At 59.6% G+C, this 112,397-nt stretch carries 112 protein-coding genes, 7 tRNA genes and 1 pseudogene (2 of these 120 only partly in view); 57 read left to right on the forward strand and 63 right to left on the reverse strand.

Annotation, left to right across the window (positions count from 1 at the left end):
- The 10 genes from HX868_RS06310 to HX868_RS06355 all read right to left on the reverse strand — a co-directional run.
- Positions 1-37 carry the beginning of a hypothetical protein gene (locus HX868_RS06310; protein WP_177002297.1) on the reverse strand. Its footprint begins 251 nt before the window's first position, so 37 of the gene's 288 nt are visible here — the first part of the coding sequence; the start codon lies at positions 35-37; its stop codon lies off the left edge, out of view.
- Between the two features lie 6 nt (positions 38-43).
- Positions 44-376 carry a hypothetical protein gene (locus tag HX868_RS06315; RefSeq protein WP_090367430.1) on the reverse strand — a complete coding sequence of 111 codons (333 nt, stop codon included), beginning with the start codon at positions 374-376 and terminating at the stop codon, positions 44-46.
- The gene (locus tag HX868_RS06320) at positions 373-636 is read right to left on the reverse strand and encodes a hypothetical protein (RefSeq protein WP_177002298.1); all 264 of its coding nucleotides are present in this window, start codon (positions 634-636) and stop codon (positions 373-375) included. Before HX868_RS06320 ends, HX868_RS06315 begins: the two co-directional genes overlap by 4 nt.
- Positions 637-1,108: 472 nt before the next feature.
- A complete protein-coding gene (locus HX868_RS06325; protein WP_177002299.1) occupies positions 1,109-1,582 on the reverse strand; it encodes a Rha family transcriptional regulator in 474 nt (157 codons plus the stop codon).
- Positions 1,579-1,878: a helix-turn-helix domain-containing protein gene (locus tag HX868_RS06330; RefSeq protein ID WP_169368164.1), complete on the reverse strand. Its 300-nt coding sequence runs from the start codon at positions 1,876-1,878 to the stop codon at positions 1,579-1,581. Before HX868_RS06330 ends, HX868_RS06325 begins: the two co-directional genes overlap by 4 nt.
- Positions 1,878-2,129 carry a helix-turn-helix transcriptional regulator gene (locus HX868_RS06335; RefSeq protein ID WP_169368165.1) on the reverse strand — a complete coding sequence of 84 codons (252 nt, stop codon included), beginning with the start codon at positions 2,127-2,129 and terminating at the stop codon, positions 1,878-1,880. Before HX868_RS06335 ends, HX868_RS06330 begins: the two co-directional genes overlap by 1 nt.
- Before the next feature lie 170 nt (positions 2,130-2,299).
- Positions 2,300-3,280 carry a DUF6387 family protein gene (locus tag HX868_RS06340; protein ID WP_177002300.1) on the reverse strand — a complete coding sequence of 327 codons (981 nt, stop codon included), beginning with the start codon at positions 3,278-3,280 and terminating at the stop codon, positions 2,300-2,302.
- A gap of 66 nt (positions 3,281-3,346) precedes the next feature.
- On the reverse strand, positions 3,347-4,588 hold the full coding sequence (locus tag HX868_RS06345; protein ID WP_177002301.1) for a tyrosine-type recombinase/integrase: 1,242 nt from the start codon (positions 4,586-4,588) through the stop codon (positions 3,347-3,349).
- 170 nt (positions 4,589-4,758) lie between these two features.
- Positions 4,759-4,835: transfer RNA gene (locus tag HX868_RS06350), tRNA-Met, on the reverse strand.
- Between the two features lie 191 nt (positions 4,836-5,026).
- Entirely contained in the window at positions 5,027-5,578 is a 552-nt protein-coding gene (locus tag HX868_RS06355) for an RNA polymerase sigma factor (RefSeq protein ID WP_095014606.1), read from the reverse strand.
- Between the two features lie 260 nt (positions 5,579-5,838).
- Here HX868_RS06355 and sctW point away from each other — a divergent pair, with 260 nt between their 5' ends.
- The 5 genes and pseudogenes from sctW to sctU all read left to right on the forward strand — a co-directional run bounded on the left by sctW (position 5,839) and on the right by sctU (position 10,069).
- On the forward strand, positions 5,839-6,903 hold the full coding sequence (gene sctW, locus HX868_RS06360) for a type III secretion system gatekeeper subunit SctW (RefSeq protein ID WP_177002302.1): 1,065 nt from the start codon (positions 5,839-5,841) through the stop codon (positions 6,901-6,903).
- Positions 6,900-7,883: pseudogene (locus HX868_RS06365) on the forward strand (FHIPEP family type III secretion protein); the annotation flags it as partial. The gene sctW and the pseudogene HX868_RS06365, both read left to right, overlap by 4 nt.
- A 29-nt stretch (positions 7,884-7,912) precedes the next feature.
- The gene (gene sctS / locus HX868_RS06370; protein ID WP_016977094.1) at positions 7,913-8,176 is read left to right on the forward strand and encodes a type III secretion system export apparatus subunit SctS; all 264 of its coding nucleotides are present in this window, start codon (positions 7,913-7,915) and stop codon (positions 8,174-8,176) included.
- 10 nt (positions 8,177-8,186) lie between these two features.
- A complete protein-coding gene (sctT, locus tag HX868_RS06375; RefSeq protein WP_016977093.1) occupies positions 8,187-8,975 on the forward strand; it encodes a type III secretion system export apparatus subunit SctT in 789 nt (262 codons plus the stop codon).
- Positions 8,972-10,069, forward strand: coding sequence for a type III secretion system export apparatus subunit SctU (gene sctU / locus HX868_RS06380; RefSeq protein WP_177002303.1), 1,098 nt, complete (start codon positions 8,972-8,974; stop codon positions 10,067-10,069). Before sctT ends, sctU begins: the two co-directional genes overlap by 4 nt.
- Here sctU and HX868_RS06385 read toward each other — a convergent pair whose 3' ends face one another.
- From HX868_RS06385 to HX868_RS06475, 19 genes are all read right to left on the reverse strand, one after another.
- Positions 10,070-10,420 carry a transcriptional regulator gene (locus HX868_RS06385; protein WP_177002304.1) on the reverse strand — a complete coding sequence of 117 codons (351 nt, stop codon included), beginning with the start codon at positions 10,418-10,420 and terminating at the stop codon, positions 10,070-10,072.
- Positions 10,421-10,431: 11 nt separating this feature from the next.
- On the reverse strand, positions 10,432-10,635 hold the full coding sequence (hrpT, locus tag HX868_RS06390) for an HrpT family type III secretion system protein (RefSeq protein WP_177002305.1): 204 nt from the start codon (positions 10,633-10,635) through the stop codon (positions 10,432-10,434).
- Positions 10,632-12,770, reverse strand: coding sequence for a type III secretion system outer membrane ring subunit SctC (gene sctC, locus HX868_RS06395; RefSeq protein ID WP_177002306.1), 2,139 nt, complete (start codon positions 12,768-12,770; stop codon positions 10,632-10,634). The genes hrpT and sctC overlap by 4 nt, the downstream gene beginning before the upstream one ends.
- 14 nt (positions 12,771-12,784) lie before the next feature.
- The gene (locus HX868_RS06400; RefSeq protein ID WP_343048025.1) at positions 12,785-13,180 is read right to left on the reverse strand and encodes a CesT family type III secretion system chaperone; all 396 of its coding nucleotides are present in this window, start codon (positions 13,178-13,180) and stop codon (positions 12,785-12,787) included.
- A complete protein-coding gene (locus tag HX868_RS06405) occupies positions 13,180-13,395 on the reverse strand; it encodes a hypothetical protein (protein WP_177002307.1) in 216 nt (71 codons plus the stop codon). Before HX868_RS06405 ends, HX868_RS06400 begins: the two co-directional genes overlap by 1 nt.
- Positions 13,396-13,473: 78 nt before the next feature.
- Entirely contained in the window at positions 13,474-14,067 is a 594-nt protein-coding gene (sctL, locus tag HX868_RS06410; protein ID WP_177002308.1) for a type III secretion system stator protein SctL, read from the reverse strand.
- 11 nt (positions 14,068-14,078) lie between these two features.
- On the reverse strand, positions 14,079-14,648 hold the full coding sequence (locus HX868_RS06415; RefSeq protein ID WP_246355496.1) for a type III secretion protein: 570 nt from the start codon (positions 14,646-14,648) through the stop codon (positions 14,079-14,081).
- Entirely contained in the window at positions 14,638-15,438 is an 801-nt protein-coding gene (gene sctJ, locus HX868_RS06420) for a type III secretion system inner membrane ring lipoprotein SctJ (RefSeq protein ID WP_177002309.1), read from the reverse strand. The genes HX868_RS06415 and sctJ overlap by 11 nt, the downstream gene beginning before the upstream one ends.
- Before the next feature lie 5 nt (positions 15,439-15,443).
- Positions 15,444-15,809, reverse strand: coding sequence for an EscI/YscI/HrpB family type III secretion system inner rod protein (locus tag HX868_RS06425; protein WP_177002310.1), 366 nt, complete (start codon positions 15,807-15,809; stop codon positions 15,444-15,446).
- Between the two features lie 114 nt (positions 15,810-15,923).
- Positions 15,924-16,124, reverse strand: coding sequence for a hypothetical protein (locus HX868_RS06430; protein WP_177002311.1), 201 nt, complete (start codon positions 16,122-16,124; stop codon positions 15,924-15,926).
- Between the two features lie 261 nt (positions 16,125-16,385).
- The gene (locus HX868_RS06435; protein WP_177002312.1) at positions 16,386-17,309 is read right to left on the reverse strand and encodes a sigma 54-interacting transcriptional regulator; all 924 of its coding nucleotides are present in this window, start codon (positions 17,307-17,309) and stop codon (positions 16,386-16,388) included.
- Positions 17,310-17,610: 301 nt separating this feature from the next.
- Positions 17,611-18,711 (reverse strand): redox-regulated ATPase YchF, encoded by a 1,101-nt coding sequence (gene ychF, locus HX868_RS06440; RefSeq protein ID WP_177002313.1) that lies wholly within the window; start codon positions 18,709-18,711, stop codon positions 17,611-17,613.
- Positions 18,712-18,732: 21 nt separating this feature from the next.
- Positions 18,733-19,317, reverse strand: a complete 585-nt coding sequence (pth, locus tag HX868_RS06445; protein ID WP_010213318.1) for an aminoacyl-tRNA hydrolase — start codon at positions 19,315-19,317, stop codon at positions 18,733-18,735.
- A gap of 167 nt (positions 19,318-19,484) precedes the next feature.
- Complete coding sequence (locus HX868_RS06450; RefSeq protein WP_177002314.1) at positions 19,485-20,081, reverse strand: 50S ribosomal protein L25/general stress protein Ctc; 597 nt, start codon at positions 20,079-20,081, stop codon at positions 19,485-19,487.
- A 137-nt stretch (positions 20,082-20,218) separates the two neighbouring features.
- A complete protein-coding gene (locus HX868_RS06455) occupies positions 20,219-21,160 on the reverse strand; it encodes a ribose-phosphate pyrophosphokinase (protein ID WP_003171603.1) in 942 nt (313 codons plus the stop codon).
- 45 nt (positions 21,161-21,205) lie between these two features.
- A tRNA-Gln gene (locus HX868_RS06460) sits at positions 21,206-21,280 on the reverse strand.
- A gap of 36 nt (positions 21,281-21,316) precedes the next feature.
- Positions 21,317-22,168, reverse strand: coding sequence for a 4-(cytidine 5'-diphospho)-2-C-methyl-D-erythritol kinase (gene ispE, locus HX868_RS06465; protein ID WP_177002315.1), 852 nt, complete (start codon positions 22,166-22,168; stop codon positions 21,317-21,319).
- Position 22,169: 1 nt separating this feature from the next.
- Positions 22,170-22,787, reverse strand: coding sequence for a lipoprotein insertase outer membrane protein LolB (gene lolB / locus HX868_RS06470; protein ID WP_177002316.1), 618 nt, complete (start codon positions 22,785-22,787; stop codon positions 22,170-22,172).
- 4 nt (positions 22,788-22,791) lie between these two features.
- Complete coding sequence (locus HX868_RS06475) at positions 22,792-24,516, reverse strand: tetratricopeptide repeat protein (protein ID WP_038842848.1); 1,725 nt, start codon at positions 24,514-24,516, stop codon at positions 22,792-22,794.
- Between the two features lie 182 nt (positions 24,517-24,698).
- Here HX868_RS06475 and hemA point away from each other — a divergent pair, with 182 nt between their 5' ends.
- The 6 genes from hemA to HX868_RS06505 all read left to right on the forward strand — a co-directional run bounded on the left by hemA (position 24,699) and on the right by HX868_RS06505 (position 30,065).
- Positions 24,699-25,988: a glutamyl-tRNA reductase gene (gene hemA / locus HX868_RS06480; RefSeq protein WP_135290802.1), complete on the forward strand. Its 1,290-nt coding sequence runs from the start codon at positions 24,699-24,701 to the stop codon at positions 25,986-25,988.
- Complete coding sequence (gene prfA / locus HX868_RS06485; protein ID WP_028618751.1) at positions 25,985-27,067, forward strand: peptide chain release factor 1; 1,083 nt, start codon at positions 25,985-25,987, stop codon at positions 27,065-27,067. The genes hemA and prfA overlap by 4 nt, the downstream gene beginning before the upstream one ends.
- Positions 27,068-27,898, forward strand: coding sequence for a peptide chain release factor N(5)-glutamine methyltransferase (gene prmC, locus HX868_RS06490; RefSeq protein WP_177002317.1), 831 nt, complete (start codon positions 27,068-27,070; stop codon positions 27,896-27,898). It abuts the gene before it with no gap.
- Positions 27,892-28,647, forward strand: coding sequence for a molybdopterin-synthase adenylyltransferase MoeB (locus HX868_RS06495; RefSeq protein WP_177002318.1), 756 nt, complete (start codon positions 27,892-27,894; stop codon positions 28,645-28,647). The genes prmC and HX868_RS06495 overlap by 7 nt, the downstream gene beginning before the upstream one ends.
- On the forward strand, positions 28,640-29,434 hold the full coding sequence (murI, locus tag HX868_RS06500; protein WP_177002319.1) for a glutamate racemase: 795 nt from the start codon (positions 28,640-28,642) through the stop codon (positions 29,432-29,434). The genes HX868_RS06495 and murI overlap by 8 nt, the downstream gene beginning before the upstream one ends.
- A gap of 112 nt (positions 29,435-29,546) precedes the next feature.
- Complete coding sequence (locus HX868_RS06505; protein ID WP_177002320.1) at positions 29,547-30,065, forward strand: acyloxyacyl hydrolase; 519 nt, start codon at positions 29,547-29,549, stop codon at positions 30,063-30,065.
- Positions 30,066-30,178: 113 nt separating this feature from the next.
- Here HX868_RS06505 and HX868_RS06510 read toward each other — a convergent pair whose 3' ends face one another.
- The 12 genes from HX868_RS06510 to HX868_RS06565 form a co-directional block, all read right to left on the reverse strand.
- Complete coding sequence (locus HX868_RS06510; RefSeq protein WP_028618756.1) at positions 30,179-30,484, reverse strand: YkgJ family cysteine cluster protein; 306 nt, start codon at positions 30,482-30,484, stop codon at positions 30,179-30,181.
- A 54-nt stretch (positions 30,485-30,538) separates the two neighbouring features.
- Positions 30,539-31,018 carry a DUF2878 family protein gene (locus HX868_RS06515; protein WP_177002321.1) on the reverse strand — a complete coding sequence of 160 codons (480 nt, stop codon included), beginning with the start codon at positions 31,016-31,018 and terminating at the stop codon, positions 30,539-30,541.
- Positions 31,011-32,282 (reverse strand): SAM-dependent methyltransferase, encoded by a 1,272-nt coding sequence (locus HX868_RS06520; RefSeq protein WP_177002322.1) that lies wholly within the window; start codon positions 32,280-32,282, stop codon positions 31,011-31,013. The genes HX868_RS06515 and HX868_RS06520 overlap by 8 nt, the downstream gene beginning before the upstream one ends.
- Entirely contained in the window at positions 32,269-33,078 is an 810-nt protein-coding gene (locus HX868_RS06525; RefSeq protein WP_177002323.1) for a DUF1365 family protein, read from the reverse strand. The genes HX868_RS06520 and HX868_RS06525 overlap by 14 nt, the downstream gene beginning before the upstream one ends.
- The gene (locus HX868_RS06530; protein ID WP_177002324.1) at positions 33,075-34,322 is read right to left on the reverse strand and encodes an FAD-dependent oxidoreductase; all 1,248 of its coding nucleotides are present in this window, start codon (positions 34,320-34,322) and stop codon (positions 33,075-33,077) included. The genes HX868_RS06525 and HX868_RS06530 overlap by 4 nt, the downstream gene beginning before the upstream one ends.
- Positions 34,319-35,101: an SDR family NAD(P)-dependent oxidoreductase gene (locus HX868_RS06535; protein WP_177002325.1), complete on the reverse strand. Its 783-nt coding sequence runs from the start codon at positions 35,099-35,101 to the stop codon at positions 34,319-34,321. Before HX868_RS06535 ends, HX868_RS06530 begins: the two co-directional genes overlap by 4 nt.
- Positions 35,098-35,520, reverse strand: a complete 423-nt coding sequence (locus HX868_RS06540; protein WP_177002326.1) for a nuclear transport factor 2 family protein — start codon at positions 35,518-35,520, stop codon at positions 35,098-35,100. Before HX868_RS06540 ends, HX868_RS06535 begins: the two co-directional genes overlap by 4 nt.
- A complete protein-coding gene (phrB, locus tag HX868_RS06545) occupies positions 35,513-36,958 on the reverse strand; it encodes a deoxyribodipyrimidine photo-lyase (protein ID WP_177002327.1) in 1,446 nt (481 codons plus the stop codon). The genes HX868_RS06540 and phrB overlap by 8 nt, the downstream gene beginning before the upstream one ends.
- On the reverse strand, positions 36,959-37,888 hold the full coding sequence (locus tag HX868_RS06550) for a MerR family transcriptional regulator (RefSeq protein WP_177002328.1): 930 nt from the start codon (positions 37,886-37,888) through the stop codon (positions 36,959-36,961).
- Between the two features lie 3 nt (positions 37,889-37,891).
- Entirely contained in the window at positions 37,892-38,851 is a 960-nt protein-coding gene (locus HX868_RS06555; protein WP_177002329.1) for a YbgA family protein, read from the reverse strand.
- Positions 38,852-38,964: 113 nt separating this feature from the next.
- Entirely contained in the window at positions 38,965-39,180 is a 216-nt protein-coding gene (locus HX868_RS06560; protein ID WP_177002330.1) for a TIGR02450 family Trp-rich protein, read from the reverse strand.
- Entirely contained in the window at positions 39,177-40,163 is a 987-nt protein-coding gene (locus HX868_RS06565) for an NAD(P)/FAD-dependent oxidoreductase (protein WP_177002331.1), read from the reverse strand. Before HX868_RS06565 ends, HX868_RS06560 begins: the two co-directional genes overlap by 4 nt.
- Positions 40,164-40,360: 197 nt before the next feature.
- Between HX868_RS06565 and HX868_RS06570 the strand changes: the two genes are divergently transcribed.
- Together HX868_RS06570 and hemH are read left to right on the forward strand one after the other, a co-directional pair.
- Positions 40,361-41,260 (forward strand): TIGR01777 family oxidoreductase, encoded by a 900-nt coding sequence (locus tag HX868_RS06570; RefSeq protein ID WP_177002332.1) that lies wholly within the window; start codon positions 40,361-40,363, stop codon positions 41,258-41,260.
- Positions 41,261-41,274: 14 nt separating this feature from the next.
- Positions 41,275-42,300, forward strand: coding sequence for a ferrochelatase (gene hemH, locus HX868_RS06575; RefSeq protein WP_177002333.1), 1,026 nt, complete (start codon positions 41,275-41,277; stop codon positions 42,298-42,300).
- 104 nt (positions 42,301-42,404) lie between these two features.
- Here hemH and HX868_RS06580 read toward each other — a convergent pair whose 3' ends face one another.
- Both HX868_RS06580 and algW read right to left on the reverse strand, forming a co-directional pair.
- On the reverse strand, positions 42,405-44,501 hold the full coding sequence (locus HX868_RS06580; protein ID WP_177002334.1) for a TonB-dependent siderophore receptor: 2,097 nt from the start codon (positions 44,499-44,501) through the stop codon (positions 42,405-42,407).
- Positions 44,502-44,613: 112 nt separating this feature from the next.
- Positions 44,614-45,768: a Do family serine endopeptidase AlgW gene (gene algW, locus HX868_RS06585; RefSeq protein ID WP_177002335.1), complete on the reverse strand. Its 1,155-nt coding sequence runs from the start codon at positions 45,766-45,768 to the stop codon at positions 44,614-44,616.
- A 101-nt stretch (positions 45,769-45,869) separates the two neighbouring features.
- Between algW and HX868_RS06590 the strand changes: the two genes are divergently transcribed.
- From HX868_RS06590 to cysN, 3 genes are all read left to right on the forward strand, one after another.
- Positions 45,870-46,628 (forward strand): Nif3-like dinuclear metal center hexameric protein, encoded by a 759-nt coding sequence (locus tag HX868_RS06590; protein ID WP_122723677.1) that lies wholly within the window; start codon positions 45,870-45,872, stop codon positions 46,626-46,628.
- A gap of 136 nt (positions 46,629-46,764) precedes the next feature.
- Positions 46,765-47,682 carry a sulfate adenylyltransferase subunit CysD gene (gene cysD / locus HX868_RS06595; RefSeq protein WP_033896984.1) on the forward strand — a complete coding sequence of 306 codons (918 nt, stop codon included), beginning with the start codon at positions 46,765-46,767 and terminating at the stop codon, positions 47,680-47,682.
- Positions 47,683-47,691: 9 nt separating this feature from the next.
- Positions 47,692-49,590: a sulfate adenylyltransferase subunit CysN gene (gene cysN, locus HX868_RS06600; RefSeq protein WP_177002336.1), complete on the forward strand. Its 1,899-nt coding sequence runs from the start codon at positions 47,692-47,694 to the stop codon at positions 49,588-49,590.
- A gap of 174 nt (positions 49,591-49,764) precedes the next feature.
- Here the strand turns inward: cysN and HX868_RS06605 are convergent, their stop codons facing one another.
- The 3 genes from HX868_RS06605 to HX868_RS06615 all read right to left on the reverse strand — a co-directional run bounded on the left by HX868_RS06605 (position 49,765) and on the right by HX868_RS06615 (position 53,134).
- Positions 49,765-50,664 carry an acyltransferase gene (locus HX868_RS06605; RefSeq protein ID WP_177002337.1) on the reverse strand — a complete coding sequence of 300 codons (900 nt, stop codon included), beginning with the start codon at positions 50,662-50,664 and terminating at the stop codon, positions 49,765-49,767.
- Positions 50,665-52,764 (reverse strand): phosphate acetyltransferase, encoded by a 2,100-nt coding sequence (gene pta / locus HX868_RS06610; protein WP_033896986.1) that lies wholly within the window; start codon positions 52,762-52,764, stop codon positions 50,665-50,667.
- 79 nt (positions 52,765-52,843) lie between these two features.
- Positions 52,844-53,134, reverse strand: a complete 291-nt coding sequence (locus tag HX868_RS06615) for a DUF3565 domain-containing protein (protein ID WP_177002530.1) — start codon at positions 53,132-53,134, stop codon at positions 52,844-52,846.
- On the opposite strand from HX868_RS06615, the gene HX868_RS06620 reads away from it, so the two are divergent.
- Positions 53,133-53,618 (forward strand): FKBP-type peptidyl-prolyl cis-trans isomerase, encoded by a 486-nt coding sequence (locus HX868_RS06620; RefSeq protein ID WP_016976314.1) that lies wholly within the window; start codon positions 53,133-53,135, stop codon positions 53,616-53,618. The two genes, HX868_RS06615 and HX868_RS06620, sit on opposite strands and share 2 nt — an antisense overlap.
- 265 nt (positions 53,619-53,883) lie before the next feature.
- On the opposite strand, the gene rpsT is transcribed toward HX868_RS06620, so the two are convergent.
- Complete coding sequence (gene rpsT, locus HX868_RS06625; protein ID WP_016976313.1) at positions 53,884-54,162, reverse strand: 30S ribosomal protein S20; 279 nt, start codon at positions 54,160-54,162, stop codon at positions 53,884-53,886.
- A gap of 253 nt (positions 54,163-54,415) precedes the next feature.
- Between rpsT and murJ the strand changes: the two genes are divergently transcribed.
- From murJ to ispH, 6 genes are all read left to right on the forward strand, one after another.
- Positions 54,416-55,954, forward strand: a complete 1,539-nt coding sequence (gene murJ, locus HX868_RS06630) for a murein biosynthesis integral membrane protein MurJ (RefSeq protein ID WP_177002338.1) — start codon at positions 54,416-54,418, stop codon at positions 55,952-55,954.
- 119 nt (positions 55,955-56,073) lie between these two features.
- Complete coding sequence (gene ribF / locus HX868_RS06635; RefSeq protein WP_010213269.1) at positions 56,074-57,012, forward strand: bifunctional riboflavin kinase/FAD synthetase; 939 nt, start codon at positions 56,074-56,076, stop codon at positions 57,010-57,012.
- Positions 57,013-57,026: 14 nt separating this feature from the next.
- Positions 57,027-59,858, forward strand: coding sequence for an isoleucine--tRNA ligase (gene ileS / locus HX868_RS06640; RefSeq protein ID WP_177002339.1), 2,832 nt, complete (start codon positions 57,027-57,029; stop codon positions 59,856-59,858).
- Positions 59,851-60,360 carry a signal peptidase II gene (gene lspA / locus HX868_RS06645; protein WP_177002340.1) on the forward strand — a complete coding sequence of 170 codons (510 nt, stop codon included), beginning with the start codon at positions 59,851-59,853 and terminating at the stop codon, positions 60,358-60,360. Before ileS ends, lspA begins: the two co-directional genes overlap by 8 nt.
- A 7-nt stretch (positions 60,361-60,367) precedes the next feature.
- Positions 60,368-60,805: an FKBP-type peptidyl-prolyl cis-trans isomerase gene (gene fkpB, locus HX868_RS06650; RefSeq protein ID WP_177002531.1), complete on the forward strand. Its 438-nt coding sequence runs from the start codon at positions 60,368-60,370 to the stop codon at positions 60,803-60,805.
- A gap of 185 nt (positions 60,806-60,990) precedes the next feature.
- Positions 60,991-61,938 (forward strand): 4-hydroxy-3-methylbut-2-enyl diphosphate reductase, encoded by a 948-nt coding sequence (gene ispH, locus HX868_RS06655; RefSeq protein WP_012722142.1) that lies wholly within the window; start codon positions 60,991-60,993, stop codon positions 61,936-61,938.
- Here ispH and HX868_RS06660 read toward each other — a convergent pair.
- Entirely contained in the window at positions 61,892-62,473 is a 582-nt protein-coding gene (locus HX868_RS06660; protein WP_177002341.1) for a GspH/FimT family pseudopilin, read from the reverse strand. The genes ispH and HX868_RS06660 overlap by 47 nt on opposite strands.
- Before the next feature lie 192 nt (positions 62,474-62,665).
- Between HX868_RS06660 and pilV the strand changes: the two genes are divergently transcribed.
- The 5 genes from pilV (at position 62,666) to thiO (ending at position 65,978) form a co-directional block, all read left to right on the forward strand.
- Complete coding sequence (gene pilV / locus HX868_RS06665; RefSeq protein ID WP_177002342.1) at positions 62,666-63,151, forward strand: type IV pilus modification protein PilV; 486 nt, start codon at positions 62,666-62,668, stop codon at positions 63,149-63,151.
- On the forward strand, positions 63,148-63,855 hold the full coding sequence (locus tag HX868_RS06670; protein ID WP_177002343.1) for a PilW family protein: 708 nt from the start codon (positions 63,148-63,150) through the stop codon (positions 63,853-63,855). The genes pilV and HX868_RS06670 overlap by 4 nt, the downstream gene beginning before the upstream one ends.
- Before the next feature lie 7 nt (positions 63,856-63,862).
- Entirely contained in the window at positions 63,863-64,393 is a 531-nt protein-coding gene (locus HX868_RS06675) for a PilX N-terminal domain-containing pilus assembly protein (RefSeq protein WP_177002344.1), read from the forward strand.
- An 11-nt stretch (positions 64,394-64,404) separates the two neighbouring features.
- Entirely contained in the window at positions 64,405-64,806 is a 402-nt protein-coding gene (locus HX868_RS06680) for a type IV pilin protein (RefSeq protein WP_177002345.1), read from the forward strand.
- Between the two features lie 62 nt (positions 64,807-64,868).
- The gene (gene thiO / locus HX868_RS06685; RefSeq protein ID WP_177002346.1) at positions 64,869-65,978 is read left to right on the forward strand and encodes a glycine oxidase ThiO; all 1,110 of its coding nucleotides are present in this window, start codon (positions 64,869-64,871) and stop codon (positions 65,976-65,978) included.
- Here thiO and HX868_RS06690 read toward each other — a convergent pair.
- Positions 65,965-66,198 carry a PP0621 family protein gene (locus tag HX868_RS06690; RefSeq protein WP_177002347.1) on the reverse strand — a complete coding sequence of 78 codons (234 nt, stop codon included), beginning with the start codon at positions 66,196-66,198 and terminating at the stop codon, positions 65,965-65,967. The two genes, thiO and HX868_RS06690, sit on opposite strands and share 14 nt — an antisense overlap.
- Before the next feature lie 125 nt (positions 66,199-66,323).
- Positions 66,324-67,349 carry an outer membrane protein assembly factor BamD gene (locus tag HX868_RS06695; protein ID WP_061435280.1) on the reverse strand — a complete coding sequence of 342 codons (1,026 nt, stop codon included), beginning with the start codon at positions 67,347-67,349 and terminating at the stop codon, positions 66,324-66,326.
- A gap of 149 nt (positions 67,350-67,498) precedes the next feature.
- Here HX868_RS06695 and rluD point away from each other — a divergent pair, with 149 nt between their 5' ends.
- The 7 genes from rluD to HX868_RS06730 all read left to right on the forward strand — a co-directional run bounded on the left by rluD (position 67,499) and on the right by HX868_RS06730 (position 72,595).
- On the forward strand, positions 67,499-68,461 hold the full coding sequence (gene rluD / locus HX868_RS06700) for a 23S rRNA pseudouridine(1911/1915/1917) synthase RluD (RefSeq protein ID WP_016976299.1): 963 nt from the start codon (positions 67,499-67,501) through the stop codon (positions 68,459-68,461).
- The gene (pgeF, locus tag HX868_RS06705) at positions 68,458-69,183 is read left to right on the forward strand and encodes a peptidoglycan editing factor PgeF (RefSeq protein WP_177002348.1); all 726 of its coding nucleotides are present in this window, start codon (positions 68,458-68,460) and stop codon (positions 69,181-69,183) included. The genes rluD and pgeF overlap by 4 nt, the downstream gene beginning before the upstream one ends.
- A 130-nt stretch (positions 69,184-69,313) precedes the next feature.
- Positions 69,314-71,878 carry an ATP-dependent chaperone ClpB gene (gene clpB, locus HX868_RS06710; protein ID WP_016976297.1) on the forward strand — a complete coding sequence of 855 codons (2,565 nt, stop codon included), beginning with the start codon at positions 69,314-69,316 and terminating at the stop codon, positions 71,876-71,878.
- 302 nt (positions 71,879-72,180) lie between these two features.
- Positions 72,181-72,256: transfer RNA gene (locus tag HX868_RS06715), tRNA-Asn, on the forward strand.
- A 10-nt stretch (positions 72,257-72,266) separates the two neighbouring features.
- A tRNA-Pro gene (locus HX868_RS06720) sits at positions 72,267-72,343 on the forward strand.
- Between the two features lie 5 nt (positions 72,344-72,348).
- Positions 72,349-72,424, forward strand: a tRNA-Lys gene (locus HX868_RS06725).
- A 94-nt stretch (positions 72,425-72,518) separates the two neighbouring features.
- Positions 72,519-72,595: transfer RNA gene (locus HX868_RS06730), tRNA-Pro, on the forward strand.
- Positions 72,596-72,762: 167 nt separating this feature from the next.
- Here the strand turns inward: HX868_RS06730 and HX868_RS06735 are convergent.
- From HX868_RS06735 to HX868_RS06745, 3 genes are read right to left on the reverse strand one after another with little or no spacing between them, the layout of a single operon-like run.
- Positions 72,763-74,061, reverse strand: a complete 1,299-nt coding sequence (locus HX868_RS06735; protein ID WP_016976296.1) for an NAD(P)/FAD-dependent oxidoreductase — start codon at positions 74,059-74,061, stop codon at positions 72,763-72,765.
- Between the two features lie 60 nt (positions 74,062-74,121).
- Positions 74,122-74,295: a DUF3094 family protein gene (locus HX868_RS06740; protein WP_016976295.1), complete on the reverse strand. Its 174-nt coding sequence runs from the start codon at positions 74,293-74,295 to the stop codon at positions 74,122-74,124.
- A 54-nt stretch (positions 74,296-74,349) separates the two neighbouring features.
- Positions 74,350-74,979 (reverse strand): DUF1780 domain-containing protein, encoded by a 630-nt coding sequence (locus HX868_RS06745; protein ID WP_010213242.1) that lies wholly within the window; start codon positions 74,977-74,979, stop codon positions 74,350-74,352.
- Positions 74,980-75,082: 103 nt separating this feature from the next.
- Between HX868_RS06745 and HX868_RS06750 the strand changes: the two genes are divergently transcribed.
- Together HX868_RS06750 and HX868_RS06755 are read left to right on the forward strand one after the other, a co-directional pair.
- Positions 75,083-75,772 carry an energy-coupling factor ABC transporter permease gene (locus tag HX868_RS06750; protein WP_177002349.1) on the forward strand — a complete coding sequence of 230 codons (690 nt, stop codon included), beginning with the start codon at positions 75,083-75,085 and terminating at the stop codon, positions 75,770-75,772.
- A gap of 66 nt (positions 75,773-75,838) precedes the next feature.
- On the forward strand, positions 75,839-76,054 hold the full coding sequence (locus HX868_RS06755; protein WP_003171680.1) for a hypothetical protein: 216 nt from the start codon (positions 75,839-75,841) through the stop codon (positions 76,052-76,054).
- Here HX868_RS06755 and yacG read toward each other — a convergent pair.
- From yacG to HX868_RS06775, 4 genes are read right to left on the reverse strand one after another with little or no spacing between them, the layout of a single operon-like run.
- Positions 76,051-76,251, reverse strand: coding sequence for a DNA gyrase inhibitor YacG (yacG, locus tag HX868_RS06760; protein WP_003188437.1), 201 nt, complete (start codon positions 76,249-76,251; stop codon positions 76,051-76,053). The two genes, HX868_RS06755 and yacG, sit on opposite strands and share 4 nt — an antisense overlap.
- Positions 76,248-76,871 carry a dephospho-CoA kinase gene (gene coaE, locus HX868_RS06765; RefSeq protein ID WP_177002350.1) on the reverse strand — a complete coding sequence of 208 codons (624 nt, stop codon included), beginning with the start codon at positions 76,869-76,871 and terminating at the stop codon, positions 76,248-76,250. The genes yacG and coaE overlap by 4 nt, the downstream gene beginning before the upstream one ends.
- A complete protein-coding gene (locus tag HX868_RS06770) occupies positions 76,868-77,734 on the reverse strand; it encodes a prepilin peptidase (protein WP_177002351.1) in 867 nt (288 codons plus the stop codon). The genes coaE and HX868_RS06770 overlap by 4 nt, the downstream gene beginning before the upstream one ends.
- Positions 77,731-78,939, reverse strand: a complete 1,209-nt coding sequence (locus HX868_RS06775; RefSeq protein WP_218168588.1) for a type II secretion system F family protein — start codon at positions 78,937-78,939, stop codon at positions 77,731-77,733. The genes HX868_RS06770 and HX868_RS06775 overlap by 4 nt, the downstream gene beginning before the upstream one ends.
- A gap of 202 nt (positions 78,940-79,141) precedes the next feature.
- Here HX868_RS06775 and HX868_RS06780 point away from each other — a divergent pair, with 202 nt between their 5' ends.
- From HX868_RS06780 to HX868_RS06795, 4 genes are all read left to right on the forward strand, one after another.
- Complete coding sequence (locus tag HX868_RS06780; RefSeq protein ID WP_177002533.1) at positions 79,142-79,555, forward strand: pilin; 414 nt, start codon at positions 79,142-79,144, stop codon at positions 79,553-79,555.
- A gap of 35 nt (positions 79,556-79,590) precedes the next feature.
- Positions 79,591-80,991, forward strand: coding sequence for an O-antigen ligase family protein (locus HX868_RS06785; RefSeq protein ID WP_177002352.1), 1,401 nt, complete (start codon positions 79,591-79,593; stop codon positions 80,989-80,991).
- Positions 80,992-81,039: 48 nt separating this feature from the next.
- Positions 81,040-81,112 (forward strand) — tRNA-Thr (locus HX868_RS06790).
- A gap of 145 nt (positions 81,113-81,257) precedes the next feature.
- Positions 81,258-81,563, forward strand: coding sequence for a DUF6388 family protein (locus HX868_RS06795; protein ID WP_095014668.1), 306 nt, complete (start codon positions 81,258-81,260; stop codon positions 81,561-81,563).
- Between the two features lie 119 nt (positions 81,564-81,682).
- Here the strand turns inward: HX868_RS06795 and nadC are convergent, their stop codons facing one another.
- A complete protein-coding gene (gene nadC / locus HX868_RS06800) occupies positions 81,683-82,531 on the reverse strand; it encodes a carboxylating nicotinate-nucleotide diphosphorylase (RefSeq protein WP_177002353.1) in 849 nt (282 codons plus the stop codon).
- A 191-nt stretch (positions 82,532-82,722) separates the two neighbouring features.
- Between nadC and HX868_RS06805 the strand changes: the two genes are divergently transcribed.
- From HX868_RS06805 to HX868_RS06825, 5 genes are all read left to right on the forward strand, one after another.
- Complete coding sequence (locus HX868_RS06805; protein ID WP_177002354.1) at positions 82,723-84,846, forward strand: DUF1631 domain-containing protein; 2,124 nt, start codon at positions 82,723-82,725, stop codon at positions 84,844-84,846.
- A gap of 61 nt (positions 84,847-84,907) precedes the next feature.
- Positions 84,908-85,471 carry a 1,6-anhydro-N-acetylmuramyl-L-alanine amidase AmpD gene (gene ampD / locus HX868_RS06810; protein ID WP_177002355.1) on the forward strand — a complete coding sequence of 188 codons (564 nt, stop codon included), beginning with the start codon at positions 84,908-84,910 and terminating at the stop codon, positions 85,469-85,471.
- Positions 85,468-86,304 carry a regulatory signaling modulator protein AmpE gene (gene ampE / locus HX868_RS06815; protein ID WP_095014672.1) on the forward strand — a complete coding sequence of 279 codons (837 nt, stop codon included), beginning with the start codon at positions 85,468-85,470 and terminating at the stop codon, positions 86,302-86,304. The genes ampD and ampE overlap by 4 nt, the downstream gene beginning before the upstream one ends.
- 1,439 nt (positions 86,305-87,743) lie before the next feature.
- The gene (locus HX868_RS31190) at positions 87,744-88,448 is read left to right on the forward strand and encodes a methyl-accepting chemotaxis protein (protein ID WP_425504218.1); all 705 of its coding nucleotides are present in this window, start codon (positions 87,744-87,746) and stop codon (positions 88,446-88,448) included.
- A gap of 126 nt (positions 88,449-88,574) precedes the next feature.
- Entirely contained in the window at positions 88,575-89,006 is a 432-nt protein-coding gene (locus tag HX868_RS06825; RefSeq protein WP_177002357.1) for a hypothetical protein, read from the forward strand.
- Here the strand turns inward: HX868_RS06825 and HX868_RS06830 are convergent.
- The gene (locus HX868_RS06830; protein WP_177002358.1) at positions 88,953-89,729 is read right to left on the reverse strand and encodes a TatD family hydrolase; all 777 of its coding nucleotides are present in this window, start codon (positions 89,727-89,729) and stop codon (positions 88,953-88,955) included. The genes HX868_RS06825 and HX868_RS06830 overlap by 54 nt on opposite strands.
- 2 nt (positions 89,730-89,731) lie before the next feature.
- A complete protein-coding gene (cra, locus tag HX868_RS06835; protein ID WP_177002359.1) occupies positions 89,732-90,727 on the reverse strand; it encodes a catabolite repressor/activator in 996 nt (331 codons plus the stop codon).
- Positions 90,728-91,020: 293 nt separating this feature from the next.
- On the opposite strand from cra, the gene ptsP reads away from it, so the two are divergent.
- From ptsP to HX868_RS06850, 3 genes are read left to right on the forward strand one after another with little or no spacing between them, the layout of a single operon-like run.
- On the forward strand, positions 91,021-93,879 hold the full coding sequence (gene ptsP, locus HX868_RS06840; protein WP_177002360.1) for a phosphoenolpyruvate--protein phosphotransferase: 2,859 nt from the start codon (positions 91,021-91,023) through the stop codon (positions 93,877-93,879).
- Entirely contained in the window at positions 93,880-94,800 is a 921-nt protein-coding gene (gene pfkB, locus HX868_RS06845; RefSeq protein ID WP_177002361.1) for a 1-phosphofructokinase, read from the forward strand.
- A gap of 11 nt (positions 94,801-94,811) precedes the next feature.
- A complete protein-coding gene (locus HX868_RS06850; RefSeq protein ID WP_177002362.1) occupies positions 94,812-96,518 on the forward strand; it encodes a PTS fructose-like transporter subunit IIB in 1,707 nt (568 codons plus the stop codon).
- A 108-nt stretch (positions 96,519-96,626) separates the two neighbouring features.
- Here the strand turns inward: HX868_RS06850 and HX868_RS06855 are convergent, their stop codons facing one another.
- On the reverse strand, positions 96,627-97,568 hold the full coding sequence (locus tag HX868_RS06855; protein WP_177002363.1) for a LysR family transcriptional regulator: 942 nt from the start codon (positions 97,566-97,568) through the stop codon (positions 96,627-96,629).
- Positions 97,569-98,024: 456 nt separating this feature from the next.
- On the opposite strand from HX868_RS06855, the gene HX868_RS06860 reads away from it, so the two are divergent.
- The 7 genes from HX868_RS06860 (at position 98,025) to HX868_RS06890 (ending at position 106,521) form a co-directional block, all read left to right on the forward strand.
- Positions 98,025-98,987: a proline dehydrogenase family protein gene (locus HX868_RS06860; RefSeq protein WP_177002364.1), complete on the forward strand. Its 963-nt coding sequence runs from the start codon at positions 98,025-98,027 to the stop codon at positions 98,985-98,987.
- A gap of 10 nt (positions 98,988-98,997) precedes the next feature.
- Positions 98,998-100,059 carry a threonine aldolase family protein gene (locus HX868_RS06865; protein ID WP_095014681.1) on the forward strand — a complete coding sequence of 354 codons (1,062 nt, stop codon included), beginning with the start codon at positions 98,998-99,000 and terminating at the stop codon, positions 100,057-100,059.
- Complete coding sequence (locus tag HX868_RS06870; protein WP_177002365.1) at positions 100,056-101,360, forward strand: hypothetical protein; 1,305 nt, start codon at positions 100,056-100,058, stop codon at positions 101,358-101,360. The genes HX868_RS06865 and HX868_RS06870 overlap by 4 nt, the downstream gene beginning before the upstream one ends.
- Positions 101,357-102,574 carry an MFS transporter gene (locus tag HX868_RS06875; RefSeq protein WP_177002366.1) on the forward strand — a complete coding sequence of 406 codons (1,218 nt, stop codon included), beginning with the start codon at positions 101,357-101,359 and terminating at the stop codon, positions 102,572-102,574. The genes HX868_RS06870 and HX868_RS06875 overlap by 4 nt, the downstream gene beginning before the upstream one ends.
- Entirely contained in the window at positions 102,574-103,689 is a 1,116-nt protein-coding gene (locus HX868_RS06880) for an aminotransferase class V-fold PLP-dependent enzyme (protein WP_177002367.1), read from the forward strand. Before HX868_RS06875 ends, HX868_RS06880 begins: the two co-directional genes overlap by 1 nt.
- Before the next feature lie 213 nt (positions 103,690-103,902).
- Positions 103,903-104,889, forward strand: coding sequence for a guanitoxin biosynthesis L-arginine gamma (S) hydroxylase (gene gntB, locus HX868_RS06885; protein ID WP_177002368.1), 987 nt, complete (start codon positions 103,903-103,905; stop codon positions 104,887-104,889).
- Between the two features lie 90 nt (positions 104,890-104,979).
- Positions 104,980-106,521, forward strand: coding sequence for an alkaline phosphatase D family protein (locus HX868_RS06890; protein ID WP_177002369.1), 1,542 nt, complete (start codon positions 104,980-104,982; stop codon positions 106,519-106,521).
- A gap of 109 nt (positions 106,522-106,630) precedes the next feature.
- On the opposite strand, the gene HX868_RS06895 is transcribed toward HX868_RS06890, so the two are convergent.
- Both HX868_RS06895 and HX868_RS06900 read right to left on the reverse strand, forming a co-directional pair.
- On the reverse strand, positions 106,631-109,156 hold the full coding sequence (locus tag HX868_RS06895; RefSeq protein WP_177002370.1) for a PepSY domain-containing protein: 2,526 nt from the start codon (positions 109,154-109,156) through the stop codon (positions 106,631-106,633).
- 135 nt (positions 109,157-109,291) lie between these two features.
- Complete coding sequence (locus HX868_RS06900; RefSeq protein ID WP_177002371.1) at positions 109,292-111,604, reverse strand: TonB-dependent receptor; 2,313 nt, start codon at positions 111,602-111,604, stop codon at positions 109,292-109,294.
- A gap of 204 nt (positions 111,605-111,808) precedes the next feature.
- Here HX868_RS06900 and HX868_RS06905 point away from each other — a divergent pair, with 204 nt between their 5' ends.
- Positions 111,809-112,397, forward strand: the 5' portion of a protein-coding gene (locus HX868_RS06905) for a Fe2+-dependent dioxygenase (protein WP_016976258.1). Its footprint extends 92 nt past the window's final position; only the first 589 of its 681 coding nucleotides appear in the window; it begins with the start codon at positions 111,809-111,811; its stop codon lies off the right edge, out of view.

Genomic DNA, 112,397 nt, shown 5'->3' on the forward strand with positions numbered 1-112,397 from the left:
TCGGCGTACCCGCGTTTTTGCAGGTTAGGTTGTTCATGATTTTTTAAGCCTCTACTGGGTCTTTCGGCTTGAACCGCTCGGAGCCATTTCGCATTGCGCGCAAGCCAATCACCGCAGCCCTGGCTACGCGATCTATAAAGCCGATTTCAAGGTTGGTATATCGCCCACCCATGCCGCACAAGGCGAACTGAATGGCGCCGAATGCTTCGGTTTCATCATGCGCGGCCAGCTCGGTGATCTCGTAATCGAAGCAAGCAAGGCCCTTTTCCCAATCGGCAGCTACGCCAGGGTTGTTCCGGGGCCAGTTGATGAGCCTGCCCATGTCGTCGCGCTTGGTGAAACTGAGGTCATCCCGCGTTTGGATTGCCGTTTTCATTCGTCACCCCCGGCGCCCAGGCCAGCGTACCCGGACAGAGCGGCGGAAATTGCCTCGCGGTTGCAGTCGGCGGTGTTGGCGCCGTCAGCGGCTAGGTTCCACGCGACATCTACCAGATTGCGGACGTGCTGACTCGTGCCCTTGTCTGCCAATGCGGCATAGAGAACGGCCTCAACCTTGCGCAGGGCGATCTGGGCGCTTTCGAGATCCTCAAGCGTGTCGTGGGCAATCTCTTGGATGGTGCGGGCGGGGGTATTCATTGCACACCCCCGGCAGACTCTAGGGAGCGGGCAATGCTCATGTGGTGCGAGTAACGCTTGAGGCGGGTTGCGAGGCTGGAGTTTGCGCGGAGGGCGCTCAGGGCCATGCGGCGGTGAGCAAATGCGCGAATCGCAGACGGATTTAGGGCGGGCATACGTGGAGCTCCTAACGTAAAGAGGGAGCTGCCACGTTCGTTACCAAGCGAATGGGTGGCAGCTGTGCGCAGGTTGGTAAACCGGGACGTTAGGAACCCGGCAGGCACGAATGCCTCCCACGCACAGCCACCATAAAACGTAACTGCGGGCACAAAAAAAGCGCCTGCAATCGTAATGGGGGCGCTGTTGCGCCTAACGTTCAGCGGGTTACCAAGCCCGGTCGCTGAATTTGCAGCGACGGGCAAACCATACCGACGAGCACGATTGCTTGCAACAAAAGTTATCGACCGTTTATCGCTGATCATGAGCATAGCTGTCATGGGCGGAAGTCCTCAGAATCGACTGGCAGCTTCAGTTGCTCCCTCAAATGAGCGACGTACGCGTATACGCTTGGCTTGTCATAGCGCCAGTGGGCCAGGCGCCGACCACTGGTGCTGGCTTCCATCTTGCGGGCCTCCAATGTGCGGCAGGCGCGCCCATACCGTGCTTCGCGGAACGCCATGATCAGGCTCGCTTTCAGTTCCACAACGCGGTCGGTATTGCGGGACAGCGACAGCAGGAAGAACGCTTGATCTTCGTTCAGCAGGGCGAAGCGCTCCGGCCTACCACCAGCAGTTCCGGCCAAGGGTTTCTCCGTTTGAAACGGAACAACCCCGAACTCTTCAAACATCGCCAGGTAGCGCTCGATCAGCGCCATTGGGTTTTTGTGCTTGGTTCCCAGTTGCTTCGCGAGCTGGCGGCTATCCACGCGCGATTCGTTCTCGGTGTGGGTCAGCGTGATTGCATTCATGCTGTCACCTGCGCCGGCGGGTTGGTGCTGAGGTAGTAGAGCGCCATGCCCTGGTGAGTGCGCCCTTGATCGTCGGTCAGGGTGAGGCGGTGGGTCAGGATCTTGTGGCCTAAGCCGCGCAGTTCATTGATGCGGGCACCAGGGCGGACGATATTCAGTTCGCGGATGGCAGTGAAGGTATCAATGGGGCCAGCCTGTAGGCGCTCCAAAAGGCGAGCACGTTGTGCGGTTCCGCTCGTATTCTCGACGCGAGTGTTTTCGTGTCTGGCCTGTGGGGCGGCCTTTTTTTGGTTCATTAGGCGGCCACCTCGCGTAGAGCGATCCGCTGGCGCACCCAGGCTTGCGCCTCTGCCAGAATCCAACCGACAGGTGCCCCACGCGATTTGCTATCGCTCAGCGGGACGGGGCGAGGGAAAGTCGGGTCGTCTTTGAGGCGCTTGTAGATTGTGGGGCGGGCGTAACCAGTGATTTTCGATAGTTCACTGATGCGAATAATGACGGTAGCTGGATCAAACTGGTGGGTGGTAGTGGCTGGTATTGATTGCATGATGCTGTATCCCGAGTGATAGAGACTGATGTGTCCTCGGGAACAGATTTAAAGGTGTTGCGCCTAGCAACAGAAGTCATCGGAAAGCGCGTATCTCGTTCCGGACAGGCTTCTGCTAAAAGCTATTCCGGCACCCGGAAGGCGTCGGATAATTCCGGAATGATTTTTTCTCATTTTGATTCCGCTACGGCTGCTTTCCTTTCTTCCTTTTCTTTTTCCACTACTTGACCCAAGTACGTTTCAAGCCTGGTTGTTGCCTTGATAAGACGGACAGTCTCAGAGGTAATGCTCTGCTCCATCAATGGTTTGACCACTTTCCTAATCCGCTCTCCCATATCGACGTCTCTGTCCTCAAAGGCGATGGAGCTGGGTGGAAACAGCGCATTCGCTATTTGGTTATTCGTGAAGCGTACGCCTTTGATTTCTGCCCACTGGTACAGATCAAAAGCTGCGAGAATTCTGTACTTGTGCCACTTCTGAAAGTCGTCTTCGCTGATCGGCTTTTTGAATCGCTCATTCATATCGCTCCTAATTCCGGCGAGCCATACGCTGAAAGCAAGCTTGAGCGTTTCATCGTCGCTATCTAGGTCTACGGTTATAGGGACACCATGACAAAACTCTGGTGCAAGCCAACCAACCTTCTCCAGCGCCTCTTTTTTTAGCGAGCTTCCACTCTCGTAGATATCGACCACCTCATCCAGTAAATCCGAGGGGGCCTGCTTTCCTACAACGGAGCACACTTTTTTATAAAGCATTTGCCAAGAAGGATCTTCAGACCAAGACGCAGAAATTACGGCCAGGTCCGCTGCAATCATCGATCTCACTGGGAAAGGATCGGTGTGCCTTTCAGTCAGTCCATAATCGCCAGGGATGCGGCTGGCAAAAGTTTTAAAAAAGCTCTCTTGCTTAGCTTTGTCTAAATGATTTTTCGACTTAATAAACAAGGCGCGCATTTCTATGCACACCCCCCATTGCTCATGGGAGAGGGGGGCTTGATAGGCTTTGTAGTCAAACCACTCTGGAATTTCAGCTCTTGCCATTATTGCCCCCCCTTGACGGGTGTCCTTGAGATTGTTTGGTACCTGGATGGCCAAAAGTCCGCCATTCGGCCCGTAGAACTGGGCCAACCGGAAACTTTGCCTTGCTTGCATACTGTCTATCTAAACAGTGTTGGCGCTCAGTCTATAGCTGTCTATGCGGACAAAGGAAGGCCCGCATCAGGCCCTCTTGCCGAATCCACCTTGAACAACAACGCCTCCTGCGAGACCGTCGAGGTAGTTTGCATACCATTGCATCATCGTCGTGCGCTGCGGCAGGTACTGTGCCTTGTTGTAGACGCCAGCCACGCCCGGCTTTTTGTGGGATAGCTGGGCCTCGACGTGGTTTTCGTCGAAGCCGTTCTCGTTGAGTACCGTCGATGCGATGTGCCGGAAGCCGTGACCGGTTTGCCGGCCTTCATATCCCATACGGCGCAGCGCCATCAGAAACACAGTGTCACTGCGTGGTTTGGTGTGGTCGCTGCGGCCGGGGAACAGAAGGGCATAGCTGCCGGTGTACTGGCGTAGTTCCTCCAGCGCCTCGATTGCCTGAGACGAAAGCGGCACCAGGTGCTCAAGTCCCTTTTTACGGCCTTTGCGTTCGACTGGGATTGTCCAGAGCTTCTTGGTGAAATCGAACTCCGACCACCGGGCCTCGCGCAACTCGCTAGGGCGCACAGCGAATAGGCTCAGCAGGCGCAGACCGAGGCGCACATCGTGGGCGTGCGGATAGGCAGCAATTGCGCGGATCAGGCCAGGAAGCTCGTCGGGTGAGACGTGGGCATAGTTCTCCGCCTTGCCTGACTGGAGGTATTTTTGAAGCCCCTCAAGCGGGTTGTGGGTTGCCCGACCGGTTACTCTGGCCAAGTCGTAGGCGTCTCGGCAGTACGAGCGCACTCGGCTCATTTGCTCAAGGATTCCCTGTTGCTCCATGCCGCGCAGAAACTCCATCCACTCAAGCGGAGTGATGTCGGCATATGGGCGCTTGCCGAACACCGGGAAAACGTGACGTTCCAGGGCGCCGATGATTCGCTTGGCGGTGCCCGCGTCCCAGTTGGTGAGACGAGAGGCGTACCACTCTCGCGCCAGTGGCTCGAATGTCTCCCCAGCAATATCCCTCTCTGCTTTCTTGCGGGCTTGCTTGGTAACGATCGGGTTTTTGCCGTCGGCGGCGTCGGCGCGCAATTCGGCAGCTTTCTGCCTGGCGACTGATCCACTCACTTCGGGATAACCGCCAAGCCCAAGCCAGGACCACTTGCCGTCGGGCTTCTTGTATCGAAGCTGCCAGGACTTTTGGCCATCAGGCTTCACGCGGAAATAAAGGCCGCTCCCGTCCAGCTCGCGATACTCGTTGGCATCAGGCTCCAGGCCGGCCAATGCGGTATCGGAAAGGGGGCGGCGTTTTATCTCGGATCGCTTCATTTGGGCTTGTATCCCCTCGGTTCAATTATTTGTCGAGGATACACAGGGGGATACACGGAGGGAAGGTATAGGGGGATACAAGGAGAGATAGCCAGAAACAAGAAAGCCCGCACTAGGCGGGCTTCTTGAGGTTGTTTATAGACTCATTGAGACATCTGTAAACAGGTACTTGGTGGCTACACAGGGACTTGAACCCCGGACCCCAGCATTATGAATGCTATGCTCTAACCAACTGAGCTATGTAGCCAAGTGGCGCGCATTATTCGCGCAGAACGAGATTGCGTCAAGCATTTATTTTGAATTTTTATCTACGCTTTCAACTGTTTAAGCGAAACCGCCGGCTCGGGCGACGAGTGGCTCGCGATTCACCTTGTCGCGCATGAGAAAAGTCTGATCGAGTTGGGCAGATATCCCTGCCGCCCAACGCGTAGTGTGACGTTATTGGCGCTGGGGGTTGTGAGTGGCGCGCTTGAGGTGCTCACGTGCCCGTGACAAGCGTGAGCGAACAGTGCCAATAGGAATGTCCAGAACGTCGGCCGTGTCTTGGTAACTGCCGTCGGTTTCCAGCGACGCGTACAGCGTCTTGCGCATCTCCATCGGCAGGTGGTCGATGGCACTCAAGGTTTTTTCCAGGCGCTGGTTGATTTCAAATTCCCAATCCAGGTCGTGATTGTTTTCCTGACCATGCCACAACGACTCATCGAATTCGCAATGTACTGGCTTGGCATACAGGCGTCTGAAATGGTTGCGTATAAGGTTTTGCGCGATACCGCACATCCAGGTGCTGAGCGTGGCATTGCCGCTGAAGCGATCGCGGTTGCGCCAGGCTTCCAGGTATGTCAATTGAAGAAGATCATCCGCATCTTCCGGGTTGAGCACGCGCTTGTGTATGAAGCGGCGTAGTTTTTTTTGCTGGTCATCGGTCAGGTGGAGCATGAATTGAGGCGAGCTGCCAACAAGGTGCGCTAAAGCTTCAATAGGGATATTCATGATTTTTTCCTTAGGGTAGACGCAGTCGACGAATCTCGTCGGGAACCCCATAGCACTGCCTGTGCCAATCGGAAAAAACACATAACCTACTGATTTTTATCAATTAGTTTTTTTCGTTCATCTTTTTTTGAGCAACTGTTTGCGCTGCGCAAAGATTGCGCATGCAAGTCTTTTCAAATTGAACTTGGATCGGCGTTTGATGGAACCGAATGGGCAGCTTGTTCCACATAGGGAAACACTCTTCCTGTGCGGGCCTGTCCATGAAAGTCGAATCCAGCAACGATGTACAAAGGGTCCAGCGCCTGGACCAACCCGTTGTCAATACTGTTGCCGTGCCTTCACCCACGAAGGGCGTCGATCACCTTGGGCACTTGTTCAGCGAGGAGGTGGCGGTCAATACCCAAAGGCTGAGTGAGCGGAAGATGGGCGTCCGTGTGCCTGCGACCGAGCAGCTTGTGCAGCTTTATGATCAGTTGGGTCACCCGGCACAGGCGACATTGGCATCCGTGTCGCGTCGAATCAGGCTGCAACTGTTGCAGAAACCTTCGCTGGAGAAATTACTGGACCTTACAGGTGGAGACCCGGCGCGCGCGTTCGTGGTGCTCAAACATGTGGTGGCCCAAGCCGATAATGAAGTCCGTCCGTCCGAGGCAACCCTCGCGCGTGATGCCATTGCCAGGCTGGAGGTGCGCTTCAAAGGTGAGATTCAGGCTGGCTTGAACATCGCCGTGGCGCTACAGGCAGCCTGCGTTGATCCGAACGAACGCCAGGCATTGCGGGCGCTCTACTACACCAGCGTAGTCACCCGCCAATCTCTGGCGACGATGATGCAAGCCCTACTGGGGGTTTACGGCGGCGAGGGGTTCAGTACCGGGCTCGGTATCATGCGTAAAGCCTTGGCGGACGACATTGCGGCGATGGTGTCGTCGATGCCCACGCCTCTGCTGCGTACCTTGTTGCTGGGGCTGCAAAGCTGCGGCCAGTTGAGCGCCGTGTTGACGGGGTGCCGGTCGCTGGTCCAGCGCCTGAATATCGAACAGGATGCGGTGACGTTGCTGCAACGAATGTTAGCGTACGCCGGCAATGGCATCACGGTTGAAGAATTGCTTCAACTCGGGGATGAGCTGGGAGGGGGGGCGACGGATCGACAGGTGATATCCCTCAATGCCCTTTACCCTTTGCTTCAGCAGTTGCCCATGGCGTTGTGGCCTGATAGCCGAGCGCGTCAGGACACGCTGCTGGCGCTCTTGGCGGTGATCGGGGAGCTGGATCGTTCCATGCGCGGCCAGGCGGGTATCACCGGCAGGTCGAGGGGCCTGGTGTGACCGCGCTGTCGGCCATCAATAGTGTATTGCTCAAAGTGGCACAGCGCGCTGAAGTGCTTGGCGCCGTCGTGGTTTTGGCTATCGTTTTCATTTTTATCGTGCCGTTGCCCACTTGGCTGGTGGATATTCTCATCGCCCTCAACATCTGTATCTCATGCTTGCTGATCGTGCTGGCGCTGTACTTGCCTGGGCCGCTGGCGTTCTCATCGTTCCCGTCGATTCTGTTGCTGACCACGATGTTTCGTCTTGCGCTGTCGATCGCGACCACGCGCCTGATCCTGCTGGAACAGGACGCCGGTGACATCGTCGAGGCCTTCGGAAATTTTGTGGTCGGTGGCAACCTGGCGGTGGGGTTGGTGATCTTCCTGATCCTGACGCTGGTCAACTTCCTGGTGATCACCAAGGGCTCGGAGCGGGTGGCTGAAGTGGCAGCGCGCTTCAGCCTGGACGCGATGCCGGGCAAACAGATGTCCATTGACAGTGACCTGCGTGCCGGCCTGATTGACGGTGCACAAGCGCGAGACAAGCGGGAGCAGTTGTCCCGGGAAAGCCAGTTGTTCGGGGCCATGGACGGGGCCATGAAGTTCGTCAAGGGCGACGCCATCGCCGGTTTGATCATCGTCGTGGTCAACCTCTTGGGTGGTTTTTCCACGGGTATGTTCCAGCACGGCTTGAGTGCGGGCGAGTCAATGGCGCTGTACTCCGTATTGACCATCGGCGATGGCCTGATTGCACAGATCCCGGCGCTGCTGATCTCCCTCACCGCCGGCATGATCATCACCCGCGTGGCGCCCGACGGGAAAAAGGGTATTACCAACATGGGCGCCGAAATTGCCCGGCAAATGACCAGCGAGCCCAAGAGTTGGATCATTGCTTCGGTGGGGATGCTCGCGTTTGCAATCGTGCCGGGCATGCCGACCGGGGTGTTTATCCTGATCGCGCTGATCACCGGCTCCCTGGGTTACTACCTTGCTCGACAGCCTGTTCCTTTCCTATCTCTGAGTGGCGTATGGAACCGATCGTGTTGTTCAAGCAAGGCATGCTGCTGGTGGTAGTGCTATCAGCACCCCCGTTGATCGTGGCGGTGGTGGTGGGCGTATTGACCTCCCTGGTGCAGGCGTTGATGCAGGTACAGGATCAAACGCTGCCCTTTGGAATAAAGCTGGTGGCGGTGGGCATCACATTGATTATGACCGGCCGCTGGATTGGCGTTGAGTTGATCCAACTGATCAATCTGACCTTCGACATGATCGGCCGCTCGGCCCTGAACTGAGGTTTCGCCTGTGCTGCTATACCTCGATTTTCTTCCAAGTTTGCTGATCGGGATGGCGCGTATCTACCCGTGTTGCATTCTGGTCGCGGCGTTTTGTTTTCAGCATATACGCGGCATGCTCAGGCACGTTCTTGTAATGGTGATGGCGCTGATGCCCGCGCCGGGTATTCATGCGATGTTGGAAGGTAGCGATATCTCCGCACTGATGCTCGGCGCCCTGGTGCTGAAGGAGGTGGCCCTTGGATTGCTGCTGGGCGTATTGCTCTCCATGCCATTCTGGCTGTTTGAATCGGTGGGGGCATTGCTGGACAACCAGCGCGGTGCATTGGCAGGCGGGCAACTCAACCCTTCGCTGGGACCGGATGCGACGCCGATCGGTCATTTGTTCAAGCAATTGGCGATCTTTCTGCTGATGGTCACCCTGGGGCTTGGCGCGTTGACTCAGGTGATCTGGGACAGCTATCTGATCTGGCCTCCCACCGTGTGGTTTCCGCTTCCGACGGCCAATGGCATGGGCGTGTTCGTCGGGCTGCTTGGCGATACCTTCACACACATGATGCTCTACGCCGCGCCCTTTATCGCTGTGCTCCTGTTGCTGGAATTCGGCATTGCGTTGCTCGGCGTCTACAGCCAGCAATTGCAGGTGAGCTCACTGGCTCCGCCGGTCAAGAGCCTGGCCGGCATTGGTATCCTGCTGTTGTATTTTGCGCTGCTGCAAGACCTGATCGTCGGACGCATGAGCCAGCTTGGCGACCTCAAAAGCTCGTTGGGAATCCTGTTCAAGGTCGGGATGCCATGAGTGATTCAGGCGAAAAAAAGCATCCGGCGTCCGCAAAAAAACTGCGTGACCAACGTAAGAAGGGTCAGGTTGCCCAGAGTCAGGATATCGCCAAATTGCTGGTACTGACGGCTATCAGCGAAATCGCTTTGTTTACTGCCGAGACCAGCCTGCAACGCTTCCAGCAATTGATGTTATTGCCGATGTCTCGCCTCACACAGCCTTTTGTACGGGCACTGGAAGAAGTGATGTTCGAGGCGATGGTGGTGTTTTTTTCATTCGCCCTGTTGATGGCTGGGGTGGCGATTCTCTCGAAGCTGATCAGCAGTTGGATGCAGTTTGGGATGCTCTTCGCCCCGGAGGCGCTGAAGCTGGACTTCAATCGTCTTAACCCTGTCAGCCAACTCAAGCAGATGTTCTCTGCCCAGCAACTGATGAACCTGTTCATGAGCATTGTGAAGGCGTTCCTTATCGGCTTGATTGTGTACGTGGCGGTCTGGCCCTCATTGGACACGCTGATCAATCTGGCCAACAGCGATCTGCAAAGTTACATCGTTGCGTTGATCGCGCTGTTCCGTCACCTGCTGCATCTCTGCCTGGGCATGCTGCTGGTGCTGGCCTTGATTGACCTGGCAATGGTCAAGCACTTCTTCGCCAAGCGCATGCGTATGACCCAGGTGGAGGTGGTCAAAGAGTACAAAGACATGGAAGGTGACCCGCACGTCAAGGGTCAGCGCCGCGCATTGGCGCAACAGTTGGCCCAGGAAGAGCCGAAGGTCAAGCTGCCCAAGTTGGAAGAGGCCGATATGCTGGTGGTCAACCCCACCCACTTTGCTGTCGCGTTGTATTACCGTCCCGGCAAGACGCCGATCCCGATGTTGGTCAGCAAGGGTACGGATGCGCAGGCCCGTCAATTGATCGCTCGAGCAAAATCCTCCGAGGTGCCGGTGATCCAATGCGTGTGGCTGGCCCGAACGCTCTATACCGCGAAACTGGGTGCGAGCATTCCTCGCGAAACCTTGCAGGCCGTGGCGCTTATCTACCGCACCTTGCGTGAGCTGGATGACGTAGCCAAACGTGAGACGCTGGAGTTGCCAGAGCTTGAGCGGCGTTGATCATCGGCTGCGGCGTGAGTCCAGGGCTTCGAGGTTGACCAGTGACAGCATCCGGCTGAGGATCGTGTCGACAGCGCCGTTCGTTGCCGGTAGTGCGTGCCAGATGACCAGGGCATCCTGAGGGTCGAGGTAAATAAAACAACCACCGAATGCCAATGGTTGCTCATAGCGTCGCTCCAGCGCCCGCTGCACCTGCCCGGTTTGTACCGCCTCCCGAGCAACGTGCAATGCCAGTCCCGGTCGCTTGCCCGCGTGCTGTGCACATGCCTTGACCCCGGCAGCGAGCGACAGGTGAGCGGCAGTGCCACTCACCAGGTTGCGCAGAAATACCTCGCGTTGATCGTCCGGCATTCCCATAGGGCTCATCGTTCCAGCGACACCGTCTGGTAGTCCGCCCGTTCCCCGGCGGGGCCCGGTTCGACACGCATCTGCGATGGCCACCAGATTACCATCTTGTCCTTGGACGATTGCGGGCGCGAGCAGGAGTCGCCTTTGCAAGTAGGGGTGCAGCCTGCGACGAGCAGCGTTGCGCCGAGTAAGGTGGAAAACACTAAGTGCCGTTTCATGGATTGTCCTTCTGAGCCGCGTTGATCAAGGAGGGGCGTGGCACGCCGAGGTGTTCATCTTTCACCACTGGGCGCATGGCGATAAACACCTCGGCTTCTTCACCCGGCTTGAGCCAGGCGCGTGGCCACACGCTGACAGCCAGTGTTTGCGAATTACTGCACTCTTTTTCGTCGATACGTACATTGCGCTTGAACTGGTTGCGCAGCACCACGACCGCCACGTTGTATTCGGGGCCGGCATACCATTGGCTGCGTTCGTTGTTCAGCGCCAGCAGGTCGCGTGTGCTGCACAAGGTACTCAAACCCACAGGCATTGGCGCCACCTTGAAAGCCTTGGGAACCTCTCCGCTCACCAGGTGCGCCAGTGTGCTGATGATGTCGCTGCGCTTGATCACTGGCTGGTGCGGCGCATAGCGTCGGGCCAGCGGAGTGAGCGCAGCTTGCAATTCGACCTGATCGGCCTGGGGCAGGTAGCGTGACGGGTCGGCCTGGTCGCCGATCACGCGCGGGGTAAGAATGAACAGTCGTTCACGCCGATTGTTCTGCCGTTCGGTCGAGGAAAAAAGGGCCTTGCCCAACAACGGAATGTCGCCGAGCAAGGGCACCTTGTTTTGCTTGTCAGTACTTTCGGTGACATGGAAGCCGCCGACGACCAACGAACGCTTTTCGGCCATTACAGCCTGGGTACTGACCTTACCTCGGCGTACGTCGAAATTATTGGGATTTGCGTTGGAGTCTTCGAAATTTCCATCCTCAATATCAATCGCCAGATGGATCTGGTGACCGCCCCGGCTGGTAATGACCCGGGGAACAACCTGGAAGCTGGTACCCACGGTGATTGGCAGGATCGTTGCGACCTGACGCCCGGGTGTCAGGTATTGCGTACGGTTGAAGTCGATGACGGCAGGCTGGTTTTCCAAGGTCAGTACGGATGGGTTGGAGACCATGGTTGCCAGTCCTTTGGCTTCAAGTGCGCGGATATCTGCGTAGAACCGCTCGCGGTTCTCAATGGACAGTTGTGAGGACGTGCCAGGTGCCAGGTTGGTGCCTCCACCGCGAAATCGGCTGTTCTGAAACCCCCAGTTCACCCCGAACTCACGCAACTGTGTGCGCTCGATATCAAGAATGATCGCGTCGATTTCCACCAATTTGCGCGCGACATCAAGTTGGGCGATGAGCTCGCGGTACATGGCTTGGCGCTCAGGCAAGTCGTAGATCAGCACCGCGTTATTGCGCACGTCGGCTTCGACGCGAATCCGGCTGGTAGAGACGGATGCGCGCGGTGTGAGTGCTGGACCGGCGTCCTGCCCACCACCGGTAGCGTTCGCACCGAGTATCTGTCCTAACAAAGGGTTGTTCAGCCTGGGAATAGTTGGCGCGAGCGGGGAGGGCTGTGATGCCGGGCGCTGGCTCAGCCCCGATAATGTCGAGGACGACCGTGGCTCCAGCAACCCGCGCAGAACGCTAGCAACCCCCGGTATTGTGAGCTTCTCGCCGCGGTAATCCACTTGGTTGTCTGCGGCGTTGGCGAACTTCAGCGGGTAACTCAATATGCTTTGTTTTTCATCCGGTGAGCGGCGCTGACTGCTGAACTGTTTGATCTGTTCGATGTAGCGTTGAGGGCCAGAGACAAGTACGGCGCCATCTTCCGACAACTCTCCCCAGCCAAACCGGCTGTCGAGCAGGCCTATGTCGGTGAGCGCCTGCTTGAGGTCGGCAATGGTCTCTGAGGAAACTTCCAGCCGCGCCGATTCTTGCAGGTCCAGAGTGCTGATATAGAGCGTATTGTTGTACAAGTACCACTGGAAGCGGTGCTCTACTCCCAGCCTGTCGAGCATCGACTGCGGAGTATTGGCGCGTATCTTGCCATTGACGTTGCCCTCCAGCAGGCCTTCGATTTGCAGGCGCGTACCGAAGGTCTGGGCGAAGTCTTCAAGCACTTCCCGCAGCGGCTTGTGCTCGGCCTCGTAGGCGTACGCAGTGTTTTTCCATTCAGAAGGAATGGCCGCGAAAGCGCTTGGTACAGGTATCAGCAGCCAAGGCAGCGCGAACAGGCAGCGCCACCCTACTCGTTTTGACAATCTGTCGCGCGAATCAAAGCGCAAGCAAGTGTGCTTGTAGGGCTTGGTGTGCATAGGGCATTCTCTGATTAGTAAGACATCGAGCGTAGTGAGGTGGGTGTGAGCTGTTTGACCTGCCGTGCAAGGCGCACTGCAGTGGAACGCCAGGTGTCACGCTGGTTGAGTAGCGCTTGGAGACAATTAAGCAGGTTCGTGTGGTCACACGGTCCCTGGAGGCTTTGAATCAACCAGAGCGCACCCGTATCAGGTTTCAGCGCCAATGCACCTTGGAAATGATTCAGGCTGACAGCACTCAGGCGCATCCAGCCGGACAAGGCGGCGTTAGCGCATGGCGTCGCCGTCAGTTGGGCCTCCAGCAGCACGGCACCCCCCTGGCGCTTCAACATGATTTCGTCGTCGCCTTCGAACAAGGTGATCTGCTCTTTGTGGCTGCTCAACCAGTCTTTGACTAGCGCTTTCATCATTACTGGAAGCTCTCGAAGACACTTTTGAGCAGCATGTGATTGACACGGTTATGCTCGAGATAGGCCATTTGAGTGGTTGCCTTACTCATCGCCAACTCGAAGAACTCTGCATCCGATCCATTTTCGGCAACCTCTGCAGAGTGTTGTTGGTAACGTTTGTGTGCCGCGTCGCTGTTTCTCAATAATTGGCCAGAAAGACCGTTAAAGAAGTCCATGGTTTCTCCTTCATACATCGTGAGTTGGCGTTGATGAATGGGGTCTTGTTATGAAGCTTTCTTGTAAAGGGTGGGCGGCTAAACGTTTAGCCAATACTCTTTGTTGTTAGTGAAGAAACTCTCGAGCATTGAGTTCCAGTTGATGCGAAAGTCACCTTCGTCAGTGTTCAATACGAGTGTCTGATGGGGAACCGCCTCATCGGCGTGGAGCTTCCAGATTGAGATGTGATGATTGACCAGGCACTGCTTCATCTGTTCAAGATCATGGGGGTGGCACAGCAGTGTGGCGTCGGCTACCTGGACTTGGCTGGCGAGCAATTGTTTGCAAAGAGCCGCCAGTCTCTGGTGAGGCACTGTCTCGTCCAGCAGGCAGCGAATTGCCTGGTGGGTGATTGAGGTTGCATAGTGCTCCAGGCTTTCGCACATCGCTTGACGGTCGTGATCCCACTGTTTGAGTAGGGTGTCTGCCCGCTGCCATATCTCTAGTGAGGCTTTCTCCAACAGCGCTTCGCACTCTTTTTCTGCCTGCTGTATCAACTCCTCGACCTGAGCATTGGTGCGGATCAAGAGCTGGTTGGCCTGCTCCCAGTCTGCGAGTTCTTCGCGAGGGATCAGCCGGCGTGACAAAGCTGCGGGACCTTTGAGCAGCTCAATAGTGCGTCGACATAGCATCGTTGATTTCCTTACCCATTCGAGTCAGGCGGTACGTTATCGTTGGCCATTGTCGTGATGCGCCAGACAACGGCTTGCCAGAGCGTATTCAATTGACTGTTTACACTCGGGATCGAACCCTTGCTCTCTACTACCCGAACGCGTTCGCGGGGAAAGCGCAAGCGGAGTCGTTGCCACGTAGCTGCGTCTACCCAGCTATGGAGCAGTTGTAACGGGTCGGTATCGGATGCCAGCATCGCGGGGGGAAGTGTCTTGGATAAACGCAAACACCAAAGATGATGACTTTCGCTCAACGTCGAGGCGGCTTGCGGGTGAAAAGTATTGTGTATCAAGATCAGCGCCAAGCCGAGTTGCTCCTTCGTGGCCAAGGCCAGGCGAAGAACGGTGAGGTTAGGCAAAGGTGGCAAACAAGCTGCAACGCCCAAGAGGTTATGAGGTGCCAACCACCCGCTGCGATACAGCGTATCCATTGCGGGATATTCGTCGCCTCTCCAGTCATCGTGGGCGTAACTCCAGGGAGACGCCCACCATTGGCTCCAGGCCAGATGCTCACCTGTTGGCTGATCGGACTCAGGCGTCATGGGCTGGACCTATCGATGGGGTCGCCAGAGGCGTGCCTTCTCTAAGCCGTTGGCGCCGAGTGTGCAATACCACTCCCCCAGCCAAGGCTGCGACCAGGCCGAGCAGAAAAACGGTCACGCTGGTTCGCCAGAATCCAAGGTCCTCGGCGGACACCAGAAACGGGCCGAAGTACACCAGGCGTTGCTGTTCCTGGTAGGTCGTGGCCGGCACGAATATCACGGTCAGCTTTTGTGGGTTGTCCACTGCAGCAGTCATGCCCGGGATGCTGCTCGCCACCATTCGGCGCACCCGTGCGCGGATATTGTCGGGGTCAAGGCGTGGATCATGTTTGATAAATACTGACGCCGAGGCCGGTTGGACAGGCTCCCCGGGTGCGATGCGTTCCGGCAGCACGACGTGCACGCGGGCGACGATCACTCCGTCAATATTGGACAAGGTGGCCTCAAGCTCCTGCGACAAGGCATAGATGTAGCGTGCCCGTTCTTCCAGGGGAGTGGAGATCACACCTTCCTTGCGAAACGTGTCGCCCAGGCTGGTCCGAGCGACTTTTGGCAGACCCGCGGCTTCCAGTGTACGTACGGCGCGCCCGATATCGGTTGCATTGACCGCCACCACCACGCCATCTTTCGCCGGGACTTTCTGCGCACGAATATGCTTGTCCGCCAACTCCGCGATGACCTCATTGGCCTCTTGCTCGGAAAGCTGGCGATGAAGTTCGACTCGCTCGCTGCAACCGCTCAACATAAGGGTCGCGGTCAGAAGGAGTGCGATAGGCAGGAAGGTATTCATGGCCACTACTGCAGATTGCTGATTTTGTCGATGGATTGAGTCGCCTTGGCGAGGCTTTTGACGAGCAATTGAGAGGTCAGAACCACGTTGGATAATTCGCGTGGGTATTGTCTGAAATCGTCGGGGTCGGCACCCTTGTTTGTAGATTTGAGTGCTCGTACCAAGCGACTTTCCTTGGACTTCAGTTGTTGAGCGACCTCTGTCAGCATCATGGGGGAATGAGGGGCCGAGCTGACGCCGTTTGGCTTTGACTGCTCTAACATTGAAGAGAAAAATCCTGCGTCCGTGTTGGATGTCGATTCAGCCTGCGTTGCTGCGTTGCTTTGGAGCACACGGTGTTGTGCTGAAAAGTCATATTCTTTTATCTGCATATAGGGCCTTCGATGCTTGGCTTGGAAACAGCGCTCGAGTGGATGCCGACGTCGAGAGTTGCTATTCAGCGACTGGAGCGCCTCCCCGATAAATGGGCCGGAGAGGCACTTGTGTTATCGGACTTCTTTAGCCGCGGCGTATTTGTTGGTGATTTGCTTTGCTTTCAAGCTCAGTTCAAAACCCTCCCGGGCAATGGCTTCTGCTTTACCGAGCAGGTCGTCGCCGCCGCTACCTCCGCCACTCCCGCCAGTTTGAGAGCCTCCCAAAACGCTTGGGGTGTTGTTGTTACCGATACCGCCAATTCCACCTATCATAATGAAACTCCAGTTTTTTTCGTTCGGACGTAGATGTGTATGCCATGGGTGAAGTTGGAAATTTTCTGCAACTAAACTTGGCTATGTTTATGTGGTGGGTGGTGGAAAAACGTTCCGCATGTGTCCGGGTTGTTCGTTTCTAAATGTTAAATTTCGAGTTGTGCGGTTTGTAATGATGTTCTGATGGCTACTTGTTTATGAGTGTTGAGGTGTTTTGCCTACTCATAAGGTTGTAGGTGGCAGGTTGTAGAAACGCTAGGTTCAAGGAATAGATATATCCAGTTGTTTCATCCGGTAATACAGTGTCCGCTTGGCGACCCGTAGTGCCAGCGCAGCACTGTCAACGCAATGGTCATGGCGATACAGAGACTCTTCGATCAACGCTTTTTCGATGTGTTGCAGGCGTGTCTTCAGGCTTATTCCGTTCAGCTGTTGGTCATCCACCGCGTTTGATAGCGGAGCCAGGCCCAATACGAAACGCTTGGCGGTCGAACGCAGTTCACGCACGTTGCCGGGCCATGTATGGCACAAAAGCTGTTGTAACAAGCCTTCAGGCGGGCAGGGGGCAGGACAATTGAAGTGATCGGCTTCCTGGCGGATCATTTCAAGGAATAATGGGACGATGCGCTCGCGTCGATCACGCAACGCGGGAAGCTGGATGTTGACGACATTCAATCTAAAGTACAGATCACGTCTGAAGGCCCCTTGCTCTACCATTTTATGCAACGCATGCTGTGCTGATGCGATGACTCGCATGTCTACCGGGATGAAACGGGTCGAGCCCAAGCGCTCCACTCCGCGAGACTCAAGCACCCTAAGCAGTTTGGCTTGCAGGACCAGTGGCATACTGTCGATCTCGTCGAGATAGAGAGTACCCAGGTGGGCGGCTTCGACAAAACCGGCCCGCGATTGCATGGCGCCGGTAAAAGCGCCGCTGTTGACGCCGAACAGCTGGCTTTCCGCAAGGCTCTCCGGGATGGCCGCGCAGTTGACAGCAACAAAATTACCCCGCCGTCCCGACAGGCGATGAACCCTTTGGGCCAACGTATCCTTACCCGTGCCGGTTTCTCCCAGTAATAAAATGTCAATATTGAGCGGCGCAGTTCTGGCAAGTGTATTTTCAGTGTCTTGGCCTTCGATGAATGAAGTATCCATTTCAGTTTCCCTGTGGCAGATGGCCGACATCGAATGAGTACTCATTGTTGTTATTACACTAATAAGTAAATTGGAGGCAAGGGCTGGTCGGTAGCGATTAAGTTATAAAAGATCTCAGCTAAGATTAAAGTGGTTTTCTTCCGGTGATGTGTAGGAAAAGTTAAATTGTTTTCCTGGATTAAGTTGTCGTTATGTTATGTGTTGCTATTTGGATTTTGGATGTAGGAGTAATCTGCGATTTTGATGTAAGCGTTTTTTACCTTACTGACATCCACAAAAAAGCCGATGCAGTGCATCGGCTTTTTTTGTTGGCAGAGACCGCGTGAAATACTTACACGTTGAAGCGGAAGTGCATCACATCGCCGTCTTTCACGATGTATTCCTTGCCTTCCAAGCGCCACTTACCGGCTTCCTTGGCACCCGCTTCACCCTTGAACTGGATGAAGTCGTTGTAGGCGATCACTTCGGCGCGAATAAAGCCTTTTTCGAAGTCGGTGTGGATCACGCCAGCGGCCTGTGGTGCGGTAGCACCGACCTTGACGGTCCAGGCGCGGACTTCTTCAACGCCGGCGGTGAAGTAGGTCTGCAGGTTGAGCATTTCGTAGCCGGCGCGGATCACACGGTTCAGGCCCGGCTCTTCCAGGCCCAGGGCCTCAAGGAACATGTCTTTTTCTTCGCCGTCATCCAGTTCGGCGATTTCCGCCTCGATCTTGTTGCACACCGGCACCACGATCGCGCCTTCTTCTTCGGCGATGGCCTTGACCACGTCCAGCAGCGGGTTGTTCTCGAAGCCGTCTTCGGCGACGTTGGCGATGTACATCACAGGCTTGGTGGTCAGCAGGTGGAAGCCCTTGATCACGGCCTTTTCGTCAGCGCCCATGTTCTTCATCAGGCTGCGTGCCGGCTTGCCTTCGGTGAAGTGAGCGATCAACTGCTCCAGCAAGCCTTTCTGGACCACGGCGTCCTTGTCACCACCTTTGGCGTTGCGCGCGACTTTCTGCAGTTGTTTCTCGCAGCTGTCGAGGTCGGCGAAGATCAGTTCCAGGTCGATGATCTCGATGTCGCGTTTCGGGTCGACACTGTTGGAGACGTGAATCACGTTCTCGTCTTCAAAGCAGCGGACCACGTGGGCGATGGCATCGGTTTCACGGATGTTGGCCAGGAACTTGTTGCCCAGGCCTTCACCTTTCGACGCGCCGGCGACCAGGCCCGCGATGTCGACGAATTCCATGGTGGTCGGCAAGATGCGTTTTGGATTGACGATGGCCGCCAGGGCGTCCAGGCGTGGATCCGGCATCGGCACGATACCGCTGTTGGGCTCGATGGTGCAGAAGGGGAAGTTCTCCGCTGCAATACCGGACTTGGTCAAGGCGTTGAACAGGGTGGATTTGCCGACGTTGGGCAGGCCGACGATGCCGCAATTGAATCCCATGGTGTTTCCCCTCGGTAAGAGTCAGGCCTTCTGGCTGTGCAGGTTTTTCATCGCGCGGTTCCATTCACCGGCGAAGATATCCGGCAGCACGCCGAGGGCAAAGTCGATGCTGGCATCGAGTTTTTCCTGTTCGGCGCGTGGCGCACGACCCAGGACGAAATTTGAAACCATACTGGCAACGCCTGGGTGGCCAATGCCGAGCCGCAGACGGTAGAAGTTATTCTGATTGCCCAACTGCGCAATGATGTCGCGCAGGCCATTGTGCCCACCATGCCCGCCGCCGAGCTTGAGCTTGGCAACACCGGGTGGCAGGTCCAGTTCGTCATGGGCCACCAGGATTTCCTCGGGTTTGATCCGGAAGAACCCCGCAAGCGCCGCGACAGCCTGGCCGCTGCGGTTCATGTAGGTGGTGGGAATCAGCAGACGAACATCCTGACCCTGGTGCGAGAAGCGCCCGGTCAGGCCAAAATATTTGCGATCGGCCACCAGGTTCACACCTTGGGCGTGGGCGATGCGCTCAACAAAAAGGGCCCCCGCGTTATGCCGGGTCTGTTCGTATTCGGCGCCTGGATTTCCCAGGCCAACGATCAGTTTAATGGCAGTCACGACAGGGGCCCTTCCTTTGGAGTTGTGGATAACATCGCCGCAACCTGTGTGCGGCGAAAGTGGACGACAGAAGCTATTTACTCAAGAGTAAACGCCGCGTTATCGCCCGCTTTCTCGCTACGTTCCGGTCCGCGATGTTTCCTCAAGCTCCGGCAATACAGAGTGAATTACTCTGCAGCGCCTTCTTCAGCTTCTGGAGCAACGCGTGGAGCGTGAACGTTGGCAACAGCTTTGTCATCGTTGTGAGCCAGTGCAACGAACTCAACGCCTTTAGGGGCTTTGAGGTCGGACAGGTGAACGATGGTGCCGATTTCAGCGGCCGACAGGTCGACTTCGATGAACTCAGGCAGGTCCTTCGGCAGGCAGGTCACTTCGATTTCGTTCAGGACATGCGAGATCTCGCCGCCTTTCTTGACCGGAGCGTCTTCACCAACAAAGTGCACAGGCACGATGGCGGTCAGTTTCTGGCCAGCTACAACGCGAACGAAGTCAGCGTGCATGATGAACTGCTTGGACGGGTGACGCTGCATCGCTTTAACGATGACGTTTTGCTTTTTGCCGTCAACGTTCAGTTCGATAACGTGGCTGTAGGCAGCTTCGTTTTCGAACAGCTTGGCGATTTCCTTTGCCAGGATGGTCACGGATTCAGCAGCTTTGTCACCACCGTATACAACGGCTGGGATGTTGGCGGCGTGACGCAGGCGGCGGCTCGCACCTTTCCCCAGGTCAGTACGCGCTTGAGCGTTCAGAGTAAAGTCAGTCATTTTGTATCTCCAAAATAGCCATCATCGAGGGGCGTTTGCGACCAGCGCCGTACTCGACATGGGCAAAAAAGCCCCGCCCCAACAGAATGTCGGGGCGGGGCGCTTTTCGTCAGTGAGATGTGCCGAAGGTTTGACCCTTAGCGGAACATCGCGCTGATCGATTCTTCATTGCTGATGCGGCGGACCGCCTCGGCAACGACCGGTGCGATATCCAGTTGACGGATACGCGCACAGGCTTGAGCAGCGGCGGACAACGGGATGGTGTTTGTCACCACCAGTTCGTCCAACACGGAATTCTCGATGTTCTCGATCGCTCGGCCCGACAGCACAGGGTGTGTGCAGTAGGCGAAGACTTTAGCCGCACCGTGCTCTTTCAAGGCTTTTGCCGCGTGGCACAGGGTGCCGGCGGTGTCGACCATGTCATCAACCAGAATACAGGTACGCCCTTCGACATCACCGATGATATGCATCACTTCAGAGTGATTGGCTTTCTCGCGGCGTTTGTCGATGATCCCGAGGTCCACGCCCAGGGATTTGGCAACAGCCCGTGCACGCACGACGCCACCAATGTCCGGGGACACGATCATCAGGTTTTCAAAGCGCTGGTCTTCGATGTCATCCACCAGAACTGGTGAGCCGTAGATGTTATCTACCGGAATATCGAAGAACCCCTGGATTTGGTCAGCGTGCAGGTCAACCGTGAGAACACGGTCGATACCTACCACGGTCAGCATGTCAGCGACGACTTTCGCGCTGATAGCCACACGTGCGGAACGCGGACGGCGATCCTGACGGGCATAACCAAAGTAAGGGATTACAGCTGTGATTCGAGTCGCTGAGGAGCGGCGGAAGGCATCAGCCATCACGACGAGTTCCATCAGGTTATCGTTGGTCGGAGCGCAAGTCGGCTGAATAATGAAGACGTCTTTACCGCGAACGTTTTCATTGATCTCGGCTGTAATTTCGCCGTCGGAAAATTTACCGACAGAGATGTCACCGAGAGGGATATGCAGCTGACGTACGACACGCCGAGCCAGATCGGGGTTAGCATTCCCCGTAAAGACCATCATCTTGGACACGCGCAGTACCTAGAGGCTGAGGGTAACCTGGATGAGTATAGAAAATGGCAGGGGCGGCTGGATTCGAACCAACGCATGGCAGGATCAAAACCTGCTGCCTTACCGCTTGGCGACGCCCCTGTATCTGTTGCAACGAGTGCCTAACACTCGGTTCCTTTAGAGCAGACTTTGCAGCTTGCGATGCAACATCGAAACGTTGCTTCCCTTTGCTACAAACCCTGTAAGGGTCTCTGTAAGAAGGGCCGAGACTTTATCAGCTTCAGCTTTGCTTGGGAAGCCCCCAAACACACAACTTCCAGTTCCGGTTAATTTTGCTTCGGTAAATTTACCTAACAAATTCAAAGCGTTACGTACCTCTGGATAACGCCTTGCTACAACCGGTAAGCAGTCATTTCGACTGTTTCCCTTGGGAACGGGGCGCACTTTAATGGGAGAAGAGTTACGTGTCAACAACGGATCTGAAAAAATTTCTGCTGTACTTACAGATACTTGCGGCACAAGCACGACATACCACGGCTCCTCGGGGTATTCCGGGCTGAGTTTCTCCCCCACGCCCTCGGCGAAAGCCGCATGCCCACGCACAAAAACCGGGACGTCGGCGCCCAGTGTCAGGCCCAGCGCGGCCAGGCGATCATCGTCCCAACCCAATTGCCACAAGTGATTCAGGCCCAGCAATGTGGTCGCGGCATTCGAGCTGCCGCCGCCGATACCACCGCCCATGGGCAAAATTTTATCGATCCAGATATCGATGCCGAGCCGGCATCCGGATTGTTCCTGAAGTTTTTTCGCCGCCTTCACGATCAGGTTGCTGTCGTGAGGCACGCCTTCGAATTCGGTATGCAGCTTGATCACGCCGTCGTCGCGCACGGCGAAGGTCAGTTCATCGCCGTAGTCGAGAAATTGAAACAGCGTCTGCAGTTCGTGGTAGCCATCTTCACGGCGACCGAGGATGTGCAGCATCAGATTGAGTTTCGCCGGGGAGGGTAGGGTCAGTGTTTGTACCGTCACGTTATTGCCCCAGTTTGCGCGGTTGCCAGTCCTTGATCACTAAGGTGACGTCAAGGTCGGGGCCGTGCAGCTTGATGCGTTCAGGCAGCGAATAACCGCTTTGCTCTACGTAACTCAAATACTCGACCTGCCAGCCATCCTGTTCCAGCGTGGCCAGGCGGCTGTCGCCATTGAGGCTCAGACGACTCTTGCTGTCGGGTGCGGGGAGGCCGCGTACCCACCAGACCAGATGAGACACCGGCAGCTTCCAGCCAATCTGCTCTTCCAGCAGCGCTTCCGGCGAGGCCGCTTCATAACGCCCCTGATTGGCCACTTCGAGGCTGACTTGCCCCGGGCGACCGGTCAGGCGTGCCGCGCCACGGCCCAGCGGGCCCGACAGGCGAATATCGTAGTAATCCTGGCGTTGCAGCCAGAACAAGGTGCCGCTGCCGGAATCTTTCGGTGCGCGAACCCCGACTTTGCCTTCGATTTGCCAGCCGTCGATGCTGCTGAGCTGATCTTTATGCTGCTTCCATTGCGCCGGGTTGCCCTGGCCTTCAACGGATTCGCGGCTACCTATGCCCGCGCAACCGGCGAGCAGGGCGATGAAACTGAAAATAACAACGTGGCGCAAGAACATAAGCTTAAAGGGTCTCGGATCCGGTCAGGCGCTTGATGGTGCCGCGCAGGATGGGGCTTTCGGGTTGTTCCTTGAGGAATTTTTCCCAGATCTGGCGTGCTTCGCGCTGTTTGCCATTGGCCCACAGCACTTCGCCCAGGTGAGCGGCGACTTCCTGGTCGGGGAAGCGCTCCAGCGCTTGGCGCAGCAAGCGTTCGGCTTCGTCGAGGTTGCCCAGGCGGTAATTCACCCAGCCCAGGCTGTCGAGTACGGCCGGGTCTTCCGGGTTGAGCTTGTGGGCTTGTTCGATCAACACCTTGGCTTCGTCATAACGCGTCGTGCGGTCGGACAAGGTGTAACCCAAGGCGTTGAGGGCCATGGCATTGTCCGGATCGCGCTTGATGATCAGGCGCAGGTCTTTTTCCATTTGCGCCAGGTCATTGCGTTTTTCCGCCTGCATGGCGCGGGTATACAGCAGGTTCAAATCGTCGGGGAATTGCAACAAGGCTTGCTGCAGCAGTTTCCAGGCACGTTCACCCTGATTGTTGGCTGACAAGGTCTCAGCCTGGATCAGGTACAGCTGGATTGCATAGTCCGGCTCAGCGTCGCGCGCAGCGGCCAGGCGTTTTTCCGCCTCGTCGGTGCGACCGTTGCTCATCAGGATATCGGCCTGGCGCAACTGGGCAGGCAGGTAGTCATTGCCTGGGCCGACCTGGGCGTATTCGAGCAGGGCGGCCTGCGGGTCGTTGCGCTCCTCTGCGATACGGCCAAGGTTCAGGTGCGCCGAATCCACATGGCTTTCGCGCTGGATCAGCTCTTCCAGGTAACCCTTGGCCTCATCCCAGGCCTTGGCTTCCAGGCACACCAGTGCCAGGGAGTAGCGCAATTCGTCATCGTCCGGGTATTGCTGGACCAGGCTGGCGAACTGCACTTTGGCGTCCTCCATGCGGTCCTGCTCGACCAACATGCGCGCGTAGGTCAGGCGCAGGCGCTTGTCTTCCGGATACTTCTTGATGCTTTTTTCCAGCAGCGGAATCGCTTCCTTGCCGCGATTGAGATTCTGCAGCAGGCGCGCGCGCAGCAGGATAGGCGCGATTTCGCCTTCTTCCGGTGGATTCTGCTCCAGCAGCTTCAGCGCGGCATCGGCTTCGTCATCCTGTTGCAGCAGCAAGGCCTTGCCGAAAATCAGTTGGCTGTTCTTCGGGTGTTTTTGCAGCAGGCGGTCGAAGCTCTTCATTAAACCGTTGCGCGTGTCCTGGTCAGTGTCGGCCGCCGACAACGCGAGAAAGTCGAAATGCGTGTCGCCCTTGCCCTGCAGGACCTTCTCCATATAGACCATGGAGTCGTCATAGCGCCCGGCGCGTGCCAGTTGAACGGCCGCCGCGCGTTGTGCTTCCAGGTCGTCCGGTGCGTTCTTCGCCCAGATCAGCGAAGAGTCCAGCGCAGCCTGGTCGGCGCCCAGGTACTCGGCGATGCGGAACGCGCGCTCGGAAATTCCCGGATCCTGAGTGTTGATGGCCTGGGTCACGTAGTTATCCAGCGCAATGTCGAAACGATTGCGCTGGCCGGCGAGTTCCGCGGTCAGCAGGCTGTACACCGTTTCTTCAGTGAACGAGGAATAAACCTTGGGCTTTTCAGGGGCGGGGGTGCTGTCTTCCACCGGCGGCGTACCGTCCGGCGACACGGGTGCCATGGCCTGGCAGCCGCTGAGGAAGACAAAAGCAAGGAGCAACGCGGAAGATCTATTCATATAGGAAGAGGACGACTAACCTGCGGTCGGATCATCATGACACAAGCCTTCGGCCAAACATAACCGAGTCTCAATGGGTGCCTTTATAGACACAAGGCATTAGGACAATAGCTTACGGTGGTTGTTCTGAATCTTTCGAAGTAGGACAATTGTCGGCTTCCCGACATCATCAGCGATATTGAATGGCCTTCCTCGCACTCGGTATTAACCACAAGACTGCCTCCGTAGACGTGCGCGAGCGCGTAGCGTTTACGCCAGAGCAGTTGGTTGAGGCCTTGCAGCAGCTCTGCCGGCTCACCGACAGTCGCGAAGCTGCGATCCTTTCGACCTGCAATCGCAGCGAGCTTTATATAGAGCAGGAACATCTTTCAGCGGATGTCGTACTGCGCTGGCTGGCCGATTACCACCATTTGAGCCTCGACGACCTGCGCGCCAGCGCTTATGTGCACGAAGAGGATGCGGCAGTTCGTCACATGATGCGTGTGGCAGCCGGTCTCGATTCGCTGGTGTTGGGCGAACCGCAGATCCTCGGTCAGATGAAATCCGCCTACGCCGTGGCGCGTGAGGCCGGCACCGTCGGCCCGCTGCTGGGCCGGCTGTTCCAGGCGACGTTCAATTCCGCCAAGCAGGTCCGCACCGACACCGCCATTGGCGAAAACCCGGTGTCCGTGGCGTTTGCGGCCGTCAGCCTGGCCAAACAGATTTTCAGTGACTTGCAACGCAGCCAGGCCCTGCTGATCGGCGCCGGTGAGACCATCACCCTGGTCGCCCGCCACCTGCACGATCTGGGCGTGAAGCGTATTGTTGTCGCCAACCGCACCCTGGAGCGTGCAAGCATCCTTGCCGAGCAGTTCGGCGCGCATGCCGTGTTGCTGGCAGATATCCCGGCCGAACTGGTGCGCAGCGATATCGTCATCAGCTCCACCGCCAGCCAGTTGCCGATCCTGGGCAAGGGCGCGGTCGAGAGCGCATTGAAGCTGCGCAAACACAAACCGATCTTTATGGTGGATATCGCCGTTCCTCGGGATATCGAACCCGAAGTCGGCGAGTTGGACGACGTTTACCTCTATAGCGTCGACGATCTGCACGAAGTGGTCGCCGAAAACCTCAAGAGCCGCCAGGGCGCCGCCCAGGCTGCCGAAGAGATGGTCAGCACGGGTGCCGAAGACTTCATGGTGCGCCTGCGCGAACTGGCGGCGGTGGATGTGCTCAAGGCGTATCGTCAGCAGGGTGAACGCCTGCGCGACGAGGAACTGATCAAGGCCCAGCGCTTGTTGGCCAACGGCAGCAGCGCCGAAGAAGTGCTGATGCAACTGGCCCGCGGCCTCACCAACAAACTGCTCCACGCGCCCAGCGTACAATTGAAAAAGCTTACCGCCGAAGGCCGCCTCGATGCGCTGGCCATGGCCCAGGAACTCTTTGCCCTCGGTGAGGGCGCGTCAGATAGCTCTTCGGATAAAAAACCGCAATGAAAGCGTCACTGCTCAATAAACTGGACGTGCTCCAGGACCGTTTCGAAGAACTGACCGCCTTGCTTGGCGATGGCGAAGTCATCTCTGATCAGACCAAATTCCGTACGTATTCCAAGGAATACGCGGAAGTTGAGCCGATTGTGACCACCTATGGGCAGTGGCTTAAAACCCAGGCCGACCTCGAAGGCGCCCAGGCGCTGCTCAAGGATAGCGACCCGGACATGCGTGAAATGGCCGTGGAAGAAGTCCGCGAAGCCAAGGAAAAGCTGGCTGCGCTGGAAGGCGATCTGCAACGCATGCTGCTGCCCAAGGACCCGAATGACGGGCGCAACGTGTTCCTCGAAATCCGGGCCGGCACTGGCGGCGACGAGGCGGCGATCTTCTCCGGCGACCTGTTCCGCATGTATTCGCGCTACGCCGAACGTCGCGGCTGGCGTGTGGAGATCTTGTCCGAGAACGAAGGCGAACACGGCGGTTATAAAGAAGTCATCGCGCGGGTCGAAGGCGACAATGTCTACGGCAAGCTCAAATTCGAGTCCGGTGCGCACCGTGTACAACGCGTCCCCGCCACGGAATCCCAAGGCCGCATCCACACCTCGGCGTGTACTGTCGCGGTGTTGCCTGAGCCGGACGAGCAAGAAGCCATCGAGATCAACCCGGCCGACCTGCGCGTCGACACCTACCGCTCGTCGGGCGCTGGCGGTCAGCACGTCAACAAGACCGACTCCGCCATCCGCATCACTCACTTGCCGTCGGGCATCGTGGTGGAGTGCCAGGAAGAGCGTTCCCAGCACAAGAACCGTGCGCGGGCCATGTCCTGGCTGTCGGCCAAGCTCAACGACCAGCAGACCAGCGCCGCCGCCAACGCGATTGCCAGCGAGCGCAAGCTGTTGGTCGGCTCGGGCGACCGCTCCGAGCGCATCCGCACCTACAACTTTGCCCAGGGCCGGGTCACCGACCACCGGGTCAACCTCACGCTTTACTCCCTGGACGAGATTCTCGCCGGTGGCGTAGACGCCGTGATCGAGCCATTGCTCGCCGAATACCAGGCGGATCAACTCGCGGCGATAGGTGAATAAATGACCATCATCGCCAGCCTGCTGCGCGCCGCTGACCTTCCGGATTCGCCCACCGCGCGTCTGGATGCCGAATTGTTGCTGGCGGCGGCCCTGGGCAAGTCGCGCAGCTACTTGCACACCTGGCCCGAGAAAATCGTCACCAGTGAAGACGCGCTGACTTTTGCCGGCTACCTGCAACGTCGTCGTGGCGGTGAGCCGGTGGCGTATATCCTCGGCCAGCAGGGTTTTTGGAAGCTGGACCTGGAGGTCGCGCCCCACACGCTGATCCCGCGTCCGGACACTGAATTGCTGGTGGAAGCTGCCCTGGAATTGTTGCCGGCCACGCCCGCCAAGGTCCTCGACCTGGGCACCGGCAGCGGCGCCATCGCCCTGGCCCTGGCCAGCGAGCGCCCGGCCTGGCACGTCACCGCCGTCGACCGTGTGCTGGAAGCGGTGGCCTTGGCCGAGCGCAATCGTCAAAGGCTGCACCTTAATAACGCGACGGTGCTGAACAGCCATTGGTTCAGCGCCCTGCAAGGTCATACCTATGACCTGATCATCAGTAATCCGCCGTACATTGCCGCCAACGATCCGCACCTGGTGGCGGGCGATGTGCGCTTTGAGCCAGCCAGTGCATTGGTGGCTGGCCATGACGGGTTGGACGACTTGCGCTTGATCATCAAACAAGCCCCCGCCCACCTGAATGCCGGTGGCCGGTTGTTGCTGGAGCATGGTTACGACCAGGCACCGGCCGTGCGCGACCTGCTGTTGAGTGAAGGCTTTGAAGAGGTTCACAGCCGCATCGACCTCGGCGGCCACGAGCGCATCACCCTGGGACGTCGGCCGTGCTGACCGATCAGGAGCTGTTGCGCTATAGCCGACAGATTCTGTTGCAGCATGTCGACATCGACGGCCAATTGCGCCTGAAACATGGCCGTGCCTTGATCGTCGGCCTCGGTGGCCTGGGCGCGCCCGTTGCGCTGTACCTGGCGGCGGCGGGCGTGGGCGAACTGCATCTGGCGGACTTCGACACTGTCGACCTGACCAACCTGCAACGCCAGATCATCCACGACACCGACAGTGTCGGGCAGACAAAGGTCGACTCGGCCCTGCGCCGCCTGACGGCCATCAACCCTGAAATCACGTTGATTGCCCATCGCACCGCGCTGGATGCCGACACACTGGCAGCAGCGGTCGAAGCGGTGGACGTGGTGCTTGATTGCAGCGACAACTTTTCCACCCGCGAAGCGGTCAACGCGGCTTGCGTCGCGGCCGGCAAACCTTTGATCAGCGGTGCGGCGATTCGCCTTGAAGGGCAACTGTCGGTGTTCGACCCGCGCCGTGAAGAGAGCCCGTGCTACCACTGTTTATATGGGCACGGCAGCGACACCGAACTCACCTGCAGCGAAGCTGGCGTGGTCGGCCCGCTGGTAGGGCTGGTTGGCAGCCTGCAAGCGTTGGAAGCCTTGAAATTGCTGGCCGGTTTCGGCGAGCCGCTGGTAGGCCGACTTTTGCTGATCGATGCTTTGACCACGCGCTTTCGCGAGTTGCGCGTCAAACGTGACCCCGGTTGCAGCGTGTGCGGGACGCAACATGGATAAGGGCGCGCCGATCGGTGTGTTCGACTCCGGTATCGGCGGATTGACCGTGCTGGAGGAAATCCAGCAACTGCTGCCCCACGAATCACTGCTGTACGTGGCCGATTGCGGGCACATCCCCTACGGCGAGAAAAGCCCGGCATTTATTCTTGAGCGCTCGCGGCGGGTGGCGGCGTTTTTCCGGGAGCAGGGCGCCAAGGCGTTCGTGATTGCCTGTAATACCGCCACCGTCGCCGCTGTCGCCGACCTGCGCCTGGATTTTCCCGATTGGCCGCTGGTGGGCATGGAGCCCGCCGTCAAGCCCGCAGCCGCCGCGACTCGCAGTGGCGTCGTCGGGGTGCTTGCCACCACCGGCACGCTGCAAAGCGCCAAGTTTGCTGCCTTGCTCGACCGTTTCGCCACCGATGTGAAGGTCATCACCCAGCCGTGCCCGGGCCTGGTCGAGCTGATTGAAAGCGGTGACCTGACCAGCCCAGCCCTGCGCCAGATGTTGCAGGGTTACATCGAACCGCTGCTCAGCGCCGGCTGCGACACCATCATTCTTGGTTGCACCCACTATCCCTTCCTCAAGCCACTCCTGGCGCAGATGCTGCCCCCCAGCATCATTCTCATCGACACCGGCGCCGCCGTGGCCCGTCAGCTCAAGCGTCTGCTGGACGAGCGCGACCTGCTGGCCGCCGGCAATCCTGAACCCGCGCAGTTCTGGACCAGTGGCGATGTGTATCACCTAAGAAATATCCTACCGACACTATGGAAATATCCGGGCGTTGTGCGAAGCTTCGCTTCGTGAAAAATTCGTGAAATACCGGCGTTATAAGCTGGAACTTCTGACTACACGCCAGCTTCTATAGCGAGATTGCCTGTAAAAAATCCTATAACTTCGTTTGGAAAGGATGTTTCTTATGAAGCGCTTGTTCTGTTTGGCCGCGATTGCGGCCGTTGTAGTGGGGCACTCTGTTTCGGCGCAGGCCGCTGGCCTGGAGTTCGGTGTGGGGAGCACCAGCGATTCGACCATGACCTATCGGTTGGGGCTGACCTCGGACTGGGACAAAAGCTGGTGGCAGAGCGATACCGGTCGATTGACCGGCTACTGGAGCGGCGCCTACACCTATTGGGACGGTGACAAGCGCTCCAGCGTCAGCAGCCTGTCGTTCTCGCCGGTGTTTGTGTACGAGTTTGCGGGGGAGAAGGTCAAGCCGTACATCGAAGCCGGGATTGGCGTGGCGGTGTTCTCGCGCACTAAAGTGGAAGACAACAACATCGGCCAGGCCTTCCAGTTCGAAGACCGTTTGGGTTTCGGCCTGCGCTTCGCGGGCGGACATGAAGTGGGAATTCGTGCCACGCATTATTCCAACGCGGGCATCAGCAGCAATAACGATGGGGTAGAGAGCTACTCGGTGCACTACACCCTACCGCTCTAAACACACCTCTCACTGTAGGAGCCGGCTCGCCGGCGATGCAGACACCTCGGTCTATCAGTGACACCGAGATGATGCTATCGCCGGCAAGCCGGCTCCTACAGGATGTCGTTCAATCAGCGGTAGGCCGTAGCGATCCCTTCGCGCTCGGTCAGGCATTCCGGCGCCCCCATCTCAAACTCCCGGCAGATCAGCGGCCGTCGCTCATAGATCGTGCACATCATCGTGTCCCGATCCAGCGCTGCGCACCAGCCGTCGTCCAGGCGCAGCATCACTTCGCCGCCCCAGTCATCGGTGTCGATATAGCGCTCCGGCACGCCAGTGTCGGTGATCAGCATGACTTCCAGTTGGCAGCAGCAAGCCGCGCAGGTCGAGCAGGTGACCGCGGATTCGGTGATTTGGGTGTGAGGGATGTTGGTCATAGGCGCGCAGTGTAAGGCAAGCGGGTGACGCAGGTGTGAAACGACTGACAGACGTCAGCGCGCCAGCCGGTGCAGGCCTACAAACACCGCCGTCCACAGCAGCGCCAGTAAGGCCATCGTGGGTGTCAGGCCGAAACCGAACTGCACGCCGGCCAACTGGCTACCGGCATAGTAAGAGAGCGGGCCGCCTACTGCGCCAAGTAAAGCCGCACGCCACCACGGGCGCGCGCTCCAGGCCAGGCAATGGCGCAACGTGGTCGCCAGCAACGCCCATAACAGGATCAGCCACAAAGGAATCAGCGGGCCCGGCTCAGTGAAATGAAACACACCCAGCGTGCGCAACACCGTATCCAGCAGTGTGCCCATTACCGTCACGCGGAGGATCAGACCGCCGTCTTCCGCCCATGAACTTATCCACAGCAGATGAATGGCGAGTACGGCCAGCCCTACCAGTAGCCACACGCTGTCACCGCCGAGTACGCAAGCAAACCAACCGCACTGAAACAGCACGGCATTGGCCAGCGTCTTAAGCACTGAAGCGTCCGAGCAGCGGCGGGTTGATCGCGGACGGCTTGGCCAGCAGCAATTGCGCGGTGCCGATGGTGCGTTCCATAAAACCACCTTCGCAGTAGCACAGGTAAAACTCCCACAGCCGCAGGAAGTATTCGTCGTAGCCCAACTCCGCAAGGCGGCTGTGGGCGCGGCGAAAGTTTTCATGCCACAGGCGCAAGGTCCGCGCGTAGTGCAGGCCGAAGTCTTCCATGTGCAGCAGGTTCATATCGGTGTCGCGGCTAACGACCTGTAGCATCTTTTGCACACAGGGCAGGGCGCCGCCCGGAAAGATGTAGCGCTGGATAAAGTCGACGTTGGTTTTCGCCTGTTCGTAGCGCTGGTCGCGAATGGTGATGGCTTGCAGCAGCATCAAGCCGTCGCTCTTGAGCAGGTGCGCGCACTGTTTAAAGTAGGTTGGCAGAAAGCGATGGCCCACCGCCTCGATCATCTCAATCGACACCAACTTGTCGTACTGGCCAGTAAGGTCACGGTAATCCTGCAGCAGCAGCGTGACCTGCTCTTGCAAGCCCAGGGCTGCGATGCGTTTTTCGGTGTAGGCGAACTGCTCCTTGGACAGGGTCGTGGTGGTGACTTTGCAGCCATAATGCTGCGCGGCGTACAGCGCCATACTGCCCCAGCCGGTGCCGATTTCCAGCAGGTGATCGCTGGGCTTGAGCGCCAACTTCTGGCAGATGCGCTCCAGCTTGTTCAATTGCGCCTGTTCCAGGGTGTCGTCGGCGGTCAGGAATTGCGCCGCCGAGTACATCATGGTCGGGTCGAGGAATTCTTCGAACAGGTCATTGCCCAGGTCATAGTGGGCGGCGATGTTCTTCTGCGAACCCTTGCGTGTATTGCGATTGAGCCAGTGCAGGCCCTGGGTGAACGGACGGGCCAGGCGAGCGAGGCCGCCTTCCATTGCGTCGAGCACATCGAGGTTGCTGACCATCACGCGAACCACGGCCGTAAGGTCCGGGCTGCTCCAGTAACCGTGGATAAATGCCTCGCCGGCACCGATGGAACCGTTGGCCGCCACCAGGCCCCACACGGCCGAATCAAGGATCTGGATTTCGCCCAGCAGGTGCGCTTCGCGTGCGCCGAAGACCTGCCGCTCGCCGTCTTCGATCACCACCAACTGACCATGGCGCAATTGGCTGAGTTGACGCAGCACGGCCTTGCGCAGCAGCGCGGCAGTCATGCCGTTGACGTTCAGGCGATGGGTCTTGACCGATAAGCTAGGGGATTTCATGGCGGCGATCCTTGGAGTACCCGACTGCAGTGCGAGAGGCGCCATCGGCGGCCCGGTGGGGAAAAATCGGTGTGCGTTTGAGCAACAGGCGCAAGGCCTGCCAATAGATCGCGAGACACGTCTTGGCGGTCATCCACGGAAAGCGCCATAGGTAGCGGTGCAGGCTGGCACGGTTCAGCGTCTCTTTCTGCAGGCTCAAGGTGGCATCGAAGACTTTCAATTCGCCCTGCCAGTCGGCCATGTGCACGCCGAGTTTGGCGGCAGGCGGGCTGAAGCTCATGCGGTACTCCAGATCGCGCGGCAAGAACGGCGACACATGGAAGGCCTTGGCCACGGCGAAATGCTGGTGTTCATCCGCGCCCAAAGCCTGGGCCGGCAGCACGTAGTGATAACGCTCGCGCCACGGGGTGTTGGTCACTTCACACAGGATCGCGGCCAGACGTCCGTCGGCCTCGAAGCAGTAGAAGAAACTCACGGGGTTAAAAGCCAGGCCCCAACTGCGGGCCTGGGTCAGTAGGCAGATAACGCCCTGGGGTGTACGCCCCAGTGCCTTGCCGACTTCCTGGCGCACGGCATCGCTCAAGCTGATGCCGGTGCGCGTCAATTCACGCAGATAGTCCTGCTGGCGAAAACCGAAGGGCGCCAGGCGGCTACGCCCGGCCAGGGGCGAAAGGCCAAGCACTTCGTGTTCTTCGCTCAAATCCAGGTACAGCAAGCCGATGCGGTAGCGAAAGGCATGGGCCTTGGGCGCAAACCGGCGATGGGCAATCCAGCCGCTGTACAGGGCGCTGTTCACAGGGTTTCCCCAAAGGCTTGGGCCACGTGCAGCGCGCTGACCACGCCGTCTTCGTGAAAACCGTTGGCCCAGTAGGCGCCGCAATAAAAGGTATTGCGCACGCCGGATATTTCTTCCCGACGCCCTTGGGCGGCCACCGCCGCCAGGCTGTATTGCGGGTGGGCGTAGGTGTAGCGGGCAAGCACCTTCAGCGGGTTGATCATTGGCGTCTGGTTGAGGCTGACGCAAAAGGTGGTGGCGCTGTCGATGCCTTGCAGGATGTTCATGTCATAGGTGACTGCCGCTTGCTTCTGCGCAGTGCCGCTGAGCCGGTAGTTCCAGCTGGCCCAGGCCAGTTTGCGATCGGGCAGCAGGCGAGTGTCGGTGTGCAGCACCACGTCGTTGTCGGCGTAGGGCAGGGCACTCAGGATGTCTTGTTCGGCCTGGCTCGGGTCGGCCAATAACGCCAGGGCCTGGTCGCTGTGACAGGCGAAGACCACGCGATCGAATGCCTCACTGCCGGCCGGGCTGTGGATAACCACGCCGTCGTCAGTGCGCTCGACGTTATGCACAGGGCAATTGAGGCGGATCTGTTCACGAAAGCTGCGGGTCAGCGGTTCGATGTAGCGGCTGGAGCCTCCCTCGATCACGCACCATTGCGGGCGGTTGCTCACCGACAGCAAACCGTGGTTCTTGAAGAACCGTACGAAGAACTGCAAGGGGAAACCCAGCATGTCGGCCAAGGACATCGACCAGATCGCGGCGCCCATCGGCACGATGTAGTGGCGGATAAACCGCTCGCCGTAACCGTTGGCATCGAGGTAGTCGCCCAGGGTCATCTCGGCGCTGATGCGCTGTTCCTGCAGGTCCAGTGGCGCCTGGCGATTGAAGCGCAAGATATCGCGCAGCATGCCCCAGAATCCCGGCGACAAAATGTTGCGACGCTGGGCAAACAGGCTGTTGAGGTTATTACCGTTGTATTCGAGCCGAGTGTGCTCGTCGCACACCGAAAAGCTCATCTCGGTAGGTTTGAACGTCACCCCGATCTGCCCCAGCAGGCGGATGAAGTTAGGGTACGTCCAGTCGTTGAATACGATGAAGCCCGTATCCACCGCATAGCTTTTACCCTCGACAGTCACGTTGACCGTGTGGGTATGCCCGCCTATGCGGTCGCCCGCTTCGAACAGGGTGATCTCATGCTGGCGGCTGAGCAGGTAGGCACTGGTCAGCCCTGCGATGCCGCTGCCGATGATGGCGATCTTCACAGGTCGTCCTTCTTCGGCGGCGGGCTGCGCAACATGCGTTTGCCGATGGCCAGTTGCGCGCGGTTCGGCAGTTTCGACAGTGGCCAGAGGGCTGCGATGAACAACGCGGGAAAGGCAATCTCCAGCGGACGCTTCTCCAGCTTGTTGAAGATATGTTTCGCAGCTTTGTCGGCCGGCCAACTGAGTGGCATCGGAAAGTCATTGCGTTCGGTGAGCGGCGTGTCGACAAACCCCGGGCTGATCACGGTGACGTCGATATTTTCCGACGCCAGGCTGATGCGCAATGATTCGAACAGGTAGCGCAGGCCGGCCTTCGAAGCGCCGTAGGCTTCGGCGCGGGGCATCGGCAGGTAGGTCACGGCGCTGGCGACACCCACCAGGTGCGGCGTGTGCCCTGCGCGCAACAGTGGCAGCGCGGCTTCGATGCAATAACTGCTCGCCAGCAGGTTGGTGCGCACCACGTGCTCGATGATCGATGAATCAAACTGCCGAGCGTCCACGTACTCACAGGTGCCGGCATTGAGGATCACGGTGTCCAGCGAACCCCAGACCACCCCGATATGCTCGCCGATCTCGCGCACGGTCTGGCTGTTGGTCAGATCGCCCGCGACTACCAGCACTTGGCCGGGATAACGTTGGGCGAGCGCTTCCAAAGGCCCTTTGGTGCGCGAACTCAGCGCTACATGGGCGCCGCTGTTGAGCAACTCCACGGCCAGCGCGGCCCCGATGCCACTGCTGGCGCCGGTCAGCCAATAACGGCGAGGCACTGTGCTGCTCATCCCATTCTCCTTTTCAGCCAACTGATGACGCTGCCCAGCACGGGCAAGTGTTCGTACAGCAGGGCGCCGGCATCGAAGTAATCTCGATGGCGGTACACCTTGTCACGCCACATCAGGTGCGAGCAGCCTTCCACGCGGATGACCTTGCCGCCCGCCAGGCGTGGGTGGCAGAAACTCATTTTCCAGCGCAGGTAACCTTCGCCTTCGGCCACCTGGTCGAAACCGTGGAAGTCGAAGCGTAGCTGGCTGACGTTGCTGTACAGCTCTGCGAAGTAACGGTGCAGGGCTGGCAGGCCATGCACTTCATGCAGCGGATCGGCAAAGGCGATGTCCGGGCTGTACAGGCTGTCGAGCAAATGCAGGTTGTGCTTGTCCAGCGTGGCAAAGGCCTGGGCGAAGCGGCGCAGGAAGTCACTCATGTTCGCCCCCGACAGCTTGGCGCGAAGGCAGGCTGCGGAAGGCGGCCAGGGCGCGTTCGCGGGATTTTTTCAGGTCGACAATCGAACGCGGGTAATCGGCCACGCCAAACAAACCGCCGACGGCTTCGGGGTTGTGCACTTCTTTCTTATTCAGTGCGGCCAACTCCGGCAGCCAGTGCTTGATGAAAATGCCCTCGCTGTCGAATTTCTCCGACTGGCTCAACGGGCTGAAAATCCGGAAGTACGGTGCCGAGTCGGTGCCGGTGGATGAGCTCCACTGCCAGCCGCCGTTATTGGCGGCGAGGTCGCCATCGATCAGGTGGCGCATGAAGAAACGCTCACCTTCGCGCCAGTCGATCAGCAGGTTCTTGGTCAGGAACATCGCCACCACCATGCGCAGGCGGTTGTGCATCCAGCCGGTTTCCAGCAGTTGGCGCATGGCCGCGTCGATGATCGGCAGGCCGGTGCGCGCTTCCTGCCAGGCAGCGAGGTCCTTGGGCGCATTGCGCCAAGCCACAGCTTCGGTTTCGGGGCGGAACGCACGATGGCGCGACACACGTGGATAACCCACCAGGATATGTTTGTAGAACTCGCGCCACAGCAGTTCGTTGATCCAGGTGATGGCGCCCATATCCCCGCTTTCAAACTCGCCGCCGTTGGTTTGCAGCGCGGCGTGCAGGCACTGGCGCGGCGAGACCACGCCCGCCGCAAGGTAGGCGGACAACTGGCTGGTGCCGGGCTTGGCGGGGAAGTCGCGCTCGTCTTTGTAGTAGCTGATTTGTTGATCGGCAAAGGCGTCGAGGCGGCGCCGGGCTTCGTCTTCACCGGCCGGCCAGAGGGCGCGCAGTGCTTCGCTGGGTGGTTCGAAACCATCGACCGTGTTCGGGACGGGATCGCTTTTGAGCTTGATCGGTGCCTGGGCTTTTGGTGCTGCGACCGTGCGCGGCAGGGCGCTGTGCAGGCGGGTGTAGCAAACCTTGCGGAACTGGCTGAACACCTGGAAATACGTGCCGGTCTTGGTCAACACGCTGCCAGGCTGGAAGAACAGTTGGTCGAGGTAGCTGTGGAAGGTCACGCCATCAGCTTCCAAGGCCTTGGACACGGCGGCGTCCCGGCGACTTTCGTGGATACCGTATTCCTCGTTGACGTGGACTGACTCCACCGACAGTTCGCGGCACAGCTTGCTCAATACGTCGGGCGCCTGATCCCAGGCGGCCGCAGTGCGAATCAGCAGGGGAACGTTCAGCGCGCCCAGCGTCTTGCTCAGGTCTTGCAGGTTGCGCAGCCAGAAGTCCACTTTGCACGGCGCATCGTCGTGGGCCAGCCATTGCTGCGGCGTGATCAGGTACACGGCCGCAATCGGGCCCCGCTGGCTCGCGGCGGCCAGGGCAGTGTTGTCGTGTAGGCGCAGGTCGGTGCGCAGCCAGATCAAATGCATTTAAACAAGTCCACGCTGGATCAGTTGCTGGTGGGCCGACAACAGGTCTTCGGCGACGAACAAATCAGGAATGTCATGGGTTAATACGGTCAACTCGGCCTGGTGGATGCATACCGTTGGTCCGACCATCAATTTTGGGCAACTGACGCCACTCAAAAGTTTTGCGAAAGCCGACAGGTGGAGCGCCTTGCTCGAATACAGCAGCACCGCGCGCGGTTGAAGGTGTTCCACTGCCAGGGCCAGCTCACCGGCAGGCAGCGGCCAGTCGAACACTTCCACCGGGCAATCGGCGCTGCTGGCGAGCCAGGCGCTGAGCCACAGGTGCGGCTCCAAGGGCAGGTCGGATTGATTCACCAGCAGCAGCGGCGCGCCATGCAGCTGGCGATTGTTGTGATAGATGCGCGCACCAAACTTGCTACGCAGCCAGGACAGGAAAAACACCCGCTCCATCTGTGCGCCGAACTGGCCTTGCCAACGTTGTTCCAGCTCCTGCAACAGTGGCAACAACAGTTGCTCGCACAGGGTGCGCGGCGGGTAAAGCGCCATGGCTTGGTTGAAGGCTTCATCCACACGGCGTTCGGCCAATTCGCTGATGGCTTGCACCAGGGTCTGGCGCAGGGTGTGCCATTCGTTTTCAACGACATCGGGAACAGAGAGCGCTGAGTCGATCAGGCCTTTGACCTGACTCACCGGCACGCCGCGATTGAGCCAGGTGAGGATGGTGTGGATGCGCTGTACATGTTCGGCGCTGAACAATCGATGACCTTTGGGCGTGCGTTGGGGCACGATCAGGCCATAACGGCGTTCCCACGCGCGCAGGGTCACGGCGTTGACGCCGGTCTGGCGCGCCACTTCGCGGATCGGCAGCCAGCCGGCTTCGAGGGCTTGGGCGATGTCTTCGCCGGGTTCGTCTTGCAGGGCAGCTTTCATGGTCTAGATCGCATTTCGCAGGCTGAGGTTTTCCGGGTGCGGTTGCAGGTAGGCCTGCTGCGCGATGTAGCGGTCCGGGTGTTGGCGAAAGTGGTGCTTGAGCAGGGTCAGTGGCACCACCAGCGGCACGATGCCTTGGCGGTACTGGCCGATAACGGTCTGCATTTCCTGCTTGTCGTCGGCACTGATGACTTGTTTGAGGTAACCGCTGATGTGTTGCAGCACGTTGGTATGGGTGCCACGGGTGGCGCATTGGCTCAGGCCGGTCATCAGGTCGCTGAAGTAACAGGCGGCCAGTTCATCGAGGTGGGTCTCTTTGGTCATGCTGCCCAGCAGGTGCCCGAGGCTTTTGTAGTGCGCCGGGCTGTGGGCCATCAACAGGTATTTGTAGCGTGAATGAAAGGCCAGCAGCCGGTGACGGGTCAGGCCTTCGACCAGCAGCTGTTGCCAATCGGCGTAGACGAAGACGCGGGTCAGGAAGTTTTCCCGCAGCACCGGGTCATTCAATCGACCGTCTTCTTCCACCGGCAGATTGGGGTGACGCGCACAAAACGCCTGGGCGTAGACACCACGCCCGCCTCCGTCGACCGGGGTGCCGTTGTCGCGGTACACCTTGACCCGCTCCAGTCCGCACGACGGCGACTTCTGCATGAAGATGTAGCCGCACAGGTCGGTGTGTTCCGACGCCATCTGCTGGCCGTAATCGTCCAGCGGCTGGGTGACGTTCAGTTCGCGGTGCACCGTGCCGACGGCCTGCGGGTGGGCCGGGTCGCCCACCAGGCGGATCGGTTCGCGTGGAATGCCCAGGCCGATAGCGACCTCGGGGCACAGCGGCACGAAGTCGAAATAGTCGGCGAGGGTCTGGCTGCACAGCAGGGATTGCTTATGGCCGCCGTTGAAGCGCACGTTCTCGCCCAATAAGCAGGCGCTGATGGCGATCTTCGGTTTGGTGATGCTGGACATAAGCGAACCTCTGCAAGATTCCTGTACAAGATTCGAATCTTGTACAACTAAATCTCATCATAGGTTCGATGCTGTACAAGTCAAATTATTTGTACAAGTTTTTTGCAGGGCACTTATTTCCAGCCGATTTTCCAGGCGCCATCGTTTTGCAGGGTTTGCCAGGCGCAGCGTTCGGCGCGCCGGGTCATGACGGCTTGCAGCTCGATTTCCAGCACGACGCCTTCTTCATCCCGAAACAGTTCGGTGACCAAGAAGTGTTTTTCTTTGTTGCGAGGATGAGCTGCTGTCCATTTCGACAGCAGCAGTTTTGCGGGATTGATGCGGTTCATTGCAGGTGTTCGATCAAGCGTCGCGCGGCTTCCTGGCCACTGAGCCATGCCCCTTCGACCCGGCCCGACAGGCACCAGTCGCCACACACGTACAGGCCCAGGTCGGCATCGGCCAGCACGCCGAATTCGTGGCTACTGGACGGTCGCGCATAGAGCCAGCGGTGCGCCAGGCTGAACGACGGCGCGGGCATGGCGCTGTGCAGCAGTTCGGCGAAGGCGCCGTGCAGGTGCTCGATCACCGCTTCCTTGGGCAGGTCCAGGTGGGCCTTGCTCCACGTGCCGGTGGCGTGCAGTACCCAGGTGTCGAGCTGGGTATCGCGCCCCGGTTTGCTGCGGTTGCGCGCCAGCCAATCGAGGGGGCTGTCTTGCACGAAACAGCCCTCCATCGGTGTATCCAGCGGCTTGTCGAACGCCAGGGCGATGGCCCAGGTTGGGTCCATCTTCACGCCGGCGGCGGCACTGGCCAACTTGGGCGCTGCAGCCAGCAGGGCAGTTGCCTGGGGTGCTGGGGTGGCGATGATCACGTGGCTGAACGGGCCGTGGCTTTCGCCGTCGGCGTCCAGCAGGTTCCAGTGTTGTTTGCCTTGAAACACCTCGGTGATGCGGCACCCGAACTCCACCGGCAGGTCGTCGAGCAGGGCGCGGGTGATGGCGCTCATGCGCGGCGTGCCGACCCAGCGGATCTGTTCATCGGGGGAGGGGGTGAGCTGGCCGGACTTGAAGTTGTACAGCTGGGGCTTCCATTGCTCGGCCCAGCCATTGCTTTGCCAGCGTTGCACTTCATTGACGAAGCGCCGGTCGCGGGCGGTGAAATATTGCGCGCCCATATCCAGGGAGCCGGCATCGCTGCGCTTGCTGGACATGCGGCCACCGCTGCCGCGGCTTTTATCGAAGAGTTGTACAACGTGCCCCGCGTCTCGTAACGCTCGGGCGGCGGAGAGACCGGCGATGCCGGTGCCGATGATCGCGATGGGAACAGTCATGGGGGGCCTCGTTTTACCGTTGGGTACAGACTACGCCGACACCAATAGCTGTACAATATTGTTTTTTGGTATAAGTTTTGGCTTACCTGTTCTTACGGCGTGACCTATGGTTAAAGCAGAGGCTTAATCCAACGTCACGCCCGCTGCTTATAAAATAGACTAGCGATGGGCGGCGAACGTTACATGAGGAACATCCCATGCACATTTTGCTGACCGGCGGTACTGGCCTGATCGGCCGCCAACTCTGCCACCACTGGCTTGCGCAGGGTCATCGGCTGACGGTGTGGAGCCGTCATCCGGAACAGGTTGCAAAGCGGTGCGGTGCTCAAGTAGCCGGTGTCGAACGCCTGCAGCAGGTTATCGGCCCGGTGGATGCGGTCATTAACCTGGCTGGTGCGCCGATCGCTGACCGCCCGTGGACCCACAAGCGCAAGGCGCTGTTGTGGAGCAGCCGCATCAGTCTGACTGAAACCTTGCTGGCGTGGCTTGAGGGCTTGGAACAAAAGCCAGCGGTGTTGATTTCCGGTTCGGCGGTGGGCTGGTACGGCGACGGCGGCGAGCGCGAATTGACCGAAGCCAGCGGCCCGGTGCAGGACGATTTCCCCAGCCAGTTGTGCATTGCCTGGGAAGAAACCGCCCTGCGCGCCGAAGCCTTGGGCATTCGCGTTGTGTTGGTGCGCACCGGTTTAGTGTTGTCGGCCGAGGGCGGCTTTTTGTCGCGGCTGTTGCTGCCATTCAAACTGGCGCTGGGCGGGCCGATCGGCAATGGTCGGCAGTGGATGCCGTGGGTGCATATCAAGGATCAAATCGCCCTGATTGATTTTCTTCTGCACAAGCCTGATGCCAGTGGTCCCTATAATGCCTGCGCGCCACACCCGGTGCGCAATCGCGAGTTTGCGAAAACCCTGGGCCAGGTGTTGCACCGCCCGGCGTTCATGCCGATGCCGGCCTTTGCATTGAAGGTGGGCCTGGGCGAGTTGTCCGGCCTGTTGCTGGGCGGGCAGAAGGCGGTGCCCGAACGCTTGCTGGCCGCTGGTTTCACTTTCCAGTTCACTGAGTTGCGTGCGGCCTTGGATGACTTGTCCAGCCGCCTCTAGAGATAGGATGTTGCATGACGGATCACGCGTTGTTACTGGTCAACCTGGGCTCGCCAAAATCCACCTCGGTGGCCGATGTGCGCAGCTACCTCAATCAGTTCCTGATGGACCCTTATGTGATCGACCTGCCGTGGCCAGTGCGGCGCTTGCTGGTGTCGCTGATCCTGATCAAGCGCCCCGAGCAGTCGGCCCATGCCTACGCATCCATCTGGTGGGACGAAGGTTCGCCGTTGGTGGTGCTGAGCCGCCGTTTGCAGCATCAGATGACTACGCAGTGGACCCAAGGCCCGGTGGAGTTGGCGATGCGCTATGGTGAGCCGTCCATTGAAACTGTGCTGACCCGCCTCGCCGCCCAGGGCATCCGCAAAGTGACCTTGGCGCCATTGTATCCGCAGTTTGCCGACAGCACTGTGACCACGGTGATTGAAGAGGCCAAGCGGGTTGTGCGTGATAAGAAGCTGAGCGTGCAGTTCTCGATCTTGCAGCCGTTCTACGACCAGCCGGAATACCTCGACGCGCTCGCGGCGAGTGTTCGCACCTATGTGGAGCAGGATTACGATCACCTGCTGCTGAGTTTCCACGGCCTGCCAGAGCGTCATCTGACCAAACTCGACCCGACAGGCCAGCATTGCTTCAAGGATGCCGACTGCTGCAAGAACGCTTCGCCCGAGGTGTTGAAAACCTGCTACCGCGCGCAATGTTTCAGCGTCGCCCGTGACTTTGCCGCGCGCCTAGGCTTGCCGGAAGATAAATGGTCGGTGGCGTTTCAATCACGCCTGGGCCGCGCCAAATGGATCGAACCCTACACCGAAGCGCGCCTGGAAGCCCTGGCTAAGCAAGGCGTGAAAAAGCTGTTGGTGATGTGCCCGGCGTTTGTTGCCGACTGCATCGAGACGCTGGAGGAAATCGGCGATCGCGGGCTGGAGCAGTTCCGCGAGGCCGGGGGGGAGGAATTGGTGTTGGTACCGTGTCTGAATGATGACCCGCAGTGGGCGAAGGCACTGACCACCCTTTGCGAACGGGCACCGCAATCATTGTAGGAGCGAGCTTGCTCGCGAAGGACGTCAACGATAACGCAGTGCTTCTGAGTTAACGCGGCGCTCTCAGGGGCTTCGCGAGCAAGCTCGCTCCTACAGGTAGGCGTTTAGAGGTTTAGGGTCAGGCTGAGGGTGAGGTTGCGCGGCTCACCCGGATTGATCCAATAGTTGCTGTAGGACCGCTCGTAGTACTTCTCATCAAATAGGTTGTTGAGGTTCAAGCCCACCGTGACATTCTCCGTAGCCTTGTAATGGGCCAGCAGATCGACGGTGTGGTAGGCCGGCAACTCGAAATTTGTGCCGGCCTCCCCTGAACGATCGCCCACATAGGTGAACGCCGCGCCCAAGTCTGAGCCGCGCAATGCGCCATCCTGGAACTCATAAACCCCTAACAGACTGCCGCTGCGCTTGGCCACGCCAAGGATGCGGCTGCCGGCCGGAATGGCTTTATCGCCTTTGGTCACTTCAGCGTCGATGTAGGCAAACGCGCCAATCACCCGTACGGCATCGGTCACTTGCCCGGTCAGTTGCAGGTCAAAACCCTGGCTGCGCGCCTTGCCCACGGCGCGGTTGAGGTTGGTGGCCGGGTCCAGGGTCAGTACGTTTTCCTTTTCGATATGGAAGGCGGCGAGGGTGGCGCTGAGGCGGTCGTCGAACAGCTCGCTCTTGATCCCCACTTCATAGCCCACCCCTTCTTCGGGCTTGAAGGATTTATTGTTGGCGTCCAGGCCGCTGTTGGGCTTGAACGAGGTGGAGGCGTTGGCAAATACCCCGACCTCGGGCGTGAGTTGGTAGAGCAGGCCGGCGCGTTGAGTAAAGGCGTCGTGGGTCTGCGTGCTCTTGGCGTGGTTGCGGGTGAAATCGTCGATGCTTTGCTCGAAATGCTCGAAGCGCGCACCGAGCATGCCGCGCAGGCGGTCGGTGAAGATGATCTGGTCTTGCAGGTTCAGCGCGTGGCTTTTGGTCTGTTCGAAGAAGTCGGTGCCGGAGCGCGTGCCGTTGGGTTTGGGCTGGCCGTAGACCGGGTTGTGGATATCGATGGCGTAGGGGCTGCCGGCGATAGCGGTCACGCGCTCCTTCTTGCGGTAGTCCTCGTATTCGGTGCCGATCAGCAATTCGTGCTGCCAACTGCCAATGTCGAACAGGCCGCGCAGTTCCAACTGGGTAATGCTGTCGTGCCAACCCGTCGAGCGTTCGCGGTAGCGGCGGTTGACGGTGTGGCCGTCGGCGTTCAGTGCGCGGTTTTCCGAGGCGTCGCCCCACAGGCTGCCTTGCTTGTAGTGGCTGGCCAGACGCAGTTTCCAGGCGTCGTTGAGGTGGTGTTCGAGGGTCGCCTGAATGCGGTTGTTGTGGTTGTCGATATCGCCATCGTTGGGTTCGCCGAGGAAGGTGGAGCGGGATACGCCGGGGGCGTCGACAATGCCTCGGTCGAAGGTCGAGCTGTGGCGCACGAACTCGCTTTCCACCAGCAGGCTGGTATCCGGGTCCAATTGCCAACTGAACGAAGGCGCGACGAATACCCGCTTGCTCTGCACGTGATCGCGGAAGCTGTGGTTGTCTTCCACCGCCAGGTTGACCCTTGAAAGCACACGGCCTTCGCTGTCCAACGGCGTGTTGACGTCCACGGCGGTACGATAGCGTTCCCAACTGCCGGCGCTGGTTTGCAGGGTGGTGAAGGCTTCGGGCTGGGGCTTCTTGGTGACGATGTTCACCGTGCCGCCGGGATCGCCCCGGCCATACAGGCTGGCGGCGGGGCCCTTGAGCACTTCAATACGTTCGATATTGGCCGCATCGGGTGTGCTCGGGTAGCCACGGTTGGCGCTGAAGCCGTCCTGATAGAACTCCGACGTGGTGAAGCCGCGCACGCTGTATTCGTAGAGGGTCAGGCCGCCGAAGTTGTTTTGCTTGGACACGCCGCCGGCAAATTCCAGGGCGCGCTCTACGTTGGTGCTGCCCAGGTCCTTGAGCACCGTGGCGGGAATCACGCTGATGGATTGTGGGATGTCACGAATCGCGGTGTCGGTTTTTGTTGCGCTGGCGGAGCGGGTGGCGCGGTAGCCTTTGACTGGACCGGTGGCGGACTCATAAGCGTCGGTGGTGACGCTGATGGCGTCGAGTTCCAGGGTGTTTTCTTCGGCGTAGGCGGGGTCGAGCAGCAAACCCAAGGCCAGGCCAGCCAAGGGGGCGATTCTTCGAGACGGCATGATAGAGCGTTCCAATAGCGATATTGAAACAATATAACATGACTAATTGAAGCGAATTGTTTTGAAACATCAACTTACAGGTGCCCGCAAATGGGCACCTGGGCGAGGCGCTTTATTCCTCTTCTTTGACCGGTGCCGGCGGTGGACGCAGCCCGATTTCCGCCAGCAACTTGATCTCTTTGCCGTTGCGCATCACTTGGATCGCCACCTTGTCGGTCGGCTTGATCCGCGCCACCTGGTTCATCGACTTACGGCCATCACCCGCCGGTTCGCCATTGATGCTGAGGATCACATCGCCCAGTTGCAGGCCGGCTTTCTGCGCCGGGCCGTCGCGGAAGATCCCGGCGACCACGATGCCTGGGCGTCCGGTCAAGCCAAACGACTCGGCCAGCTCCTTGCTCAACGGCTGCACTTCAATCCCCAGCCAGCCGCGGATTACCTGGCCGTGCTCGATGATCGACTTCATCACTTCCATCGCCAGCTTCACCGGGATCGCAAAACCGATGCCCTGTGAGCCGCCGGACTTGGAGAAAATCGCCGTGTTGATACCGGTCAGGTTGCCATTGGCATCCACCAGCGCACCGCCGGAGTTACCCGGGTTGATCGCGGCGTCGGTCTGGATGAAGTCTTCGTAGCTGTTCAGGCCCAACTGATTACGCCCGGTGGCACTGATGATGCCCATGGTCACGGTCTGGCCGACGCCGAACGGGTTGCCGATGGCCAGCGCCACATCACCGACACGCAAACCATCGGAACGGCCGAGGGTGATGGACGGCAGGCTTTTCAGGTCGATCTTCAATACCGCGAGGTCGGTTTCCGGGTCGCTGCCCACCACGCGGGCCAGGGTTTCGCGGCCGTCACGCAGGGCCACCACAATCTGGTCGGCGCCGGTGGTCACGTGGTTGTTGGTGAGAATGTAACCTTCGGGGCTCATGATCACGCCCGAACCCAAGCTGGACTCCATGCGCCGCTGCTTGGGGCCGTTGTCGCCGAAATAACGGCGGAACTGCGGGTCTTCAAACAGCGGATGAGCCGGTTTGTTGATGACCTTGGTGGTATACAGGTTGACCACCGCCGGGGCGGCGATGGTGACCGCGTCGGCATAGGTCACCGGGCCTTGCACCACCGCGCTGGTCTGCGGCGCCTGTTGCAGGTTTACATCCAGGCTGGGCAGACCCACCAGCTCGGGGAAACGCTGAATAATCAGCATCGCGATCAGCACGCCAGCCAACAATGGCCATCCAAAAAAACGCAGCGCCTTGAGCATCAAGTAAGTCCTGACAGGTTGCAGGGGGCGAGAGAGCGCCCATAATGTCGCGCATTATACGAGGCTGTGACGCCTGCGAACGGGATATTTAGGAGTCTTTTATGGCCGTCCCCCTTACCACCCTCGTCGAGGAAGCGGACCGCTACCTCGGCAGCGCCAAAATTGCCGATTATTGCCCCAACGGCCTGCAGGTCGAGGGTCGCCCGCAAGTGATGCGCATCGTCAGCGGCGTGACCGCAAGCCAGGCCCTGCTGGACGCGGCCGTCGAAGCCCAGGCCGATCTGATCCTGGTGCACCACGGTTATTTCTGGAAGGGCGAAAACCCCTGCATCACCGGCATGAAACAGCGCCGCCTGAAAACCCTGCTCAAGCACGACATCAGCTTGCTCGCCTACCATCTCCCGCTGGATCTGCACCCAGACGTCGGCAATAACGTGCAACTCGCGCGTCAGCTGGACATCACGGTCGAAGGCCCGCTGGACCCGAGCAACCCCAAGATCGTCGGTTTGGTCGGCTCTTTGGCGGAACCCCTGTCGCCCCGTGATTTCGCCCGCCGCGTGCAGGAAGTCATGGGCCGCGAACCGCTGCTGATCGAAGGCAGCGAGATGATCCGTCGCGTCGGCTGGTGCACCGGCGGTGGCCAGGGCTACATCGACCAGGCCATTGCCGCCGGCGTCGACCTGTACCTGAGCGGCGAAGCCTCCGAGCAAACCTTCCACAGTGCCCGCGAAAACGACATCAGCTTCATCGCGGCCGGTCACCATGCCACCGAGCGCTATGGCGTGCAGGCCTTGGGCGATTACCTGGCGCGGCGCTTTGCCCTGGAGCATCTGTTCATCGATTGCCCTAACCCGATTTGAGGGCCAAACCTGGGGGTATATTCATATACCGTTTCGATCTAGATGGCTCCCTGAATAGAAGCAGGTGCTGTGCTAGCATGCCCCGCTCGAACACGGCCCGCTGGCCGTCCATAAGATCGTTTTTCCGTGAGTAACCATGGTCGACAAACTGACGCATCTGAAACAGCTGGAGGCGGAAAGCATCCACATCATCCGCGAGGTCGCCGCCGAGTTCGACAACCCGGTGATGCTCTACTCGATCGGTAAAGACTCCGCCGTGATGCTGCACCTGGCACGCAAGGCCTTCTTCCCGGGCAAACTGCCGTTCCCAGTGATGCACGTCGACACCCGCTGGAAATTCCAGGAGATGTACACGTTCCGCGACAAGATGGTCGAGGAGCTGGGCCTGGACCTGATCACCCACGTCAACCCGGACGGTGTGGCGCAGGGCATCAACCCTTTCACACACGGCAGCGCCAAGCACACCGACATCATGAAGACCGAAGGCCTCAAGCAGGCCCTGGACAAACATGGTTTCGACGCAGCCTTCGGCGGTGCCCGTCGCGATGAAGAGAAATCCCGCGCCAAAGAGCGCGTGTACTCGTTCCGCGACAGCAAACACCGCTGGGACCCGAAGAACCAGCGTCCCGAGCTGTGGAACGTCTACAACGGCAACGTCAACAAGGGTGAGTCGATCCGTGTGTTCCCGCTGTCCAACTGGACCGAGCTGGACATCTGGCAGTACATCTACCTCGAAGGCATCCCGATCGTGCCGCTGTACTTCGCTGCCGAACGCGAAGTGATCGAGAAGAATGGCACGTTGATCATGATCGACGACGACCGCATCCTCGAGCACTTGTCCGACGAAGACAAAGCCCGAATCGTCAAAAAGAAAGTACGTTTCCGTACCCTTGGCTGCTACCCGTTGACGGGCGCGGTGGAGTCCGAAGCCGAGACGCTGACGGACATCATTCAGGAAATGCTCCTGACGCGAACTTCCGAGCGCCAGGGCCGCGTCATCGACCACGATGGTGCCGGCTCGATGGAAGATAAAAAACGTCAAGGCTATTTCTAAGGGGCTGTCATGTCGCATCAATCTGATTTGATCAGCGAGGACATCCTCGCCTACCTGGGCCAGCACGAGCGCAAAGAGATGTTGCGCTTCCTGACCTGCGGCAACGTCGACGACGGCAAGAGCACCCTGATCGGGCGCCTGCTGCACGACTCCAAGATGATCTACGAAGATCACCTGGAAGCCATCACCCGCGATTCGAAGAAGTCCGGCACCACTGGGGATGACATCGACCTGGCCTTGCTGGTCGACGGCCTGCAGGCCGAGCGTGAGCAGGGCATCACCATCGATGTTGCCTACCGCTACTTCTCCACCGCCAAGCGCAAATTCATCATCGCCGACACCCCCGGCCATGAGCAGTACACCCGCAACATGGCCACCGGTGCCTCCACCTGTGACTTGGCGATCATCTTGATTGACGCGCGTTATGGCGTGCAGACCCAGACCCGTCGCCACAGCTTTATCGCCTCGTTGCTGGGCATCAAGCACATCGTGGTGGCCGTCAACAAGATGGACATCAACGGCTTCGACCAGAGCGTATTCGAGCAGATCAAGGCCGATTACCTGAAGTTCGCCGACGGTATCGCCTTCAAGCCGAGCACCCTGGCGTTCGTACCGATGTCGGCGCTCAAGGGCGACAACGTGGTGAACAAGAGCGAGCGTTCGCCTTGGTACACCGGGCAGTCGCTGATGGAGATCCTCGAAACCGTCGAGATCGCCAATGACCGCAACTACACCGACCTGCGTTTCCCGGTGCAGTACGTGAACCGTCCGAACCTGAACTTCCGCGGTTTCGCCGGCACCCTGGCCAGCGGTATCGTGCACAAGGGCGACGAAGTCGTGGTGCTGCCGTCGGGCAAGAGCAGCCGCGTCAAATCCATCGTCACCTTTGAAGGTGAGTTGGAGCACGCCGGCCCAGGCCAGGCCGTGACCCTGACCATGGAAGACGAGATCGACATCTCCCGTGGCGACCTGTTGGTACATGCCGACAACGTGCCACAGGTAACCGACGCCTTCGACGCCATGCTGGTGTGGATGGCCGAAGAACCGATGCTGCCGGGCAAGAAATACGACATCAAGCGCGCCACCAGCTACGTGCCGGGTTCCATCACCAGCATCGCGCATCGCGTGGACGTGAACACCCTGGCCGAAGGCCCGGCGAGTTCGCTGCAGTTGAACGAGATCGGCCGGGTCAAGGTCAGTCTCGACGCCGCCATCGCCCTGGACGGTTACGACAGCAACCGCACCACTGGCGCGTTCATTGTCATCGACCGTTTGACCAACGGCACCGTGGCGGCGGGCATGATCATCGCGCCGCCGGTCACCCACGGCAGCTCGGCGCAGCACGGCAAGCTGGCTCACGTCGCCACCGAAGAGCGCGCACTGCGCTTTGGCCAGCAACCGGCCACCGTGTTGTTCAGTGGTCTGTCGGGCGCGGGCAAGAGCACCTTGGCCTACGCGGTTGAGCGCAAGCTTTTCGACATGGGCCGTGCGGTGTTCGTGCTGGATGGCCAGAACCTGCGTCACGACCTGAACAAGGGCTTGCCGCAGGACCGTGCCGGTCGTACCGAGAACTGGCGTCGTGCCGCCCATGTGGCGCGTCAGTTCAACGAAGCGGGTCTGCTGACCCTGGCCGCGTTCGTCGCCCCGGATGCCGAAGGTCGTGAACAGGCCAAGGCGCTGATCGGCGCTGATCGTCTGCTGACGGTGTACGTGCAAGCGTCGCCGCTGGTGTGCGCCGAGCGTGATCCGCAGGGCCTGTACGCGGCGGGTGGGGATAACATCCCTGGCGAGTCCTTCCCGTATGACGTGCCGTTGAATGCCGATCTGGTAATCGACACCCAGGCCTTGTCGTTGGAAGAAAGCGTCAAGCAGGTGCTGGAGCTGTTGCGCCAGCGCGGCGCGATCTAAGGATTGCAGTCACTAAAAAGCTCGCCATCGAGTAATCGATGGCGGGCTTTTTAACTTATTCAAGACCGGACTCGGTCATTGTGGGAGCTGGCTTGCCTGCGATAGCTGACTGCCAGTTGACACATGTGCAACTGACCCACTGCTATCGCAGGCAAGCCAGCTCCCACATTGTGATTACCTTTTGCCTGGGAACTGTGTGTGCAGCTTTTCCAGCAGCTGGTCTTTGTCTTCCCACAGCTTATTGATCCAACCCTGGAATGCCGCCCGGTACTCCCCATCCTGCTCATAATTCTTGCCAATGAACTCGGTCGGGATCTGCACTTCTTCGAACTGCACGACCACATCCTGCACATTCCCACACAGTAAATCCCAATACCCTGGGCGGCCAGCAGGGTAGTGAATGGTCACATTGACCAGTGACTTCAACTGCTCACCCATCGCATCCAGTACAAACGCAATCCCGCCAGCCTTGGGCTTGAGCAGGTAGCGAAAAGGCGACTTCTGCTGTGCATGTTTGCCTGGGGTAAACCGTGTGCCTTCAGCAAAGTTAAAAATACCCACCGGGTTGTCGCGAAACTTCGCACAGGTCTTGCGAGTGGTTTCCAGGTCCTTGCCTTTCTTTTCGGGGTGTTTTTCCAGGTAGGCCTTGGTGTAGCGCTTCATGAATGGAAAGCCCAGGGCCCACCATGCCAGGCCAATCACCGGCACCCAGATCAGCTCCTGCTTGAGGAAGAACTTCAGCGGACGAATCCGGCGGTTCAGCACGTATTGCAGCACCATGATGTCGACCCAGCTCTGGTGATTACTGGTCACCAGGTACGAGTGCTGATAGTCCAGCCCTTCCAGGCCTTTGATGTGCCAGCGCGTGCGCCGTACCAGGTTCATCCAGCCCTTGTTGTTGGTGACCCAGGCCTCATGGGTGTGGTTCATCAGCCATTCGCTGAAACGCTTGGCAAACGGCAATGCCTTGAACAGCGCCACGATGAACAGGAATGAACACAACAGGATCGTGTTCAGTGCCAACAACAACGAAGCGATCACCCCGCGCACGGCGGCAGGTAGAAAATCCAGCATTTAGATATCCATAGGTCGGTTGGCGGCTTGGATCGCAGTGAGCGCGATGGTGTACACGATATCGTCTACCTGGGCGCCGCGCGGCAGGTCGTTGACCGGTTTGCGCAGGCCTTGCAGCATCGGCCCCAGGCTCACGCAATCAGCGCTGCGCTGCACGGCCTTGTGGGTGGTGTTGCCGGTGTTGAGGTCGGGAAACACGAACACCGTGGCCTTGCCGGCGACCTGGCTGTTGGGCGCCAGTTGCCGCGCAACGTTTTCGTTGGCGGCGGCGTCGTATTGCAACGGGCCGTCGATCAGTAGCGAACTTTGCTGCTCGTGGGCAAGCAGGGTGGCTTCGCGGACTTTTTCCACTTCCTCGCCGCTGGCCGAGTCGCCGCTGGAATAGCTGATCATTGCCACGCGCGGGGTGATGCCGAACGCTGCGGCCGAGTCGGCGCTTTGCAACGCAATCTCTGCCAACTCCGCCGCGCTCGGGTGCGGATTCATCACGCAGTCGCCGTACACCAGCACCTGTTCAGGGAACAGCATGAAGAACACCGACGACACCAGCGTGCAGCCCGGCGCCGTTTTGATCAGTTGCAGGGCAGGGCGGATGGTGTTGGCGGTGGAGTGGATGACGCCGGAGACCAGGCCGTCCACTTCGTCCAGCGCGAGCATCATGGTGGCGATCACCACCGTGTCTTCCAACTGCTGCTCGGCCATCGGCGCGTTGAGGCTCTTGCTCTTGCGTAGCGCGACCATCGGCTCGACGTAGCGCTGGCGGATCAGGTCCGGGTCGAGAATCTCCAGGCCTTCGGGCAACTCGATGCCCTGGGCGCGGGCGACCGCTTCCACGTCCGCCGGCTTGGCCAGCAACACGCAGCGGGCAATGCCTCGCGCCTGGCAGATGGCGGCGGCTTGCACGGTCAGTGGCTCGCTGCCTTCGGGCAATACAATGCGCTTGTTGGCGGCCTGGGCTCGCTGGATCAGCTGGTAGCGGAATACCGCCGGCGACAGGCGCATCTCCCGTGGCGTGCCGCAACGTTGGTGCAGCCAGCGCGCATCCAGATGGCTGGCGACGAAATCGGTGATGATCTCCGCGCGTTCGCGGTCATCAATCGGGATCTCCTTGTTGAGGCTGTTGAGCTGGTTCGCCGTGTCGTAGGAACCAGTGCTCACCGACAACACCGGCAGCCCGGCCTGGAATGCGCCACGGCACAATTCCATGATGCGCGGGTCGGGCAGGGTGTCGCTGGTCAGCAACAGGCCGGCCAGGGGCACGCCGTTGATCGCGGCGAGGCTGACAGCGAGGATGATGTCGTCGCGGTCGCCGGGGGTCACCACCAGTACGCCGGGCTTGAGCAGCTCCACGGTGTTGCGCATGGTGCGGGCGCAGATGATGATTTTGGTCATGCGCCGGGTTTCGTAGTCGCCGGCGTTGAGGATCTGTGCGCCCATCAGGTCGGCCACGTCGCGGGTGCGCGGGGCGTTGAGTTCCGGTTGATAGGGAATGCAGCCGAGCAGGCGGAAATCGCCGCTGCGTAACAGGGGCGAATGCTCTTTGAGGCGCGCCGCGAAGGCTTCCATGCTTTCGTCGGTGCGCACCTTGTTGAGGATCACGCCGAGTACTTTCGGGTCTTTTGGGCCACCGAACAGTTGGGCCTGCAATTCCACGCGGCCGGAGAGTTCGGTGAGCACTTCGTTTTCCGGGGCCGAGACCAGGATCACTTCCGCATCCAGGCTCTTGGCCAGGTGCAGGTTGACCCGCGCCGCATAGCTGGCGCTGCGGGTTGGCACCATGCCTTCGACGATTAGCACGTCCTTGCCCACGGCGGCTTGCTGGTACAGCGTGATGATTTCTTCGAGCAGCTCATCGAGTTGGCCGTCGCCGAGCATGCGTTCTACGTGGGCCAGGCCCAGCGGCTGTGGCGGCTTGAGGCCGTGGGTGCGCGCCACCAGCTCGGTGGAGCGCTCGGGGCCGGTATCGCCGGGGTGCGGCTGGGCAATCGGCTTGAAGAAACCGACTTTCAGTCCGGCCCGCTCAAGGGTACGCACCAGCCCGAGGCTGATGGAGGTCAGACCCACACCAAAATCGGTGGGCGCGATAAAAAAAGTCTGCATGCGAATTCTCTGAAGGTGCATGGCTTCGGTGAGGTTCTATGGTTGAACGTCTACCGGGAATCAGGCGCCAAGGTTATCGTTATTCGTGTGCTTGCGCACACCAGCCGCAGGCAAAGGGCTGGCCTATTTTTTCAAGGCGTTGCGCGGGGTCGAGTACCCAGGCGCGGGACTGCCAGGGCGGCTGGTGGCGCAGGTGTTGGGTGTGGCCGCAGGACAGCTCGGCGACCCAGTGTTGATCGTCGTCCTGGTAGAACCCGATGATGAAGGATGCCGTTGATCGGTCCCGTCTGTCCGGGTTCTGTTCGCTTTCGGGCAAATCCTTGTTTAGACTTGTCCGTTCTTCATTCTTATGCAAAAGGTCTCGCCCCATGACGATCGCCGCTAACAAGGCTGTCTCCATCGACTATACCCTGACCAACGACGCTGGTGAGGTCATCGACAGCTCCGCCGGCGGCGCGCCGCTGGTCTACCTGCAAGGCGCAGGTAACATCATCCCAGGCCTGGAAAAGGCGCTGGAAGGCAAGAACGTCGGTGATGAACTGACCGTTGCCGTAGAACCTGAAGATGCTTACGGCGAGTACTCGGCCGAACTGGTCAGCACCCTGAGCCGCAGCATGTTCGAAGGCGTTGACGAGTTGGAAGTGGGCATGCAGTTCCACGCTTCCGCGCCGGACGGCCAAATGCAGATCGTGACTATCCGTGACCTGGACGGCGACGACGTGACCGTCGACGGCAACCACCCTCTGGCTGGCCAGCGCCTGAACTTCCAAGTGAAGATCGTTGCTATCCGCGACGCTTCCCAGGAAGAAGTGGCCCACGGCCATGTCCACGGTGAAGGTGGTCACCAGCACTGATTGATGTATTGATCAGTTGCTAGCAAAAACGCCCCGACTGGTTCGGGGCGTTTTTTTTTGCCTGCCGATAATCCTTGTAGGAGCGAGCTTGCTCGCGAAAATCGTTAACGATGATGCGGGCAGGCTGAATGTGCGCGGCGCTCTCTGGTTTTTCGCGAGCAAGCTCGCTCCTACAGGTGGGCACAAACAAAAATGCCCCGGACCTTTCGGTACGGGGCATTTTTTAACTGTTTCGCAACCTGGGTCGCGTTGCAGTTGTTACCACTTAGGCTGCAGCAGCGACGCTCAGAGCCTTGATGTGGCCATTCAGACGGCTCTTATGACGAGCGGCCTTGTTCTTGTGGATGATGCCTTTATCGGCCATGCGGTCGATAACTGGCACAGCCAGAACGTAAGCTGCTTGAGCTTTTTCAGCGTCTTTGGTGTCGATGGCTTTAACTACATTCTTGATGTAGGTACGAACCATGGAACGCAGGCTGGCGTTGTGGCTGCGACGCTTCTCAGCCTGTTTTGCACGTTTTTTGGCGGAAGGTGTGTTGGCCACCGTCGAGCTCCTCGAAAGACTTTTTAGGAAATAGCAAACAAAATAGGCCGCGAATCATGCCGATGACTTGATGTGTTGTCAAGGGCGGCTGATGCGAACTGCTGAGTGGTCGATCTGAAGAGGCGGGTGATTTATTTCCGGCGCTTGACCTGTAAACTCGCGAGCTTTGGCTCTGTGCTGTTGCAGGCGCGCAGTATCGCATAAGTAGGCGCTTTGTTCGCCTGCTCTTTATCTAAAGGCGCAAACTCTTTCAATGAATCTGCTCAAATCGTTGGCCGCCGTCAGCTCTATCACGATGATCTCCCGGGTTCTGGGGTTTGTACGCGACACGCTGCTGGCGCGCATTTTCGGCGCCAGCATGGCCACGGATGCCTTCTTTATTGCCTTTAAACTGCCCAACCTGCTGCGGCGGATCTTCGCCGAAGGTGCGTTTTCCCAGGCCTTCGTGCCGATCCTGGCCGAATACAAGACCCAGCAGGGCGAAGAAGCCACCCGCACCTTTATTGCCTACGTTTCGGGCCTGTTGACCCTGGTGTTGGTGCTGGTGACCGTGCTCGGCATGCTCGCCGCGCCCTGGGTGATCTGGGCCACGGCGCCCGGTTTTGCCAATACCCCGGAAAAATTCGCGCTGACCACCGACCTGTTGCGCGTGACCTTTCCTTATATATTGCTGATCTCCCTGTCATCACTGGCCGGGGCGATCCTGAATACCTGGAACCGTTTCTCGGTGCCGGCCTTTGTGCCGACCCTGCTGAACGTCAGCATGATCATCTTCGCGCTGTTCCTTACGCCCTACTTTGATCCGCCGGTGATGGCCCTGGGCTGGGCGGTACTGGCCGGCGGCCTGGCGCAATTGCTCTACCAACTGCCGCACCTGAAAAAGATTGGCATGCTTGTCTTGCCGCGCCTGAACCTCAAGGACACCGGCGTATGGCGCGTGATGCGCAATATGCTGCCAGCGATCCTCGGTGTGTCGGTTAGTCAGATTTCCCTGATCATCAATACCGCGTTCGCCTCGCTGCTGGTCTCCGGCTCGGTGTCGTGGATGTACTACGCCGACCGCCTGATGGAATTGCCGTCCGGCGTGCTGGGCGTGGCACTGGGCACGATTCTGCTGCCAACCCTGGCGCGCACTTACGCCAGCAAGGATCGCCAGGAGTATTCGCGCATCCTCGATTGGGGGTTGCGCCTGTGCTTTGTGCTGGTGCTGCCATGTGCGCTGGCGCTGGGGATCCTGGCTGAACCGTTGACCGTGTCGCTGTTTCAATACGGTCAGTTCGATGCCCATGACGCCTTGATGACCCAGCACGCGCTGGTCGCTTATTCCGTCGGGCTGCTCGGCATCATCGTGATCAAAGTGCTGGCTCCCGGCTTCTATGCCCAGCAAAACATCCGTACGCCGGTGAAAATCGCGATTTTCACGCTGATCGTCACGCAACTGCTCAACCTGGTGTTTATCGGCCCGCTGGCCCACGCCGGCCTGGCGCTGGCGATCAGTGCCGGTGCGTGCATCAACGCCGGGCTGTTGTTTTACCAATTGCGTAAGCAGCAGATGTTCCAGCCGCAGCCAGGCTGGGGCCTGTTTGCCCTCAAGTTACTGGTGGCGGTGGCCATGATGTCGGCCGTGCTGCTGGGCCTGATGCACTTCATGCCGGCATGGGATGAAGGCCATATGCTTGAGCGCTTCATGCGTCTTGGCGTGTTGGTCGTCGCGGGTGTGGTGGTGTACTTCGGGATGTTGCTGCTGCAAGGCTTCCGCCTGCGGGATTTCAATCGCAAGTCCCTGGGTTAGAGAGTTTGCCGCGATAAAACCGTTGTTTTATCGATTCGATCCATTTGGCCTGTGCTGTTGCCTGTCGTCCGGGGCCGGGTGTGGTTATAATCGACCACTTTATGAGCAAGAAGCGCGTTATGCAGCTGGTTCGAGGTCTCCACAACCTGCGCCCCGAGCATCGGGGCTGCGTCGCCACTATTGGCAACTTTGACGGTGTTCACCGTGGCCACCAGGCTATCCTGGCTCGGCTGCGCGAACGCGCGGTCGAGTTGGGCGTGCCCAGCTGCGTGGTGATTTTCGAGCCACAGCCGCGGGAATACTTCACCCCCGAGACCGCGCCAGCCCGCCTGGCCCGCTTGCGGGACAAGCTGCAATTGCTGGCTGAAGAGGGCGTGGACCGTGTCCTCTGCCTGGCCTTCAACCAGCGTTTGCAAAGCCTGAGCGCCGCCGAGTTCGTTGACCGCATCCTGGTCGATGGCCTGGGCGTGCAGCATTTGGAGGTCGGTGACGACTTCCGCTTTGGTTGCGACCGCGTCGGGGATTTCGATTTCCTGCAGCATGCGGGCGTCAACCAGGGGTTTACCGTCGAAGCCGCACAAACCGTCGAACTGGACGGCCTGCGCGTGAGCAGTACCCAGGTGCGTAATGCCCTGGCCGCTGCCGACTTCGCCTTGGCCGAGCGTTTGCTCGGTCGCCCGTTCCGCATTGCCGGACGGGTCCTGCACGGCCAGAAGCTGGCGCGCCAATTGGGCACGCCAACCGCCAACGTGCAACTCAAGCGCCGTCGTGTGCCGCTGACCGGGGTTTACCTGGTGAGCGTCGACATCGACGGCCAATCGTGGCCCGGAGTCGCCAACATAGGCGTCAGGCCCACGGTTGCAGGTGATGGCAAGGCCCACCTGGAAGTACATCTGCTGGATTTTGCCGGTGATCTGTATGACCGGCGTTTGACGGTGGTTTTCCACCAGAAGCTGCGTGAAGAGCAGCGTTTCGCCTCCCTTGAGGCGTTGAAAACGGCGATCAATGCGGATGTCGCCGCCGCCCGTGCACTAGCCGCACCTAGCGCCCATCGCTAACCGAAGAGCCTTAAATGACCGACTATAAAGCCACGCTAAACCTTCCGGACACCGCCTTCCCAATGAAGGCCGGCCTGCCACAGCGCGAACCGCAGATCCTGCAGCGCTGGGACAGTATTGGCCTGTACGGAAAGTTGCGCGAAATTGGCAAGGATCGTCCGAAATTCGTCCTGCACGACGGCCCTCCTTATGCCAACGGCACGATTCACATCGGTCATGCGCTGAACAAGATTCTCAAGGACATGATCCTGCGCTCGAAAACCCTGTCGGGCTTCGACGCGCCGTACGTGCCGGGTTGGGACTGCCACGGCCTGCCGATCGAACACAAAGTCGAAGTGACCTACGGCAAGAACCTGGGCGCGGATAAAACCCGCGAACTGTGCCGTGCCTACGCCACCGAGCAGATCGAGGGGCAGAAGTCCGAATTCATCCGCCTGGGCGTGCTGGGCGAGTGGGACAACCCCTACAAGACCATGAACTTCAAGAACGAGGCCGGGGAAATCCGTGCCTTGGCCGAGATCGTCAAGGGCGGTTTCGTGTTCAAGGGCCTAAAACCCGTGAACTGGTGCTTCGACTGCGGTTCGGCCTTGGCTGAAGCGGAAGTCGAGTACGAAGACAAGAAGTCCTCGACCATCGACGTGGCTTTCCCGATCGCCGACGAGGCCAAGCTGGCCGAGGCCTTTGGCCTGTCTTCGCTGGCCAAGCCAGCCGCCATCGTGATCTGGACCACCACCCCGTGGACCATCCCGGCCAACCAGGCACTGAACGTGCACCCGGAATTCACCTACGCCCTGGTGGACGTCGGTGACCGCCTGCTGGTGCTGGCCGAGGAAATGGTCGAGGCCTGCCTGGCCCGCTACGAGCTGCAAGGTTCGGTCATCGCCACCACCACCGGCTCTGCGCTGGAACTGATCAACTTCCGTCACCCGTTCTATGACCGCCTGTCGCCGGTGTACCTGGCTGACTACGTTGAGCTGGGTTCGGGCACCGGTATCGTTCACTGCTCGCCTGCCTACGGCGTAGACGACTTTGTGATCTGCAAGAAGTACGGCCTGGTCAACGACGACATCATCAACCCGGTGCAAAGCAACGGCGTGTACGTGCCGTCGCTGGAGTTCTTCGGCGGCCAGTTCATCTTCAAGGCCGATCAGCCAATCATCGAAAAGCTGCGTGAAGTCGGTGCGCTGATGCAAACCGCCACCATCCAGCACAGCTACATGCACTGCTGGCGCCACAAGACCCCGCTGATCTACCGCGCCACCGCGCAGTGGTTCATCGGCATGGACAAAGAGCCGACCAGCGGCGACACCCTGCGTGTCCGCTCGCTCAAAGCCATTGAAGACACCAAGTTCGTCCCGGCCTGGGGCCAGGCGCGCCTGCACTCGATGATCGCCAACCGTCCGGACTGGTGCATCTCCCGCCAGCGTAACTGGGGCGTGCCGATCCCGTTCTTCCTGAACAAGGAAAGCGGCGAGCTGCACCCACGTACCGTCGAACTGATGGAAGAAGTGGCCCAGCGCGTTGAGCAGGAAGGCATCGAAGCCTGGTTCAAGCTGGACGCCGCCGAACTGCTGGGCGATGAAGCGCCGCAGTACGACAAGATCAGCGACACCCTCGACGTGTGGTTCGACTCCGGCACCACTCACTGGCACGTGCTGCGCGGCTCGCACCCAATGGGTCACGAAACCGGCCCGCGTGCCGACCTGTACCTGGAAGGCTCCGACCAACACCGTGGCTGGTTCCACTCGTCGTTGCTGACCGGTTGCGCCATCGACAACCACGCGCCGTACCGCGAACTGCTGACCCACGGCTTCACCGTCGACGAGACGGGCCGCAAGATGTCCAAGTCGCTGAAGAACGTGATCGAGCCGAAAAAGATCAACGACACCCTGGGCGCCGACATCATGCGCCTGTGGGTAGCCTCGACCGACTATTCGGGCGAAATCGCCGTGTCGGACCAGATCCTGGCCCGCAGCGCCGATGCCTACCGCCGCATCCGTAATACCGCACGCTTCCTGCTGTCGAACCTGACCGGTTTCAACCCGGCCACCGACATCCTGGCGGCCGAGGACATGCTCGCCCTCGACCGCTGGGCCGTGGACCGTACCCTGTTGCTGCAACGTGAGTTGCAGGAAAACTACGGTGAGTACCGCTTCTGGAACGTCTACTCGAAGATCCACAACTTCTGCGTGCAGGAGCTGGGTGGTTTCTACCTCGACATCATCAAGGACCGCCAGTACACCACCGGCGCCAACAGCAAGGCGCGCCGTTCGGCGCAGACCGCGCTGTTCCACATCTCCGAAGCGCTGGTGCGCTGGATCGCGCCGATCCTGGCCTTCACCGCCGACGAATTGTGGGAATACCTGCCGGGCGAGCGCAACGAGTCCGTGATGCTCAACACCTGGTATGAAGGCCTGACCGAACTGCCGGCCGACTTCGAACTGGGCCGCGAGTACTGGGAAGGCGTGATGGCCGTGAAGGTTGCGGTGAACAAGGAGCTGGAAGTGCAACGCGCGGCCAAGGCTGTCGGTGGCAACCTGCAAGCCGAAGTCACCCTGTTTGCCGAGGAAGGCCTGACCGCCGACCTGGCCAAGCTGAGCAACGAACTGCGCTTCGTACTGATCACCTCTACCGCGAGTCTGGCGCCATTCGCCCAGGCCCCGGCGGACGCAGTCGCCACCGAAGTGCCGGGCCTCAAGCTCAAAGTGGTCAAGTCGGCCTTCCCTAAGTGCGCCCGTTGCTGGCACTGCCGTGAAGACGTCGGCGTGAACCCTGAGCATCCGGAAATCTGTGGTCGTTGCGTCGACAACATCTCGGGTGCTGGTGAGGTTCGCCACTATGCCTGATACCAGTCGTTTCGGACGTCTGGGCTGGCTCGTACTGAGTTTGCTGGTCCTGGTCATTGACCAGGTCAGCAAGGCTCATTTCGAAGGCTCCCTGCAGATGTTCCAGCAGATTGTGGTGATCCCGGATTACTTCAGCTGGACCCTGGCCTACAACACCGGCGCCGCTTTCAGCTTTTTGGCTGATGGCGGCGGCTGGCAGCGCTGGCTGTTCGCCCTGATCGCCGTGGTGGTCAGTGCGGTGCTGGTGGTGTGGCTCAAGCGTCTTGGTCGCGATGACACCTGGCTGGCTATCGCTCTGGCATTGGTGCTGGGCGGCGCGTTGGGCAACCTGTACGACCGCATTGCCCTTGGCCATGTGATCGACTTTATCCTGGTGCATTGGCAGAACCGCTGGTACTTCCCGGCGTTCAACTTTGCCGACAGCGCCATCACCGTCGGTGCAATCATGCTGGCGTTGGACATGTTCAAAAGCAAGAAAACCGGAGAGACCGTCAATGACTGATCAGGTATTGGCTGAGCAACGCATCGGCCAGAGCACGGAAGTCACCTTGCATTTCGCACTGCGCCTGGAGAATGGCGATACGGTCGACAGCACGTTCGACAAAGCCCCGGCCACCTTCAAGGTCGGCGATGGCAACCTGCTGCCGGGTTTCGAAGCGGCCCTGTTTGGCTTCAAGGCCGGCGACAAGCGCACCCTGCAGATCCTGCCGGAAAACGCCTTTGGCCAGCCCAACCCGCAAAACGTGCAGATCATCCCGCGTTCGCAGTTCCAGGACATGGACCTGTCGGAAGGCTTGTTGGTGATCTTCAACGATGCGGCGAATACCGAACTGCCTGGTGTGGTGAAAACCTTCGATGACGCGCAAGTGACCATCGACTTCAACCACCCGTTGGCCGGTAAAACCTTGACCTTTGATGTTGAAATCATCGACGTTAAAGCGATCTAACAGATGAAACCGGCGCCTGCGAGCGCTGGTCTGTGTAGGAGCCGGCTTGCCGGCGATGCAGACGCTTCGGTGTATCGTCGACACCGCGGTGATGTTATCGCCGGCAAGCCGGCTCCTACAGGACTCGGCGCTCGCAAGGGCCCGAGTTGATCCATTTTCTTGCCCTGCAAGACACGAGGCACAGCATGCAAATCAAACTCGCCAACCCCCGTGGCTTCTGCGCCGGCGTGGACCGGGCGATTGAAATCGTCAACCGCGCCCTGGAAGTCTTCGGGCCGCCGATTTACGTGCGCCATGAAGTCGTCCACAACAAATTCGTGGTCGAAGACCTGCGCGCGCGCGGCGCCATCTTTGTCGAAGAACTGGACCAGGTGCCGGACGACGTCATTGTCATCTTCAGCGCCCACGGTGTTTCCCAGGCCGTGCGTACCGAAGCGGCAGGCCGTGGCCTCAAAGTCTTCGATGCCACCTGCCCGCTGGTGACCAAGGTGCATATCGAAGTGGCACGCTACAGCCGTGACGGTCGAGAGTGCATCCTGATTGGCCATGCCGGTCACCCGGAAGTCGAAGGCACCATGGGCCAGTACGACGCCAGCAATGGCGGCGCGATTTACCTGGTGGAAGACGAAAAAGACGTCGCCAACCTGCAGGTACAGAACCCCGAGCGCCTGGCATTCGTGACCCAGACCACCTTGTCCATGGACGACACCAGCCGCGTGATCGACGCGCTACGCAGTCGCTTCCCGGCCATTGGTGGCCCGCGCAAGGACGACATTTGCTACGCCACTCAAAACCGGCAGGACGCGGTCAAGCAACTGGCCGACGAATGCGACGTGGTTCTAGTTGTCGGCAGCCCTAACAGCTCCAACTCCAACCGCCTGCGTGAGTTGGCTGAACGCATGGCAACCCCGGCGTACCTGATCGATGGCGCCGAAGACATGCAGCGCAGCTGGTTCGATGGCGTCGAGCGTATCGGTATCACGGCGGGTGCATCGGCCCCGGAAGTGCTGGTGCGCGGCGTTATCCAGCAGTTGCATGCCTGGGGCGCCACTGGTGCCGATGAGCTGGCTGGCCGTGAAGAGAACATCACCTTCTCCATGCCCAAGGAGCTGCGGGTTCGCTCGCTGCTCTGAGTACCTGTGTGCCGGAGTAGCTCCGGCACAACGCCTGCTCGGCACGCTCGCTGCGCAGGCTGATGCGCCCGCTGGGCGCCAGTACGACCTGATACAGGCTCTGCGCCTGATCTGTGGCGCATACGTGCACGGTGCCAGCGCGAAAACCTCCTCCTGAAAACACCGGTTCGCCTAGTCCGCTGAAGCGCACCTGGCTCTTGACTGGCCCATTGCCAACTATTGGCACACGACCGTTATCCTGATGCTCCTGCAGCACGGGGTTGTTGTCATCCAGGTAGCCGCGTCCGCTTATATCCACAATGACCTGCCAGCCCTGGCTCCAGTCGTCTTCCCGCGCATGAATGACTACCGGCTGGTTACGGGCGATGGCTTCAGTGCGCGCGTAGCGCAGGCCTGCGGTCAGGGATTGCGCCGCACTGTGTCGCTGTTGTGATTCCAGCAATCCCTTGAAATTCGGGGTTGCCAGACTGGCCAGGATGCCGCTCACGATCAGCCCGAGCAGCAGCTCGATCAGGGTAAAACCTTGTTGGCGCATGTATCGTCCGTCCTTGGATTCAGTTGACGCCTTAGGTATAGCCCGCAGTGCGTTGCGTCGAATGGTGGCCTTCATGTCCAAAGTATTTCCCTTTGTTCCGGGAGCAGCGCGAGCGAAAAACCGACGCTAGTCTTGGGCCGCACAGCAGGTTTTTCCTGCTTTTTTCGGACCTCGACACGGATGACGACGGTAATGCTTGCTTGCCCCAACAGCGGTTTCCCCCGGGATTTTTCTAGGCACCAAATCGGCATGACGCTGATCGAGGTGCTGGTTGCGGTGCTGATCCTCGCCATTGGCCTGCTGGGCGCGGCTGTGATCCAGCTCAATGCGCTCAAGTACACAGACAGTTCCAGGATGACCAGCCAGGCGAGTTTCATTGCCTACGACATGCTTGACCGAATCCGCGCCAATTCTGCTGTCGACTACTCCTGGGGGCGGGCCGAGCGTGCTCCGGTCAGCGGCGCGTCTGCCAGCGTGCGCGACCTGGACCTGCATGACTTCGAGGCCAATATCCTCGGCTTTGCCGGGGCGAGTGCCAAAGGCTCTGTGTCGGTCAATGCGGGTGAGGTGACGGTCAGCATCAGTTGGGACGACAGCCGGGGCACACACAAACCGGGTGCCCGGGAAACATTTACCCTGACCAGCCGCATCAGCGATGAATCGAGGGGCGCGCAATGAGGCGTCTTGTTCGGGGATTCAGCCTGGTGGAATTGCTGCTGGCGTTGGCCGCGGGCTTGGTATTGATGGTTGGGGCCACCCAGGTGCTGATCAGTTCCAAAGTGACCCACGCCAGCCAGCAGGCCGCCATGTTTCTGCAGGATGACGCACGGTTCGTGCTGGGCAAGCTGATCCAGGATATTCGCCAGGCGGGCATGTTTGGCTGCCTGTCCACGGCATTTATCGACAATGCGCCGCCGGTCTTTGATCAGCCTGTCAGTTGGAGCGCTGGGGCGGGTGCAAAGTCGCTGACGTTAGTCACCGCAGATGTTGGTAACGAGAGTGGCAAGCCTGACTGGACCGTATTGTCCGATTGCACGGGCACCGCCCAGGCATACGCAGGTAGTTCTCCCGCGCCTGTCCCCGGACAAATCCGCTTTGCGCTGCGCCAGATCACCTACACCTTCGAAGCCGGTCAATTGAAAGCCAGCACGCCTGCGGCCCCGGCCAAGGCAGTGCTGGTGGATAACGTGCAGGCTTTCGATATCAGCTTTGGCGTGGCTGCCAAACCTTCGTCGACGGAGGTGGCGCGTTACGAGGCGAGCCCGGCGGACTTTGCCTTGATACGCAGTGTGCGCATCCTGATGACGCTGCAAGACCCCGCCGGACGCGTGAAGGATCAAACCTACAGCGTCGTGGCGGCGCTGCGAAACCGTCTGGGGTAGGGCAGCCATGACGTCTACAGAACCTATTCGTCTGCGGCAGGCTGGCATGGTGCTGCTGGTCAGCCTGGTGTTGTTGCTGCTGTTGTCGTTGATCGGTCTGTCATCGATGCAAGGTGCGGTCAGCCAGCAAAAAGTCAGCGGTAGTCTTTGGCACCGCAATCAGTCGCTACAAACTGCGGAAAGTGGCTTGCGACGTGGGGAATCGGTTGTGCGGCGGGCATTTGCGATGCTGCCGCCGTGCCGGTCGATTGTCACCTGTGCGCCGCCGGCTGCCGCCTATTCGGTGGTTGGGGCTGGGGTGGACCCTGTTTCGGGTGTCACTTGGGTTGCACTGAGCGGAAGTCTATACGGCATTCAATCCCTTGGACCTGCGGTGGGGCTGGCGCATGTACCACCACAAGCCGTGGCCGACGCGTATCGAGTGACGGCTGTCGGGTTAAGCGGCCAATTACGCACGGTGTTGGAGAGCGTCTATGCGCATGTAGAAGAGGAGGGTGGCTCGCGTTTTCGGCGGGTGGCTTGGCGGCAACTTCAATAAGGAGCGTTGAAATGGGCATGGACAGTCAGGGCTTTACCCTGATCGAGTTACTGATCGCCGTGGTGATCATTGCGGTGCTGGCCGGGATTGCTTACCCCGGCTACACCGGCCATATGAAAAAGGTCTATCGCGCTGAAATCGCCGCGTTATTGACCGACCAGGCTCAGCATCTGGAGCGGTTTTATACGAGGAGCGGCACTTTTATTGATGCAAGCGGCGTCAGCGAGGGCAATGATCGCTATAGAATCACCGCAGCATTGAACCCTCAGGATTTCCAGCTCGTGGCTACGCCTCGCGTCGGCTCGATGATGACTGGCGACCTTTGCGGCGACTTCAGCCTGGTCAGCACCGGCGCGCGGACCAATCCGGGTGCGGCACCTGAAATGTCGCGCAAGCTGTGCTGGGGGCAATGATGAGAGTGCTGAATGACTGGGCGCCAAGTGCGCATGTTCCTATTTATCGGCTGGATCAAATGATGGCAGAGCAACAGCAGGTAGTGATTGTCGGTGGCGGGGTCATCGGCTTGTTGACGGCGTTCAACCTGGCGATCCAAGGGCAAGCCGTGGTGCTGCTGGAGCGCGCGGGGTTGGGGCAGGAGTCCTCCTGGGCGGGCGGTGGTATTGTCTCGCCGCTGTATCCGTGGCGCTACAGCCCGGCTGTCACTGCACTCGCGCATTGGTCCCAGGACTTTTATCCACAGCTGGCGCAGCGCCTGTTCGCCCAGACGGGGGTTGATCCGGAGGTGCATACCACCGGCCTGTACTGGCTGGACCTGGACGACGAAGCCGAAGCCCTGGCCTGGGCTGCGCGAGAAGGCCGCCCCTTGAGCAAAGTGGATGTCTCGGCTGCCCATGATGCCGTTCCGGTGCTGGGCGGCGGGTACTCCAGCGCGGTCTACATGGCTGACGTCGCCAATGTGCGCAACCCGCGCCTGGTCAAATCCCTCAAGGCGGCACTGCTGGCGTTGCCCGGCGTGACCCTTCATGAGCAGTGCGAAGTGACCGGATTTGTTCTGGATGCGGGCAATGTCGTGGGTGTGAATACAGCTAATGGGCCGATCTTTGGCGATCACGTCGTGCTGGCGGCCGGTGCGTGGAGCGGTGAACTGCTGGGTACTTTGGGCCTGTCGCTGCCGGTCGAGCCGGTCAAAGGCCAGATGATCCTGTACAAATGCGCCTCGGACTTCCTGTCGAGCATGGTCCTGGCCAAGGGGCGTTATGCGATCCCCCGGCGTGACGGGCACATCTTGATTGGCAGTACCCTGGAGCACGAAGGCTTCGACAAGACCCCTACCGAGACGGCGCTGCAAAGTCTCAAGGCATCCGCGGTGGAGTTGATTCCCGCCTTGGCGGACGCCGAGGTGGTTGGGCACTGGGCAGGGTTGCGCCCTGGTTCACCGGAAGGCATCCCCTATATTGGCCAAGTGCCGGGCTTAAAAGGCTTGTGGCTCAACTGCGGCCATTACCGCAATGGTCTGGTGCTTGCGCCGGCATCTTGCCAGTTGTTTACTGACTTGCTGCTGGCGCGTGCGCCGATCATCGACCCTGCGCCTTATGCGCCAGAAGGTCGGATCAACGCTGGATAGACTTCGGGCCCTGCTCCAGATGCGCCTGGGTGCAATACCATTCCTGACGTGAGCTCAGGGCGCGATTCTGCGGCAGGTGCACGCCGCAGTGGGCGCAGCGCACCATCAGGGCGGCGTCAGGTTCGCTTGCGCGATGTTGCTTGGCGGCCGGGCTTTTGAACTTGCGCCAGAACCATACTGCGGCGGCAATGACGGCAATCCAGAACAATAGACGAAGCATGATGGGCAGTTTCTCGACAAGGAATGCGCCAGTTTAGCCAAGGACGTGCCAGGCGCACAGCGCAATAAATATCACCCACAAAAAAGGAGCCTCGAAAGGCTCCTTCTTGATGACACCCGGTGCTATCAGTCAAACACACCGAAAGTCATGTAGCTGAACCACGAACGATCCTGGTTGTTGCCCAGGGCCTCAGGCTCTTCTTCTTTGATCACGTCGCCGTTCTCGTCATGCGGCTTGAGCTCCGAAGGAATAGCGTCCTTGGCGTCCTGGTACTGCTTGATCACGTCCTGGTTGGCGCGGGTTTCGCCCGGCGGCAGCGGTGGACGGGACTCGATCAGGCCCAGGGTGTACTTGCTCAGCCACGAACGGTTGTCGGCTTCGGCAACCTGAGGCACGAACTGGCCGTCTTTCAGGCTTGGGTGATCCGGGTAGTTGAGCTTCAGGGTTTCCAGGCTGGTGCTGGCCAGCTCGTCCAGGTGTAGACGCTGGTAAGCCTCGGTCATCACGGCCAGGCCGTCACCCACGGAAGGGGTTTCCTGGAAGTTTTCTACCACATAACGACCACGGTTGGCGGCGGCTACGTAGGCCTGACGGGTCAGGTAGTAGTGCGCCACGTGGATTTCGTAGGAAGCCAGCAGGTTGCGCAGGTAGATCATGCGCTGCTTGGCGTCCGGCGCGTAGCGGCTGTTGGGGTAGCGGCTGGTCAGCTGGGCGAACTCGTTGTAGGAGTCGCGGGCAGCGCCCGGGTCACGCTTGGTCATGTCCAGCGGCAGGAAGCGCGCCAGCAGGCCGACGTCCTGGTCGAACGAGGTCAGGCCCTTCATGTAGTAGGCGTAGTCGACGTTCGGGTGCTGCGGATGCAGGCGGATGAAACGCTCGGCGGCGGACTTGGCAGCTTCCGGCTCGGCGTTCTTGTAGTTGGCGTAGATCAGCTCGAGCTGGGCCTGGTCGGCGTAGCGCCCGAACGGATAGCGCGACTCCAGTGCCTTCAGCTTCGCTGTGGCGCTGGTGAAGCTATTATTGTCCAAGTCTTTCTGAGCCAGTTGGTACAACTCGACTTCGCTCAGGTTTTCGTCGACGACTTCCTTTGTTGACGAGCAAGCAGCAGTCATGGCGAGGATGGCGATCAGCAGCAGGTGTTTCACTTGCATGGCGGCTTGCGTCCCTATGACGGCCGCTGTCTTGGGCGGGGCCGTCCTGTTATGATGAGCGCCCCGTTGAAAGCCTCGGGGCAAAAGACGCCGTATTTAACCACAAGCGCGCAGCCGAAACCAAAGGCTGTGCCACGCCTAGTCTGAGCATGTCCGATAAAATTGAACTTCGCGCAGAGGTGCCGTCCGAATTGGGCGGCCAACGCCTCGATCAAGTCGCCGCACAATTATTCGCTGAGCACTCGCGCTCGCGCCTTTCCGCCTGGATCAAAGACGGCCGCCTGACTGTGGATGGAGCGGTTATCCGCCCGCGAGACATAGTCCATGGCGGTGCGATTCTTGAGCTGACTGCCGAGCAGGAAGCCCAGGGAGAATGGGTCGCCCAGGACATCGAGCTGGATATCGTCTATGAAGACGACGACATCCTGGTCATCAACAAACCCGCAGGCCTGGTGGTTCACCCGGCGGCCGGGCACGCTGATGGCACCTTGCTCAATGCCTTGTTGCACCACGTGCCGGACATCATCAATGTCCCGCGCTGCGGCATCGTGCACCGTCTGGACAAGGACACCACCGGCTTGATGGTGGTGGCCAAGACCATTCAAGCGCAGACGCAGTTGGTCACACAATTGCAAAGCCGCAGCGTCAGCCGGATCTACGAATGCATCGTGATCGGCGTGGTGGTGGCAGGTGGCAAGATCAACGCCCCGATCGGTCGCCACGGCCAGCAGCGCCAGCGTATGGCGGTGATGGAAGGCGGCAAGCAGGCCGTCAGCCACTACCGTGTGCTGGAGCGTTTCCGTTCCCACACCCACGTGCGGGTCAAGCTGGAAACCGGCCGTACCCACCAGATTCGCGTGCACATGGCGCACATCAACTTTCCGTTGGTCGGAGATCCGGCCTACGGTGGTCGCTTCCGTATTCCGCCTGCGGCCAGCCAGACCATGGTTGAATCGTTGAAAACCTTCCCGCGCCAGGCACTGCATGCGCGCTTCTTGGAGTTGGACCATCCGACGAGCGGTAAGCGGATGAGCTGGGAATCGCCGCTGCCGGACGATCTGGTCTGGCTGCTGTCGCTGCTCAAGCAGGATCGCGAGGCGTTTATCGGATGAGTGACTGGCTGATTCCTGACTGGCCTGCGCCGGCTCAGGTGAAAGCCTGCGTCACCACCCGTGCGGGCGGCGTCAGCCTGACGCCGTTCGACAGCCTCAACCTGGGCGATCACGTCGAGGACAGCCTGGAGGCCGTCCTTGAGAATCGCCGTCGCCTTAGCGATGCCTTCACTATTCAGCCGGCTTGGCTGCGTCAGGTTCATGGTGTGACTGTGGTCGAAGCCGACCCAAATCGCACCGTCGAAGCGGATGGCAGTTGGACCAGCACCCCTGGCATTGCCTGCACCGCCATGACCGCCGATTGCCTGCCTGCGTTGTTCTGCAACCGCGCCGGCACCCGTGTGGCGGCGGCCCATGCCGGTTGGCGTGGCCTGGCGGCGGGCGTGCTGGAAGCTGCCTTTGAAAGCCTGGATACCGATCCGGGTGAAGTGCTGGTCTGGCTTGGCCCGGCGATTGGCCCGCAAGCCTTTGAAGTCGGCCCGGAAGTGCGTGAAGCCTTCATGCAGCAATTGCCGATCACCGCTGAAGCCTTCGTGCCCAGCCGCAATTCCGGCAAATTCATGGCCGACATCTATAAGCTGGCCCGTCTGCGCCTGGCCGCACGTGGCGTCACTGCTGTTTATGGTGGCGGTTTATGCACCGTGACCGACCCGCGCTTCTTTTCTTACCGCCGTAGCCCACGCACCGGTCGGTTTGCCTCCCTTATCTGGCTGGAACGCTAGACTCCTCTGATCTGCGTCAACTGTCCGTCGCTTGAAACTCGCAGAATCCACCCCATCTATAGGGGTATCTGGCAGGTTTCTTCATTCAGGATGTTTTATAGCTCCGGCCTGCTCAAAAGGAAGGTGACTAATGCGTATTGATCGTTTAACCAGCAAATTACAGTTGGCATTATCTGACTCTCAATCCTTGGCGGTGGGCCTCGACCATCCGGCCATCGAGCCTGCACATTTGATGCAGGCGCTTCTGGAACAGCAAGGTGGTTCTATCAAGCCTTTGCTGATGCAGGTGGGCTTTGACGTCAACAGCCTGCGCAAGGAGTTGAGCAAAGAGCTCGACCAACTGCCGAAAATCCAAAACCCGACTGGCGACGTGAACATGTCCCAGGACTTGGCGCGCCTGCTGAACCAGGCAGACCGTCTGGCCCAGCAGAAGGGTGACCAGTTCATCTCCAGTGAACTGGTGCTGCTCGCCGCCATGGACGAGAACAGCAAGCTCGGCAAGTTGTTGCTGGGCCAGGGCGTGAGCAAGAAAGCCCTGGAAAACGCCATCAACAACCTGCGCGGCGGCGACGCGGTGAACGACCCCAACCATGAGGAGTCGCGCCAGGCCCTGGATAAATACACCGTCGACCTGACCAAGCGCGCCGAAGAAGGCAAGCTTGACCCGGTAATCGGCCGTGACGATGAAATCCGTCGCACCATCCAGGTCCTGCAACGTCGCACCAAGAACAACCCGGTGCTGATCGGCGAGCCTGGCGTGGGTAAAACCGCGATTGCCGAGGGCCTGGCCCAGCGCATCATCAATGGTGAAGTGCCGGACGGCCTCAAAGGCAAGCGCCTGCTGTCCTTGGACATGGGGTCGCTGATTGCCGGTGCCAAGTTCCGTGGCGAGTTCGAAGAACGCCTGAAATCCCTGCTTAATGAACTGTCGAAGCAGGAAGGGCAGATCATTCTGTTTATCGATGAACTGCACACCATGGTCGGCGCCGGTAAGGGCGAAGGTTCCATGGATGCGGGCAACATGCTCAAGCCAGCCTTGGCGCGGGGCGAGTTGCATTGTGTCGGTGCCACGACGCTCAACGAATATCGCCAGTACATTGAAAAGGACGCGGCCCTTGAGCGTCGCTTCCAGAAAGTGCTGGTGGAAGAGCCGAGCGAAGAGGACACCATTGCGATCCTGCGTGGCCTGAAAGAGCGTTATGAGGTCCACCATAAGGTGGCGATCACTGACGGCGCGATCATTGCGGCGGCGAAATTGAGCCACCGCTACATCACGGACCGTCAGCTGCCCGACAAGGCCATCGACCTGATCGACGAAGCGGCCAGCCGCATCCGTATGGAGATCGACTCCAAGCCGGAAGTACTCGACCGCCTGGATCGGCGCCTGATTCAACTGAAAGTTGAGTCCCAGGCCCTGAAGAAAGAAGAAGACGACGCGGCGAAGAAACGCCTGGAAAAACTTCAGGAAGAAATCGTCCGTCTGGAACGCGAGTATTCGGACCTGGAAGAAATCTGGACCTCGGAAAAAGCCGAAGTGCAAGGTTCTGCGCAGATCCAGCAAAAGATCGAGCAGTCCCGCCAGGAGCTGGAAGCCGCGCGCCGTAAAGGCGACCTGAACCGCATGGCCGAGTTGCAGTACGGGGTGATCCCGGACCTGGAGCGCAGCCTGCAGATGGTCGACCAGCACGGCAAGCCTGAGAACCAGTTGCTGCGCAGCAAGGTGACCGAGGAAGAAATCGCCGAAGTCGTCTCGAAGTGGACCGGCATTCCGGTGTCGAAAATGCTCGAAGGCGAGCGCGACAAGCTGCTGAAGATGGAAAGCCTGTTGCACCAGCGCGTGATTGGCCAGGAAGAAGCCGTGGTGGCGGTGTCCAACGCGGTACGGCGTTCGCGGGCCGGTTTGTCCGACCCGAACCGTCCGAGCGGCTCGTTCATGTTCCTCGGCCCGACCGGTGTGGGTAAGACCGAGCTGTGCAAGGCCTTGGCCGAATTCCTCTTTGATACCGAAGAGGCCATGGTGCGGATCGATATGTCCGAATTCATGGAGAAACACTCGGTGGCTCGCTTGATCGGCGCACCACCAGGCTATGTGGGCTACGAAGAGGGTGGTTACCTGACCGAGGCCGTGCGGCGCAAGCCTTACTCGGTGATCCTGCTGGATGAGGTCGAGAAGGCGCATCCGGATGTGTTCAACATCCTGTTGCAAGTGCTGGAAGATGGCCGCCTGACGGACAGTCACGGGCGTACCGTGGACTTCCGCAACACGGTGATCGTGATGACCTCCAACCTGGGCTCGGCACAGATCCAGGAGTTGGTGGGGGATCGTGAAGGCCAGCGTGCTGCCGTGATGGATGCGCTGACCAGCCACTTCCGTCCGGAGTTCATCAACCGGGTCGACGAAGTGGTGATCTTCGAGCCTCTGGCACGGGATCAGATCGCGGGCATCACTGAGATCCAGTTGAGTCGCCTGCGTGGTCGCCTGGCAGAGCGCGAGCTGGACTTGGTGTTGAGCAGCGAGGCGTTGGACAAGCTGATTGCGGTCGGTTACGACCCGGTGTATGGCGCACGGCCTCTGAAACGTGCGATCCAGCGCTGGATCGAGAACCCGCTGGCCCAGCTGATCCTGTCCGGCAGCTTCATGCCGGGCACCAGCGTCGAGGCGACGGTGGAAAACGACGAAATTGTCTTCCACTAATCCCAGGTCTGTTGGGTAATAAGAGAAGGCCCCGCATTGCGGGGCCTTTTTTTTTCGATAGGGCGTTGAACTGTAAGGCAAAGGCTTGTAAAGTGCGCCCCGCAGCAACGTCAGCCCACGGGTTTCTTCTCCCCAAGAAGAAATCAGAAACAAGCGCAAATCATTGTCTTAAAAGCAATTTAAAGGGTTGACAGGGGTTTTTAAGATTGTAGAATAGCGCGCCTCAGAGACATGAACGTAGCGATACGGACAAGTCGAAGAGAAGGTAGTAAGCAACAACGTAGCACTTTGAAATATGTAGTTCCGTGATAGCTCAGTCGGTAGAGCAAATGACTGTTAATCATTGGGTCCCAGGTTCGAGTCCTGGTCACGGAGCCAATTTCAATATCGGGGTATAGCGCAGTCCGGTAGCGCGCCTGCTTTGGGAGCAGGATGTCGGGAGTTCGAATCCCCCTACCCCGACCATATTTGGGTCGTTAGCTCAGTTGGTAGAGCAGTTGGCTTTTAACCAATTGGTCGTAGGTTCGAATCCCACACGACCCACCATTTTTGAGACCAGCTAATGCTGGAATCGAATCTTAAGATCAGAGGCCAAAAGCACTGATCGAAGAAGGCGACTGAAAGGTCGCCTTTTTTTTACCGGGGTATAGCGCAGTCCGGTAGCGCGCCTGCTTTGGGAGCAGGATGTCAGGAGTTCGAATCCCCTTACCCCGACCATATTAAAAATCCTCGTATCGAAAGATACGGGGATTTTTTTTGCTCACGATTTCATCATTCGGCACTGCCCCTGTAGGAGCCGGCTTGCCGGCGATGGCGTCAGCGAGATATTGGTGATCTCAAGGCCGCCATCGCCGGCAAGCCGGGCTCCTACAGAGGGGGCGTTGTCAGTGAAGTTTGAGCCGTGGCTCGGTGCCACGCCCAATCTTGCTCCCCAGCATCAGCATCGCTGTACGGAAGAACCCATACAGCGCCATCTGGTGCATGCGGTACAGCGACACATAGAACATCCGCGCCAGCCAGCCTTCAAGCATCACACTGCCGGTGAGGTTGCCCATCAAGTTACCCACCGCCGAGAAACGCGACAGCGAGATCAGTGAGCCGTAGTCGGTGTACTTGTAGCTTGGCAGGTCCTTGCCTTCGATGCGCAGCTTCAGCGACTTGGCCAACAGCGATGCTTGCTGGTGAGCGGCCTGGGCGCGTGGCGGTACATTGCGATCGGTGCCCGGTTGCGGGCAGGCGGCGCAGTCGCCAAAGGCAAAGATGTTTTCGTCGCGGGTGGTTTGCAGCGTCGGCAACACTTGCAGTTGGTTGATGCGGTTGGTTTCCAGGCCATCGATGTCCTTGAGGAAACCTGGCGCGCGAATGCCTGCGGCCCATACCTTGAGGCTGGCGGGGATCACCTGGCCGCTGCTGGTGATCAACGCGTCGGCCGTCACTTCGCTGACCGCCGAGTTGGTCAGCACGGTCACCCCAAGCTTCTCCAGGGTTTTATGCACAGGCCCGCCGATACGCTCCGGCAGGGCAGGCAGCACCCGTGGGCCGGCTTCGATCAGGGTGATGTGCATGTTTTCCGGCTTGATACGGTCCAGGCCGTAGGCGGCCAGCTCATGCGCGGCGTTGTGCAGTTCGGCGGCCAGCTCGACCCCGGTGGCCCCCGCGCCGACGATGGCAACGCTGATCTTTTCCACCACATCCGTTTGCCCGGCATGGGCGCGCAGGTAGTGGTTGAGCAGTTGCTGGTGGAAGCGCTCGGCCTGCTTGCGGGTGTCGAGGAACAGGCAGTGTTGCGCCGCGCCTTCGGTGCCGAAGTCATTGGTGGTGCTGCCAACGGCAATCACCAGGCTGTCATAGCCCAGCACGCGCGCGGGTACCAGCTCACGGCCTTCTTCATCGAGGGTGGCGGCCAGCTGGATCTTCTTCTGTTCACGGTCGAGCCCGCTCATGCGCCCCAGTTGGAACTCGAAGTGGTTCCATTTAGCTTGGGCGACATAGTTGAGTTCGTCTTCCGAGGAATTGAGCGAACCGGCCGCCACTTCGTGCAGCAAGGGCTTCCAGATGTGGGTCAGGTTGGCGTCTACCAGCGTGATGCTGGCGGTGCCGCGCTTGCCCAGAGTCTTACCCAGGCGGGTAGCCAACTCCAGGCCGCCGGCGCCGCCGCCGACGATAATAATACGATGGGTCATGGGGATATCTCGCAAGGCTAAAAGAAATCGGAGCAGTTACCCCCGCGAGCGCCAGGCAGCTCATAGCGTCAGGTAACTCAAAAGTCGGCTCAGCAAGCCCAGGCCGATCACCACAACAAGCACCACACCCAGGAGCAGCCATGGCCGGAAAGGCTTGCGCTCGACTCGGTTTTGGGAGAGTTGCAGGTACTCTTCGACATGCTGTTGGTCATCGGGGTTCAGGCGGCTGGTCATAAAGGCCTCGTCAGGTAGACGTTGCAAAAGGGCGCCACGTTACAGTCCGGGGGATCAGAGGCTGATGCCCACATCGAATACTATGCTGCGGCCCAGGTTGTTGCGCAAGAAATCCGGTGCGTCCGGGTGCGCGAACAGCACCCGCGCAAACGTCGGTCCCACCAGCGACAACGAGCGCCAGCCCTGGCGCAGGTATTCGGTTGGCGGCGGAAAATGACTGTTGAGGTCGAGTACTTCGCGCTTGAGGCTGGTGAAGGCGACGATATCCAACTCCCCCAGGTCCATCCCGCGTTCTTTATAGTTATGCGCCTTCTTGCGCAGTGTAGGTGCCAGGCGCAATAAAAACTCGTGGGCCGGAATGCGCCGCGGCTTGGCTTCGCGCCGCACCAATTGGCTCAGGGAGAAGGCGCTGCGCCGACGCAGCAACTCGTCGCGCCATTCGTCGTTCAGGCGGCGGCCCTCATCCAGTACGAAAAACACTTCGAAGCTGGCATCGCGAAACAGTACGTCCGGCGGTTCTTGCCCGGCGGCATGAAACTCTTCGGCTCGGTAGGGCACGTTCAAGCCTTGCAACAGGCGCTGGCAGACCCAACGCTCACGCTCCCATTTGCGGGCATTGGACAGGAACGCGTTGGCTTGTTCGGCCGCAACGGTGAGTAGGCGCAGGTAGTCTGAGTCATCCATAGCTAGCAGCTTAGCGCTCAAATGATGACCGCAGGAAGTACCTCCATGAAGCGTCGGTGTAAACTGATCATCCGACCGATATTCGACCAGAGGGAGTGTCGCCGTGATCAGTGCCGCACTGCTGGCGCCAACGACTATGGGCATTGGCTGGCTGTTCTATGCGCCGGTGGTGCTGTGGGCGATCCTGCGCTCGCCCTGGGTCGAGTTGTTTGCCGACCGCCGCCGCCAGCACTTGCTGTTCGGCACGGTGTTCGCGTTGTTCATGCTGTGGCTGGTACGGCGGGACTTTGATACCGGCGTGTCGTACCACTTCATCGGCATGACCGCCGTGACCCTGTTGCTGGATTGGCCTTTGGCAATTGTCGGTGGCTTTGCCGCCCAGTTGGGCCTGATGATGTTAGGGCGCCAAGACCTCGCCGCCCTTGGCGTCAATGGCCTGTTGCTGATCGTGCTGCCAGTGCTGGTCACTGAAGCCTGCGCGCTGCTGGTCGAGCGAGCACAGCCGCGTAATCCCTTTGTGTATATCTTCTGTTCCGGGTTCTTTGCCGCCGCATTGTCGGCATTGCTCTGCCTGCTGTTGGGGCTGGGGCTGCTGTGGTTCGACGGCCGCTTCGCCATGCCGGAATGGCTGGAGGATTTCGTCGGCTACCTATGGCTGATCATCTTCCCCGAAGCTTTTATCAACGGCATGGTCATCAGCGCCCTGGTGGTGTTTTGCCCGGAATGGCTGGAGACTTTCAACCGCACGCGCTACCTCTCGGCGCCCTGGAAGGATGACGATTCGCCGCGTTGATCCAGATCAAATCTCGCACACGCAGGCAGGCCCATGCTCTGCAAAATTTTTCCAGGAGCACGGATCATGAGTGTGTACGAGTGGGCACGGCAGGAGTTGCGCAGAAGCCAGGATGCGGCACAGGAAATCGGTTTTGACCCAGGCCTGACCCTGCGCGCCATGCTCAGCGCAGTAGTGCAGCAGAGCAAGGGTGTACGCAGTTTTGAAGACCTGGCCGACGAGCTGCAATACCTTGCAGAAAACCTCGACGACCAGCAGGAATACGCCTTTATGCGCCCTTAGTGGCGCGGCGGCAGGTCTTCGGAAAACAGCTCGTCTTCGGCATCCGGGGCCACGGGGATCTTGTGTTCCTCAGCGGCCCAGGCGCCCAGGTCGATGAGTTTGCAGCGGTCCGAGCAGAACGGCCGGTTGAGGTTGGTCGCTTTCCATTCCACGGGGGCGCCGCAGGTTGGGCAGTCGACGGTCAAGGGTTGGCTCATGATCGGCCTCCACGCAAAGTAAGGTAAAAGTGGTGCAGTCGCTCGACCTCGCTGTGCAGCCAGGCGAGGTCCTGGTCATTGACCAGGACGTCATCGGCATGTTTCAGGCGGTCTTCACGGCTGGACTGCGCCTTGAGAATCGCCTGCACCTGCTGTTCGTTGATGCCGTCGCGCTGCAGGGTACGCTGAATCTGCAGCGATTGCGGCACGTCGATCACCAGGATGCGCTGGGTCATGCTGTACTGGCCGGACTCGATCAGCAGTGGCGACACCAGAATCGCGTAAGGTGACGTCGCGCGCGCCAGGTGGCTGCGGATCTCTTCGCCAATCAACGGATGCAGCAGGGCTTCGAGCCAGCGGCGTTCTTCGGGGACTTCAAAGATCAGCTTGCGCAAGGCGGCGCGATCCAGCTGGCCGTCAGCTTGCAGCACGCCGGCACCAAAGTGCTCAGCGATGCGCGCCAATGCCGGACGGCCAGGCTCGACCACCCAGCGGGCGGCGTGATCGGCGTCCACCAAATCGATACCCAGGTCGATAAAGTGCTGCGCCGCCGCGCTTTTGCCGCTGCCGATACCGCCGGTGAGGCCGAGAATCCATGGAGTTGCAACAGAAGTGGTCATCTGAAACCGACAGACTGCAAATAGAAGTCGGTTATTTGACCACCCCAGAGCAATGCAATCCAGCCGGCAATTGCCAGATACGGACCAAACGGCATCGGTGCCGACGCTTGGGCCTTGCGCAGGCGCATCAGGATCAAGCCAACGAACACACCGACCAACGACGACATCAACAGCGTCATCGGCAGGATCTGCCAGCCGCCCCAGGCACCGAGCAGTGCAAGTAACTTGAAATCGCCGTGGCCCATACCGTCCTTGCCGGTAACCAGCTTGAACAGCCAGAACACGCTCCACAAACTCATGTACCCGATCACTGCGCCCCACAGGGCGTCGGGCAATGTCGTCAGCAGGCCGAACCCGTTGACGATCAGCCCCAGCCACAGCAGCGGCATCACCAGTACATCCGGTAACAGTTGATGGTCGGCGTCGATCAGGCTCATCGCCAACAAACCCCAGCTTAATACCAACACTGCCCCAGCCTGCCAACCAAAGCCGAAGTGCCACGCCACCCAGGCCGAGATCAGTCCACACGTCAGTTCAGTGAGCGGATAACGAGGGCTGATTGCCCCTTTGCAATGGGCGCAACGACCGCGCAGAAACAAGTAGCTGAGCAGTGGGATATTTTCCCACGGGCGTATCGGATGGTCGCAGTGCGGGCAGCAGGAATTGGGGTGCATCAGGTTGTAGGTCGGCCCTGCGGGATCAGCGGGTAGATCGAGCACTTCATGGGCCTGGGCGCGCCATTCCCGTTCGAGCATTTTCGGCAGGCGCCATACCAGCACGTTGAGGAAACTGCCGATGATCAGCCCCAGTACACCCGCCATCACGACAAAAGCCCATGGATGCTCAACCAGTAACAGGCTCAAAACGCGCTCCCCAGCTGGAAGACCGGCAAGTACATGGCGATTACCAGCGCACCGACAATGCTCCCCAGGATCACCATGATCAGCGGCTCCATCAGGTTGGTGAGGTTGTCGACCAGGTTATCCACGTCGGCCTCGTAATGGTTGGCGACCTTTTCCAGCATGCGGTCCAGGGTGCCTGACTCCTCGCCGATGGCTGTCATCTGGATTGCCATACGCGGAAACAGGCCGCTGGCGAGCATGGATTGATTCAATGCCATGCCGGTGGATACGTCGTGTCGCATATGCTCGATTGCCTGTTTGAACGGCCCTGAACCGACGGCGCCGGCCACTGAATCCAGTGCCTGAACCAATGGAACGCCCGCGGCAAAGGTCGTGGACAGTGTGCGGGCGTAGCGGGCCACAGCCGATTTTGTCAGCAGTTTGCCTGCGAGTGGGGTTTTCAACAAACCGGCGTCCAGCCAGAGCCGAAAGGCAGGGACGGCGCGATAGGCGTGGCGCAAGCCCATGCCTCCCGCGAGAACGCCAAGCGCTACGATCCACCAGGCCTTCTGCATGAATTCTGACAGGGCGATCACCTGCAAGGTAAAACCGGGCAGCGTGCCGTCGACGCCGGCAAACAGGTTCTGGAACTGCGGTACGACGTGGATCAGCAGCACGCCGGTGACAAGGCTGGCCACCAACAATACGGCGATCGGATAGGTCATGGCCTTTTTGATCCTGACCCTTAGCTGCTCACTCTTTTCCCGGTGGATCGCCACGCGCTCCAGCAGGGTTTCCAGTGCGCCGGCCTGTTCGCCGGCGGCCACCAGGTTGCAAAACAGCTCATCGAAACAGTGCGGCTTTTTGCGCAAGGCGTCTGCCAGGCTGGAGCCTGAGGCAATCGCTTGTTTCAGTCCTTGCAACAGCTCACGCACAGCGCGGTTGTCGAAGCCTTCGCCGATGATGTCGAAGGCTTGCAGCAGGGGAATCCCGGCCTTCAGCAGCGTCGCCAGTTGGCGAGTGAACAGGGTGATATCCGTCGATTTGATCGACGGTTTGAGTCCCAGCAGAATGGGGGCTTTCCTGCGCACGTGTCCTGGGCTGATGCCCTGTTGGCGCAACTGGGCCCTGACCCAGGCAAGATTATGCCCCGTGGTTTGCCCGCAGACCCTGCGTCCTTTGCGATTGATGCCTTCCCAGGCGTACAGCGTTAAAGCGTCGTCCATGTCACCGTTCCGCACAGAGGTCGTCGAAGATTTATAGCTTAGTCAGGTGACGGATTCGGGCTGGCAGGTGCAGCAGGATAAAATGTCAGAATGTGCGACTTGTACGCGATTGAGCGCCTGCGCATGAGTACACTGGCGCCGCTGCACAACACGGGGCGCAGGACGCGCCTTGTCATGAGTTCTATCCTGGAGAGTGAATGTGATACGTCAAAAAGGTTTTACCCTGATCGAGTTGTTGATCGTCGTGGCAATCATCGGCATTTTGGCCACCATCGGCCTGCCCATGTACACCACCCACCAGGCCAAGGCCAAATTCACCGCCGGCCTGGCTGAAATCACCGCGTTGAAGCCAGGGTATGAAGACACCCTCAACCAGGGCACGGTCCCTACGCTGGCATTGATCGGTGGCACCAGCCCGACGGCCAACTGCAAGATTGACGTGGCTGGGGACGTTGCCACGGGCGCGGGCTCGATCAGTTGCGAAATACTTGATGCGCCGGCACCGGTGCTGGGCAAGACCATCAGCCTGACGCGCAATGCCACCACCGGTTGGAAATGCACCACCACCGCTGACGCAAAATATGTCGCCAAAGGCTGCGGCGCTGACGGCGCTTAACTGCTAAACCCTCCACAGGGACGTTGAGGTGGCCGATGGCGTTATCCGTAGAGCAGCGTGGCAATATTTTCCTAGTGGCAGTGATGTGCCTGCTGGTTGTCGGGATTTGTGCTCCCTTCAGTGGGCATGATCTGCAGCGGGTGATGCAGATCGCTATCGGCGCTTGCGCGGTGCTGTATGGCTTTTCGATCGCTCGCGTTGAACGGCTGGTGGACCGGCCCACAGCCCTGGGCCTGACGCTGATCATTGGGTTGGGCCTGGTGTCGTCAATGCGGGCACACCAGCCGCTGTGGGCTCTTTCCGAAGTGGCATCGTTCGTCAGCTGCGGCGCGATTGCGGTGGCCTTCGCCTTGGCGCGTCGCCAGGGCGGTCAGTTTTTAGACCGCGCCTTGGTCCTGTTCGTGGTGCTGCTGTGCCTGATCAAATCGATTCAATACACCTACGCAGGGGTCCTGGCGCTCATCGGCGCAGAGCGGGTGCTTGACCCTGACTTGCTGCTGTCCGGCTTTTCCAACAAGCGTTTCTACGGCCAGTTCCAGACATTCACCTTGCCGCTGCTGGCGCTGCCCTTGTTGAACCCGACGCTTTCCCGCTCAGTCAAGGCTGCGGTGTTCGCGCTGCTGTGCGCGTGGTGGCTGATCGCGATTGGGGGCGGCACGCGTGGTACTTGGCTTGGTATAGGCACGGCGGGTGTGGTGCTAGCGGTACTGGGGCCATGGGGCCGGCGCTGGCTAGCTTGGCAATTGGCCGCAATGCTGGTGGGGCTGTTGTTGTATTGGCTGGTGTTCAAGGTGTTGGCGGATTACCAGGGGATCGAAATCGCCAATGCCGCCAGCGATCGCCTCACAACCACGTTGTCGGGACGCGGTCCGATTTGGTGGCAGGCCTGGCATATGCTCGTCGAGCGTCCTTGGCTGGGGTTCGGGCCGATGCATTTCGCGGATATCGCCAACAGTATTGCCGCTCACCCTCATCAGGCGATCCTGCAATGGGCCAGTGAGTGGGGTGTGCCATCGGCGTTGTGCGTCGCCGTGTTGGCCTGGCGCGCAGGCTGGGCCACAGTCGGTGTACTGCGTGAGCGTGCGCTGAGCGCGGAGCCTGCGGACCTGTTGCGACTCTGCCTGTTTGCGGCCTTGGTCGGTGCGTTGGTGCAGTCCATGGTCGACGGCGTGATCGTGATGCCCAACTCCCAGGTCTGGCTGGCGTTGGTAGTGGGCTGGCTGATGGCGTTGCATGTCTGGCGAACCCCGCAAACCGGCCAATTGCCATTGGCCTGGGGCGCTTGGAAAGTCTTGGGGCTGCTGGCCGTTGGTCTGTTGATTGTTATCGCCGTGCGTGACGTGCCTCACATCGCGCGAGCCCAGCAACAGTACCTGGACAGCCATGCCAACATGCTGCAACCACGCTTTTGGGCTCAAGGCGTGATTGCCCGCTGACGGCGGCAAGTTGCCGGACTCCCGATGCGGTGCTAGCTTTAGCCCACCGCCCGTGTAGCTCAGCCGGTAGAGCAGCGCACTCGTAACGCGAAGGTCGCAGGTTCGACTCCTGTCTCGGGCAAAAAGGCAACATCGGCAGCACTGTTTTCAGTTGATCCCAGAATGGTTCTGAAGGCCAGACGAGCTGGCATTTGCGCCCGCTCTTTTGTATCTGCGCAACCTTGATGACCCAGATGCATCCCCATTCCTCGATCTAAGAGAACGACATGACCACGACTGAAATGACCCAGGAAGCTCGGCACGAAGAAGCACTCAAAAAATACCTTGAGGACACGCCGCAGCTTAAAGAAGAGATCAAGGACCTGAGCGCCGATGATCAGCGCGACCAGATCCAGTGGGCATTCGAGGACGAGGCCGAGAGCCAGGGCTACCAGCCTTGGGAGCTGACCCTCAAGTACACCTCGACACCGGAAGAGTTTGAAGCGGCACGACTGGCCTTGCACAAAGAGGCGGCCGAGGTGCTCGGTGTCGAATGGGAAGAGTATTGCGAGATGAATGACTTAGTGGTTTAGAAACTGTCTGTAGGAGCGAGCTTGCTCGCGAAAAACTCAAGGGCGCCGCGTGCCGTCAGCGTTCACGCGTTATCGTTAACGTTTTTCGCGAGCAAGCTCGCTCCTACAATTAAGGCCCTTCAGATACTAAGGCGCATCGACAAATCCACCGCCTTCACATCCTTGGTCATCGCACCAATCGAGATGTAATCCACCCCGGTCTCAGCGATGGGCAGCAGGGTGCTTTCATTGATCCCGCCACTGGCCTCCAGTTTCGCCTTGCCGCCGTTCAGGCGCACGGCTTCACGCATATCGTCCAGGCTCAGCTCATCGAGCATGATGATATCCGCGCCCGCCGCCAGGGCTTCGCGCAGCTCATCCAGGCTTTCCACTTCGATTTCCACTGGCTTGCCGGGCGCGATCTTGTGGGCGGCGGTGATCGCCTGAGCAATGCCGCCACAGGCCGCGATATGGTTTTCCTTGATCAGGAACGCGTCATACAAACCGATACGGTGGTTGTGGCAGCTGCCGCAGGTTACGGCGTACTTTTGCGCCAGGCGCAGCCCCGGCAAGGTTTTGCGGGTGTCCAGCAGCTTGACCTGGGTACTGGCGACAAAATCCGCCAAGGATTGCGCGCGTGTGGCGACCCCGGACAGCAACTGCAGGAAGTTCAGCGCGCAGCGTTCACCGCTGAGCAGCGAGCGTGCCGGGCCTTCAAGGTGGAACAGCACCTGGTTGGGGTTGACGCGCTCACCGTCGGCCACTTGCCAATGCACGGCGACCCGTGGGTCCAGCTGGCGGAACACTGCATCCACCCAGGCCGTACCGGCGATGACCGCGGCGTCACGGGTAATGATGGTCGCCGTGGCCAGCCGTTCGGCCGGGATCAACTGTGCAGTGATGTCGCCGCTGCCGATATCTTCCAGCAGTGCGCGGCGCACGTTGGCTTCGATTTCGGCGGTGAGGTCGGCAAGACGGAGATTCGGCATAACAGGCTCCACAGACAAAGTGCCCCGATTATAGGGGCACTGCGCGCTCGAACCCAGGCTCACCACTCATTTACCGCGCAAAGGCAGAGTTTGCTGGCGCAACCCCCCTCATTTGCCAGATAATCTCGCGCCTTGCAATTGGCGTCATAGCTTTGACGTTCAGACCAATACCGCCGTTTCAGGAGGCCAGGATGCACAATGACGGAAAGGTGGTGCCCTTCAACAAGGCGCCCGCCACGCCATCGCCGCTCGCCCGACTGCCGGTGGTGTTGCTGCAGGTCCGCGACAAGGCAGCACAACAGTTGCAGCAGGGGCTGCAGGATTTGTTCGATAACGCCGACGACACCTTGTTCGAAATGGCCGACAAGGCGCGCAACAACCTCGACCACCATATTTTCTTCGAGGCCATGCGCGACCTGCGCCTCAAGCGCAAGAATTTCGAGCGTGTGTTCATGGAGCGCCTGTTTGAAGCCTTCGCCAGCCTGGGTCAGGCAGGGCGCGGGGAATTGCAGTTGGTGCCGGTGGTTTCCTACGACGCAGCACCGGGCTCATCCAGGGATGACCTGGAAAAAGCCGTTGCGCTTGAGGCCATGCTGGGTCGGGTGCGGCACCGTGATGGCTTGGCCTTGGCGCAACTCACGGCTCGCTTGAGCGCGTTGCTCGGCAATCGCCTGGATGATCGTGAAAACCCACTGGGGCCTGCACTGCTGTGTGAGTTCTTCCTGCGGGCGGGGCGCAGCCTGGGCGTGGAGATTCGCGTCAAACTGATCATGCTCAAGTTGTTTGAAAAGTACGTGCTCAGTGACGCCGACCAACTGTACGGCGAAGCCAATCAATTGCTGGTCGCGACCGGTGTGTTGCCGGAGCTCAAAGCCGTACCGTCGCGGCGGCTTGAGGCGCCTGAGTCCCGCAAACTGCCGCGCGAAGAAACCTTGCCGCCTGTCGACGAAAATGGCCAGGAAGCCTTCGCCGCGCTCCAGCCGTTGCTCGCCGCGGTACGCGGTAGCGTGGCGCCGACCCTTGAAGCCAGCGCCGAACCCTTGCCCATTGCCACCCGTGACCTGCTGCGCTTGCTCTCCCATTTGCAGCAGTACGTGCCGGAGCCTGAGGTCGAGGATGATTTCGACCTGCGCAACCAGCTTGAGCAGTTGCTCACTCGCGTCAGCGTCAAGAGTGGCAAGTCGCGGGTGGTGGAGGAGGCGGACGAAGATGTGATCAACCTGATCGCGCTGCTGTTCGAATTCATCCTCAACGACCGCGCCGTGCCCGATGCCTTCAAGGCCTTGATCGGCCGTCTGCAGATCCCGATGCTGAAGGTGGCGGTGCTGGACAAGAGCCTCTTCAGTCGTGCCAGCCACCCGGCGCGACGCCTGCTCAATGAAATCGCGGCCGCGGCCATGGGCGGCAGCCAGCGCGACCACTTGTATCTGCGCATCGAGCAGGTGGTGCAGCGCTTACTCAACGAGTTTGTCGAAGATCCGGCGATTTTCTGCCAATTGCTCGCCGAGTTCAGTGCATTCACTGCCGATGAGCGGCGGCGCAGCGATTTGCTTGAACAACACACCCGCGATGCCGAAGCCGGGCGCGTGCGCACCGAAGCGGCCCGTCAGCGCGTGGCCGATGTGCTGAACAAGCGGTTGTTGGGCAAGACCCTGCCGCGCCCGGTTGTGCAGTTCCTGCAACAGGCCTGGAGCCAGGTACTGTTGCTGGCCAGCCTCAAGCATGGCGAGCAGTCGGTGCAGTGGCAGGCGGGGCTGCGCACCATGGACGAACTGATCTGGAGCGTCGGTCTGCAACAAGACACCGAAGCCGGGCGCCATTTGCTGGAGCAACTGCCGGGCTTGCTCAAGGCCTTGCGCGACGGATTGACCAGCGCCGCGTTCGACCCCTTCAGCACCCGCGAGTTTTTTGTGCGTTTGCAGGCCTTGCATGTGCAGGCACCTGAAGGTGTCGACGAGTGGATCGAAGTGCACGAACCCTTTGTGCTGACCTCGGCGTCACCTGACCCGGTCCGCGATCTGCCGGACAACGACCCCGACCGGATCAAGGCTCACCAACTCAAGATCGGTGGCTGGGTGGTGTTCGAGGAGGACGCGACCACTACGCTGCGCTGTCGGTTGACGGCAATCATGGCGCCGGCCGACACCTACATCTTCACCAGTCGCACGGGGCTCAAGGTGTTGGAGAAAAGCGCGGGCCAATTGGCATTGGCGTTCAAGCAGGGCACGCTGCACGCCTTGGACGGCGGCCCCTTGTTCGAGCGTGCCTTGACGGCCGTCGTGGGCAAGCTGCGACAACTCAATCGCGGCAAGTGATCGCAACCTGTGGGTCGAACGCGGCATACTGATCACACGTTGTCTCGTTCAAGGAACCTGTATGCAGTTGGACCCCACCAGCGGTTGGTGCAAGGGCATCCGTCATTGCCCTTCGCCCAACTTCAACGAGCGCCCCGCCGGCGAGATCTCACTGTTGGTGGTGCATAACATCAGCCTGCCACCGGCGCAGTTCGCCACCGGCAAAGTGCAGGAATTCTTCCAGAACCGCCTGGATGTCACGGAACATCCCTACTTTGAAGGGATCGCTGACCTACGGGTGTCTGCGCATTTTCTGATTGAACGTGATGGTGCGGTGACGCAGTTTGTGTCCTGTCTTGATCGCGCCTGGCATGCCGGGATCTCGCAATTCGAGGGGCGGGACACCTGCAATGACTTTTCCTTGGGGGTGGAGCTTGAAGGCACGGATGACCAGCCGTTCACTGACGCCCAATATGCGTCATTGAGCGACCTGGCCCGCCAGTTACTGGCGGCTTACCCCGACATTACGCCCCAGCGTATCTGTGGTCACAGCGATATCGCCCCGGGTCGCAAGACCGATCCCGGCCCGGCTTTTGATTGGACGCGCTTTCGCAGCGCCCTGCAGGATGGAGGACACGCACGATGAGTTTCCTGGTGTTGGTGCTGGCCGTATGGATCGAGAAGTTCTCGGCCCTGCGCCAGCGGTTGCAGCGTGATGGCGGTTGGCTGCGTGAACTGGCCAAGCTGGAATCGAGCCCGCGCATGGGCAAGCAGCCCTGGCTGATCCTGGCATTGCTGGTGTTGTTGCCGGTGGCATTGTTGGCGTTGCTGCTGCTGGTGTTGGAACCGGTGGCTTACGGGCTGTTGGCACTGCCGGTGCACCTGCTGGTGGTGATCTACAGCCTGGGCCGTGGTGATCTGCTTGCCGGGCTCGGCCCCTTCCGCGATGCCTGGCGACGTGGCGATCTGCAAGCCGCCGAACATGTGGCTGAGCGTGACCTGAACCTGAGCGCCGACAGTGGCGAACAACTGCTCGAACGCGTCCAGGGTCATCTGTTGTGGCAGGCCTACCAGAGCTTTTTTGCGGTGATTTTCTGGTACTTCCTGTTGGGTCCGGTGGCTGCGCTGGCTTATCGCCTGCTCGCACTGGCCAGTGACCACAGCAAGAACCCTTTGGTGGCTGAGCGGGCCGGGCAACTGCGCCATGCCTTTGACTGGCTGCCGGTGCGTCTGCTGGCGGCCAGCTTTGCCCTGGTGGGCAACTTCGTCGCCGTTGGCCGTGTGATGCTGCATGAACTGCTGAGTTGGGACATCAGCGCTGCCCAGTTGGTGGAGAAAGTCGGCCTGGTCGCCGCCGAAATCCCGCCACCGGCGGTCGGTCCCGACGGCATCAACAGCCTGGACCGACTCTGGGAACTGCTGCTGCGCGCAGCGGTGCTGTGGTATGCCGGGTTTGCCATCTGGACGGTATTGCCCTGACGGCTGATCTCATTAACCTTAAGTTACAAAACTCCCTTTCAAATTGAGCTATACAGATGCTGGCTAACTGCCGCCCTGCGCCTCAATAAAAATAAAAGAAAGGGAGTTCACCTGTGAAGAGCTTGCTCTATCCCGCCGTCGCGCTGATGAATCGCCTGAGCTTCGGCATGAAGTTCAGCTTGATCAGCGTGTTGTTCCTGCTGCCGATGCTGGCGACCAACTATTACCTGGTGCGTGACTCGTGGCGTGAATTCCAGGGCACCCGCGTCGAACTGCAAAGCCTCGACTTGCTTGGCAGCAGTCTGGCGCTGCGCCGCGATCTGGAAACCCTCAACAACCAAGTGCAGATCAACGCCACGCTGGGCCAGTCCGGCAAGGCGGGCGACCTTGAGGGCAAGATCAGCGCCTTGGAACAAAGCGTGTTGAGTCGCCTGCAAAGCCTCAACGCCATGACGACCGAGCCCGAGCAAATTGCCGCGTTTGACGCCAAGCGCGACGAGTTGATCACCGCCTTCAAGGCCCAGCAACAGGAAACCTCGTTGCTGAGCAAAAGTGCGTTGATCGGCAAATTGCTCAATAAGGCCCAGATGCTCAGCCAGATCATCGCCAGCCAATCCGGCTTAAGCCGCGACTCCCAAAGCGATCTGCGCCAACTCAGTGAGCTGATCACCAGCGTGACCCCGCAAGTCACCCAGACCCTGGGCGAAGGCCGGGCGATGGGCGCCTATTCTCTGGGTCAAGGCTTTCTCAATTCGTCGTCCAGCACACGCTTTGACGAACTGTTGCAGCAACTGGAAAAACTCCAGGCCGAGTATGGCTTGAAATTGCAGGACGCTCTGGGCTCCAGCAAAGCCGCGCATACGGCCCTCGACAGCCTGGCCAAGGCCAGCAGCGCCAGCCTCAAGCAAGGCAGCGAGTTGTTTGAAGAACAGGTAGTGATGGCCGAAACCCTCGACGCATCCTGGCAGGATTTCTACGACGGTGTCAGCCGGTTGATGGCCCAGACCTACCAGTTGGATGACGCCACGTTGACCTTTCTCGGACAGCAGTTGGAACAACGTCTGGCACAGAACCGCACACACATGGTGGTGCTGGTCTCGGCGCTGAGCGCGGTGTTCCTGTTGATTTTCTATTTGTACGCAGGCTTCTACGCCTCCACGCGCACCACGCTGAGGCGCCTGGGCGCGATGATGGATAAGGTGGCGGCCGGGGACATGACCGTCACTTTTGTTGCGCATAGCCGCGATGAGCTGGGTGACCTGGGCCAGGTATTCAACGGCACCGTAGCGAAGATCCATGACTTGATCGAGCGCGTCGGGCATACCGTCAGTCAAGTCGAGCTGCAGGCCGGACAGGTGGAGACGGTGTCGGCCCAGAGTAATCAGGCCGTATCCGGGCAGCGTACCCAGATCGAACAGGTGGCGACCGCGATGAACCAGATGTCGTCTACTGCGCAGGAAGTTGCGCGCAGCGCGGCGGCGGCAGTGAGCAGTGCCCATAGCGTCAACGATGAAACCGTCAGCGGCCGTGGCCTGGTGCAGTCGCAGCAGGGCAGCATTGCGCGGCTCGCCACGGAGATCGATCAGTCGGTGCGGGTGATCAACCAACTGGCCACCGACAGCCAGTCCATCAGCAGCGTGTTGGAAGTGATCAAGAGCATTGCCGAACAAACCAACCTTCTAGCACTCAACGCGGCTATCGAAGCCGCGCGTGCTGGCGAGCAAGGGCGAGGGTTTGCGGTGGTGGCCGATGAGGTGCGCACCCTGGCACGACGCACCCAGCATTCCACCGAAGAAATCGAACAGATGATCAGCCGCTTGCACAGTGGTGTGGCGGCTGCCGTGAAGGCCATGGGCACCAGCCATGAAATGGCCAGTGGCACCGTGGGGCAGTCGGAAAAGGTCCAGCAGGCCCTGGAAAACATCCTCGGTGCCGTCGGCATGATCGTCGATCAGAACCAGCAGATCGCCGCCGCTGTGGAGCAACAAACCGCCGTCGCCCACGATATCGACCAGAACATTGTTGAAATCAATCGGGCTGGCGAGCATGCCGCTGAGGGCACGCATCAGACCGAAGCGGCGAGTCGACAGCTGTCGCTGCAGGTGATTGAGCTGAAACAATTGATCGGCGCGTTTCGGGTGTGAGAGCCGGGCGTAGGATTTATCGCCTTGTGGTGTGGCGCTTGTCCTGATTTTTCTGCGTCTCTTTTCTGGAGTCGTGAATCGGTGAAAATTGTTTCACTCGATTTCAAGTTCAGGGGAGGCACAGCGATGACCGCTGCGATCGGCATCAAAGGGCACTGCGCCCATTGTGATATCACCTTTAACCTCAAGCCTTGGCAACTGAATGCCATCGCCATCGAAGAGCCGTTCGATTGCCCTTACTGCCAGTGGATCTTGCAGTTGAACTGCCCTCGGCAGTTGCGCCAGTTCAGGTCCCTGGACCAGTGGGCGCTGGTGCGCCCGAGCATGGCGGTATTGACCTGCACGGTGCTGATCGTGGCGCTGGTGGTGGAGTGGGTGGGGCTGATCAGTGTGATCGGCCAATTCAACATCTCGTTGGTGGTGCTGCTGGTGCATTTCCTGGTGTTGCGATACGCCCGTTACCGCCAGCGCATGACGTTGAATCTACAATTGGTCACACCCGCGCTACCAGTTGAACAGCTCGCGCGCATTGCGTGTGCTCGCCTCAGCCAGCAATAAAGCGCTGGTACCCATGCGCTCGGCCAGCGCGGTGCAGATAGACGGCAGGTGTTCGGGGCTGTTGCGTTGGCCGGGATACATGGCGGGCGCCATATCCGGTGAGTCGGTTTCCAATACCACCGCATCCAACGGCAGGTGGGCCAGCACCTTGTGCATGCGCAGGGCCTGAGGCCAGGTGGCGGCGCCGCCCAAGCCCAGTTTGAAGCCGAGCTTGATGTATTCGCGGGCTTCTTCGCGGCTGCCGGCAAATGCATGGATGATGCCGCCACGGGGCAGGCGAATGCGCTTGAGGGTGGCGATCACGGCCGCGTGGCTGCGACGCACGTGCAGCAGTGCTGGTAGTTGGAAGTCCACCGCCAGTTTCAGTTGCGCTTCAAACAGGCTTTGCTGGCGTTCGCGGTCCAGTTGTTCGAGGAAGTAATCCAGGCCGATTTCGCCCACAGCGCACAGTTGTCGGTGGCCGTGCAGGCGAGTCAGCCAGTCGCCCAGTTCCGTCAGGTCGGCGGGGCGGTGGTCATCGAGGTACACCGGATGCAGGCCAAAGGCAGCGAACAAGCCTTCATCCGCTTGCACCAGGTCCCACAACCGCTGCCAATTCTGCTGATACACCCCCAACACCACCATGCGTTGCACGCCCAAGGCTCGGCTGTGGGCGAGGACTGCCCGGCGATCACTGTCGAAGTCCGGAAAGTCCAAGTGGGTGTGGGTGTCGATCAACTCCACGCTCAGGCCTCGCGAATACGCTGCTTGAACGTCCGGCCGATGGCATGCACGCCGGGTTGGTATTGTTCTTCTTCAACCGCGGCCAGGGCCAGGCGCAAGGCGGTCTCGGCAATCAGTTGATGTTGCTGGGCCATGGCGTTGACCGGCAGCGGCAGGAAATCCAGCAACTGGGTATCACCAAAGGTGCCCAGGCGCAGCGGCCGTGATTTGAGCGGGAAGTCATGCAGGGCGTCGAACACGCCTTGCAGCAGCACGTAGGACGTGGTCACCAGCGCGTCAGGCAAATGCCCCAGTTGCTGTAGAAGTTGCTCCATCAACTGTCGGCCGCAATCGCGGCTGAAGGCTTCACCGTGTTCGACGATCACCTCGCCGGTGAAACCTTCGAGTGCCTCGCGGAAGCCGGCGGCACGTTCCTGGCTGATGCTCAGCTCGGGCCGTGCGCCGATCAGCACGATCTGCTTGGGCAGCGGCTGCAACAGGCTGCTGGTCAATTGCTGGCACGCCTGGCGGTCGTCGCTGACCACCGAGCAAAATTGATCCGCGCCCATCACCCGGTCGATGGCAATCACCGGCAAACCCTTGGCCTGCAGTTCGCGGTAACTGTCATCGCTGGCCGGCAAGCAACTGGCGACAAACAGCGCATCACAGCGCCGGGCACGGAACAGTTGCAACAGTTGGCGTTCGCTGTCGGCCTCATCGTCGGAGCTGGCGATCAGCAGTTGATAGCCGCGCGCCCGCGCACCTTGTTCCAGCAGCTTGGCGATGCGCGCATAACTGGGGTTTTCCAGGTCGGGCAGGATAAAGCCCAAGGTGCGCGTGTGCCGACTGCGCAGCCCGGCGGCCTGGGGGTTGGGGGTAAAACCATGGGCTTCGACCACGGCACGCACCCGTTCGACGGTGGCACTGCTGATGCGTTGCTGTTCAGCCTTGCCATTGATGACGTAGCTGGCGGTGGTCACGGACACACCGGCGAGACGGGCGATATCACTGAGTTTCAAACCGGGATTTCCTTGTTTTCTGGAGCTTGCCCCGACATTTTCTCCAATCGTAACCGATTCCTGTACACGACCAATGTCCTGGCTCAAGCGCCGAGTGGTTCTTCAAGGATGCGCAATTAACGCGTAGTCTTCCATAAGATCTAGATTAAACGTTTCAGCCAGCGTATTTTTACGACGTTCGCGACGGAGTGGCTACTGCCAATTGACTGCTCAGTCAGTAATTCTTGAACACCCTTTACACTGTTTGTTTAAAACAATACCTAGTGCGCCACCGCACTAACTAGGAGAACGGCATGCTTGAGCTCACTGTAGAGCAGATTTCCATGGGCCAAGTGGCTGTGGACAAATCTGCTGCCTTGCACCTGCTCGCTGAAAAACTGGTGGCCGATGGCCTGGTCGCCGAGGGTTACCTCAGCGGTTTGCAAGCCCGTGAAGCCCAAGGCTCGACCTTCCTTGGCCAAGGTATCGCCATCCCCCACGGCACCCCCGAAACCCGCGACCAAGTGTTCTCCACTGGTGTGCGCCTGCTGCAGTTCCCCGAAGGGGTGGACTGGGGCGACGGCCAGATCGTGTACCTGGCCATCGGCATCGCTGCCAAATCCGACGAACACCTGCGCTTGTTGCAATTGCTCACCCGCGCCCTCGGCGAAACCGACCTGGGCCAGGCCCTGCGCCGTGCCGGCAGCGCTGAAGCGCTGTTGAAACTGCTGCAAGGTGCGCCGCAGGAACTGGCGCTGGACGCGCAGATGATCAGCCTGGGGGTGTCCGCCGACGATTTCGAAGAGCTGGTATGGCGCGGCGCACGCCTGTTACGTCAGGCCGATTGTGTGAGCAATGGTTTCGCCGCCGTGTTGCAGCAGGTGGATGCGCTGCCCCTCGGCGATGGCCTGTGGTGGTTGCACAGCGAGCAGACCGTCAAGCGCCCAGGGCTGGCGTTTGTCACCCCGGACAAACCCATGCGTTACCTCGGCCAGCCGCTCAACGGCCTGTTCTGCCTGGCCAGCCTGGGCGAAGCCCATCAGACGTTGCTCGAGCGCCTATGTGCCTTGCTGATCGAAGGCCGCGGCCAGGAACTCGGCCGCGCCACCAGCAGCCGCGCCGTGCTTGAAGTGCTCGGCGGTGAATTGCCTCCAGATTGGCCCACTGCGCGCATCACCCTGGCCAACGCCCACGGCCTGCATGCACGCCCAGCGAAGATCCTTGCGCAGTTGGCGAAAAGTTTCGAAGGCGACCTCCGCGTGCGTATCGTCGATGGCCCGGTCGGCGCCGTGTCGGTGAAAAGCCTGAGTAAACTGCTGAGCCTCGGCGCACGACGCGGCCAGGTGCTGGAGTTTGTCGCCGAGCCGACCATTGCCGGCGACGCACTGCCCGCACTGTTGGCGGCAGTGGAAGAAGGCCTGGGTGAAGAGGTCGAGCCGCTGCCGACCGCGAGCGTCCAGCCTGAAGTCGTCGATATCGAGCCGGTGCTCAGCGCGCCCCTGGCCGGCAGCCAGATCCAGGCCATCGCCGCCGCGCCGGGCATTGCCATCGGCCCTGCGCATATCCAGGTTCAGCAGGTCTTCGATTACCCACTGCGCGGCGAATCTTCCGCCATCGAGCGCCAGCGCCTGCACAGCGCCTTGGGTGATGTGCGTCGTGATATCCAGGGCCTGATCGAACGCAACCCGTCCAAGGCGATCCGCGAGATTTTCATCACCCACCAGGAAATGCTCGACGACCCGGAACTCACCGACGAAGTCGACACCCGCCTCAAGCAAGGCGAAAGCGCTGAAGCGGCGTGGATGAGTGTGATCGAGGCGGCCGCCAAGCAACAGGAGTCGTTGCAGGATGCCTTGCTCGCCGAGCGTGCCGCCGACCTGCGCGATATTGGTCGCCGCGTGCTGGCGCAACTGTGTGGCCTCGAAACCGCCCAGGAGCCGAGCGAACCTTACATTCTGGTGATGGACGAAGTCGGTCCGTCCGATGTGGCGCGCCTGGACCCGGCGCGCGTCGCCGGCATCCTCACCGCCCGTGGCGGCGCGACGGCCCACAGCGCCATTGTCGCCCGTGCGCTGGGTATTCCGGCGTTGGTCGGTGCCGGCGCGTCGGTGTTGCTGCTGGCCGCCGGTACGCCGTTGTTGCTGGATGGCCAGCGCGGCCGCCTGCATGTAGACGCCGACGCCGCTACCCTGCAACGCGCAACGGTCGAGCGCGACACCCGCGAACAACGCCTGCAAGCCGCCTCGGCGCAGCGCCATGAACCGGCCCTGACCCGCGACGGGCACGCCGTGGAAGTGTTCGCCAACATCGGCGAAAGCGCCGGGGTTGCCAGCGCGGTGGAACAGGGCGCCGAAGGCATTGGCTTGCTGCGCACCGAACTGATTTTCATGGCCCACCCGCAAGCGCCGGACGAGGCCACCCAGGAAGCCGAATACCGCCGCGTCCTCGATGGCCTCGCCGGTCGCCCGCTGGTGGTGCGCACCCTCGATGTGGGGGGCGACAAACCGCTGCCGTACTGGCCGATCGCCCAAGAGGAAAACCCATTCCTTGGTGTGCGCGGCATTCGTCTGACCTTGCAGCGCCCGCAGATCATGGAAGCGCAACTGCGGGCGCTGCTGCGCTCGGCGGACAATCGCCCGCTGCGCATCATGTTCCCCATGGTCGGCAGTGTTGACGAATGGCGCGCAGCCCGCGACATGACCGAGCGGCTGCGCCTGGAAATCCCGGTGGCGGACCTGCAACTGGGCATCATGATCGAAGTGCCGTCGGCGGCATTGCTCGCGCCGGTCTTGGCCAAGGAAGTGGACTTCTTCAGCGTCGGCACTAACGACCTGACCCAGTACACCCTGGCCATCGACCGTGGCCACCCGACCCTGTCCGCCCAGGCCGATGGCCTGCACCCGGCGGTGTTGCAACTGATCGACATCACCGTGCGCGCCGCCCATGCCCATGGCAAATGGGTCGGCGTGTGCGGCGAGCTGGCGGCGGATCCGTTGGCGGTGCCAGTGCTGGTCGGCCTGGGTGTCGATGAGCTGAGCGTGTCGGCTCGCAGCATTCCCGAAGTGAAGGCGCGCGTGCGCGAATTCAGTCTTAGCGAGGCCCAGGGCCTGGCGCAACAAGCACTGGCGGTGGGCTCGCCCGCCGAAGTGCGAGCCCTAGTGGAGGCCGTGTAGATGGCAAGGATTCTGACCCTGACGCTGAACCCGGCGTTGGACCTGACGGTACGCCTGGCGCGCCTGGAACCGGGTGAAGTCAACCGCAGCGAAACCCTGCTGACCCATGCTGCCGGCAAGGGTGTGAATGTGGCGCAGGTGCTGGCCGACCTGGGCCATCAGGTGAGCGTGGGTGGGTTTCTCGGTGAGGAAAACCCCCAGGCGTTCGACGCGCTGATTGCCCGTCGTGGGTTTGGCGATGCATTTATTCGCGTGGCGGGTGAAACACGCAGCAACATCAAGATTGCCGAGCAGGATGGCCGGGTCACTGACATCAATGCGCCTGGGCCGCTGGTGAGTGAAGCGGCGCAAGAAGAACTGCTCAAGATGATCGCGATGATCGGTCCCGAATTCGATGCGGTGGTAGTGGCTGGCAGCCTGCCGCGCGGCGTCAGCCCGCAGTGGTTTCAGAAAATGCTCGAACAACTGAAAAACCTTGGTTTGAAAGTCGCCCTGGACACCAGCGGCGACGCATTGCGCGCCGGGTTGAAAGCTGGCCCGTGGCTGGTCAAACCCAATACCGAAGAACTGGCCGACGCCTTGGGTAATGCCCCGGATGCCATCATCCAACTGCATCAACAAGGTGTGGAACATGTCGTGGTCTCTGACGGCGCAGCGGGCGTGAGCTGGTACAGCCCAGGCACATCGCTGCACGCCACACCGCCCAAGGTCGCGGTTGCCAGCACCGTCGGCGCCGGCGACTCGCTGTTGGCTGGGATGCTCCACGGTCTGCTCAGCAGCGATACACCGGAGCAAACCCTGCGCCGAGCCACGGCAATTGCCGCGATGGCGGTGACGCAGATCGGTTTCGGCATCAGTGACCACGCGCAGCTGGCGCACCTCGAAAGCGGCGTACACGTGCGCGCGCTGACAGAACAATAAGAGGGTTTGTGATGAAGTTAGCCATTGTTACCGCCTGCCCGAACGGCATGGTCACCAGTGTGCTGTGCGCCCGCTTGTTGGACGCCGCCGCGCAGCGCCAAGGCTGGAGCACCAGCGTTGAAGTGGTGGATGTGCAGCGCCCGGAACGCCAGTTGTCCCAGGCCACGATCGACGACGCCGAATGGGTGTTGTTGGTCAGCAGCACCCCGGTGGATATGCAGCGGTTTGTCGGCAAGCGCGTGTTCCAGAGCACGCCGGCCCAGGCGCTGGCGGATGTCGACGCCGTGTTGCGTCGCGGCGCAGAAGAGGCGCAGGTGTATGTCGCTTCGCCGCAGGCGGCCAAGAATGCACCCCGTATCGTCGCCATTACGGCCTGCCCGACTGGGGTTGCCCATACCTTCATGGCCGCCGAAGCCTTGCAGCAGACCGCCAAGCGGCTGGGCTACGACTTGCAGGTCGAGACTCAAGGCTCGGTCGGCGCACGGACGCCCTTGAGCCCGCAGGCCATTGCCGACGCCGATGTGGTGTTGTTGGCGGCGGATATCGAAGTCGCCACCGAGCGCTTTGCCGGCAAGAAGATCTACCGCTGCGGCACTGGTATTGCCCTCAAGCAGTCCGAAGCCACCCTTAATAAGGCGCTGGCTGAAGGTGCGGTGGAAAACGCCGCCAGCGGTGCGGTGGCCAAGAAAGAAAAGACCGGCGTGTACAAACACCTGTTGACCGGTGTGTCGTTCATGTTGCCGATGGTGGTGGCGGGCGGGCTATTGATCGCCTTGTCGTTCGTGTTTGGCATCCATGCCTTTGAACAGGAAGGCACCTTGGCGGCTGCACTGAAAACCGTGGGTGACCGTGCCTTCATGTTGATGGTGCCGTTGCTGGCGGGCTACATCGCCTACTCGATTGCCGACCGGCCCGGCATCGCGCCCGGAATGATTGGCGGCTTGTTGGCCGGGACGCTGGGCGCGGGTTTTATCGGTGGCATCTTCGCCGGTTTCCTGGCCGGCTATTGCGTCAAGCTGATCACGCGTGCGGTGAAGTTGCCGCAGAGCCTGGAGGCGCTCAAGCCGATCCTGATCATCCCGTTGCTGGCGAGCCTGTTTACCGGCCTGGCGATGATCTACCTGGTGGGGCCGCCGGTCGCGCGCCTGCTTACTGGGCTGACCGACTTCCTCAGCACTATGGGCACCACCAACGCGGTGCTGTTGGGGATTCTGTTGGGCGGCATGATGTGTGTCGACCTGGGTGGGCCGATCAACAAGGCGGCGTATGCGTTTTCCGTCGGCTTGCTGGCGGCCTCCAGTGGCGCGCCGATGGCTGCCACCATGGCCGCCGGCATGGTGCCACCGATTGGCATGGGCATCGCCACGTTTCTGGCTCGTCGCAAATTCGCCCAGACTGAGCGCGAGGCCGGCAAAGCGGCGATGATCCTCGGCATGTGCTTTATCTCGGAAGGCGCGATTCCGTTTGCCGCCAAAGACCCGTTGCGCGTCATCCCGGCCAGCATTGCCGGTGGTGCGTTGACCGGCGCGCTGTCGATGTACTTCGGCTGCAAACTGGCGGCGCCCCACGGCGGCCTGTTTGTGCTGGTCATTCCGAATGCGATGAACCATGCATTGCTGTATTTGCTGGCGATTGTTGCCGGCAGCCTGTTGACGGGGTTGGTCTACGCGCTGATCAAGCGCCCGGAAGCCGTCGAACTGGCGGTCGCGCCGACCTGATCGCTTGTATCAGCAGTGGGGGCACGGCACTGTGGCAGTGCCCGGGTTGTCGCGGTTGTACATCGGCATGCAAAGGCGGCCTTGGGGTCGCTTGGTTTCTCAAGGGGGTCATGTTCGTCTAAGCCCCCCTAAGATGCCGCCTGCTGGCGTCAGGCTTGCCGTCAATGCGTCCAGCAAGGCACTGACCTTTGGCAGCGTTTGGCGGCTTTTGACCCAGGCAAGATTGATCGGAATGCCCTCGGTTGCCAGGTGGGGCAACACTTCTACCAAGGTTCCGTCTTCCAACTGCTGATTAATCAGCCACGATGGCAATTGTGCGATACCACTGCCCGCCAATACCGCCATCAACAAGCCTTCGCCATTACCGATCACCAGCCGGGCAGCCACCGGTTGGCGTTTTATGGCGCCCGGATGCTCGCCTGCGAAACTCCACGGGGTGATATTGCCATCCACCCAGCCATAGGCGATGCAGTGGTGATGCTCCAGATCCTGCTCCGTGAGCGGCGTGCCGTGCTTGGCCAAATAGCTGGGCGATGCGCAGAAGGTATGCCACTCACTGGCCAGGTAACGATGCGCCACTCTTTCGGGCCAGACATCGGCGCCGCCGATGCGCACCACCACATCCACGCCTTCTTGGAATGGGTCGATCAACCCGTCGGAGAACGTGATGTGCGGTATCAGCAACGGGTGATCCTGCATGAACCGCAGGAGCGTCGGGAGCACTTGTGCACGACCGAACGCGCCTGGAAGGTCGATTCGAATCCGTCCACGCGGCTCGATATTGTCGACTTGCAGTGACAACTCTGCCTCTTCGAGGTCTGCGAGCACACCGGTGCAGGTGCGATAGAACGCGATCCCGGCATCGGTCAACGAAAGGCGTCGGGTCGTGCGTTGAAAAAGCCGCGTGCCCAATCGGCTCTCCAGCCTGGCGACACTTTTACTGATGGCGGAGCCTGTCAAATTCATTCTCTCGGCCGCGGCCTTGAAGCTGCCGGTCTCCGAGACGCAGACGAACACATCAATCCCTTTCAAGCGCTCTGAGGAAAACATACGAACCCTGTATCCATGAATTTAGTTCCACCTATCTGGTAAAAAAGATCATAAATCAGAACGTGGCACGGCGGTAAGCTAGACGCACGAATACCTGTCAGTGATTCGCTACTCGCAATGTCATAAAAATGGCCTATTGATTGACGAGACAAGGATGCTGGTCACTTTTAAAATAAATCTGACGACGATAAGTGCTCTTTCCCGGCACTTCGTATATCGACCCTGTTATGGGCAATCGCTGCATCTCCTGTTTATGGAGCGGCGTTGCTTTGAGTCCCCGAGCATTCTCATGCAGGTGGAATAGGGCAAAAAACACCTTTCAGGTTATGAGTGGCATTTCCTTGTCCAGGGCACTATTGCGCGCGTGAAATGGGTCGCCGAGTTTTTAATAAAACACCTGTGCTGTTTTATAGATGAGTTGTGGTTGCACAAACTATTGTCTGCAAGGAGGAAGAAATGCTTTCCAAGGAAGTTTATACACTGGCCTGTGCAGGGTTGAAAAAGTTGGCACTCAACCAGGCCTGTCGCGATGCGTTTGATAAAAATTCATTGTTTTTCAAATTGTTCGAACACGCTGCCCATCGTTACATTGTCGCGTCGGATGCGCAGGCATTGAGCGGTAAGCTGCAGGCGCTAGCGGCAAAAGGCTACCAACTGGGTGTTGAATATGTCGGTGAAGAAAATCATGACCCAAACGTTGTACAAGACTTTGTCAACGAGTACCTGAGAGCCATTAAAACGTTTGCCCGCGCTGGTTTAAAACCACAGTTGGGGTTTGATTTAAGTGCGGTGGGGCTGCTTGTTTCCCAGGAAACCGCCTATCACAACGCAGCCACTATCCTGTCGGCGGCGGCGGAGCACGATATCCCCGTCATGATCAGCATGGAGCACTCTTCGGCCGTTGATAAGATTCTGGAAGTGTACGCCGAACTTGCCCCCGCCCATCACAATGTCGGTATTACCGTGCAAGCGCACTTGCATAGAACTGTCGAAGACTTGCCGCGCATCATCAGCTATGGACGTAAAGTCAGATTGGTCAAAGGGGTTTACAACGAGGTACCCGACATTGCGCTGCCTCGTGGTGAGGAACTGGATAAACGCTACCTGTCGTTACTTGATGACTTGCTGGCCGCCAACGTGGCTGTGAGTTGTGCAACGCAAGACCCCAACTTGATCAAGCGTCTTTTAGACGGTGGTTATCAATTGAAGATCGAGGAGCTGGAGATGCTCCACGGCGTACAACCGGACGTGTTGCGCAGTGCCAGGGAGGCGGGCCTGACCTGCCGGATTGCCGCAGTTTACGGCGATAGCTGGTACCTGCATTTCCTGCACCGCCTGGCGGAGTCGCCGGACAACGTCCTTCAGGCACTTGCCGACTTCTACGACCCCTCGCGTATCACGTTCGGCGCTGGTTACTAAAGGAGCAGTCATGTTTATCGATCTCAGAAGCGATACGGTCACCAAGCCAACGGAAGGCATGCGCAAGGCTATCTACCAGGCGGAAGTCGGGGATGAATGCTTCGGCGAAGACCCGAGTGTGCGGGCTCTGGAAGCGTTCTGTGCCAATTACTTTCAGAAGGAAGCGGCGCTCTTTACCACGGGTGGCACGTTGAGCAATCAGTTGGCTATCAAGTCCCTCACCCAGCCCGGTGATGAGATTTTTCTGGATGCTTCCTACCACATCAACTATTACGAGGCCGCTGCTACATCGGCGTTTTCCGGCGTCAACTTCTCATTGTCGTCCCACGAGAACGGGTTGTTTGACGTCAGTGACCTGGAAAAGCTGTATGCCTCGCGTTGCCGCTGGAACCAGAACTACGCGTTGCCACGCGTGGTGGTGGTTGAAAACACCCTCGGGTGCAAAGGCGGTGCGATCTTTCCTCTGGCACAGATGAACGAAGTCTTCGGTTATGCCAAGACTATCGACGCCTATCGTTACCTGGATGGTGCTCGCATCCTCCACGCCTCTATCGCGTCGGGCATTGATGTGACCTCCTACACGGAAAACGCCGACCTCATGTCCATGTGTCTGTCCAAGGCACTGGGCGCACCTGTGGGCTCGATCATGGTGGGCTCCAAAGAGCTGATCCAGCGCGCCAGGAAATACCGTAAATGGTTTGGCGGCGATCTTCATCAGGCCGGCATGATGGCCGCCGCCGGGCTCTATGCGATGCACAACAATATCGAGCGCTTGGCCGAAGATCACGAGCATGCGGCCCTGCTGCACCGTCTGCTCAGCGATATCGATGAGACGCCTGCACACTACAAGGGAACCAATATGGTGACCCTGGATGTTTCTTCGCTGGGTATGACGCCGATGCAGTTCGGTACTCACCTGAGCCAACAAGGTGTCGCCGGCTTGCCTTATAACGCACGGGAAATGCGCTTTATGCCGCATATCAATATCAGTCGCGCCGACATCCTCAAGGCAGCGGGGATAATCAAAGCCACCGTGCGTGAATTGAGTTCAACGCGGGAGGCCGTCAAATGATCTACAAGAAAAATATAGTCGTGGTTGTCGATGCCTATTCGATTGGCAGTTTGATCGCGCCTGCGTTCATGTCACGTGGGTATGAATGTGTGCACGTGCGTTCGACCGCTGACGTGAACGCGTTTTATGAGACCTGGTTCCGCACCGGGGACTTCATCAACGACCTGCTTTATCGTTCGGATGCAGAGTTGCAGGAAGCACTGTCCGACTATTGCGTGCAGTTTGTCTTGGCCGGTTGTGAGTTCGGCGTGGAGTTGGCCGCCCATCTGGCTGCGCTGTTCAACGTCCCGCGCCATAACAATCCTGACCACGCAGTGCGCTGGCGCGACAAGTACCAAATGCACGAGGCGTTGTCCCGGGCGGGTGTACGATCGATCAAGCACTTCAAGTCAGATGCGTTGCCGGGCATTCTGGACTGGGTCAAGGAAAACCACATGCTGCCGGTGGTGGTGAAGCCGGTTAAAAGCGCCGGTTCCGACAATATCCACATTTGCACTGACGTCAGCCAGATTGAACACGCCTTCAACGTCATAAAGTCCAGTCGCAATATTTTTCTGGAAAGCAATGAAGAGATCCTGGTGCAGCAATACCTGGATAACTCGGACTTCAACTCGGAGTTGTTGCTCAGCAAGTCCAAAGACGTCGACATCGAATACTGCGTGAATACCGTGAGTGTCGATGGCCTGCACTACGTCAGCGAAATTATCCGTGTCTACCGGACTCGTATCGGTGCCTCGCCGGTGCATGACTACAACCAGCTGATGTGCCCGGTGGAGAATGCCGACGTCTACAGTCGGCTGTCCGGTTACATATTTTCTGTACTCGATGCGCTGGGCATCCGGCAAGGCGTCGGGCATAGCGAATTGATGATCGTCAATGACGAACCGGTGTTGCTGGAGACGGCTGCGCGCATGCCGGGCGGTATCGATCTTTCGGCCTATACCCGAGCCTTGGGGCATAACCAGTTGAGCCTCTGGATCGACTCGTTGATTAACCCTCAGGCTTTTCTCGACTACCGCCAACGGCCGCGGAAAAAGCTCTACTTTCATTCCAGCTGTGTGTTTCTGATCTCGCGGCATGCGGGGCCAATCAAGCGTTCGCCGGACATCACGGCGTGGAAGGCGATCCCCGGCGTGCACAGCATTAAAATCCAGGATGACGGTGTACTCAAACCGACCATTTCCCTGGAAAACAGCCCCGGTCATGTATTCATCCTCGACAGCGACCGCACGAATATTCAGCACAGTATTGAATTGCTGCGTGAGCACGAGCCAAGCGTCTACAGGGAAATGCTGACATGAAGCACGTCTCGGAGGGACTGGTAGCCCAGAGTCAAGCCAGAGTCTATGACAGAACGGTGATCCTGCTGCTGTCGGCGACCTTTATCCTGACCGTCGCCAGGGCGCTGGCGTTGCCCTATCTGGTTATTTACTTCTCCGAGGCGTTTGGTCTGGGCGTTGCGGATATCGGACTGGCGGTCGGCGGTGCATTGATCGTCAGTTCAGTCCTGGGGGTCTATGGCGGGTTCCTGGTGGACAGGTTCTCCAACTACCGGGTCATGCTCGTCGCTGCGACGGTGTTCGCCCTCGCGTTCGCGGTGGCGTTCCAGGTCACCAGCCTGGTGCCGTTCATCATCGCGATTGTGGTGGTGAACCTGGCCTATGCCGTGGTCGACATCGCAGTTAAATCCGGCATAGGTTTTCTGGTGGCGCCGGACAAGCGCGGCGGGGTGTTCTCACTGAAGTACACCCTGACCAACGTCGGCTATGCCATCGGACCTTTTCTCGGTGTGATGTTTGCCAAAGTCAGTCCCGGAATGCCGTTTGCCGTGGCCGCGTTGATCGGGGCGGTCTTTGTCCTGCTGTATGGGCTGGTGGGTGGACGAATTCCTCGTCCGACGGGCAGTGCGAGTGACGGTAGCGGAACGAGCTTTGCCAACGTACTGGTGCATTTGGTCAAGAACTATCGGCTGGTGTGTTTCACGATCGGCGGCATTCTCAGCGCCATTGTGTTCGGGCAGTTCACCGCCTACTTGTCGCAATACCTGATCGTGACGAGCGACCCGCAAAATGCGTATCAGATTATCAATTACCTGGTCACCACCAACGCCTGTGTGGTGATCGGTCTTCAATACCTGATCGGCTCGCGGATCAACCAGCACAACCTGTTTCGCATGTTAATGCTGGGGATGCTGTTCTTTGTGGTAGGGCTGATGGGGTTCGCCTATGCACAGATACCGGTTATTTGGGTACTTGCGATGATCGTTTTTACCGTGGGTGAAATCATCATTATTCCGGCGGAATATCTGTTTATTGATTACATAGCACCGGAGGATATGCGCGGCGTTTACTACGGCGCACAGAACTTGTCGAACCTGGGGGCGGCCCTCGGCCCGGTATTGTGTGGGATAGCGTTATCGCTTTATGCGCCCCAGGCGATGTTCTATGTCTTGTCCATGTGTATCGTGGTGGCGAGCGGTTTCTATTTTATGGGCTCACGAAATAGGGCTGATTGATGATTCACTTTAATACTGCAGGGGCCGGTCGTGTTTCCGCTGAAACGTTGCATGTGATGCAGGTTTATTTGCAAGAGGAATATGAACTCGGTGCCTATGAAACCGAACTGTCCTACGCCGCAACGCTGGACGGCGAAGTGTATGAAAATATCGCGCGGTTACTTGGCTCGACTGCACGCAATATTGCACTTTTCGATGGCGCTACCAAGGCGTGGGTGACGGCGCTGAACGCGTTGCCTTGGACCAAGGGGGCGCGTGTCGTGGTCACGCCCTATGAATACGCCGGCAACCTGATCGCATTGTCTGAGTTGCAGCGCCGCTACGGCGTGGTGATTGACGTAATGCCGCTGCTGGCAAATGGTGACCTGGACCTGCAATGGCTGGCACAGCACATGAGCGCGCAAGTCATGCTGGTCTCGGTCGTGCATGTGCCGTCGTGCTGCGGCATCGTGAACGATGTTGAAGCGGTGGGTAATATCTTGCGTGATTACCCGTGCTTTTACTTCGTTGATGCTTGTCAATCGGCAGGCATGCTGCCCCTGGATGTGCAGGCTATCGGTGCCGATGTGTTGACCGCCGCCGGTAGGAAGTTTCTTTGCGGGCCCAGAGGCACGGGGTTTGCCTACCTGTCCGAGGATTTTATGGCGGCTGCGCAACCGCGCTTCACTGACCTGAGCAGGGCCAGCGTTGACGTGCGCGGGGTGGTGAGTCTGGGGGCTGATGATGCGCGGCGTTTTGAGTATGCCGAGCGTAACAATGCGGCAGTGGTTGGGTTGAACCAGGCGATCAAAGACCGTCTTTCCGTGGCCTATAACATTGAGCGTGGGACCTACCGGTTTCTTTATCAACAGTTGGCCCAAACGGCGCATATCAGCGTCATCGCTCCAGGTACACAACAAGCGGGGATCATTGCCTTTACCCACGCTAATTATTCGGCAACTGAACTTGTCGATTACATGCGTGCGCAGGGCGTGAATGGCTGGCCGGGTTATGCCTCACATACGCCTTACTACATGTTGGGGCAAGGGCATGATCGCTTTGTGCGGCTATCGATTAATAATAAAAATAGCCTTGAAGATGTGCAGGTGTTCATGGAGTTGCTGGCGAAACTGTAATATTCATATTATATAAATAACAGGGTGGTGTGGTGGCGATACTCGCCGAGCATTGTCTGTGCTTCTATCGGTTGGCCAAGACAGGTGCAAACTATTAAGTTGCTCCGGCGGTTGAGTGTGGGTGATCAAGCGCTCGTCGCGTGGCCCGTTTTTATAATGTTGCGTATCAGGTAAATTACACTGGGCGCCTCGAACTGAGGAAAAGGAATTCTGATGGGTAATATAAATAAGTTCAATCCTGCCAATGAAGTGAAGCAACGACTGCGTGCACTTTACAAAAAGGATAACTGGCACTGGATGTTGGCGGTGTTGGCCGACGTGGCCGTTATCTCACTGGCGGTGTTTTTTGCGGATCGCTACAACTACCTCTACCCACTGGCACTCCTGTTTATAGGCTCCCGGCAACGGGCCTTGGCCTCGCTGCTGCACGAAGCCGCGCACATGACGCTGACCCAAAGCAAAAAACTCAATAAAGTCATCGGCGAATATTTGCTCGGCTACCCGATCTTCCAGAATTATGAGGCTTACCGACGCTCCCATGTGCAGCTTCACCATCACAATCTCGGTGACCCCCATAAAGACCCGGACCACCGCTATTACATCGAATCGGGCCTGTATAAAGCGACCGACCGCTTCGATTTTCTGATCGGGCATTTGCTCAAGAGCCTGACACTGGCCAATACCTATCGTTACTTCCTCTACCTGGTCAAGAATCGGGCTGGGGATATCCTGGCCAACCCGTCACAAGGCTTGAAATTGCTGGCTGTTCACACGGTACTGCTGCTGGTTTTCAGCTACTTCATCGGTCCGTGGGCCTATGTAGTGTTTTGGCTGGTGCCGTATTTCACGGTGTTCCAGGTGATTGGCTGGTTATCCGAAGTCTCTGAGCATTTCGGGATGTTTGGCCTCTACCACGAAGAAGTGCAGCTCACTCGCAATCGCTTCCCCACGCTGCTTGAACGTTCGATCATCGGGATGCATGGCGATAACTACCACCTGACCCACCACTTATTTGCCGGTATCCCGTTCTGGAACTTGAAGAAAGCGCATCTGGTGTTGATGGACGATGAGCGTTACGCCGCTGCCAACCAAGGTTGCGGTGGGATTTTCACGGCGAAGGGCGATGCCAAATCCAGTATTGATCAAATATTCGAGGCTTATCGCAGCGGAAAGATCAGCGCTGTTGCCGTCCCTCAGTGATGCGTGGATAACGCATTATCGGCTGGGCTGTCATAGTCGCTTCATCCGGCCATGTTTAAGTTCCTCTTTTGATATTCAGAGGGCATGTGCATGAGCCACTTCGATCTCGGCCGCCGCCGCGTGATGCAAGCCGTCGGCGCCGGCCTGTTGCTGCCGGGCCTGGCCCCGGCGGTGATCGCCTCGGTCAAGGACCGGCCACAACTCACCGACGGCGTGCAGTCCGGCGACCTGCTCGGTGATCGCGCCATGATCTGGAGCCGCAGCGACCGCCCGGCCCGCATGGTGGTGGAGTGGGACACCCGCAGTGTCTTCAGCAACCCGCGCAAATTCATCTCACCCCTGGCCGACAACCGCACCGACTTTACCGCCCGTGTTGAACTCACCGGGCTGCCCGCAGACCAGGCGATTTTCTACCGTGTGCACTTCGAAGACGCCCAGACCAGCGTCGCCAGTGAACCCTGGTTCGGCCACCTGCGCAGCGTGCCGCAACAGCGCCGCGACATCCGTTTTGTGTGGAGTGGCGACACCGTCGGCCAGGGCTTCGGCATCAACCCGGACATCGGCGGCATGCGCATCTATGAAGCCATGCGCCTGCGCTTGCCGGACTTCTTTATCCACAGCGGCGACACCATCTACGCCGACGGCCCCGTGCCGGCCCAACTGACGGTCGAAGACGGGCGCATCTGGCGCAACATCACCACCGAAGCCAAGAGCAAGGTTGCCGAAACCCTGGATGAGTATCGCGGCAATTACCGCTACAACCTGATGGATGAAAACGTCCGTCGTTTCAACGCCGAAGTGCCGCAGATCTGGCAGTGGGACGACCATGAAGTGGTGAACAACTGGTCGCCGAGCAAGCAGTTGGATGAGCGTTACCAGGTCAAGGACATCAACACCTTGGTCGGCCGTGCGCGCCAGGCTTGGCTGGAATATTCACCGATGCGTCGGCAGAGCGCCGACGGCGGCGGACGGATTTATCGCAAGCTCAGTTACGGTCCGCTGCTGGATGTGTTCGTGCTGGACATGCGCAGCTATCGCGGGCCCAACGATGACAACTTGGGCGGTGAAAAACCCTTCCTCGGCCGCGAGCAATTGGACTGGCTCAAGCGTGAGCTCAAAGGTTCGCAGGCGCAGTGGAAAGTCGTCGCCGCTGACATGCCGATTGGCCTGGGTGTGCCCGATGGTGAAGTGAGTCCTGGCGTACCGCGTTGGGAAGCGATTGCCAATAATGACCCGGGCGCACCGCAAGGGCGTGAGCTGGAAATTGCCGAGCTGCTGGGCTTTTTAAGGGCGCAGAAGGTGCGCAACCACGTGTGGCTGACGGCGGATGTGCATTACTGCGCGGCACACCACTATCACCCGGATCGTGCGGCGTTCCAGGATTTCGAGCCGTTCTGGGAGTTTGTAGCCGGGCCGTTGAATGCCGGGAGTTTCGGGCCTAATCCGTTGGATAAAACCTTTGGGCCTGAGGTGGTGTTCGAGAAAGCGCCGCCGGCGCAGAACACCTCGCCGTTTGCCGGGTTTCAGTTTTTTGGCGAGGTGAATATTGATGGGCAGACGGCGGAGTTGACTGTGGTTTTGCGGGACCTGGATGGCGTCTCGGTGTTCGAACAAAAACTGCAACCCGCCTAAACCCCGCTCCCTGTAGGAGCCGGCTTGCCGGCGATGGCGCCCTTGAGATGTATGCAGGGCTCAAGGGCCTCATCGCCGGCAAGCCGGCTCCTACAGTAAAGGGGGGAGGTCAGTAGACATCGCGGCGATAGCGACCTTGCTCAATCAACCGCTCCACGGCCTCGCTGCCGAGTATGTCCACCAACGCCTGATCCACGCCTGTCGCCATCCCCTGCAGACTCCCGCACACATAAATCGCCGCGCCGTCGCTGAGCCACTTACGCAGCACTTCGGCCGATTCACGCAGGCGATCCTGCACGTAGATTTTTTCCTCCTGGTCACGGGAAAACGCCAGGTCCAGCAGCGCCAGATCCCCACTGGCCAGCCAGCCTTGCAATTCGTCCTGACAGAGGAAGTCATACTTGATATTGCGTTCACCGAACAGCAGCCAGTTGCGCTGTTGGCCATCGGCAACGCGCGCCTTGAGCAAGCTGCGCAGGCCGGCCAGGCCGGTGCCGTTGCCCAGCAGGATCAGTGGCACGGGTACGTTTGGTAGATGGAAACCACTGTTGCGGCGCAGGCGCAGGCTAATGCTTGAGCCGAGGGCGGCATGTTCGGTGAGCCAGCCTGACCCCAGGCCCAGGCTGCCGTCGGGGTGGCGTTCCTGGCGCACGATCAATTCGAGTACGCCATCGCTGGCAATCGAGGCGATGGAGTATTCGCGCATGCCCAGGGGCGCCAGCGCGTCCACCAGCGCCTGGGCATGCAGGCCGACCAGGTGGGCACGATGCGTCGGCAATTGGCGAGTGGCCAGGGCTTGATCGAGGGTGTGCGCCATGCCGTCGATCAGCACGCCGTCACTGCCGGCCAGGCCCAGGCCTTCGAGGAAGTGCTCGATGGCCCAAGGACAGTTGCGCGGCAGCACTTCCACCAGGTCGCCGGCCTGCCAGCTTTGTGGCGAAGGTGAGGTGAGGCCCAGCAAGTAGACATCGGCGCCTGCGCTGTCGCGGTTGAGCAGGGTGCGTTGGCTCAGCGTCCAGTTTTCGTATTGGGCGGTCGGCCAAGCGGCCGCCGGGGCGTGGCCGGTCAGCTGGCCGAGTTGTTGTTGCCAGTGCAGCAGGGCGGCGGTGTCACCGCTGTCGACTTCCACGGGGGCAAACAGCGCGTTGCCGCCCTGATTGGTCAGCCAGAAATGCAGGCGCCGCGCGAAGCCGCAGAAGTGTTCGTACTGACGGTCGCCCAGAGCCAGGACCGAGTAGTTCAAACCCTTCAGGGACAGGTCTTGGCCGAGCACACTGCGCTCGAAACCGCGGGCACTGTCGGGCGCTTCGCCGTCGCCGAAGGTGCTGACCACGAACAGCGCATTTTCCGACTGACGCAGATCATCCTGGCTGACGCTGCCCAGGGACTGCACCTTCACCGGCAAACCAGCCGCCTGCAATTGGCCTGCTGTTTGCCACGCAAGCTGCTCGGCAAAACCGCTCTGGCTGGCGAAGCCGATCAGCCAGGCTGGCGCATCGCTGGCGTTGGCCGAGAGGCCTTTACGCGCGTCACGCACCTGGCGTTTCTTGCGACGACGGTCCAGGTATAGCAGCCAGCCTGTGATAAAAAACAACGGCATCAGCACCGAGCTGAGCGTGAGGATGATCCTTCCTGCCAGGCCGAAGTAACTGCCGGTGTGCAGTGCGTAGACACTGGTTAGCAGTTGCGAGCCGAAGGTCTTGCTGGCGTAGCGGTCGTGGGATTTCACCTCGCCGCTGGCCGGGTCCAGGTTGATCTGGTTCAGCGCGCGGTCATGGGGCGAATTTTCCAGCAGGTAGTACACGGTGGCCGGTTGCCCGGCGACGGCCGGCATGCGGATGTTGTAAGCACTCAAGCCTGGGCCGGCGTTGCTGTAGATGCTGCTCCAGATCGCATCGTAATTGGCTACGGGCGCCGGGCCTTCGGGGGCAGGGCCGCGTTTGCGCACCCGTTCATTCTGTGGGGCGTCGGACAGCAGCTTGGTCAGGCCCTGGCTGTACCAGTCGTAGGACCAATACAGTCCGGTCAGCGCCGACAGCAGATAGGCCAGCAAGCACCAGGTGCCGAATACCGAGTGCAGGTCCCAGTTGAAGGCCCGGCCCTTTTTGCGCCAGTCCAGGGTCAGCCAGACGCGCCAGCTCGCCACCTGGCGCGGCCAGCGCAGGTACATACCGGACAGGCAGAAGAACACCAGGATCAGTGTGCACGCGCCGGTGATATTGCGCCCGATATCGCCCATCACCAGGAAACGGTGAAATTGCAGCAGGAAGCCGAAGACGTCCTGGCCGACTACGTCGCCCATGTAGTCGCCGGTGTAGGGGTCGAAATAGCGCAACTGGCCACGGCGTTCACCGGGCGGCGGCGTGAAGAATACGCGGGCGGCGTTGCCGCTCTCGCTCTCAACGAACAGCATGGCCACGATCTTGCCTTCGGTGGCTTCCAGCTTGCGCACCAGCTCGGCGGGCGGCAATACGCCAGCTTCGCGTTTTTCCACGGTCAGTACGCTAGGGTTGAGCGCCCGCAGTATTTCATCCTGAAACGAGACCGCAGCCCCGGTGATCCCCATCAAGGCCAGCACCAGCCCGGCGGTAATGCCGAAGAACCAGTGCAACTGGAACAGGGTTTTCTTCAACACGTCTGACCGCCTCGTCTATCCGGATATGTAGGGCACGGCGCGCATTATGCCGTGGCTTGTCGAGAAACATTCTGTTTGACACGCAAAAGCCCCACGCATCCGATGCGTGGGGCTTTTGCTGCGTGGTGTGGCTGCTTAGAAGTGGAAGCTGGTGGTCAACAACGCCGTGCGCCCCGCCGCCTGGTTGGCGAAGTGCGAGGCGTAGGCCTTGTCGTAGTAGGTCTTGTCGGTCAGGTTCTGCACGTTCAGTTGCAGGTCGACGTTCTTGGTCAGCTTGTAACTGGCCATGGCGTCGTAGCGGGTGTAGGAAGGTACATACACGGTGTTGGCCGGATCGCCGTAAACCTGGTCGACGTAGAACGCGCCGCCACCGATGGTCAGCTTCGGGGTCACGTCATATGTGGTCCACAGGCTGAACGAGTTTTCTGGCGTGTTGGGCATCTGGTTGCCTTTGTTGGAACCGGCCTGCACGACACCCTGGCGGTTGCCGTTCTTGCCGGGGTCAACCAGCTCGGCTTTCAGGTAGCTATAACCAGCGAACACTTGCCATTGGTCGGTGATCTTGCCGCTGGCCGACAACTCCAGGCCGTCTACGCGGGATTCGCCTGCGGTCTGGTAGGTGTTGGAATCCACCAGGATGCGGGTGTTTTTCTTCTCGGTGCGGAACACCGCCGCCGACAGCGACAGGCGGTTGTGGAATAGGTCCCACTTGGTGCCCAGCTCGTAGTTGACGGTTTCTTCCGGCTTGAGGTCGCTGGTGTTGATACCGGTCGGGATCGCGTTGTTGTCCACGCCTTCACCCACCAGGCCGCCGGCTGGCGACGCCGAGGTGGCGTAGGAGGTGTAGATGCTGCCGTTGTCCAGCGGCTTCCAGACCAGGCCCGCTTGCCAGTTGAAGAATTGGCTGTCGTCCTTGACCTTGCTGCGCGCCTTGACGGTGGCGCTCGGCACGGCGTTGGTGTTGGCTTCGGTGTCGAAGGTGTCGTAGCGCAGGCCGACGTTCAGCAGCCATTTCGGGTCGAGTTCGATGGTGTCGAACACATACGCGGCGCGGCTGGTGGCCTTGGTGTTGGTGCCCATGTAGTTGCGGGCGATGCTGCCGTTCCAGGCGTCGTCCGGGTTTGGGTTGCCCAGCGAGGTGCACTGGCCGCCCTGGCTGCCGGAGGCCACGGTGCAGCCGCCGGTAGGGTTGCTGTTCGGCGTGACGGTGTAGCCGCTGACGCGGGTTTCTTCACCGGTGAATTCCAGGCCGGTGGAGTAGCTGTGCTTGAAGCCCAGGACCTGGAAATTGCCGAACAGGTCAGTCTGGTTGGTGGTGGTCGTGGTCGTGGACACGCGAGTGTTGGCGCGACGCCACACCGTGCCGAAACGGCTAACGTTGCGCTGGCTGTCGTCCGGTTGGGTCAGTACATAATCCTGACCGGTGCTGCCGTGGCGCAGGGTGTTTTTCAGCGTCATGTTGTCGTTCAGGTCGTGCTCGACGGAGAACGTGCTGATGTCGGCACGGGTCTTGCGGAAGTCGCGACTCTTGAGGCCGTAGAAGTTGTTGCTGTCGCCGCCGTCGGTGGGTTTGTCGTGGGCATGAACCGCCGTCGCGCTACTGTTGGGGAACGCGTACGGAATCCCCGAATCCGGCAGGTCGTTGCTTTCCAGGTGGTAGTAGCTGAGGTTGACGCGGGTCGGGGTACCCAGGCCAAACGTCAGCGACGGGGCGACACCCCAGCGGTCGTAATTCACCGCATCGCGACCGGCCACGTTCTGTTCGTGGCTCATCAGGTTCAGGCGGAACGCGGCGCTGTCGTCGAGGAACTGACGGTTCACGTCGAGTACGTAGCGGCGGGTCTGGTCGGAACCGTAGGTGAAGCCGCCGTTGGTGAAGTCCCGAGCTTGCGGGGTCTTGCTCACCAGGTTGAGGCTGCCACCGGCCGAGCCACGACCGCCGAACGACGAGTTCGGGCCTTTGCTGACCTCGATCGACTCGATGTCGAAGATCTCACGGCTCTGGCCGCCGGTGTCGCGCACGCCATCCAGGTAGGTGTCGCCCTGGGCGTCAAAACCACGGATGAATGGGCGGTCACCCTGAGGGTTACCGCCTTCACCCGCGCCGAACGTAATACCTGGCACGGTGCGCAAGGCGTCCTGCAGCGAGGTGGCGGCGGTGTCCTTGAGCACTTGTTGCGGCACCACGGTGACGGAACGCGGCGTGTCGACCAGCGGCGCGGTGTATTTCTGCGACGAGGCTTTTTCGACCTGGTAAGAGGTGTTGTCCTGTTCTTCGCCAGTAATGCTGGTGGCGCCCAGGGAGATGCTGTTGCGCTGGCCTTTTTGTTCAGTGTCTTCGGCCGCTTGCGCCAGATGGGCGACAGAGCTGGCGCTGAGGGCAACGCCGATGGCCGAAGCCAGCATGCGTGGTGAACTGGCAGGTATTTTTGTAGTGGTGCGCGACATGACGTGTCCTTTCCCCAAGGATGTGAGGCCGCGGAATATAGTGTTAACAAGTATTTCTATCAATTGCGATACATTGCTAATTGCACTGAATTTACATTCTTTACACTTTTTGCTTACGGTTTTGACGAACTCATTCGTCATGGCGTTTTACAGGGCGGATAAGAATCAATACCATTGGCGCCTCTCTGAATTCAGGTATTGCCCATGCTGCTGCACATCCCCGGCCTGTTCTCTCGTGAGGAAGTGCAGCGCATTCGCCAGGCCCTGGAAACCGCCGATTGGGCCGACGGTAAAATCACCGCCGGGCACCAGTCCGCCAAGGCCAAGCACAACCTGCAATTGCCCGAAGGCCACCCGCTGGCCAAGGAAATCGGCGCGGCGATGCTCGAGCGTTTGTGGCAGAACCCGTTGTTTATGTCGGCGGCGTTACCGCACAAGGTCTTCCCGCCGTTGCTCAACTGCTACACCGCTGGCGGCAGTTTCGACTTTCACATCGACAACGCCGTGCGCCAGCCCAAAGGCAGCCATGAGCGGGTGCGCACCGATTTGTCATCCACCTTGTTTTTCAGCGACCCCGATGAATACGACGGCGGCGAGCTGGAGATCCAGGACACCTTCGGCCTGCAGCGCGTGAAGTTGCCGGCCGGCGACATGGTGCTGTACCCCGGTTCCAGCCTGCACAAAGTCAACGCCGTGACCCGTGGTGCGCGCTATGCCTCGTTCTTCTGGACCCAAAGCCTGGTGCGCGAAGACAGCCAGCGCACCCTGCTGTTCGAAATGGACGGCGCGATCC

Origin of the sequence: Pseudomonas reactans (assembly GCF_013385825.1) — a bacterium.
GTDB lineage: Bacteria > Pseudomonadota > Gammaproteobacteria > Pseudomonadales > Pseudomonadaceae > Aquipseudomonas > Aquipseudomonas reactans.

Excerpts from the sequence above, each read along its gene's own strand:
- HX868_RS06520 (WP_177002322.1), bottom strand. The coding sequence starts at position 32,282 with ATGAAATCCCCTAGCTTATCGGTCAAGACCCATCGCCTGAACGTCAAC.
- clpB (WP_016976297.1), top strand. The coding sequence starts at position 69,314 with ATGCGTATTGATCGTTTAACCAGCAAATTACAGTTGGCATTATCTGAC.
- HX868_RS06550 (WP_177002328.1), bottom strand. The coding sequence starts at position 37,888 with ATGAAAGCTGCCCTGCAAGACGAACCCGGCGAAGACATCGCCCAAGCC.
- pilV (WP_177002342.1), top strand. The coding sequence starts at position 62,666 with ATGCTTGCTTGCCCCAACAGCGGTTTCCCCCGGGATTTTTCTAGGCAC.
- coaE (WP_177002350.1), bottom strand. The coding sequence starts at position 76,871 with ATGACCACTTCTGTTGCAACTCCATGGATTCTCGGCCTCACCGGCGGT.
- HX868_RS06315 (WP_090367430.1), bottom strand. The coding sequence starts at position 376 with ATGAAAACGGCAATCCAAACGCGGGATGACCTCAGTTTCACCAAGCGC.
- HX868_RS06860 (WP_177002364.1), top strand. The coding sequence starts at position 98,025 with ATGCTTTCCAAGGAAGTTTATACACTGGCCTGTGCAGGGTTGAAAAAG.
- sctU (WP_177002303.1), top strand. The coding sequence starts at position 8,972 with ATGAGTGATTCAGGCGAAAAAAAGCATCCGGCGTCCGCAAAAAAACTG.
- HX868_RS06620 (WP_016976314.1), top strand. The coding sequence starts at position 53,133 with ATGACGATCGCCGCTAACAAGGCTGTCTCCATCGACTATACCCTGACC.
- ptsP (WP_177002360.1), top strand. The coding sequence starts at position 91,021 with ATGCTTGAGCTCACTGTAGAGCAGATTTCCATGGGCCAAGTGGCTGTG.
- lspA (WP_177002340.1), top strand. The coding sequence starts at position 59,851 with ATGCCTGATACCAGTCGTTTCGGACGTCTGGGCTGGCTCGTACTGAGT.
- gntB (WP_177002368.1), top strand. The coding sequence starts at position 103,903 with ATGGGTAATATAAATAAGTTCAATCCTGCCAATGAAGTGAAGCAACGA.
- nadC (WP_177002353.1), bottom strand. The coding sequence starts at position 82,531 with ATGCCGAATCTCCGTCTTGCCGACCTCACCGCCGAAATCGAAGCCAAC.
- HX868_RS06415 (WP_246355496.1), bottom strand. The coding sequence starts at position 14,648 with ATGACGCCTGAGTCCGATCAGCCAACAGGTGAGCATCTGGCCTGGAGC.
- HX868_RS06740 (WP_016976295.1), bottom strand. The coding sequence starts at position 74,295 with ATGACCAGCCGCCTGAACCCCGATGACCAACAGCATGTCGAAGAGTAC.
- HX868_RS06755 (WP_003171680.1), top strand. The coding sequence starts at position 75,839 with ATGAGTGTGTACGAGTGGGCACGGCAGGAGTTGCGCAGAAGCCAGGAT.
- HX868_RS06580 (WP_177002334.1), bottom strand. The coding sequence starts at position 44,501 with ATGCCGTCTCGAAGAATCGCCCCCTTGGCTGGCCTGGCCTTGGGTTTG.
- HX868_RS06680 (WP_177002345.1), top strand. The coding sequence starts at position 64,405 with ATGGGCATGGACAGTCAGGGCTTTACCCTGATCGAGTTACTGATCGCC.
- HX868_RS06345 (WP_177002301.1), bottom strand. The coding sequence starts at position 4,588 with ATGAAGCGATCCGAGATAAAACGCCGCCCCCTTTCCGATACCGCATTG.
- HX868_RS06670 (WP_177002343.1), top strand. The coding sequence starts at position 63,148 with ATGAGGCGTCTTGTTCGGGGATTCAGCCTGGTGGAATTGCTGCTGGCG.
- HX868_RS06615 (WP_177002530.1), bottom strand. The coding sequence starts at position 53,134 with ATGGGGCGAGACCTTTTGCATAAGAATGAAGAACGGACAAGTCTAAAC.
- HX868_RS06805 (WP_177002354.1), top strand. The coding sequence starts at position 82,723 with ATGCACAATGACGGAAAGGTGGTGCCCTTCAACAAGGCGCCCGCCACG.
- pgeF (WP_177002348.1), top strand. The coding sequence starts at position 68,458 with ATGAGTGACTGGCTGATTCCTGACTGGCCTGCGCCGGCTCAGGTGAAA.
- cysD (WP_033896984.1), top strand. The coding sequence starts at position 46,765 with ATGGTCGACAAACTGACGCATCTGAAACAGCTGGAGGCGGAAAGCATC.
- HX868_RS06695 (WP_061435280.1), bottom strand. The coding sequence starts at position 67,349 with ATGCAAGTGAAACACCTGCTGCTGATCGCCATCCTCGCCATGACTGCT.
- rluD (WP_016976299.1), top strand. The coding sequence starts at position 67,499 with ATGTCCGATAAAATTGAACTTCGCGCAGAGGTGCCGTCCGAATTGGGC.
- prfA (WP_028618751.1), top strand. The coding sequence starts at position 25,985 with ATGAAAGCGTCACTGCTCAATAAACTGGACGTGCTCCAGGACCGTTTC.
- ampE (WP_095014672.1), top strand. The coding sequence starts at position 85,468 with ATGAGTTTCCTGGTGTTGGTGCTGGCCGTATGGATCGAGAAGTTCTCG.
- HX868_RS06560 (WP_177002330.1), bottom strand. The coding sequence starts at position 39,180 with ATGAACCGCATCAATCCCGCAAAACTGCTGCTGTCGAAATGGACAGCA.
- HX868_RS06605 (WP_177002337.1), bottom strand. The coding sequence starts at position 50,664 with ATGCTGGATTTTCTACCTGCCGCCGTGCGCGGGGTGATCGCTTCGTTG.
- HX868_RS06340 (WP_177002300.1), bottom strand. The coding sequence starts at position 3,280 with ATGCAAGCAAGGCAAAGTTTCCGGTTGGCCCAGTTCTACGGGCCGAAT.
- HX868_RS06795 (WP_095014668.1), top strand. The coding sequence starts at position 81,258 with ATGACCACGACTGAAATGACCCAGGAAGCTCGGCACGAAGAAGCACTC.
- thiO (WP_177002346.1), top strand. The coding sequence starts at position 64,869 with ATGGCAGAGCAACAGCAGGTAGTGATTGTCGGTGGCGGGGTCATCGGC.
- HX868_RS06405 (WP_177002307.1), bottom strand. The coding sequence starts at position 13,395 with ATGGACTTCTTTAACGGTCTTTCTGGCCAATTATTGAGAAACAGCGAC.
- HX868_RS06675 (WP_177002344.1), top strand. The coding sequence starts at position 63,863 with ATGACGTCTACAGAACCTATTCGTCTGCGGCAGGCTGGCATGGTGCTG.
- HX868_RS06590 (WP_122723677.1), top strand. The coding sequence starts at position 45,870 with ATGGCCGTCCCCCTTACCACCCTCGTCGAGGAAGCGGACCGCTACCTC.
- HX868_RS06335 (WP_169368165.1), bottom strand. The coding sequence starts at position 2,129 with ATGCAATCAATACCAGCCACTACCACCCACCAGTTTGATCCAGCTACC.
- yacG (WP_003188437.1), bottom strand. The coding sequence starts at position 76,251 with ATGAGCCAACCCTTGACCGTCGACTGCCCAACCTGCGGCGCCCCCGTG.
- HX868_RS06450 (WP_177002314.1), bottom strand. The coding sequence starts at position 20,081 with ATGACTGACTTTACTCTGAACGCTCAAGCGCGTACTGACCTGGGGAAA.
- HX868_RS06660 (WP_177002341.1), bottom strand. The coding sequence starts at position 62,473 with ATGCGCCAACAAGGTTTTACCCTGATCGAGCTGCTGCTCGGGCTGATC.
- HX868_RS06355 (WP_095014606.1), bottom strand. The coding sequence starts at position 5,578 with ATGAATATCCCTATTGAAGCTTTAGCGCACCTTGTTGGCAGCTCGCCT.
- HX868_RS06570 (WP_177002332.1), top strand. The coding sequence starts at position 40,361 with ATGCACATTTTGCTGACCGGCGGTACTGGCCTGATCGGCCGCCAACTC.
- HX868_RS06510 (WP_028618756.1), bottom strand. The coding sequence starts at position 30,484 with ATGACCAACATCCCTCACACCCAAATCACCGAATCCGCGGTCACCTGC.
- HX868_RS06385 (WP_177002304.1), bottom strand. The coding sequence starts at position 10,420 with ATGCCGGACGATCAACGCGAGGTATTTCTGCGCAACCTGGTGAGTGGC.
- lolB (WP_177002316.1), bottom strand. The coding sequence starts at position 22,787 with ATGTTCTTGCGCCACGTTGTTATTTTCAGTTTCATCGCCCTGCTCGCC.
- murJ (WP_177002338.1), top strand. The coding sequence starts at position 54,416 with ATGAATCTGCTCAAATCGTTGGCCGCCGTCAGCTCTATCACGATGATC.
- ileS (WP_177002339.1), top strand. The coding sequence starts at position 57,027 with ATGACCGACTATAAAGCCACGCTAAACCTTCCGGACACCGCCTTCCCA.
- ribF (WP_010213269.1), top strand. The coding sequence starts at position 56,074 with ATGCAGCTGGTTCGAGGTCTCCACAACCTGCGCCCCGAGCATCGGGGC.
- HX868_RS06870 (WP_177002365.1), top strand. The coding sequence starts at position 100,056 with ATGATCTACAAGAAAAATATAGTCGTGGTTGTCGATGCCTATTCGATT.
- murI (WP_177002319.1), top strand. The coding sequence starts at position 28,640 with ATGGATAAGGGCGCGCCGATCGGTGTGTTCGACTCCGGTATCGGCGGA.
- HX868_RS06425 (WP_177002310.1), bottom strand. The coding sequence starts at position 15,809 with ATGCAGATAAAAGAATATGACTTTTCAGCACAACACCGTGTGCTCCAA.
- HX868_RS06535 (WP_177002325.1), bottom strand. The coding sequence starts at position 35,101 with ATGAGCAGCACAGTGCCTCGCCGTTATTGGCTGACCGGCGCCAGCAGT.
- HX868_RS06555 (WP_177002329.1), bottom strand. The coding sequence starts at position 38,851 with ATGTCCAGCATCACCAAACCGAAGATCGCCATCAGCGCCTGCTTATTG.
- HX868_RS06505 (WP_177002320.1), top strand. The coding sequence starts at position 29,547 with ATGAAGCGCTTGTTCTGTTTGGCCGCGATTGCGGCCGTTGTAGTGGGG.
- hemA (WP_135290802.1), top strand. The coding sequence starts at position 24,699 with ATGGCCTTCCTCGCACTCGGTATTAACCACAAGACTGCCTCCGTAGAC.
- HX868_RS31190 (WP_425504218.1), top strand. The coding sequence starts at position 87,744 with ATGTCGTCTACTGCGCAGGAAGTTGCGCGCAGCGCGGCGGCGGCAGTG.
- HX868_RS06540 (WP_177002326.1), bottom strand. The coding sequence starts at position 35,520 with ATGAGTGACTTCCTGCGCCGCTTCGCCCAGGCCTTTGCCACGCTGGAC.
- sctW (WP_177002302.1), top strand. The coding sequence starts at position 5,839 with ATGAAAGTCGAATCCAGCAACGATGTACAAAGGGTCCAGCGCCTGGAC.
- HX868_RS06735 (WP_016976296.1), bottom strand. The coding sequence starts at position 74,061 with ATGACCCATCGTATTATTATCGTCGGCGGCGGCGCCGGCGGCCTGGAG.
- HX868_RS06430 (WP_177002311.1), bottom strand. The coding sequence starts at position 16,124 with ATGATAGGTGGAATTGGCGGTATCGGTAACAACAACACCCCAAGCGTT.
- prmC (WP_177002317.1), top strand. The coding sequence starts at position 27,068 with ATGACCATCATCGCCAGCCTGCTGCGCGCCGCTGACCTTCCGGATTCG.
- HX868_RS06745 (WP_010213242.1), bottom strand. The coding sequence starts at position 74,979 with ATGGATGACTCAGACTACCTGCGCCTACTCACCGTTGCGGCCGAACAA.
- HX868_RS06855 (WP_177002363.1), bottom strand. The coding sequence starts at position 97,568 with ATGTTTTCCTCAGAGCGCTTGAAAGGGATTGATGTGTTCGTCTGCGTC.
- ychF (WP_177002313.1), bottom strand. The coding sequence starts at position 18,711 with ATGGGATTCAATTGCGGCATCGTCGGCCTGCCCAACGTCGGCAAATCC.
- cysN (WP_177002336.1), top strand. The coding sequence starts at position 47,692 with ATGTCGCATCAATCTGATTTGATCAGCGAGGACATCCTCGCCTACCTG.
- phrB (WP_177002327.1), bottom strand. The coding sequence starts at position 36,958 with ATGCATTTGATCTGGCTGCGCACCGACCTGCGCCTACACGACAACACT.
- HX868_RS06775 (WP_218168588.1), bottom strand. The coding sequence starts at position 78,939 with ATGGACGACGCTTTAACGCTGTACGCCTGGGAAGGCATCAATCGCAAA.
- HX868_RS06900 (WP_177002371.1), bottom strand. The coding sequence starts at position 111,604 with ATGTCGCGCACCACTACAAAAATACCTGCCAGTTCACCACGCATGCTG.
- HX868_RS06825 (WP_177002357.1), top strand. The coding sequence starts at position 88,575 with ATGACCGCTGCGATCGGCATCAAAGGGCACTGCGCCCATTGTGATATC.
- HX868_RS06850 (WP_177002362.1), top strand. The coding sequence starts at position 94,812 with ATGAAGTTAGCCATTGTTACCGCCTGCCCGAACGGCATGGTCACCAGT.
- algW (WP_177002335.1), bottom strand. The coding sequence starts at position 45,768 with ATGCTCAAGGCGCTGCGTTTTTTTGGATGGCCATTGTTGGCTGGCGTG.
- sctJ (WP_177002309.1), bottom strand. The coding sequence starts at position 15,438 with ATGAATACCTTCCTGCCTATCGCACTCCTTCTGACCGCGACCCTTATG.
- HX868_RS06400 (WP_343048025.1), bottom strand. The coding sequence starts at position 13,180 with ATGATGAAAGCGCTAGTCAAAGACTGGTTGAGCAGCCACAAAGAGCAG.
- HX868_RS06890 (WP_177002369.1), top strand. The coding sequence starts at position 104,980 with ATGAGCCACTTCGATCTCGGCCGCCGCCGCGTGATGCAAGCCGTCGGC.
- pfkB (WP_177002361.1), top strand. The coding sequence starts at position 93,880 with ATGGCAAGGATTCTGACCCTGACGCTGAACCCGGCGTTGGACCTGACG.
- HX868_RS06330 (WP_169368164.1), bottom strand. The coding sequence starts at position 1,878 with ATGAACCAAAAAAAGGCCGCCCCACAGGCCAGACACGAAAACACTCGC.
- HX868_RS06475 (WP_038842848.1), bottom strand. The coding sequence starts at position 24,516 with ATGAATAGATCTTCCGCGTTGCTCCTTGCTTTTGTCTTCCTCAGCGGC.
- HX868_RS06325 (WP_177002299.1), bottom strand. The coding sequence starts at position 1,582 with ATGAATGCAATCACGCTGACCCACACCGAGAACGAATCGCGCGTGGAT.
- sctS (WP_016977094.1), top strand. The coding sequence starts at position 7,913 with ATGGAACCGATCGTGTTGTTCAAGCAAGGCATGCTGCTGGTGGTAGTG.
- HX868_RS06565 (WP_177002331.1), bottom strand. The coding sequence starts at position 40,163 with ATGACTGTTCCCATCGCGATCATCGGCACCGGCATCGCCGGTCTCTCC.
- hemH (WP_177002333.1), top strand. The coding sequence starts at position 41,275 with ATGACGGATCACGCGTTGTTACTGGTCAACCTGGGCTCGCCAAAATCC.
- ampD (WP_177002355.1), top strand. The coding sequence starts at position 84,908 with ATGCAGTTGGACCCCACCAGCGGTTGGTGCAAGGGCATCCGTCATTGC.
- hrpT (WP_177002305.1), bottom strand. The coding sequence starts at position 10,635 with ATGAAACGGCACTTAGTGTTTTCCACCTTACTCGGCGCAACGCTGCTC.
- HX868_RS06320 (WP_177002298.1), bottom strand. The coding sequence starts at position 636 with ATGAATACCCCCGCCCGCACCATCCAAGAGATTGCCCACGACACGCTT.
- ispH (WP_012722142.1), top strand. The coding sequence starts at position 60,991 with ATGCAAATCAAACTCGCCAACCCCCGTGGCTTCTGCGCCGGCGTGGAC.
- HX868_RS06875 (WP_177002366.1), top strand. The coding sequence starts at position 101,357 with ATGAAGCACGTCTCGGAGGGACTGGTAGCCCAGAGTCAAGCCAGAGTC.
- sctL (WP_177002308.1), bottom strand. The coding sequence starts at position 14,067 with ATGCTATGTCGACGCACTATTGAGCTGCTCAAAGGTCCCGCAGCTTTG.
- HX868_RS06435 (WP_177002312.1), bottom strand. The coding sequence starts at position 17,309 with ATGTCGGCCATCTGCCACAGGGAAACTGAAATGGATACTTCATTCATC.
- pta (WP_033896986.1), bottom strand. The coding sequence starts at position 52,764 with ATGCAGACTTTTTTTATCGCGCCCACCGATTTTGGTGTGGGTCTGACC.
- sctC (WP_177002306.1), bottom strand. The coding sequence starts at position 12,770 with ATGCACACCAAGCCCTACAAGCACACTTGCTTGCGCTTTGATTCGCGC.
- HX868_RS06785 (WP_177002352.1), top strand. The coding sequence starts at position 79,591 with ATGGCGTTATCCGTAGAGCAGCGTGGCAATATTTTCCTAGTGGCAGTG.
- HX868_RS06690 (WP_177002347.1), bottom strand. The coding sequence starts at position 66,198 with ATGCTTCGTCTATTGTTCTGGATTGCCGTCATTGCCGCCGCAGTATGG.
- HX868_RS06865 (WP_095014681.1), top strand. The coding sequence starts at position 98,998 with ATGTTTATCGATCTCAGAAGCGATACGGTCACCAAGCCAACGGAAGGC.
- HX868_RS06880 (WP_177002367.1), top strand. The coding sequence starts at position 102,574 with ATGATTCACTTTAATACTGCAGGGGCCGGTCGTGTTTCCGCTGAAACG.